Consider the following 111,439-nt stretch of genomic DNA (forward strand, 5'->3'; position numbering starts at 1 on the left):
AGGCGCGCCAGATCGGCAAGGTGCTCGTGACCTATCCTTCCGGCACGCCGGCGCCGACGCGCGGCATCTCGGGCGCGGGTTCGCTCGCGCTCGATCCGCACGGCGCGTACCTGGTGGTCGGCGGCACGGGCGGGCTCGGCTTCGCGAGCGCGCGCTGGATGGTCGAGCGTGGCGCGCGCCGGCTGACGCTGGCGAGCCGCTCCGGCGAACTTGCCGCCGCGGCGCGCGACGAAGTCGCGTGCTGGCGCGACACGCTGGGCGTCACCGTCGACGTCGTGTCGTGCGATGTGACCGATGCCGCGGCGGTCGACGCGATGATTGCCGCGATCGTCCTGCGCGACGTTCCGCTGAAGGGCGTGCTGCATTCCGCGATGTCGATCGACGATGGCCTCGTGCGCAATCTCGACGATGCACGCATGGCCGCGGTGCTCGCACCGAAGGTGGCCGGCGCGTGGAACCTGCATCGCGCGACGCGCGGGCTGCCGCTCGACCTGTTCGTGGTCTATTCGTCGGCGACGACCTATCTCGGCAATCCGGGGCAATCGAACTACGTCGCGGCCAACAGCTTCCTGGAAGCGCTGGTCGAACATCGCCGCGCGGCAGGGCTGCCCGGCACGTTCATGGCCTGGGGGCCGCTCGAGGACGTCGGTTTCCTCGCCCGCAATGCCGATACGCGCGAAGCGTTGCAATCGCGGATCGGCGGTGCGTCGATCACGTCCGACGAGGCGATGATCGCGCTCGAGCGCACGCTGGTCGCGGGGGCGGCCGGCGAAGCCGTGGTCCGGCTCGACTGGCATGCGGTGGCACGCGGGATGCCGGCCGCGAAGGCGCGCCGGTATTCGCTGCTGCAATCGCATGCGAGCGGCGGCGATGCGCGCGACGGCGGCACGCAGCTGCGCGAAGAGGTGCTCGCGTTGCCGCGCGACGAAGCGATCGCGCTGGTTGCGCGGACGCTGCAGGCACAGATCGCGCGGATTCTGCACATGACGCCCGATCGCATCGCGCTCGACAAGTCGGTGCTCGACATGGGCATGGATTCGCTGATGGGGATGGAGCTCGGCCTTGCGGTCGAGGAAGCGTTCGAGGTCAAGCTGTCGGTGATGGCGATTGCAGAGGGCGCGTCGGTGACGACGCTGGCCGGACGCATCGTCGATTCGATCGGCGCGTCGGCCGATGCCGACGCCGGCTCGGCAACCGATGCCGCGCACGAAGCCGTCGCGGCGCTCGCCGCGAAGCATGCGATCGACGGCGAAGCGCGCGCGATGCTCGACACGCGGCCGGCGCCCGTCGCCGGTCATGCATCGCCCACGCTGGAGGTGGCGCGATGAGCGCGCCGGCCGGCTGGGCGACGCACCAGGGCACGCTGGCACAGCCGCTGACGATCGACGGGCACGGGCTGCACACGGGGCGCCGGGTGGGCGTGCGGATTCTGCCAGCACGCCCGGAAGACGGTGTGGCGGGCATTGCGTTCCGTCGCATCGCGCACGGGCGCACGCTCGCGACGCTGCCGGTCGATCCCGCGCTGCGCCGCGCGCAGCCGCTCTGCACGATGCTGCGCAATGCCGATGGCGTCGGCGTGCGCACGATCGAGCATCTGCTCGCGTCGCTGCTCGCGTGCGAGATCGATCACGCGATCGTCGAGCTCGATGCGGAGGAAGTGCCGATTCTCGACGGCAGCGCCACGCCGTGGGTCGATGCGATCCGCGCGTGCGGCCGTGTCGCGCTCGATGCGCCGAAACGCTTCATCCGCGTGCTGCGGCCCGTCGTCGTCACGGACGGCGAGGGCGACCAGCGGCGCGAAATGCGGATCGAGCCGGCGCCGCGTTACGAACTGAGCGTGCGCAACGACCTGCGCGGCTTCGGCGACATGCACTGGGACGGTGCGCTGACACCGGCCGCGTTCGAAACCGAAATCGCGCCGTCGCGCTCGTACGGTCGCGTGAAGTGGGCCGTGCCGGCGATCGTCGCCGGCTATCTGCGCGGCGTGCCGATCCTGCGCGGCGCGCGACCGTCGTGCACCGCGTCCATCGTCGGAAATCGCGTGCTGGGCGGGATGCGGCTGCCGGAAGAGTTCGTCCGGCATCGCGTGCTCGACCTGGTCGGCGATCTCGCGCTGGCCGGTGCGCCGCTGCTGGCGCGCGTGAGCGCGTTGCGGCCGAGCCACGAGATGAATTTCCGGCTGGTCGATGCGCTGCTGGCCGCGCCCGACGCGTGGCAGTGGGCCGACTTTTCCGAGACCTGAAACCACGCTTTTTCAATATACGCGGCGTAACATAGCGCCTTTTCGAGATAAAGCGAAGGAAGCAATGGCACTGGGAGAGCATCTTCGCCAGCAACTGGCGGCGAAAGCGCTGAAACGGCAACTGGAACGCGCGACCGATGCGGCCGCGGCGCCCGGCGTGCCGGGCACGCCGGCTGCACAGACCGCGTCGGCGCGCAGCCGCTTCGAATCGATGCCGCAGTATCAGCAGGTCCGGATCATGCGCGAGATGGGCGAGAAGCTGCGCGTCGACTCGCCGTTTTTCCGTGTGCACGACGGCGTTGCCGGTGCGACGACGCAGATCGGCGGCCGCGAATACCTGAACTTCGCGAACTACAACTATCTCGGCCTGGCTGGCGACCCGGACGTGTCTGCGCGCGCGAAAGCCGCGATCGACCGGTACGGCACGTCGGCATCGGCGAGCCGGATGGTCGCGGGCGAACGCCCGGTGCAGCGCGATCTCGAACGCGCGCTGGCCACGTTCTACGAGACCGACGACTGCGTCGCGTTCGTGAGCGGCCATGCGACGAACGTGACCGTGATCGGCGCGCTGTTTGGCCCGGGCGACCTGGTCGTCCACGATGCGCTCGCGCACAACAGCATCGTGCAGGGCGCGCAACTGAGCGGCGCGAAGCGGCTGAGCTTCGCGCACAACGACTGGCAGGCGCTCGACGAATTGCTGTCGCGCGTGCGCCGCGAATACCGGCACGTGCTGATCGCGATCGAAGGGCTGTACAGCATGGACGGCGATTTCCCCGACCTGCAGCGCTTCGTCGACGTGAAGACGCGCCACGGCGCGTTCCTGCTGGTCGACGAGGCCCATTCGCTCGGCGTGCTGGGCGAGACCGGCAAGGGCATCCGCGAGCATTGCGGCGTCGCGCCCGACCAGGTCGACATGTGGATGGGCACGATGAGCAAGACGCTGGCTGGCTGCGGCGGTTTCATCGCCGGCTGCCAGCCGCTCGTCGACATGCTGCGTCATCTGGCGCCGGGCTTCCTGTACAGCGTCGGGCTCGCACCGACGCTCGCCGAAGCGTCACTGGCTGCGCTCGAGCGCCTGCAGGCCGAGCCGGCGCGCGTCGCGCAACTGCAGGCGCGTGGGCGGCAGTTCCTGACCGAGGCGCGCGCTGCCGGGCTGAATACGGGCACGAGTGCAGGCTACGCGGTCGTGCCGGTGATTACCGGGAGTTCGCTGAAGGCCGCGCAGTGGGCGAATGCGATGTTCGACGAAGGGATCAACGTGCAGCCGATTTTCTATCCCGCCGTCGAGGAAAAGGCGGCGCGGCTGCGCTTTTTCATCTGCTCGACGCATGAGCCCGAGCAGATCAGCCGGACGGTTGCGGTGCTGTCGCGCCTCGCGGGACGTAGCGCATGACGCAGGCCGCCGCGTTTGCGCAGGCGGTCCCGCGCGCCGGCGAGCCCGTGCGGTTTCGCGCGGCCGATGCGGATGATGCGACGTCGTGCGGGCCGCTCGTGTTTGCGTCCGGCGTGGCGGAATTCGGTTTTTTTCTCGGCGAAAGCGATGCGCGCTGCATCGCGTTCCTGCAGCAGGCATTCCGGTCGCGTCATGGGCGCTTCTCGTGGCGCCGGCATCGCGTCGCGGTTGCCGACGACGGCACCGTGCTTGCCGTGTTGGCGATTCACGACGGGCAGCGGACGATGTTCGACGATGTGCATGTCGTATGGGCACTCGCGCGTTTCTTCGGCGTGCGCCGCACGATCGGCCAGTTGCTGCGCGGGCTGGTCCTCGAAACGGAACTCCCGGCACCGAAGCGTTCGCAGATCCTCGTCGCGCATTGCGCGACCGATGAACGGCAGCGCGGCACGGGCATCTTCAGCGCGTTGTTCCAAGATGCGCTGGATTCCGGCGCGTTGCCGGCCGACGGCAGCCGCGAGGTCGTGCTCGACGTGCTGATCCGCAACGTGCGCGCACGCGCGCTGTACGAGCGGCTCGGGTTTGCCGCGTTGCCGCGGCCCCGCGCGCGGTCGCGCCGGCTGCCCGTCGAACTCGATTCGATCCGGATGCGGTTCTCGCGCCGCGCCTGACGGCGGGCACGACGCCTCCTGCTACTTGTGCCGCGGCGCGAACGGCTGCTGCTTCACGTCCGCACCCTGCGCGACGATCGCCATGCTTTCCGGCACTTCCTCCCACGCGCCGCGCAGGTCGACGAGCGGCTCGGACACGACCATGAATGCGTCGTCACCGGCTTCCGCGATGCGCGGGTTATGCGGATACAGCTCGTGCAGGTGCTTGAACGACGTGCTGTGGAACAGCGAACGTGACTGCCGTTCGCTCGAGTAGCGCACCGCGATGATCCGGTCGCCGTCGGTCGCGCAGATCGTCATGTTGAGCGGGTCGGCCACGCGATGCCGCGCGGCGGTTTCCTCGACGACGCCGACCATTCGTTCGAGCGCCGGCAGCGGCATCTGCTCGAGGCCATACGTCAGCGCGAGGCGGAACATCAGCTCGGAGTCGGTCGAGCCTTCGAGCGTGGGGAACAGCGCGGGATCGACCTTCATCGTCAGGTCGCGGCGCAGCTTGTGGAAGTCGCGGATCAGCCCGTTGTGCGCGAACAGCCAGCGGCCGTGGCGGAACGGGTGGCAGTTGGTTTCCTGCACTGGCGTGTCGGTCGCCGCGCGGATATGCGCGATGAACATCCGCGAGCGGATCGCGCGCGCGGCTTCGCGCAGGTTGCGGTCGTTCCATGCGGGATGCACGGAGCGATAACGGAACGGGAGCTCGTCGGGGCGCCCGTACCAGCCGATCCCGAAGCCGTCGCCATTGGTGGTCGTGGCGCCGAGCTCCGAATGCAGGCTCTGGTCGATCAGCGAATGCTTCGCGCGGAACAGTACGGTTTCCAGATGGATCGGATTACCCGTATAGGCGAGCCAGCGGCACATGGAGCGCTCCTTCACGATGGATCGTTCGCGCATGGTAGCCGACTTCGCGGCGTGTCCGGGTCTGCGCGTGGCGCGACGGTTGCCGGCGCGAGCACGCCGGCCAATCGTCATACATCGCGAGGCGGGCGGCCACCCGGCCGAACGGCCGGGCGCCACGCAGCAGGCGGCCCGCGCCGCGGTGAAGGTCAGTCGCCGAGCGCGTCCATCACGCGCGCCGAATAGACGAGCGCCGCGCCTGCATTCAGTGCAATCGCGACGCCGAGCGCTTCCGCCACTTCCTCCTTGGTTGCGCCATGCTTCGCCGCTTCGGCGGTGTGAACGGCGATACAGCCGTCGCAGCGCGTCGTGACGGCCACCGCGAGCGCGATCAGCTCGCGCGTCTTCGCGTCCAGATGCCCGGTTTTGGCGCCGGCGCCGGACAGCGCCTTGTACCCGGCCAGCGTATCGGGCGACAGCTTGGCGATTTCGCCGATGCGCGTCGAGAGTTCCTTCCGGTATTCGTTCCAGTTCAGCATGATGCGTCCTTTTCGAGAAGTGGTGAGGAGGGCGGCGGGCGCCGCGATCTCGGGCGATGCAGGCCTATTCTGATCGTTCGCGCTGAGGGTTTCGATACGCTAGAGTGTCAATTTTTAGCGCGATCGTCTCATGGATGCCTTGAGTCAACTGCTGTCGCTGGGGCGCAGCCATGTCGAGCTCGACGTGCGCTGCCTGCTCGACGGGCCGTTTGCGATGCCGCACGACCCGCTGCCGCCCGGCGAGGCGGCGTTCCACCTGGTGCTGACCGGCACGTGCCGGCTGCGTACAGCCGACGGGCGCACGCTGCAACTTGCCGAAGGCGACTTCGTGCTGCTGCCCGCGGGCGGCGCACACGACCTGCTCGACACCGGGGGCGGCCGGTCACGGTCGGCCCTGCCGCTGCGCGACGAAGGCGTCGGCGGCGGCGCGGTGCTGCCGGTCAAGTCGAATCTCGATCCGGCCGAACCGGGCGGCGCGAGCGTGGACCTGCTGTGCGGACGGTTCGTCTATGCGCGCGGCGCGGGCGAACTGCTGATGCGCACGCTGCCGCAGGTGCTGCACGTCGGATTGCGCGAAGCATCGGGGTTCGAGCCGCTGCAACTGCTGACGAGCGTGCTGCGCACCGAGGCGTCGAATGTGCAGCCGGGCGCGGGCGCGATCGTGAACGCGCTCGGCCAGGCGCTGCTCGCGTATGCGCTGCGTGCCTATGGCCGAGGCGCGCGCGTGCCGTCCGGCTGGCTCGCGCTCGCGGCCGATACGCGGCTCGGCCCGTCGGTCCAGGCCGTGCTGCACGCGCCGGAGCAGCCGTGGACGGTCGAGTCTCTCGGCGACGCGGCGGCGATGTCGCGCGCGACGTATGCGCGGCATTTCCGCGAGAAGGCCGGGATGAGCGTCGGCGCGTTCGTCGCGCAGATCCGGATGATGCATGCGTGCGCGTTGCTGCAGGACACGCAGCGCGGGCAGGCGGAGATCGGGCAGGCGGTCGGTTACCAGTCCGAGGCCGCCTTCGGCAAGGCGTTTCGCGCGGTGCTCGGCACGACGCCGGGGCGCTGGCGGCGCGCGCAGCGCGGCATGTAAGACTGCAAGCGCGGTTGTCGTGGCACGCATCAAAGCTGCTACCATGCGCAAAACGCAGTTCAACGAAAACGATTTCGAACAAGAAGAAAGAGAGGGCAAAGCAATGAACCAGACCACCATCCAGCAGCCGTCGTTCGCGTTCGTGGCCGCGTCGTGGGCCGCGCTGCTCGCCGGCTTCGCGGCCTTCCTGATCGGCCTCTGGAACGCCGGCATGCAGCTCAACGAAAAGGGCTATTACTTCACCGTGCTGGTGTTCGGCCTTTACGCGGCGATCTCGCTGCAGAAGAGCGTGCGCGATCGCGCGGAAGGCATTCCCGTCACGGGCATCTACTACGGCCTCAGCTGGATCGCGCTGCTGCTGTCGATCGCGCTGCTGGTCGTCGGCCTGTTCAACGCAACGCTGCAACTGAGCGAAAAGGGCTTCTACGCGATGTCGTTCGTGCTCGCGCTGTTCGGCGCGGTGGCCGTGCAGAAGAACACGCGCGACCTGCAGAACGCAAAGCCGCGCTTCACCGACGCAGAATCCGCGCCGTCGATCCAGGAGTGACGTCACGCAAGGCGGGTGGCTGACCAGGCTGCCCGCTGCGCGAGGTGGTCCGCAGCGGCCCGCTTTCGCCGGTGCGCCGTAGCCTCCGTCCTGCCGTTTCATCCATGCCGTCGCGCATGACGGTGGAGATATTCCGGATGCCAAACTTCAATGAAACCGCACCGCGTACGCGCGCGGCCGCACGTTCCGTGGCGGCGAAAGCCGCGCTCGTGCTGGAGACGAACAACCTGCGCGGCGGCGCGGGCCTCGCGCAGGCCGTCGACAGCCTGAAGCGCCTCGTGTCGGCGCTGTCGAAGCAGACCGTGCCGCCGGCGGCACTTGCGCAATGGATCATCACGCACGACGGCCTGCCGGCCGATGCGTGCAAGGAAATCACCGCACTGGCCGGTCGTCCGGTCGATTTCGTCGAGATCGGCGCGAGCACCGGCTACTACGACGCGAAGAACGACGGCTTCGATCGCGTCGACGCGGCGCGCTGCGACATCGTCGTGTTCGGCGATGCCGATTGCCGACCGGCCGACGACTGGCTCGAGCACCTGCTCGCGCCGTTCGCGCGGGATGCGGGCGACGCACCCGTCGCGGTGGCGGGGCGGACCAGCTATGCGCCGAATGTGCTCGGCATCGCGCTGACGTCGATCGATTTCATGTATTTCCCGAGTCCGCTGCGCGACGGCGCGACGCGCAACTTCTACGCAAACAACGTCGCGTTCCGGCGTGACGTATTCGCGCAGTTCCGCTACGAGCCGCTCGACGGCGTCTATCGCGCGCATTGCCAGGTGATGGGGTTGCGGATGCAGGCAGCCGGCGTGGCCGTCGAGTTTGCGCCGGCCGCGCACACCGAGCATCGGCTGCCGGACACGCGTCGCGAGTCGCTGAAGCTGCGCTGGATGCGCGGCGAGGACAGCGTCGGGCTGACGCCGTATCTCGTGCATGCGTACCTGCCGCGCCAGTGGCAGTGGCTCGGCCGCAGCGGCCCGCTCGGCCCGTTCTGCGTGATGGCGATGCGGCTCGGCTACAGCCTGCGGGCGCTCAATCATCAGCAGTTGCCGCAACTGGGCGCGGTTCGCTATCTCGCGGCCGTCGGCATCACGATCGTCGCGTCCGCCGTCGATACGCTCGGCGCGCTCACGCGCGGGTTCGGGCTCGCCGGGCGAGCGTCGGCCCGGCGCGATCTCGACGCGCTGTCCTATCACCGTCATTGAAGCGGCGGCGCCACGTTGCTTCGACATCCTGAACCCATCCCGACGACGACCATGACCTCATTCGCCACCCGTGTTGCCTGCCTCGCCCTGTTTGCCGCCAGTGCTGGCGCCCATGCCGCGCCGGTCGATCACACGGGGCGCGGGATCTATCACTTCGCTTCGCAAAGCGGCTGCCCGTTCGCGAGCGCGGCCGCGACGGACTGCAATCGCATCGCGCTCGATACGCCCGACGTTCACGCGAGCGTCGATACCGATGCGCACGCGATCGTCTTCTCGAGCGATGCGAATCGCCCCACGAAGGACGTGCTCGGCGACGTGCTGCTGCAGGGCACGGGCGTCGACGGCGACGGCCGGCGCGTGCCGCTGAGCGTGCACGTTCTGCTGCGCCGCGACGGTGCGAAATGGGATTGCGACGTGTACGTCCATGCGCCCGTGCGCGGCAAGTTCACCGACGTACGGATCGATCCGTACCGTGTGCGCGTGAAGGAGGGCGACGGCGAGCGCGATGTGCTGACGCCGGACGAAACGCTTGCGCTGTTCGCGCATCCGTCGCTGGCGTCCCGGCTTGCGCGGCATCTCGTGAAGGTGAGCGCGACCGATCCGAAGCAGCCGACCGCGGACGACATCACGATCGCGCTCGGCGTCGGTGGCCTGACGAAGTCGGTTGCGCGCGCGAGCTTTACGTCGAACGCGCCGCACGATGCGGACGTTGATCGCGCACTGGCGTCGGGCACGTGGTCGATCCGTTTCGATGCATTGAGCAATCACATTCCGGTGTGGGTCGCGCAGCGCGAGCTGTTCCTGTTCGGTCTCGACGGCAGCGGGTTGTTGAAAGACGTGCGCGAGCGCGGCTTCCGGAAGAACGACCGGATCGAATTCGGCGCGCGCGACGGCAACGGCTATCTGCGCGTGAACGGCCATGAGGAAGCATTTGCGGGCGCCGCCGCGTCCGCACATGCATTCATGCAGGAAAGCTTCGTCGGCCTGATCCTCGGCTGGCGCCGCGATCCGGCCGCCGCGGCGGCTCCCGCGATGAAGTCCGCGTCCGCGCGGGGTGTGCCGGCATGAGCGCGGCAGGCGAACTGCCGGCGTCGCCGCAGGCGGCGGACGGCGCGCGCTTCGACTGTCTCGATGCGCCCGTGCCGCACGGTGCGGCGCGGGTGCGCGCGTATTTCGTCGATCGCATCAAGCGGGCGGCGCTCCGGCGGCTGCATCGCAGCATGCACGGCGAGCGCTGGATGCTGCGCATGTACCTGATCGGCGAAGAAGCGACCGAGTGCGCGTTGCATGAAGACTGGACCGGACAGCCGCCGGACTGGCTTGCGCCGCGGATCGAGCAGCATCTCGCGGACGAGCGTCGCCACGCGGCTGCATTTGTCGATGCACTGCGCCAGCGCGGCGTCGAGGCGTCGGCCGGGCCGCACGAACCCGACTGGTTGAGCCGGCGCAAGATCATGCGATGGCGCCGGCTCGCGCAGCGCCACGCGCCGCATTTCGCGCAAGGCGTGCTCGTGCCGGCCTATGCGACGGGCCTGTGCGCGGAACAGATGGCGATGCGTGTGCTTGCGCGCCACTGCGCGACGATCGGCGACACCCATCCGCTCCATCCGTTGCTCGCGCGCGTGCTCGCGGACGAGACGCGGCACGTGCGGCTCTGTTCGGACACGTTGCGCCGTCTCGTCGAGCCGTCCGAGGCCGCCCGTCTCGCGGCGTTGCTGCGCGAAATCCGCGCGATCGAAGCCGGGTTCGGCGTGACGGGGGCGCTGGCGATGTACGCGGCTGGCTGGGTCCAGTCGCTTCGTCCACGCGCATGATGCAGCGGATCGTCTATCTCGCGACAGCCGACGCGCGCGGCCACCTGATGCGCGCGCAATTGCTCGTGCACGCATTGCGCGCAGCCGGCGCGCAGGTCGACGTGCTGACGACGTCCGATGCGGGGCAGGCGTTCCTGGCCGCATTCGGCATCGATGCGCCGGTGCTGTCCCGTCACTACGCAGTGCAGTTCGACGAGCGGCAGAACATGCTGCGCGACGCGACCGATCGCAACGTCGCGCACTACGTGTTCAGGCCGACGCGGATGCTGCGCGACATCGTGCGGCTGCGTGCGATCGTTCGCGATGCGGATCTCGTGATCAACGATTCGTTTCATCCGGCGCTGCTGTTCATGGGTGCGGTGCCGGGCTGGCGCCGCCGCGTCGTTCACGTGTATGGCGGCAGCCTGCGTCATGCGTTGACCGCGAATTTCGATGCGCGGCTGCCGCGCATGCTGGCGCGGGCGTTCGCGCGGATCGTCGACTGGCAGATCGATTCGGCGCTGGGCTGCATCGAACACGATTTTGCGTACGACGCGGCCGACGATGCGCAGCAATCGCGCGGGCATTGCCGGCTGCCGACGCCGTTACCGGTTGTCGCGGAACTGCCGGCTTGTGAACAGGCTGCCGCGGCTGTTTATCTGAATCCGCACTTCCGCGACGTCGCGCTCGCCGACGCACTGTCGGCCGGCATGCGCGACGCGGGGCTTGCCGCGCATCGCGTGGGCGAGGGTTACGCCGGGCACGACAGCTGGGTCGGCGTCGATGCCGACTGGGTGACGCGCGCCGCGCATGCGCCGCTGATCGTGTCGGCGCCCGGCATGGCCGCGCTGTCGATCGCACGCGTCTATCGCCGCCCGATCCTGCTCGTGCTGACCGATCAGCCCGAGCAGGCGAGCAACGCCGCGCGCGCGGCGCGGCTGCAACTCGTGCACCGCGTCGTCACGTGGTGCGGCGATGCGGCCGCGTTCCGGCGCTCGGTCGGGCTGGCCGCTGCCGACTTGATGCGCGATCCGGGCACGCTGGCGGGAACGCGCGCCGGACGCGAGCATGCGCGGGCGCGTGTCGACGCGTGGACGTCGCGCATCCTCGCACTGCGGTCGCATGCGCGGCCGGCCGATGCGGAAACCCGATGCGAGGCGACGGCACCGCGATGAATACGTTGATGCTGCGTGACGATCGCCGACCGAATGTCCGGCAGATGCTGGCCGCGACGTTCGGCATGGCAGCAGGCCTCGCGATCTTTTTCGTGCTCGAGCGCGGCGTCATGCCGCGCTACGTGCTGGCCACGGCAATCGATGCGCGGATCCCGTTCATCGCATGGTCGTGGTTCGTCTATGTCGCGTTCTTCCCGTTCGTGATTGCGCTGGCCGCGTATGCACGGCCGCTTGCGTTCGGCGCGTTCAAGGAGGCCGTGCTGATCGCGTTCGTGCTCGGCGTCGTCTGCTTCCTGCTGTTTCCGGAAGCCGTGCCGCGGCCCGATGTCGCGGAGATCGGTAACGCGTTCGTGCGCCATCGTCTCGCGCGCATGTGGCAACTCGATCTCGCGGCCAACGGATTTCCGAGCCTGCATGTCGCGGTGACGTGCCTTGCGTGCCGGATGCTGGTAGAGCGGCGCCGGATCGCGGTAGCCGCGATCGGGCTGCTGATCTGCGTGTCGACGCTGACGCTCAAGCAGCATACGGTGGCCGACGTGCTCGGCGGCGTGGTGCTCGCAATGGTCAGTGCGCTGTGGGTCGAGCGGCGTTCGCTGCGCAGGAGGTTTGCGTGACGGCTGCCCATGTTCGTCAAGGTGGGCCGAACGCGGAGCTCGCGCGGTTCGTGCCCGATCCCGAATTGTTTCGCGTGAACGTGTGGCGCGTGGGGGCAGCGCTGGCAGGCGACTGGCTGATGATTGCCGCGGCGTTCGCGGTTGTGATCGTGTGGCCCCATCCGTTCGTGTACGCGTGTGCGGCAGTCGTGATCGCGCGCACCCAGCTTGCGCTCGCGGTCATGATGCACGAAGGCGCGCATGGCTTGCTGGCGCGGAACCGGCGCGTCAACGACGTGCTCGGTCAACTGCTCGCGGCCGGTCCGCTGTGGTTGTCGCTGCGCACGTATCGCGCGGGCCATCTGAAACACCATCGCGCGCCGATGCAACCGGACGATCCCGTCGCGCTGCTGTTCGGCGTGCACGACTATCCGGTGACGCGCGTGCGGTTGGCCGGCCGCTTGCTCGCGTATGCGTGCGGGATCGGCTACGTGACGAGCGTCGTGAAGCTCGCGCGCGGCAAGTTCGCCCATGCATTGCCGAAGGTCGTAAAGTCGCGTGCGTATGCGGCGTGGGAAGTCATGTCGATGCTGGCCTGCAACGGTTTGATGTTCGGCGTGCTCGCGCTTGCCGGACATCCGCTGCTGTATGTCGCGTTGTGGATCGTGCCGTCCGTCACGTTGTTGCCACTTGCCGGGCAGGTGCGCGCGATCTTCGAGCACGCCGGGTTGCCGGCCGGAGAGGACCAGAGTCGCAACGCGCGCACGATCGTCCGGCGTTCATGGCAGACGTTCCTGTTCGGCCCGCACGCGATTCATTTTCATATCGAGCATCACCTGTTCGCGCGGATGCCGTTTCATCGCCTGCCGGTCGTGCACCGGCAACTCGCGCAGCGGCAGTTGCTGCCTGATGGCAATCTGTACGCGGGATATGGTGCGGTGCTGCGGGATGTGAGTGGGCGTTGACCGGCCGGGATCAGCGGCCGTGCGTGACCGACAGCGAGGCGAGCATTCGAGCCCGGACAGCCGCAAGCGACAGACGCAAAAAAGCCTCCACTTGGGAGGCTTTAATTGCACTATCAAAGATAGTTGGTAGGGTGGGAGGGACTCGAACCCTCGACTCTCTGATTAAAAGTCAGATACTCTAACCAACTGAGTTACCACCCCACGTTCTTGAAACCTGTTGGTTCGTTGCTTCAACAACTTGGCAAGCGACCCAAAGAGCAAAAGATTATAGCGACGGATTGATGGACTGTCAACAACCCGCCGCGATAATTATTTGATCGTTTCGAGCTTGCCCTGCGCCGTCTGTGCCGCGTTCGACCCGGCGTACTGCGACACGACCTGCTCGAACGTCTTCTTCGCGGCCGCCTTCTGGCCTTGTTCGAGCTGGTTCGTCCCGATCGCCACCAGGGCATCGGCCGCGCGCGGGTGCTGTGGGAACTTGCTGACGATCCCTTGCCACGTCGCGGTCGAACCGCGGTAGTCGCGCAGCGCGTATTGCGCATTGCCGTACCAGTACTGCGCGGTCGGCTGGTAGGGGCTCTGCGGATACTTCGCGATGAACGCGCGGAACGAAGCCGCGGCCGCCTTGAAGTTGCCGTTGCGGAACTGCTGCTGCGCCGCGCTGAGCGCATCCGTTTCACCCGGCTGCACGGTGCCTTCGACACCATCGATCGTCGTCTGCTGCGGCTCGAACTTCTTGAGCCGCGTGTCGAGATCCTGGTAGTACTCCTTCTGCTGCCGCTCGAGCGTCGTCAGCCGGTTCGTCAGATCCTCGTTCTCGCCGCGCAGCGTCGCGACCTGCTGGTTCAGCTGGTCGAGACGGCCGGATTGATCGAGGATCGTACGCTGGGCGGCCGACAACTGGCTCGCCAGGTTGTCGGTTTTGCTGCGCAGATCGAGCACGGCGCGGCGCGCTTCGTTGTCGTCGAACACGCCGGCGTGCGCCGGCGCGGCCGACCACGCCGCGCCGGCGACGCAGAGAGCTGCGGCTGCACGCAGCCAGGTTACACGGTGCGTCATACGGCGATTCTTCCGTTACTTACTGTTGGTAGACGAGGTCGGCGCGACGGTTCTGCGCCCACGATGCTTCGTCGTGACCCGTTGCCTGCGGCTTTTCCTTGCCCAGGCTCACGGCTTCCATTTGCGAATCGTTCACGCCGAGCAGTGCCATCGCACGGCGGACGGCTTCCGCACGCTTCTGGCCCAGCGCGAGGTTGTACTCGCTCGTGCCGCGTTCGTCGGTGTTGCCCTGGATCAGCACGTGGCGCTGCGGGTGGCTCTTCAGGTACTGGGCGTGCTGCTGCATCAGCGGCTGGTACTCGTCCTTCACCGAATAGCTGTCGAAGTCGAAGTAGATGCTGCGCTTCGCGAGCGGGCTGTTCGGATCGTTCAGCGGATCGACGTTCACTTGCGCGACGTTGTCGGCGCTCGGTTGCGTGCTGACTGCACCCGCGTTGTTCGCCTTGTCGTCGAGCTTCACGCCCGACTTACATGCGGCGAGCGCGCTGATCATCATCACGGCCAGGGCCAGACGAGCTTTGTTCGACATCATGGTTACTCTCCTTGTGGTCATTGCATGAAGGGCCCCCACGACGGCTCGCGAACGGAGCCGCCCTGGACGGACAGGATTTGCGGCGGCGCGCTGCCGTCGGAGGGCACTGCAGCCAGAACATTGCGACCACCCGACTGGGTAGCGTACAGAAGATACTGGCCGTTTGCCGCGAAGCTCGGCGATTCGTCGCGATTGGTATTCGTGATGGCGTTCGCCGCGCCAGACTGCAGATCCTGAACGTACAGCTTGAAGCCCCCACCCGTGCGGGAGATGTAAGCGAGCAGCTTGCCGTCCGGGCTGATACGCGGACTCGTGTTGTAGCTGCCGGTGAAGGTCACGCGCTGCGCGGCACCGGCGCTTTCACCCTGTGCGGGCATCCGGTAAATCTGCGGCGCGCCGCCGCGATCGCTCGTGAAGTAGATCCAGCGGCCGTCCGGCGAGTAGAACGGCTCGGTGTCGATCGAGCTGCTCTGCGTGAGGCGGCGCAGGCCGCCGCCCGTCGAGTTGACCGTGTAGATTTGCGTGTTGCCCGTCAGCGACAGCGCGACGGCCAGCGTGTTGCTGTCCGGCGACCAGGCCGGTGCACTGTTGTTGCCCTTCTGGTCGGAGACGATGTAGCGGCGGCCGGTCGGCAGATCGTGGATGTAGACAATCGGCTTCTTGCGCTCGAACGACACGTACGCGACCTTCGTGCCGCTCGGCGACCACGACGGCGAGATGATCGGCTCGGTGCTCGACAGCGCGATGCGCGCGTTCTGGCCGTCCGAATCGGAAATCTGCAACTGGTAGCGGTTACCGGTCTTGATCACGTACGACAGGCGCGTGGCGAACACGCCGCGCACGCCGAGCAGCTTCTGGTAGATGTAGTCGGCGATCTTGTGGCCGGCCGTGCGCAGCGTCGTGTCGGTGGCCGTCAGCGACAGGCCGCCGAGGCTTTGCTGCTTCACGGTGTCGTACAGGATGAAGTTGACCTTGTACTGGCCGTTCGCCTCGCGGTTCACGCTGCCGGCGACGAACGCATTGGCGCCCTTGGCCTTCCATGCGCCGAGGTCGACCGATGCGGTCTCGGGCACGGGCGTGCTGCCTGCGTCGATGTTGGTGAATTTGCCGCTGCGGGCGAGGTCGGCACGGACGATCGACGTGACCTGCTGCGGCAGGTTCGCCTCGTTCGTGAAATTCGCCGTGGCAATGGGGAACTGGGTCGACCCGACACCGGTAATCAGCACGTTCACCTGGGCGTTAGCGGCGCTGCCCGCCGTAATCAGACACGAGGCCACGAGTGCCCTGAAACCTAGCTTTGTCATCAAACTCATGCTTCTTGCTTCCCGTATGGCTTGAATCGCTGCGCAACCGCAGAGACAGTAAAAATACCCGATTCGTTCCCGTCTGACAGCGACGCCCGGAGTGTAAGCGCATTTCCTTTCACTCCGCGGCCTTGAAGGTAATCGTAATGTCCGACGGGGTACGACCGTTAGAATCGGGCGGCAACGGGACCGATGCGTGGATCGCATTGACCACGGCTTGATCCCACCCCGAATTCCCGCTCGAGCGGGAAACCGATGCGCTCAATACGTCACCGGACGGCGTGCACCGAATCTTGACGACGGTGGTCAGGCCTGCTCGCTCGCCGCCCCAAACGATGTTCGGTTTGACACGGCGGCGCACCTTGTCGGCATAGCCGGGCGTCGCGGCATTACCGCCGGAACCCGTGCCCGTGCCGCTTTTCGCGAGGCCTTCGCCGCCGCCTTCACCGGCGCCGGACAGGCCCTGCATCTGTGCGAGACGCGCGTTGCGCTCGCGGTCGAGCTTCGCGTTCGCCGCCGCACTGGCTTTCGCCCGCGCCGTGGCTTCGGCCTTCGCCTTGGCCTGCGCTTCCGCCTTGGCCTTCGCGGCCGCGTCGGCCTTCGCCTTCGCCGCCTGCTGCGCTTCGAGCTGCGCCTGCTTCTGCTGCTGGAGCTTCTGCTGTTCGAGCTTCTGCTGCTCGGCGAGCTGCTGTTGCTTGAGCTTGTCGGCCTGCTTCTGCTTGTCGCGTTCAGCGGCCTTCTGCGCGGCCAGCGTGGCGGCCTGCTGCGCCGCGAGCTGCGCGCGCCGGGCTTCGTCTTCCTGCTGGGCCTTCAGTTGCTGCGCGCGGCGCTGCTGATCGAGCAGCGCTTCGCGCGCGGCCGCTTCCTGCTGCCGCTTCTTCTGCTGCAGCGCGATGTCGGCCTGCTCGTCGCGCACCGGGGGAGGGGGCGGCGCGACCTTCGAGGGTGGCGTCACGACGGGCCGCGGCGCGGCGACGTCGGGCACCTCGGTCCACAGCTCGGCTTCGGCGCCGGCCGGCGTGCTGTTCTGCCACTGCACGCCGTGATAGAGGAACAGCGCGAGCAGCACGTGCATCAGCGCGGCGAGCGCGAACGCGCGCCAAGTGCCGCGCTCGCGGGGAGGCTGAGGCGGGTAGGCGGAGCTGCGCGTGGATTGCTGCCGGTTCATTGCGATTTGACGAGGAGGCCGACGCGCTTGACGCCGCGCGCCTTCAGATCCGACATCACGGTCATGACGGCATCGTACTGCACGGTCTTGTCGGCTGCGATCACGACCGGCTGGTCAGGGTGATCGGCCTGCCGGGCCGAGATGAAGCTGTCGAGCTCGGCCTTCGTCATCGTGTCTTCCTGGGTCGAGCCCGAGTCGCCCTTGTACTTGACGCTCATCGTGCGGTCGGCCTTGATATTGACGACGACGGGCGGCGTCTGCTCCTGCGGCGCGGCGTTACCGACGGTCGGCAGGTTGATGATCGACGGGGCGACGAGCGGTGCGGTGACCATGAAGATCACGAGCAGCACCAGCATCACGTCGATGTACGGCACGACGTTGATGTCGGCCATTGCACGGCGCGAGCGGCCGCCGCGCATGCTGGATCGGATGGGACTTCCTGCCATGGCGCGCTCCTTACTGGGCCTGACGCTGCAGGATGTTCGAGAACTCTTCGATGAAGGTCTCGAAGCGAATCGCGAGGCGGTCGATGTCGTGCGCGTAGCGGTTGTACGCGACCACGGCTGGAATCGCGGCGAACAGACCGATCGCGGTGGCGACGAGCGCCTCGGCGATGCCCGGTGCGACGTTCGCGAGCGTGGCCTGCTGCACGTTCGCGAGGCCGCGGAACGAGTTCATGATCCCCCAGACCGTGCCGAACAGGCCGATGTACGGGCTGACCGAGCCGACCGACGCGAGGAATGCAAGGTTGGCTTCGAGCACATCCATTTCACGCTGGAACGACGCGCGCATCGCGCGGCGTGCACCGTCGAGCACGAGGCCCGGATCGCTGATGCGTTTTTCCTTCGCCTTCAGGAATTCGCGCATCCCCGATTCGAAGATCCGTTCGAGCGCGCCGATCGTGTGGCGGTTGTTGGCCGCGCTCTGGTACAGCGCCTGCAGGTCGCCGCCCGACCAGAAATCCTTCTCGAAGCGCTCGGTCTGCGCGCGTGCGCGGCGGATCGCGAACCACTTGCGGAAGATGAAGGTCCACGACATCAGCGACAGCAACAGCAGCAGTCCCATCACGGCCTGGGCCAGCACGCTCGCGTTGAGGACGAGGGAAATGATCGACAGGTCTTGAGAAGTGTTCATAGAGGTTTGAGTAACGGCCCTTCGGGGCGCCCGGTATGCATGCGGCGCGGCGCGCCGGCCATGCCTGACGCCGAACCTTGCTTAGTATCGAATCAGAACGGCAAGTTCATAGGCTTTGTCTAAACGGCGCTCATGCGAGCTTCGTTGACAGTGGAGTGTGCCCGGCATCGATGACGGGCCCGCGTTGCAGCGCGTCGAGCACGGCCGGCGGGATGGCCGCGGGCCGGATACCGTTACGGTCGACGCAGCCGAGGCGAATGTTCCCGGCTACGAGCAGCGTGTTGCCACACCAGGCTTCCTGCGTGAATTCCACCGAGGCGCGGCCGATGCGTCCGGGCCGGCTCGTGATCGCCAGCGTATCGTCGAGTCGCGCCGGCGCGCGGTAGTCGAGCGACGTGCTGCGGACGATGAAGATCGCGCCGGTATCGTCGGCGAGCTGGCGCTGATCGATGCCGCACGCACGCAACCACTCAGTGCGGGCGCGCTCGAAGAACTTCAGGTAGTTGGCATAGAAGACGATGCCGCCTGCGTCGGTATCCTCGTAGTACACGCGCACCGGCCAGGTGAAGCCGGAAGGCGCTTCCGGGGAGCGGGTAGGCTGAGTCATGGCGCGCATTCTACCGGAAGGCAGGGAGCCGATTCGTAACCGATTCGTAACGGAATGTAGTATGCCGTAGCACACCGCGGGCCGGCCCGGGGCCGGGCCCGCGGGGCTTCAGCCGCGGTGGACGGTCGGGCCGCCGGGGGCTTGCGCGATCGGCATCAGCTCGATCGTGTTGACGTTGACGTGTGCCGGGCGCGTCGCGATCCAGTAGATCGTATCGGCGATGTCCTCGGGCATCAGCGGCTGGACGTTGTTGTAGACGTTGGCCGCCTTCTCGTCGTCGCCGCGATAGCGGACGTTCGAGAACTCGGTACCGCCACACAGGCCCGGCTCGATGTCGGTCACGCGCAACGGCGTGCCGAGCAGATCGGCGCGCAGGTTCAGGCTGAATTGTCTGACGAAAGCCTTGGTTGCGCCGTAGACGTTGCCGCCTGCATAAGGGTACGAACCCGCGACCGAGCCGAGATTGAAGATATGGCCGCGGCCGCGCGCGATCATGCCGGGCAGCAACGCGTGCGTGACCGTGACGAGGCCCGTGCAATTCGTGTCGATCATCGTGTGCCATTCGTCGAGGCTGGCCTTTTGGGCTGGCTCGACGCCGAGCGCGAGGCCGGCGTTGTTGACGAGCACGTCGAGTGCCGCGAATTCGGCGGGCAGGGCGGCCGGCACGGCCTCGACGGCCGCGCGGTCGCGCACGTCGAGCTCGAACGGCAGAAGGGCGTCGCCGAGTTCGGCGGCGAGTGCATCGAGACGGTCCTTGCGGCGCGCGGTCGCGACGACGCGGTGGCCTCCTTTGACGAAGGCACGGGCGATGGCGGCGCCGAAGCCGGCGGACGCGCCTGTGACGAACACGATCATTGCTGCTCCTGGTCGATGACAAAATAGCGGGTGATATCCCGCAAGCCTACTGAGATTGCCGCACCGCGGCAAGGCGGCAAAGCGTTTCGGCACGGGCGCGTAGAGTCTGGCCCCAATTACTTCCGGCGCACTGCCGTGCGGTTGCCTATTCATGACGCATCCAATACACTAACGCGCTCATCACCCCTGCGTGACTGGCGATAGAACCCGTTCGGGTTCAAGGTGGAGCATCCCACCGTGAAGCGCGGGGCGCCGTTTTTGCCGTTCGCCTGGGCAGCCGTTGTGCGCCGTCGCGTGCATCGCCGGTGGCTGTCCTGCCTCGCGTCATACGGATTCTTCCGCCACGTCGAGCTGGTCCCGCCAGCAGCGCACCGTACTCGGCCGCTCCGGTCAACCTGTACACACTTAACGGAAACCGTATGTTTGACAGAGCCCAAAGCACCATCGCGAACGTCGATCCCGAAATCTTTGCCGCGATCGAGCAGGAAAACCGCCGCCAGGAAGATCACATCGAGCTGATCGCGTCGGAAAACTACACGAGCCCGGCCGTGATGGCCGCACAGGGCTCGCAGCTCACGAACAAGTACGCGGAAGGTTATCCGGGCAAGCGCTACTACGGCGGCTGCGAGTATGTCGACGTCGTCGAGCAACTCGCGATCGACCGCGTGAAGCAGCTGTTCGGCGCGGAAGCGGCGAACGTGCAGCCGAACTCGGGTTCGCAGGCGAACCAGGGCGTGTTCTTCGCGATGCTCAAGCCGGGCGACACGATCATGGGCATGAGCCTCGCGCATGGCGGCCACCTGACGCACGGCTCGCCGGTGAACATGTCGGGCAAGTGGTTCAACGTCGTGAGCTACGGCCTGAACGAAAACGAAGACATCGACTACGAAGCAGCCGAGAAGCTCGCGCAGGAACACAAGCCGAAGCTGATCGTCGCGGGCGCGTCGGCATTCTCGCTGAAGATCGATTTCGAGCGTCTCGCGAAGATCGCGAAGTCGGTGGGCGCGTACCTGATGGTCGACATGGCGCACTACGCGGGCCTGATCGCGGCCGGCGTGTACCCGAACCCGGTGCCGCACGCGGACTTCGTGACGACGACGACGCACAAGAGCCTGCGCGGCCCGCGCGGCGGCGTGATCCTGATGAAGGCCGAGTACGAGAAGCCGATCAACTCGGCGATCTTCCCGGGGATCCAGGGCGGCCCGCTGATGCACGTGATTGCGGGCAAGGCAGTGGCGTTCAAGGAAGCGCTGTCGCCGGAGTTCAAGTCGTACCAGGAGAAGGTGGTCGAGAACGCACGCGTGCTGGCTGAAACGCTGGTGAAGCGCGGGTTGCGGATCGTGTCGGGCCGCACCGAAAGCCACGTGATGCTGGTGGACCTGCGCGCGAAGAACATCACGGGTAAGGCAGCGGAAGCGGCACTCGGCGCGGCGCACATCACGGTGAACAAGAACGCGATCCCGAACGATCCGGAAAAGCCGTTCGTGACGAGCGGCGTGCGCCTGGGTTCGCCGGCGATGACGACGCGCGGGTTCGGTCCGGCAGAAGCGGAACAGGTGGGTAACCTGATCGCGGACGTGCTGGACAACCCGGAAGATGCAGCGACGATCGAGCGCGTGCGCGCGCAGGTCGCCGAGCTGACCAAGCGTTTCCCGGTCTATCGCTGATCGACGATGCGCTGCCCGTTCTGCCGGCATGACGACACGCAGGTCGTAGACTCGCGCGTGTCCGAAGATGGCGCCGCGATTCGCCGGCGCCGTCGCTGCTCGGCTTGCGACAAGCGCTTCACGACGTACGAGCGGGTCGAGCTGTCCCTGCCGTTCGTCGTGAAGAAGGACGGCAGCCGCACGGAATTCGACCGTCGCAAGATCGTCGCCAGCATGCAACTCGCGCTGCGCAAGCGGCCGGTTGCTGCCGACGCGATCGACGCGGCGGTCGCCCGCATCGAGTATCAACTGCTCGCGACAGGCGAGCGCGAAGTGCGTAGCGAGAAGCTCGGCGAACTCGTGATGAACGAGTTGCGCGGCCTCGATACGATCGCTTATGTCCGCTTCGCATCGGTGTATCGCCGGTTCGAGGACGTGTCCGAATTTGCCGACGTGATTGAAGAGTTCCGTCGCGCCTCTCCCGCCAAGACCCCGCGTAAGCGCTGACGCGCTGCGTCCGTTCATCGTCTTCTCCGTTGGTTCAGTTCGCGCCGATTGTGTCGGTCGCGATCGCATCCCGCCAGTCGGCCGTTCGGCAAATGGCGCGAGTCCGTACGCATCGCTACAGTCGTCGCCTCACCCTGGTAGAGGACGACGGCGATGGGACAACACGCTCAACCCTTGAAAAATCCAATGCGACGCTCGGGCGGGTTCACGCTCGTCGAGCTGATGGTCGCGCTTTCGCTGGCGGCCGGGCTCGCGCTTTACGCGGCGCCCGCGTTCGACCAGTGGCGCATGCGTGAGCGCGTGGATGCACGCTCGCGTGCGTTGCTCGGCGCGCTGTCGTTTGCGCGTACCGAGGCGACGCGTCTCGGCACGCGTGTCACGCTGTGCCGCGCCAGGAACGACGGCACCTGCCTGCGTGCCGGCGAGCGGTGCGATGCGGCCGAATGGTCGTGCGACTGGATCGTCAGCGGGCAGGTCGACGGGCAGTCACGCGTACTGCGACGCTATCCGCGCGATGCCGAAGTGGCCGTCGCGGGCGCCGCGCACGATCTGGCTTTTGCACCGCCGGCCGGTCAGGCCATCGGCGGAATCCGGCGTTTCGAATTGCGTCCGCGGCGCGGCGTGTCCGGCGCGGACGACGCACGCGCATCGCGTTGCGTGCGGATTGCGGCAGGCGGCCGGGCGCGGGTCGTCGCCGGCCGCTGCGGCTCGGCGTGATCGCGATGCGCAACGCGATGCGCGGCACGTCGCTGATCGAGGCGACGCTGGCGATTGCGCTGCTCGCGACCGTGATGCTGGCCGTCGCCGGCAGCCAGCTCGCGATGGCGCGCGCTCAGCGGGCGACGATCTGGCGCGAACGAGCGCTGTGGCTGGCCGATGCACGTATCGAGCGCTTGCACGCAGGTGCAGGGGCAGACGATGGCCTCGCGGCGCTGGCGGCCGTGTCGCTGCCCGGCGGCACGATGACGCTCGACGCCGGGCCGGGAGGCGTCCGCTACGCGGTCGTCGGCTGGCGCAGCGGCAAGGCGCCGGCGTCGCTGCGATGCGAAGCCGCAGGCGTGACGGCGCAGCCGCCCACGTGCGTCCGGATTCCGTTTCGGGAGGCTGATGCCGATGCACGCTGATCGCCGTATGCGCGCACACACGCTGCTCGAAGTGCTGATTGCGATGACCGTCGGTCTCCTCGTGCTCGCGGCGGCAGGCGCGCTCTATCACGCGCAGCGCATTGCGCAACGGCGTGCGGAAGACGGATTCAGGATGCGCGATGCGGCAGGCACCGCGCTGATGCTGATCGGCCAGCAGATCCAGATGGCGGGGTTCCGGCCGCTCGATACGGACGGCGCGTCATCGTTGCCGCCCGTGTTCGGCTGTTCGATGGCGCGTGTGCGGGGCGAAGGTGCACGGGTGCGGTGCGAGTCCGTGCGCGCCGCGTCGGACGCGCTGCTGGTCCGGTATGTTGGCGACACCGTGTCGACGTGGTCGACGGTGAGCGGCCAAGTGTCGGACTGTCTCGGGCAAGGTGTCGGCGCGCCCGGCGAACAGCCGCAGGTGGAGAACCGCTTCGACGCGCATGTCAGTCCGTCGACGGGCGAGCCCGAGCTGTATTGCGAAGGGAGCGGCCGTCCGGGTACGCCGCAGCCCGTCGTGTCGGGCGTCGATCAATTGCGCGTGCGCTATTTGCGTCGCGGCGGCGCGCAGTTTGTCGACGCCGATGCGATGCGCGCCGACGACTGGCGCGATGTCGTGGCCGTGCATGTCTGCGTGCGGGCGCGCGGCGAACTGATGCGCGAGCCTGCCAGCCATGTCGACTGCGACGGTCGTGCTGCCGTTGCCCGAGACGGCCGCGCACGTTTGACGCTCGATCGCATCATCGCGTTGAGGAATGCTGCGCCCGGCTTCGACGCGACGTTGCCTGATGCAGCGCGCACGCGTGAGGCGTTGCGATGAGCGGAGCAGTTCGGTACGCGTGGGCAATATCAATATCGCGATGCGTTGCAGCAGGCAACGCGCATGGGCCCGTCGCCGCAAGCGGCGACGAACCGCAGCAGGCTGCGTGCGCGAGCGCCCTGTCGACGAACCCGCACGAATCGCGCATGCGCTTCCGGTCGGCACGCCGCGCCTGGCGTCGCGACGCGGGTCTCGCATTGCCGGCAGTCATCGCGGTCGGTGCGGCCATTGCAGCGCTGACAGGCGCGTGGTTCGAAGCCGCGCTGACGGAATCGCGTCGCACACGCGCGCTGTCCGATCGGCTGATCGCATTCCATGCAGCCGATGCCGCGCTGGCGGCGTGCACCGCGCGATTGCTCCGTGGCTCGGCGCCCTATGTGAGCGAGCGTGCATCGCTCGCGGAGCCCGACACCTGGCGGCGCATGCCGCCGCTCGCGGCAGCGGAAGCATTCGTGCCCTTCGCCGGATGGCCGATGGCCACGCAGCCGCCGCGATGCCTGATCGAGGCGTGGCGCGGGGCAGCGCCGCCCGGTAGCCGCGCTTATCTCGTTACCGCGCGTGGCGTCGGTGCGCACACATCGAGTGCAGTCTGGCTGCAGCACCAGGTTGCGATAAGCGACGAACGTGTCCTCGCGCTGCGCTGGCGTCGCGTCGCGGCAGCGCCTCAATGAACGGCCGTATCTCTGTATTCCGATCGACCGGGTTCACGTTGATCGAGCTGATGATCGTACTCGCGATCGTCGCGGTGCTGGCCGGATGGGGCATCCCGTCGTATCGCGAGCATGTCGCGCGCGTTCATCGCGCGTCGGCGGTTTCCGCGCTGTATCGTGCGGCCCAGTATCTCGAAACGCAGGATGGTTCACCGCCTTCGGCATTGCCGGACATGCTGGCTCAGGCACCGCCGGACGGGCGTGCCGTCTACCGATTGACGTTGCGGCGGCCGGGTGGCGACGATTCGCCGGTGAGCTACGAACTGGATGCAAGCCCGCTCGACACGGGCCCGATGCACGACGATGCATGCGGTACCTTCACGCTGGATTCGGTCGGGACGAAAGGCAACGTGCGGCGCGATGGCGCCGACGAACCGGGCACGGCGTGCTGGGGTGTGCGTTGAGTACGCAGGAAAGGCGCGCAACGGCGCGGGGCCGTGCGCGCGGGAAGTCGACGGTCAGTCGTCGTGCGAGTCGAGCCCACGCTCGTTGCGGGATTGCTTCCAGATCCGGTAGACCTCCCACGCGGCGAAGCCGAGCGTGCCCCACTTGAGTGCGGGGCCCGCGCTCGCGCGCAGCAGCGAGCGAACGGGTTTCGCCAGCACGAGCGACGCGAGCGAACTCAGCATCGGGTACTGGTTGACGAGATTGCCGAGGCTCGCGTTCAGGTTCCTGGCGGACTGGCCGAACTTGTTGGTGGAAAGGCCGGGGATGAAAACCTTGAGCCAGCTGAAGCGCGTGACGGCCTGGCGCATCTCGCCGGCGGCTTCCGCGAGTTCGAGCCGCTCGACTTCGGATCGCAGGATCAGCAATTCCTTGCGGAGCGCGCGATGCTGCGATGCGCTCCAGTTCGATCGCGACGAATGGGAGCGGGGTGAATTGCCCGTAACGTTCTGGCTCATGGCGCGTCGGCGAAGTAGGTGGGAGGCGTGAGCGCGATTGCGCTCACGGCTTGCTGCGGAACAGTTCGCGGTCTTTCTCGAGTTCGGCGAGCGTCGCCTCGAACACGGTCGGCGCATCGCGCAGGCCCGAACGTGCCTTCAACGCGCACACGATGCCGCCCGCGGCATACAGTGCGGTGATGGCCGCGAGCGACTGCCAGCGATAGGTATCCCAGAACGCGATCGCGATGAGCACGGTCAGGCTGATGAGCGCCATCGTCGCGAGCATCATCGCGGCGAGCCCGAGGAACAGCACGCCCATCAGGCGCTCCTTCTCCTCGGCAAGCTCGATGCCCACCAGTTCGAGGCGCGTCTGCAGAAGTCCGATCGCGGAGCCGACGAGGCGGCGCAGCGGTCCTTGGCCGGACGGCTGCGAGGTGGTGTCTGTCGTCATGGATGAGGTGCGTGCGCGTGCAGTGAGCAGCTAGGACAAAGCCGGCCGGCGGAAACCGCCGGCTGGCTTCGACGCCCGCGGGCCGCGCGACGCGGCCCGCGGGACGAAACGGCGCAGAGCGCGTTACTTGCGGTTGATCAGCAGGCCGATCAGCACGCCGACGCCGGCGGCCACGCCGATCGACGTCCACGGGTGCTCGTGCACATAGTCGTCGGTCGCACGTGCGGCCTTCTTGCCTTTCTCGACCACCACGACCTGGACGTCGGCTGCCTTTTCCTTGGCCTGCTTCAGGCGCGACATCGCCTTCTCGCGCAGCTCGGCCGCACGGTCGCCCGTGCTGCTCGCTGCTTGCTTGAGCAGGTCTTCGGCGTCCGAGAGAACGGTTTTGATATCCGACATCAGTTTCTCCTTGTTGATTTCCGACATTGCAACTCCCTTCGTGCTGTCATGCTGCAGGTTCACATCCTAGCGAAACCCCTGCCTGCTGGCGAGCCGGGAACACACGCGGCGGCAGTGCAAGACTGCATGGTAAACGACTTGTAATCATGAACAGAGCGGCAAACGAGGTGAAAAGTTTCCCGCGTGGCCGTCCGTCCCGCCCCGACGCCGGGTAAAAATGACAAAAAAGTATGAATATCAAACGGAATATTCGTTCGCACGACCCATTGCTTCCCGTAAGCTGATGAACTTTCCCGCGCCGTCCAGCGCGCGGTTTCAACCAGCATCGTTCGAGGAGGGAACATCATGAGTCTGCGTCTTGGCGACATCGCACCGGATTTCGAGCAGGAATCGAGCCTGGGCACCATCAAGTTTCACGAGTGGCTCGGCAACGGCTGGGGCGTCCTGTTCTCCCATCCGGCCGACTACACGCCGGTGTGCACGACGGAACTGGGACTCACCTCGAAGCTGAAGGGCGAATTCGAGAAGCGCAACGTGAAGGTGATCGCGCTGTCGGTCGACGGTGTCGAATCGCACAAGGGCTGGATCAACGACATCAACGAAACGCAGTCGACGGTCGTCGGCTTCCCGATCATCGCCGATGCGGACCGCAAGGTTTCGCAGCTGTACGACATGATCCACCCGAACGCGAACGAAACGCTGACGGTGCGCTCGCTGTTCGTGATCGACCCGAACAAGAAAGTGCGGCTCACGATCACTTATCCGGCCAGCACGGGACGCAACTTCGACGAAGTGCTGCGCGTGATCGACTCGCTGCAGCTGACCGACAACTACAAGGTCGCGACGCCCGGCAACTGGAAGGATGGCGACGACGTCGTGATCGTGCCGTCGCTGCAGGATCCGGAAGAGCTGAAGAAGCGTTTCCCGAAGGGCTTCAACGCGGTGCGTCCGTATCTGCGCCTGACGCCGCAGCCGAACAAGTAAGCATCGGCGGCCCGGAACCGCGGTTCCGATGAACAACGGCCCGCCCGGCAGTGATGCCGGGCGGGCCGTTTGCTTGGCGGCGCACACGCGGCATCGCTGCCGCGTGCATCACATCCGGATGATCAGAAAAATGCCTGGATGCCCGTCTGCGCGCGGCCGAGGATCAGCGCGTGGATGTCGTGCGTGCCTTCGTACGTGTTGACCACTTCGAGGTTCACGAGGTGGCGTGCGACGCCGAATTCATCGGAGATGCCGTTGCCGCCGAGCATGTCGCGCGCGAGGCGGGCGATGTCGAGCGCCTTGCCGCACGAATTGCGCTTCATGATCGACGTGATCTCGACGGCCGCCGTGCCTTCGTCCTTCATCCGGCCGAGGCGCAGCACGCCTTGCAGGCCGAGCGTGATTTCGGTCTGCATGTCGGCGAGCTTCTTCTGGATCAGCTGGTTCGCGGCGAGCGGCCGGCCGAACTGCTGGCGGTCGAGCACGTACTGGCGCGCGGTGTGCCAGCAGGACTCGGCGGCGCCGAGCGCGCCCCACGCGATCCCGTAGCGTGCCGAGTTCAGGCACGTGAACGGGCCGCGCAGGCCGCTCACGTTCGGCATCAGGTTCTCTTCCGGCACGAACGCCTCGTCGAGGACGATCTCGCCGGTGATCGACGCGCGCAGCCCGACCTTGCCGTGGATCGCGGGCGCCGACAGGCCCTTCCAGCCCTTCTCGAGAATGAAGCCGCGGATCGCGTCCTTGCCGTTCTCTTCGAGCTTTGCCCACACGACGAACACGTCGGCGATCGGCGAGTTCGTGATCCACATCTTCGCGCCGGACAGCGAATAGCCGCCGGGCACCTTCTTCGCGCGCGTGACCATGCTGCCCGGATCGGAGCCGTGGTTCGGCTCGGTCAGGCCGAAGCAGCCGATCCATTCGCCGGTCGCGAGCTTCGGCAGGTATTTCTGCTTCTGCGCGTCCGAGCCGAATTCGTAGATCGGCACCATCACGAGCGACGACTGCACGGACATCATCGATCGGTAGCCCGAATCGACGCGCTCGACTTCGCGCGCGATCAGTCCGTAGCTGACGTAATTGAGGCCGGGGCCGCCGTATTCCTCGGGAATCGTCGGGCCGAGCAGGCCGATTTCGCCCATCTCGCGAAAGATGGCCGCGTCGGTGCGCTCGTGGCGGAACGCCTCGGTGACGCGCGGCGCGAGCTTGTCCTGTGCGTAAGCCTGCGCCGCATCGCGGATCATCCGCTCTTCTTCGGTCAGTTGCTGGTCGAGCAGCAGCGGATCGTCCCAATGAAAAGTTGCAGCGGTCATCGTTTCATCTCCAGTTGGTCCGGTCTTCCAGCCGGGCCCCATGCCAAAAGTTCGCTTGACTGTAGTTCCGCTGTGCGGAACAATGTTTTGCAAATCGAACCCAGTGTAGCACCAGATGACTCTTTCAACCATCGACGAAACCACGATCGACGAGCGCAAGTTCGTCGTCGCGCTCGCGCGCGGGCTCGACCTGCTGCGCGCATTCCGGCCCGGCGAGACGATGCTCGGCAACCGCGATTTTGCGGAACGCACGGGGTTGCCGAAGGCGACCGTGAATCGGCTCGCCTATACGCTGACCGTGCTGGGCTACCTGCGCTACGACGAGACGCTCGGAAAGTATGCGCTCGACGCCGGCGTGCTGTCGCTCGGCTACGCGCTGCTGTCGGGTTCGGGGACGATCGACCTTGCGCGGCCGCACATGCAGGCGCTCGCGCGCGAGATCGGCGCGGCCGTGTCGCTCGGCTGCCGCGACGGGCTCGACATGATCTATCTGGAGACGATCCGCAGCGAGACGGCGCTGACGCTCGGGCTCGCGCCCGGTTCGCGGCTGTCGATGCTGACGAGCTCGATGGGGCGTGCGTACCTGGCCGTGCAGCCTGAGGACGTGCGCCGCGCGCTCTATGCGGAGCTGCACCGCGCGGCCGGCGGCGCGTCTGACGCCGATGCGCTCGTCGCCGGCGCGCAGCAGGCGGTGGCCGAGTTTTCGGCGGGTGGTTGCTGTTATTCGTTCCGCGCGTGGCACATGGACGTGAACGCGGCGGCCGTGCCGTTTCGTGAGCCGCGCGAGGGACGCTGGCTGATCCTGAGCTGCAGCGGTCCCGCGTCGTCGATGGACGAGGCGGTGTTTCGCACGCAGATCGGGCCGAAGCTGAAGGCGCTCGCGCAACGGCTCGGGCAGACGGCCTGAGCGCGGCGCGCGCGGCAATGGTCGCCGCCGCGCACTGCGTGGCGCAGGTGCCTGCGGGAGCAGCGCCGTTGCCATCCATTGCAACCGGAACGAACGTCGCTCATCATCGTTCACCGGCTTCCTGACGACGAGGTTCGCGATGTCCCACCCGGAAACGATGGAAGGCGGTTGCGCATGCGGCGCGATTCGCTACCGGATTGCCGGCGTTCCGACCGACGCCGGTTTCTGCCATTGCCGGCTCTGCCAGCGCACGACCGGCGCGGCGGTCGTCGCATCGGCATCGGTGCCGATCGATGCATTCGAATACCTGCAAGGCGAGCCGACCGTCTACGCGTCGAGCGCGTGGGGCGAACGGCGTTTCTGCGGACACTGCGGCGCGCAACTCGAATTCCGGCTGACCGACGCCCCGGAAACGGTCGAGATCAACTCGGCGACGCTCGACGAGCCGTCGCGGCTGCGTCCGGCCTGGCACGTCTGGTATGGCGATCGCTTCCCGGGCGTCGAGTTCGATGACGATCTGCCCAGGTACGACGACGGTGGAAGACCGTAGGCGTTCGTCAGCAGGGAAGACGTGGAAGTGCGTGCATGGCGCTCGTCTCCCGGGCGTCGTGGGCGGTGACGAACTGCCCGGGTACGACGATGGTGGAAGAGCCTCGAGCGTCGGCACTCGATAGCGAAGAAAGCGCGTGACGAGGGTTGCCGCACGTTCGGCAGGAACCCTGTGCACGCCGGGCTGCGCTTCGCGAAGCCTGACCCGCCCCCCAATTCCATCAGCGGCTGACACCCGATCCCGCCATCCGGCGTGCCGCTTCGTGCACGCCGTCGATTCGATTCCTTCAGGCCGTCACGACCTTTGCAAACACGGGCCCTTGCATGAACCGCACGTCGTGCTGGCGCAGCAGCTCGCACTGCGTCTCGTCGACGACGCCGTCGAAGATCAACGGAATCCGCACGCGCTGCGCATAGGCGACGAGCGCCTTGACCATCCCGTCGCGCAACGCGATGCCCGCATCCATCTTGATGAAGTCGGGGCGCGCCATGTCCGATTCGACCGCGAGGATGCGGCCCGGATCGGGCAGCTTGTCGGCGACCTTGAAGCCGTGATGCTGATAGCTGCGCGTCAGGTAGCCGAGGAACGTCTTGTGCGCGACCGCGACCGCCGGCAGCTCGATCACGATCCGCTCGGGCGGCAGCCCGAAGCGTTGCAGCACCGACGAGAAATGCTTGCCGTGATCGTACTTCACGCTCTTCAGCAGCCGTTCGTGCACGCGCAGGAACAGCAGCCCATGGCGCTGCGCGCCGAAAAAGTTGATCGCATGCAGCGCGCGTGACAGGCGGTCGATCGCGACCAGCGTTTGGTCGTCGATGGCCGAATCGACCGGATCGTGCGGCGCTCCCGTGACGACGGTGACGGCCTGGAAGCCGAGCTCGTCGCCGTAGCGCTCGATCGCGTCGGCGAACGACGTCGACTGCGGCACGCCGGGCATCGTCACGTCGTAGATCGGTTCGTAGGCGCTGCCGAGCGTGCGCTCGGGCAGACTCGCGCTCGCGGTGCCGCCTTCGGCAAGCGCGAGGTGATCCCGCAGATACGGCAGTTGCCCGGCACGGGCGACCAGCTCGGGAATGGTGGGCGGAATCATCGGCGTAAGAAGGAAAAACGGCGGCCGAACGGGCCGCCTCGTATCTCGATATTAGCAGCGCGCGCCAAGCTCGGCTTGGCGTTTCGCTCATATGGTTATCCCGTCCGGGCACGCTTGCCTAGGGTTTACGTTGATTTCACTATTCGTAATTGGTTTTACTATTCGTAAATCCAAGATTTGTCGCCGATCAAGAAATGCGGCATGCGGGCGCCGCGAGACGGCGCCGTTCACGAATCAACAGGAAGCAAGGAGCGAGACGTGGCGGGTGACAGGACAGGCGGGCAGGCGCGCCGGCAGGAGACGAATGGAACGACGGGCGTGCCGGTGCACGCACGGCAGGGTTGAGGAGCGGATGGCGACCATGAGCATCGATTACCAGACGCTGAAGTTCGAGTACCGCGCTCGCGCGCATGACGCGGCCGTCCACCCGGTGATCGTCGTCGGCGCGGGCCCGGTGGGCCTCGCGGCCGCGATCGACCTCGCGCAGCAGGGCGTGCCCGTCGTGCTGCTCGACGACGACGACACGCTGTCGACCGGTTCGCGCGCGATCTGTTTCGCGAAACGCACGCTCGAGATCTTCGACCGGCTCGGCTGCGGCGAACGCTTCGTCGACAAGGGCGTGAGCTGGCACGTCGGCAAGGTGTTCCTGCAGGGCGAGCAGCTGTATGCGTTCGACCTGCTGCCGGAGGAAGGGCACGCGCGTCCCGCGTTCATCAACCTGCAGCAGTACTACGTCGAAGGCTACCTGGCCGACCGCGCATTCGAACTGCCGAACATCGACATCCGCTGGAAGCACAAGGTGACGGGCATCGAGCAGTCGGCCGAACACGCGGTGCTGACGATCGAGACACCGGACGGCGTCGCGACGCTGCACGCGCGGTACGTGATCGCGGCCGATGGTTCGCGCAGCCCGATGCGCACGATGATGGGCCTCGAAAGCCACGGCCGCACGTTCAAGGACCGCTTCCTGATCGCCGACGTGAAGATGAAGGCGGAGTTTCCGACCGAGCGCTGGTTCTGGTTCGATCCGCCGTTCCACCGCAATCAGTCGGTGCTGCTGCATCGCCAGCCCGATAACGTGTGGCGCATCGACTTCCAGCTCGGCTGGGACGCCGACCCCGTCGCCGAGAAGCAGCCGGAGCGCGTGATCCCGCGCGTACGCGCGCTGCTCGGGCCGGATGTCGAGTTCGAACTCGAATGGGTGAGCGTCTATACGTTCCGCTGCCAGCGAATGGACACGTTCCGCCACGGCCGCGTGCTGTTCGCGGGCGACTCCGCGCACGGCGTGTCGCCGTTCGGCGCGCGCGGCGCGAACAGCGGCGTGCAGGATGCGGACAACCTTGCATGGAAGCTGAAGCTCGTGCTCGACGGCCGCTCGGCCGACAGCCTGCTCGACACGTATGCGAGCGAGCGCGAGTTCGCGGCCGACGAGAACATCCGCAACTCGACGCGCTCGACCGACTTCATCACGCCGAAGAGCGCGGTGTCGCGCGTGTTCCGCGACGCGACGCTGAAGCTCGCGCGCGACTGCGAGTTCGCGCGCAAGCTCGTGAACAGCGGCCGCCTGTCGGTGCCGGCGGTGCTGGCCGATTCGCCGTTGAACACGCCCGATCGCAGCGGCGACGCATTTGCTTGCGCGATGCGGCCGGGCGCGGCGGCGGCCGATGCGCCGGTACGCGTACAGGGTGCGTCGGGCTGGCTGCTGCAGCGTCTGCGCGACGGCTTCACCGGCGTGCTGTTCGGGTTGCCGGGCGATGCGGCCGCGCTTGCCACGGCCGTCAACGGCCTCGCGCTGCCGGTGCGGCCCGTACTCGTCGTGCCGGCCGGGCACGCGCGGCCGGTGGCCGGCGTTGACGTCGTGGAGGACGTCGACGGCCTCGCCGCGCAACGCTACGACGCGCAGCCGGGCACGTTTTACCTGCTGCGTCCCGATCAGCATGTCTGCGCACGCACGCGCACGCTCGACCGTCAGGCGATCGCCGACGCGCTGGCACGCGCGACCTGCGCACGCTGAATACGATAAAGACACCGGAGACCCGTCATGCCCTCACTCGACACCCGCCCGCGCCTGGCTGACCCCGACGCGTTCTACGAAGCGCTGATCGACATGCATCGCGACCTGTCCGACAGCGACAGCCAGCTCGTCAACGCGAAGCTGATCCTGCTGCTCGCGAACCAGATCGGCGACGCCGGCGTGCTGCGTGAAGCAATGGCGCTCGCGCGCCAGGGCGTGACGCCGCCCGTGCATCCGGCCGGCGAGGTGGCGCAATGAGCGCGGCGCCGGCCGACGCGCGCGTGCTCGAAGTCGAGCGCGTGATCGACGAGACCCACCGCCCGGGCTTTCACTGGATGCTGCTCGTGTTGTGCGGGCTGTGCCTCGTGATCGACGGTTTCGATGCACAGGCGATGGGCTACGTGGCGCCCAGCGTGATCGCCGAATGGGGCGTGCCGAAGCAGGCGCTCGGCCCGGTGTTCAGCGCGAGCCTGTTCGGGATGCTGCTCGGCGCGCTCGGGCTGTCGGTGCTGGCCGACCGGATCGGGCGGCGCCCGGTGCTGATCGGCTCGACGCTGTTCTTCGCGGTGACGATGCTCGCGACGCCGTTCGCAGGTTCGATTCCCGTGCTGATGGCGCTGCGCTTCGTCACTGGCCTCGGCCTCGGCTGCATCATGCCGAATGCGATGGCGCTGGTCGGCGAGTTCAGCCCGGCCGCGCATCGTGTGAAGCGGATGATGATGGTGTCGTGCGGCTTCACGCTCGGCGCGGCGATCGGCGGCTTCATCAGCGCCGCGCTGATTCCGGCATTCGGCTGGCGCTCGGTGTTCTTCGTCGGCGGCGTGGTGCCGCTCGTGTTGACGATCGCGATGGTCGCGCGGCTGCCCGAGTCGCTGCAGTTCCTGGTGCTGAAAGGGCGCGTCGCGCAGGCACGCGACTGGCTCGCGCAATTCGCGCCGCAAGCCGGTATCGACGCGAACACGCGCATCGTCGTGCGCGAGCGTGCGGCGAGCGGTGCGCCGGTCGCCGAACTGTTCAGCCACGGCCGCCTGCCGGTCACGCTGCTGTTGTGGGCGATCAGCTTCATGAACCTGATCGATCTGTATTTCCTGTCGAACTGGCTGCCGACCGTGATGCGCGACGCCGGCTATTCGCCAGGCACCGCGGTGATCGTCGGCACGGTGCTGCAGACGGGCGGCGTGGTCGGCACGCTGTCGCTCGGCTGGTTCATCGAACGTTACGGCTTCGTGCGCGTGCTGTTCGTGTGCTTCGCGTGCGCAGCCGTGTCGGTGGGGCTGATCGGCTCGGTCGCGCATGCGCTGCCGTGGCTGCTGGCCGTCGTGTTCGCGGGTGGATTCTGCGTGGTCGGCGGGCAGCCGGCCGTGAACGCGCTCGCGGGCCAGTATTACCCGACGTCGCTGCGCTCGACGGGCATCGGCTGGAGCCTCGGCATCGGCCGGATCGGCTCGGTGCTCGGGCCGCTCGTCGGCGGACAACTGATTGCGCTCAACTGGTCGAATGGCGCGCTGTTCCACGCGGCCGCGGTGCCCGTGCTGTGCTCGGCGCTGTTCGTCCTCGGGCTGGCCGGTGTGACGCGGCGCAACGGCGCGCAGGCGCCTAACGCCGCCCTGAATTGATGGAGAAAGGAAACGATGACGCTTGACCTGTCGAAACCGGCGACCGCCGGCTACCTGAGCGGTTTCGCGAACGAATTCGCGACCGAGGCATTGCCCGGCGCGCTGCCGCACGGCCGCAACTCGCCGCAGCGCGCGCCGTACGGACTGTATGCGGAGCAACTGTCGGGCACCGCGTTTACCGCGCCGCGCGGCCACAACCGCCGCTCGTGGCTGTATCGCATCCGCCCGGCCGCCGTGCACCGGCCGTTCGAGCCGTACGCGGGCCCGCAGCGGCTCGTGTCGGAATTCGGCGATTCGGCCGATGTGCCGCCGACGCCGCCGAACCAGCTGCGTTGGGATCCGCTGCCGATGCCGGTCGAGCCGACCGATTTCGTCGACGGGCTCGTGACGATGGCCGGCAACGGCTCGGCCGCCGCGATGAACGGTTGTGCGATCCACCTGTACGCGGCGAACCGCTCGATGCAGGACCGCTTCTTCTACAGCGCGGACGGCGAACTGCTGATCGTGCCGCAGCAGGGGCGGCTGTTCATCGCGACCGAATTCGGCCGCGTCGACGTCGAGCCGTTCGAGATCGCGGTGATCCCGCGCGGCGTGCGTTTTTCCGTCACGCTGCCGGACGGCGACGCACGCGGCTACATCTGCGAAAACTTCGGCGCGCAACTGCGCTTGCCGGACCTCGGCCCGATCGGCTCGAACGGCCTTGCGAACCCGCGCGATTTCCTGACGCCGCAGGCCGCGTACGAAGACCGCGAAGGCGCGTTCGAGCTGATCGCGAAGCTGAACGGCCGTCTGTGGCGTGCGGACATCGGCCATTCGCCGCTCGACGTCGTTGCTTGGCACGGCAACTATGCGCCGTACAAATACGACCTGCGCCTGTTCAACACGATCGGCTCGATCAGCTTCGACCATCCCGATCCGTCGATCTTCCTCGTGCTGCAGTCGCAGAGCGACACGCCGGGCGTCGACACGATCGACTTCGTGATCTTCCCGCCGCGCTGGCTCGCGGCCGAGGATACGTTCCGCCCGCCGTGGTTCCACCGCAACGTCGCGAGCGAATTCATGGGGCTCGTGCACGGCGCGTACGACGCGAAGGCCGAAGGCTTCGTGCCGGGCGGCGCGAGCCTGCACAACTGCATGTCGGGCCACGGGCCCGACGCGGACACGTTCGAGAAGGCGTCCGCGAGCGATACGAGCAAGCCGCACAAGGTCGACGCGACGATGGCATTCATGTTCGAAACCCGCACGCTGATCCGGCCGACGCGCTATGCGCTCGACACCGCGCAGCTGCAGGCCGACTACTTCGAATGCTGGCAAGGCATCAAGAAACACTTCAATCCGGAGCAACGATGAGCGATACCCAAGACTGGCGCGCGACGCTCGACCCGGCTCGCAAGAGCTGGATCGACACCGCGAACGATCCCGCCTGCGATTTCCCGATCCAGAACCTGCCGTTCGGGATCTTCAGCGATGCGAAGCAGGCGGCGCGCCGTGCCGGCGTCGCGCTCGGCGACCAGATCGTCGATCTCGCGGCGCTCGCGCGTGCGGGCCTCGTGACGCTGCCGGCCGGCGCCGACGTGTTCGCCACGCCGACGCTCAACGCGTTCATCGCGCTTGGCCGCGACGCATGGCGCAGCGTGCGCGTGCAACTGTCCGACCTGTTTTCGCGCGACAACGCGACGCTGCGTGACGATGCGGCGCTGCGCGCACAGGTGCTCGTCGCGCAGCGCGACGCGACGCTGCATCTGCCGGTCGAGATTCCCGGCTACACCGATTTCTACTCGTCGAAGGAACATGCAACCAACGTCGGTTCAATGTTCCGTGATCCGAAGAATGCGCTGTTGCCGAACTGGCTGGAGATGCCGATCGGCTACAACGGCCGTGCGTCGTCGGTGGTCGTGAGCGGCACGCCGGTGCGGCGCCCGAACGGGCAGCTGAAGCTGCCCGACCAGGAGCGCCCGGTGTTCGGTGCCTGCCGCAAGCTCGACATCGAACTGGAGACGGGCTTCATCGTCGGGCAGGGCAACGCGCTCGGCGAGCCGATCGCGTGCGAGGACGCGGAAGCGCATATCTTCGGGATGGTGCTGCTGAACGACTGGAGCGCGCGCGACATCCAGCAGTGGGAATACGTGCCGCTCGGCCCGTTCAACGCGAAGACCTTCGCGACGACGATCTCGCCCTGGATCGTCACGCTCGATGCGCTCGAACCGTTCCGCACCGCGCAGCCGGAGCAATCGCCGCAGCCGCTCGCATATCTGCAGCACGCGGGCAAGCACGCGTTCGACATCGCGCTCGAAGTAACGCTGCGTGCCGAAGGCGCGGCCGAAGCGACGTCGATCTGCCGTACGAACTACAAGCACATGTACTGGACGATGGCGCAGCAGCTCGCGCATCACACTGTCGCGGGCTGCAACACGCGCGTGGGCGACCTGATGGGTTCGGGCACGATCAGCGGGCCGACCAAGGATTCGTTCGGCAGCCTGCTCGAATTGACGTGGAACGGCAAGGAGCCGCTCGCGCTGAAGGGCGGCGGCAGCCGTGCGTTCATCGAGGACGGTGACGAGCTCACGCTCGCCGGGTGGTGCCAGGGCGACGGCTATCGCGTCGGCTTCGGCACATGTGCGGGGACGATCCTGCCGGCGCGGAATGCGTGACGGATCGTAGCGCGACACGTAGCAGGTAGTCCGGAAGGACAGGGCGGCCCGCATTGCGCGGGCCGTTTTCGTTTTTGCTGGCGGGGGCGGGGGCGGGGGCGCGTGTGCGTCGATGTGTGATGCTGCGTACTAGCGTTAATGCTTGCGTCCGCGACAGCGCCGATATCAGACTGCGCGTTGCAACGCGGTGCGGCGTTCCCACAGCGCGGCCGCAACGAACGCGGCGACGCAGACGACCAGCACGCCGACCAGCGCATTGCTGCCCAGTTGCTCCATCAACGCACCGGCCACCAGCGGGCCGCCGAAGCTCGCGGCGCTCCACGATGCCGACACGAGCGAGCTCGCGGTGACGAGCGCCGCGCCGCGGAAGCGTTCGCCGCATGCGACCAGCGACAACGTGTAGATGCTGCCGGCCGCCGCGCCGAGCACGAACAGCAGCGGCCAGCATAGCCACGGATTCGCGATGACGAACGGCAGCAGCGGCAGGCCGGCCAGCACGATCCAGCCGGCGCCGAGGTGCACGCGTTCGCGGCCCAGCTTGTCCGCGAGCCAGCCGATCGGGAACTGCATCGCGGTATCGCCGAACAGCATGATCGACGCGAGCAGCACGGCGGTCGCGCTCGCGACGCCGTGATCCATCGCGTAGAGCGGCAGCAGCGACAGCGCGAGCGTATCGAACAGCGCGAAGAAGCCGGTGCCGATGATCAGCGCGGGCATCCGCGGCAGGATATCGAGCCAGCGGCCGTGCGCTTCGTGATGCGCGTCGTCGCCGGCGAGCGGCGCGCGCCGGATCGTCGCGAGCGTCGGCAGCGCGAGCAGGAACAGCGCGCCGCACAGCGCGAAGCGGATGCTCGTCGCGCCGGCGATCTGGCTCACGAGGACGGGGCCCGCCATCTGGAACAGCGTGAAATTGGTTGCATAGATCGCAACGACGCGGCCGCGCGTCGAATCATCGGCGAGCTGGTTGACCCACGCTTCGCCGATCGTGAACAGCAGCATCAGCGCGGCGCCGCACAGCACGCGCAGCACGCCCCACAGGATCAGGTTCGACGTGAACTGCATCAGCGCGGTGGCGGCGGCGAGCAGCACGACCGACACGACGATCGCGCGGCGTGAGCCGATATGCCGCGCGAGCGCGGTGACGAACGGGACGATCGCGAGGCCGCCGAGGGCCTGCGCTGCCGTCAGCATGCCGACGACGTTGGTGCCGTGACCGGCTTCAGTCAGCGCGAGTGCGGTGAGCGGCAGCGTGGCGCCGGTCCCGAGGCCGACGACCGCGACGCTCAGGATCAGCGCGAGAAAATCGCGATTCAGAATGGCTTTCATCGGCCGGGATGCTACACCGCGGACCTTGAAAGGTCCATGAAGGCCATCAGGATCGAATGGGGTTGTGTACGCAACGAATGCAGCAGGGTCGCGTCAGACGTACTCGGTCGGCACGGCCACCGAGCGCCGTTCGAGCGACGCCGACCACAGCGTGAGCGCGAGCGCCGCGACGGCCATCGCGACGCCGACCCACGGCAGGTTCACGAGCGACACGCCGGAGCCGATCGCCATCCCGCCGAGCCACGCGCCGGTCGCGTTGCCGAGGTTGAACGCACCCTGGTTCAGCGTCGACGCGAGGTTCGGCGCGTCGCTCGCGCGATCGACGATCATGATCTGCAGCGGCGGCACGATCGCGAACGCGAGGATGCCCCACACGAAGATCGTCGCGAGCGCGGCGAACGGCACGTGCATCGTGCCCGCGAACAGCGCGAGGACGACTCCGATCAGCGCGAGCGTCGCGATCAGCGACGGCATCCGGCGCCAGTCGGCGAGCTTGCCGCCGAGGGTGCCGCCCACCGTCAACCCGAGGCCGAACAGCAGCAGCACGTAGGTGACCTGGCGCGGCGAGAAGCCCGTCACGTCCTCGAGGATCGGCGTGATGTACGTGAACACGCTGAACAGGCTCGCGGACGCGAGCACGCTGATGCCGAGCACCATCAGCACCTGCGGGTGCTTCAGCACGCTGAATTCGCGCGTGATGCTGGTGTCGGGCATCGCGAGGTTCTTCGGCAGGCACACCGCGAGCGCGGCAGCGGCGGCGATGCCGATGCCGGTGACGGCCCAGAACGTCGCGCGCCAGCCGAACGCCTGGCCGAGCGCGGTGCCGAGCGGCACGCCGAGCACGTTCGCGAGCGTGAGGCCGGTGAACATCAGCGCGATGGCTTGCGCGCGGCGGTTCGGCGCGACGAGGTTGCTCGCGACGACCGAGCCGATCCCGAAGAACGCGCCGTGGCAGAACGCGGTGACGACGCGCGCGGCCATCAGCACCGCATAGCCCGGTGCGATCGCGCAGAACAGGTTGCCGGCGATGAACAGCCCGATCAGGCCCATCAGTGCGCGCTTGCGCGGCATCTTCGCGGTGACGATCGCGAGGATCGGCGCGCCGATCGTCACGCCGAGCGCGTAGCCCGACACGAGCATCCCGGCGGCCGGAATCGACACGCCGAGATCGCGCGCGACATTGGGCAGCAACCCCATGATCACGAATTCGGTGGTACCGATTCCAAATGCAGCGACGGCGAGGGCGAAAAGAGGTAGGGGCATCGCGGTAGGCTCGGGAAAGATGCCGCTCGAGCCGGGCGCAGGATGCGCGGGACGGGCGGTGGGTCAGTCGAATGACAGCCGCGATTCTACTTCAGTGAAAACCCCTACGCTTGGGGCCAAAACGGTTGTTGCCGGCGTGCGACGGGCCAGCAGTCGGAACGCTCACAGTGTGGGATTTCGAGGCGATTTGCCGCGTCGGGCCGAATCGGGGCCGGAGCGATGGCAACTGCCGGGCCGGCCATCACGCGACGCGTTCGGGCGCTTCACCGGGGAGGGCGTTCGACGCGCTCGTCACGTCGACATCCGATTCCGCACTTGCAGGTGTCGAGGCTGCGCCGGCGGCTTCGATTGCGGCCGGATCGTCCCAGCCGTTCTCGAACAGGCATGCTTCGATCGGCATTCGCGCGGCCCAGCGCTCCTGTTCGAGCATCGGTTTCGCATAGAACGCGTCGACGTGCCCGACGCACAGCACGGCGATCGGCTTCGCGCCGTCGGGCATCCGCAGCAGCGTGCGCAGCGCATCGACGTCGAACAGTGACACCCAGCCCATCCCGAGCCCTTCCGCGCGCGCCGCGAGCCACATGTTCTGGATCGCGCACGCGGCGGATGCCAGATCCATCTCCGGCAGCGTGCGGCGGCCGAACACGTGGCGCTCGCGGCCGTCGGCGAGCGCCACGACCAGCAGCTCGCCGCATTCGCGTATGCCTTCGACCTTCAGCCGCATGAATTCGTCCTGGCGCTCGCCGAGCGCATCGGCGGTCGCGCGGCGCTCGGCCTCGACCAGCGCGTGGATCGCGGTGCGCAGCGCGGGATCGGTAATGCGAATGAAGCGCCACGGCTGCATGAAGCCGACGCTCGGTGCATGGTGCGCCGCGCGCAGCAAGCGCGCGAGCACCGCCGGATCGACGGGCGCCGGTGTGAAGTGGCGCATGTCGCGCCGTTCGAAAATGGCGCGGTAGACCGCGGCGAGGTCGGAGTCGTCGAAACGCATGAGCGGTGGAAGCAGGGGTGACGTCGGCGCAACGATAGCAGACGGTGCGCACGAAACGTTACTTCATCTGAAACAAAGCACGGAATTGTTGATGAAGACGAGTGCAGTGCACAGTAACGAGAACAAGCAAACGATTGCGGATGCGCTGCAGGTCGTGAAACGCGCCGTTTTTCAGCGGTTTGCCGTCACGACGTTCTGCGGCGTGCCCGCATGCCACGCCTCGATGTTCAGCAGTGTGGTGTGCGCGATCTCGGCGAGCGCCTCGCGCGTGAAGAACGCTTGGTGCGACGTGACGATCACGTTCGGGAACGTCAGCAGGCGTGCGAGTACGTCGTCCTGTAGCGGCAGATCGGAGTGATCCTCGAAGAACAGCCCGCTTTCTTCTTCGTACACGTCGAGCCCGAGGTGGCCGAGCTGGCCGCTCTTGAGCGCGTCGACCAGCGCCTGCGCATCGACGAGGCCGCCGCGACCGGTGTTGATCAGCATCGCGCCGTGCTTCATCCGCGCGAGCGTTCGTTCGTTGATCAGATGGTGCGTGGACGGCAGCAGCGGGCAGTGCAGGCTGACGATGTCGGCGTGGTGCAGCAGCTCGTCGAGCTCGACGTAGCGCGCGCCGAACGCGATCAGCTCGTCGTTGTACGGCGGCACGGAGTGCGCGAGCACGTGCATCCCGAAGCCCATCATGATCTTCGCGAACACGCTGCCGATGATGCCGGTGCCGATCACGCCGACGGTCTTGCCGTGCAGGTCGAAGCCGAGCAGCCCGTTCAGCGAGAAATCGCCTTCGCGGGTGCGCGCGACCGCGCGCGGCAGCCGGCGGTTGAGCGCCAGGATCAGCGCGACCGCGTGTTCGGCGACCGCATGCGGCGAATACGCGGGCACGCGCACGACCGTGATGCCGAGTCGCTCGGCGGCCGCGAGGTCGACATGGTTGAAGCCGGCCGAGCGCAGCGCGATCAGCCGCGTGCCGCCGTCGGCCAGCCGTTCGAGCACGGCTGCGTCGACGGTGTCGTTGACGAACGGGCACACGACTTCATAGCCGTGCGCGAGGATCGCGGTTTCCGCGTCGAGGTGCGACGGCTGGAAGTGCAGCCGATAGCCGAACTGCCGGTTGGCGGCGGCAAACGAATCGTCGTCGTACTGCCGGCTGCTGAACAGGATCACGCGCACGCTGCACCTCCGATGGCTGACGCGCGCAGTTTACTGCAGCCCCGTGACGATGTCGGACCGTTCCGGCCCGCGCGGCGGCCGCAGGAAGCCGTAGTCCGTTTGGTCGCGAGGCGTTCGTGCGCTGAAGTGGTCCAGCGCATGTTCGACGAAGCTGCGTGTGCGGGCCGGCACGTACTGGCGGTTCGGGTAGACAAGCGACAGCTGCGTATCGGGATCGTCGATCCGGTAGCCGGCCAGCAGCCGCACGAGCGTGCCGCTGTTGAGCGCGTCGGCGACGCACGGCTCGGGCAGCACCGCGATGCCGGCACCGGCCACGGCGGCTGCGTGGACCAGCGCGAGCTGGTTGACCGTGCACGCCGGGCGCACCGTGACCGAGTGCGCGACGCCGTCGTGGCCGACGAGCTGCCACGACGGCGCATGCTGGTGCGGCGCGAGCGTGACCCAGTCGTGGCCCGGCAGGTCGTCGGGGGCGCGCGGCTCGCCGCGCCGGTCGAGATAGGCCGGCGCCGCGCAGGCGACGAACGGATTCGGCGCGAGCGCATGGCCGATCAGCGACGGGTTGCCGTCGAGCCGGTTGCCCGTGACGATGCCGACGTCGTAACCCGAGTCGAGCACGTCGAGCGGCCCTTCGGCGACGGTCAGCTGCACGCGCAGCTCGGGGTAGCGGTGCCGGAAGCTGCTGACGAGCGGTGTCAGCGCCAGGGGCGAAAGCAGCCCCGATGCGACGACGCGCAGCGTGCCGGCCGGTTCGCGCACGGCATGCGCGACGGACGACTCGAGGTGGTCGAATTCCTCGAGCAGCGCACGGCAACCGTCGAGGTAGCGCACGCCGGCCTCGGTGAGCGACAGGTTGCGCGTGGTGCGGTGGATCAGCCGGGTGTTCAGGTGGCCCTCGAGCATCGCGATCGAACGCGTGACGAGTGCATTGGACACGCCGAGATGGTGCGCCGCGCGCCGGAAGCTTTGCTGCTCGGCGACGCAGACGAATACACGCATGGTCTGAATCTGGTTCATGGCTTGCGTATTTCTGGCCCGGTTGATTGATTATGTTGTGATTTTTCGCCGCGCAACCCCGAAAGCGCATCGCGCGGCACCCAGTTCTCCCTCGTATCGAAAAATCGTTTCTTTCGATTCCGCAGACGATTGTTCAATACAGAACCGATATCCGTCAACCTGAGAAAAGGGGCGGGTTGCGGAAAATCGAAATCGCGGGTAACGGTTAAACGCTGCGATGCAACACGTGCGTGGCGTGCAAAACTGACGCGGTATTGGAATATGCGCTCATGTGATAAATATTTTGCATATTAATCAATGGTTTGTTGGCGGCATGGATGGCTCTGTTTCGTTAATTTCCGGAGTCGTGCCCCAATACATGCAACGATAATGGATGTTTTGCTGGGGTGTGCCGGTATTGCGTATCGCATTCGGCGTGGCGGTTTTTATCGGGCGGCCGGTCTATTGCATTCGACGCGAAAGTTGACGTAAACCGTCGGCATCGGCGAATCGCGGCGTTATTGGCGAAGAAAATCATGCGTGCGGAAGCCGAATGGAACCGTTTCGCAACCGGTCCGCAATCCTTTTTCAATCGGAATGGCCATCGCGCAATACGCACGCGGCCGGCTGGCCCGGTCCGGCGACCGGGCCACCGTCGCGCTGTCCGGCCGAGCGTGCCTCTTGCGCGAGGCCGCGGAACGCGGAATGATCGATCAGTTCGCCATGCAGTGTGGCGAGCGTTCGTGCATTTTCCTTCCTCACCTCTTGCCAGCCATGTCCATCGATTACTCGCCGATTCCCTGTCCCGTCGTCGTGCCGCTCGACGCGATCCTGCCCGAAGAACCGCTGCTGATGATGGGGGCCGGCCCGGTTCCGATCCCGGCCGCCGTCGCGAAGGCGAACACGGTCGTGATCAACCACCTCGGCGCGACGATGGCGAAGATCATCGAGCAGGTGAAGGAGATGGCGCGGTACGTGTTCCAGACCCGCACGAAGTGGGTGCTCGGCGTCGCGGGCCCCGGCTCGGCCGCGATGGAGATGGCGATCTCGAACCTCGCCTGGCGCGGTACGCGCGTGCTGTCGATCCGCAACGGCTTCTTCAGCGCGCGGATGGCCGAGATGGCCACGCGCGTCGGCGCCGACGTCGCGACGCTCGAAGTGGCCGACCGCGCGGTCGCGAGCCTCGACGAGATCGCGGATGCGATCGCGCGCGAGCGGCCGGAGATCGTCACGATCGTGCAGGGCGAGACGTCGAACACGGTGTGGAACCGCGACCTGCGCGACATCGCGGCGCTCGCGAAGGCGGCCGGCGCACTGGTCGTCGTCGACGCGGTGTGCACGCTGTCGACGATGCCGCTCGAGATGGACGCGTGGGGCATCGACGCGGTGATCACCGGCGGCCAGAAGGGGCTGTCGTCGATCCCGGGCGTGTCGCTGATCGCTTTCTCCGATGCCGCATGGGAGCGCATGAAGCATCGCACCGAGCCGAACGCGCACTGGTGCCTCGACATGGCGCTCGCGGAGAACTTCTGGCACAACGCGGGCTATCACTACACGGCGCCCGTGTCCGGTGTGCTCGCGCTGCACGAGGCGCTGCGGCTCGTCTGCGCGGAGACGCTTGAAAGCCGCTTCGCACGCCATCTGCGCTGCTCGCTCGCGCTGCAGGCGGGCGTCGAGTCGATGGGGCTCAAGCTCTATGCGCCGAAGGACTGCCGGCTCAATTCGGTGGTCGGGATCGAGACGCCGGAAGGGCTGACGCCGGGAATGGTCTGCGGCCATATCTCGAAGCAGTACCAGGTCGAGATCTCGGGCTCGTTCGGCTTGCCGATCGTGCGGATCGGGCAGATGGGCGAGCAGTGCCGCGAACACAACCTGTTCCGTACGCTGCATGCGTTCGGTCGCACGATGGTCGACCTGAAGGTGCCGGTCGACCTGCCGGCCGGCGTCGCGGCGCTTGAGCAGGAACTGTCGCAGCGCGGCGCGTAAGCGGAAAAGCGAGGGAAGGGGCTGTGCTCAGCGGCCCTGCATCGCGCGCCGGTACGTATTCGGCGTCGTGCCATGCGCATCGCGAAAGCGGTGACTGAAGTGGCCGGCGTTCGCGTAGCCGCAGTCGGCTGCGACCTGTGCGAGCGGCAGCGCCGTCGTGCGCAGCAATTCACGCGCCCGGGCGAGGCGCTGCTCGGCCACCCAAGCGTGCGGCGCCCGGCCGAACGACAGCCGGAACATCCGCGAGAAATGGTATTCGGACAGCGCGGCGACCTCGGCCAGTTCGCCGAGCGTCAACGGCTGCGTGAGATACGTGTCGATATAGTCGCGCACGCGGCGGCGCACGGCCGGCGCGAGCCCGCCGCGGAACGTCGTGTCGGTGCGCGTCGTGCTCTGCCCGCGCAGCAGCAGGCTCAGCACCTCGTGTGCGGTCTCGTTCACGCGCAGCCGCTCGTCGGCATCGTCCCAACCGTCGAGCGCGAGCGAGCGCAGCAGCGTCGCGACGCGCGCATCCTCGAAATAGGTGCGATCGGCGAGCTTCAGTTCGCGCGGCTCGCGGTCGAGCTCGCGGATCGCGCGCTGCGTGAAGTGTTCGGGCAGGAAATACAGGTGGATGAAGTGCATCTCGCCGCGCACCCACCAGCGCGATTCATGGTCGCCCGGCAGCGCGCACAGCAGGCTCGGCGCGCCGTAGCGCGGCACGCGTTGGCGCTCGGTCCGATAGCCGCCGTCGAGGTAACACGACAGCGTGTGGTGGCCGGGCTGCTCGTAGACCGTCTCGCTTTCGTCGGTGATCCGCGTCCATTCGGCGATCGCCAGATGGTCGCCGAGCCACGCAAAGCGCTCGAGCGTCGCGTTCGCGTCGGCGAGCGTGCGGCAGACCGACTGCAGGCCGAACGGCAGATCGCCGCCGGCCAGGGCGGCGGCGTGGTCGACGGGGGGAGCGGAGAGGGAGAGGCTCATGATGCGCCGAGTATAAGCGGGCGCGCGGGGGCGCGTGCGGCGTGCCGAAAAAGACCGCAATTCCGGACAATCGGCCCACGCCGCGCGGCGGCATAGTCGGGATCCCGATTCACCCGATTCTCCGGATTGCCGCCATGAACCTGTCGCTTTATTTCGTCACCGTGCTGATCTGGGGCACCACCTGGATCGCGATCAAGTGGCAGCTCGGCTCGGTGCCGCCGCCCGTGTCGATCGCATGGCGCTTCTGGCTCGCGGCCGTCGTGCTGTTCGCGCTGCTGCGCGTGATGCGCCGGCCGGTGCGCCCGCCGCGCGAAGCGTGGCGCTTTCTCGTCGCGCAAGGCTTCGCACTGTTCTGCCTGAACTTCCTGTGCTTCTACTATGCGGAGCAGGTCGTGCCGAGCGGCCTCGTCGCGGTGATCTTCTCGACCGCGCCGCTCCTGAACTCGATCAACGGCCGGCTGTTCATGGGCCGTCCGCTGCGGCCGTCGGCGATCGCCGGCGCCTTGCTCGGGCTGACCGGCATCGCGTGCCTGTTCTGGCAGCAGATGGCCGGCCATCTCGACGATCACGCGACCTGGACGGGGCTCGCGATCGCGTTCGCGGGCACGATGTGCTTCTCGATCGGCAACCTGCTGTCGAGCCGGATGCAGTCGATAGGGCTGCACCCGCTCGTGACCAACGGCTGGGCGATGCTGATCGGCGCGGCGATCCTGACCGTCGGCAGCGTGGTGGCCGGGATGCCGTTCACGCTCGACACGAGCCCGCGCTATCTCGGCGCGCTCGTGTACCTGGCCGTGCCGGGCTCGGTGATCGGCTTCACCGCGTACCTGACACTCGTCGGCCGGATCGGGCCGGAGCGTGCCGCGTACTGCACGGTGCTGTTCCCGATCGTCGCGCTGGCCGTGTCGACGGTGTTCGAGGGCTATCAGTGGTCGCCGCTCGCGGTGGTTGGGCTGCTGCTCGTGGTAGCCGGCAATCTCGTCGCGTTCGACCTGACACGCCGGCTGTTTCTGCGGACGGCGTGACGGATGATGGGAGGGGGCGGCGTCGCCGGCCCGGCCACCCGATTTGGTTGTCATGGTTGACTTGGTTTCGATTCGAGCCTACGCTTGAGCCTCCGGTCGTGCAAGGAGGCGGTGATGGTCAGGCAGGCTCATGCGCTTGAAGGCGCGGCTGTGGTTCTCGATGTCGAGACCGAGGAGGCGCTACGCAGCGCCGTCGGCGCCGCGACCATGCTCGGGCCCGACCGCGCTCGGGCGCTGCTCAGGCTGTCGGACGAACAGCTCGGGCACTTGTTCAAGGTCGGCATCGCCCAGGTCATCGATCTGGCCGGCACGATCACGTTCGGCATTGCAGCCGCCGCGACCCGCGACAGGCAGCCGTCCGTTCGCACGAAACCGCATGCGAAGCCGGCGGCGCGCGCGGATGCCGCAGCCGCCGATTTCGAGCAGCGCGCGCTGGCAGAACGGCGGGCGCTCGTCGCGAAGGGTGCGCTGCTGCCGGCCGCGGAGATCTGGGCGGGGCTCGGCATGACTCGGCAGGCGCTCAGCAAGGCAGTCGTGTCGGGGCGCATCTTCACGGTCGACGTGGGGGCGGCGCAGTACTACCCGACCTTTTATCTGACGGGCGATGTCGATCGCAAGACGCTGGGAAAGGTGACGCAATGCCTGGGTGATTTGCCAGGGTGGAGCAAATGGCAGTTCTTCACGACGCCCAAGGCGTCTCTTGGCAACGTCACGCCGCTGAAAGCGCTGTCGCAGGGGAGGCTCGCCGAGGTCGAGCGTGCCGCGGCGGCGTTCGTGGAACGCTAGGAGCTGCGGTTGACGTTGAAGCCGCCGAGCGAACACTTCGCGAATGCGACGCTGGTTACGCGGACGATTCCGCCGGCGGCGCTGGTGCGCGTTTCCCGATATGAGACGGGCGAGCCGTACTTCGGCAAGTCGGGCGGCAACCGTTTCGACGACCCGCGCAAGCGGCGCCGGTATGGCACCAGCTATTTCGGTTTCGACCTGCAGTGTGCGTTTGCCGAGACGGTGCTGCACGACGAAGTCGCGGATCTCGCCGTCGGCGGCTTTCCGCTCGTGACGACCGAGCTTGAGCGCTTCGTGCTGTCGTTCACCGGCTCGCCTCTGACGGTGGCCGTCTTGCACGGCTTGCCGCTGAAAAACCTTGGCGGCGACGGCGCGCTGTCGACCGTCGTACCGTACGACATACCGCAGCAATGGTCGCTCGCCGTGCACGGGCATGGCCGCCGGGTCGACGGCTTTCTGTATATGTCACGCCATCTCAACACGTCGGAAGCGCTCGTGCTTTTCGATCGTGCCGCACCGAAACTCAGGCTCGAGCGCGCCGTTCCGTTTCGGCACCACGCCGAGGCTGCCCGCGTGCTGCGGGACTTCAACATATTGCCGCGTTAAGTCACGTCAAGCTGTGTATCGCCGGCTGCCCGGCTATGGGCCCCGGGCGGCGGCCCGTCGGTAGGAAGGCTCGCGCGATTTCTCGCGGTCGTACGCTTAGGCCGCAGCGCCGCTCCCCGCCACGCGCGCCTGCCGCTGGTACAGCACCATCGACAGTGCGACGCCTGCAGCGGCCGCCACCGCCGCGAACAGGAACACCTGCGGATAGCCGAACGCGCCCGCGACATAGCCGGCGAGCGGGCCCGTGATGCCGAGCGACAGGTCGAGGAACACCGAATACGCGGACAGCGCCGCGCCGCGGCTCGCGGGCGGCACGAGCGCGACGGCCTCGACGCCGAGCGCCGGGAAGATCAGCGCGAAGCCGAAACCCGTCAGCGCGGCACCGACGAGCGCGATGTGCGGCACCGGCGCGAGCCACAGCAGCAACAGGCCCGAACATTCGAATGCGAACGACACGATCGCGACGCGGAAGCCGCCGTAGGTCTTGATCGTGTTCGCGAACAGCAGGCGCGCGCCGATGAACAGCGTGCCGAACACGGTCAGCGACAGTGCGGCGTTCGGCCAGTGGCGCGCCGCGTAGTACAGCGTGACGAAGGTGGCGATCGAGCCGAAGCCGGCCGAGCCGAGCGCCAGGCCGAGGCCGTGCGGCAGCACGCGCGTGAACACGCTCGCATACGACATCCGTTCGCCGTGCACGAGCGGCACCGAAGCGATCAGGCGCGCGAGGTAGAAGCCGATCGCGGCCAGCGCGATCACGATCACGCCGATCAGCGCCGGATTCAGCGTATTCGCGATCGCGACGCCGACCGGTGCGCCGAGCGCGAGCGCGCCGTAGGTCGCGATGCCGTTCCACGAGATCACCTTCGCGTTGTGCGTGACGCCGACGCGGCCGATGCCCCACAGGATCGCGCCGGTGCCGCACAGGCTTTCGCCGACGCCGAGCACGAGCCGGCTCGCGACCAGCAGCACGAGGCTCGCGACCGGCCAGTGCGCGAGCAGCAGCGCGACGAGCAGCAGCACACCCGACGCGCCGCAGCCGATCAGCCCGCGCAGCACCGTCTGCTTCGGGCCGAGCGTATCGGCGAGGCGCCCGGCGAGCGGCCGCGATGCGAGCGTCGCGAAGTACTGGACGCTGATCGCGCCGCCCGCGACGATCGCGGAAAAACCGAGGTCGTCATGGACGAAGCCCGGCAGCACCGCGAGCGGCAGGCCGATGGTCAGGTAGCAGATGAACGTGAAGCAGACGACGGACACGATTTGCAGCGTGACCGCGAACCCGCTGCGCGGCGGTGTGGCGGAATCGGTTGACATGGGGTCGGAACGAATGAACGAAACGGGCGGAAGACGGCGAAAAAGGGAATCGGGATTTTCCCATGGAACCGGTTTTCACGCAGGTACCATTTAGTTAATCGCGACCTTTTTTCGACGTTGGAGGACGGTGGCGGGGGCGTCGGGAACGGGCGCAGAGCACCGTGCGCAAAGGGCTGCGGGCGGCCCCGGCGCTCATATCGCGGCAGTTATATGGGCCCCATGCGTGATGGGCTATGGGTTGCGGAATTTGATGGTGATAGCGTGCAAACTGTCAGAAAAACGTCGGTCAGGCGCTCCGCGCAGGCCGCCTTGCCCCCATTTGAAGAATCATAGAGACATGAGTGAGCCGATTCGCTTCTACCATCGTCACGCGATCCGCGAAGTCAGCGGCGCGGACGTTACCCGCACCGTGCTGCAATACCTGCGCGAGGACGCGCATTGCACCGGCACCAAGGAAGGCTGCGCGGAAGGCGACTGCGGCGCGTGCACGGTCGTCGTCGGCGAGCTGACCGACGCCGGCGCGGTCGAGTTCAAGGCCGTCAACGCGTGCATCCAGTTCCTGCCGACGCTCGACGGCAAGGCGCTGCTGACGGTCGAGGACCTGCGCCAGCCGGACGGTGCGCTGCACCCGGTGCAGCAGGCGATGGTCGATTGCCACGGTTCACAATGCGGGTTCTGCACGCCCGGCTTCGTGATGTCGATGTGGGCGCTGTACGAGAAGCACGGCCACGAAAGCTGCGCCGCCACGTGCACGAAGGCGAAGGACGTGCCGACGCGCACCGAGATCGCCGATGCGCTGACCGGCAACCTGTGCCGCTGCACCGGCTATCGTCCGATCGTCGATGCGGCCGTGCAGATGTTCGATGCGCCGGCGCCGTCGGCACCGGTCGACACGGCCGCGCTGGCCCGCACGCTCGCGTCGCTCAAGCGCGACGACACGTTCGACTACACGACGATCAACGGCGCGCGCTTCGCGGCGCCGCGCACGCTCGACGCACTGGCCGCGCTGAAGGTCGAGCGCCCCGACGCGCGCCTGCTCGCGGGCAGCACCGACATCGGCTTGTGGGTCACGAAGCAGATGCGCCGGCTCGACGACCTGATCTACGTCGGCCAGATCGCCGAACTGCAGCGCCTCGTGGAACGCGACGACTGGATCGAGATCGGCGCGGGCGTGACGGTCGAGAAGGCCTATGCGGCGCTGGCCGGCACGTACCCGGAACTGACCGAGATGTGGAAGCGCTTCGCGTCGCTGCCGATTCGCAACGCGGGCACGATCGGCGGCAACGTCGCGAACGGCTCGCCGATCGGCGATTCGATGCCGGGCCTGATCGCGCTCGGCGCACGCGTGGTGCTGCGCGGCGGCGACACGGTGCGCGAGCTGCCGCTCGAGGCGCTGTACACGGGCTACCAGCAGAAGGACATGGCGCCGCACGAATTCGTCGTCGGCCTGAAGGTGCCGACCCGCACCGGCGCGCGCGAGAAGCTGCAGTTCCGCACCTACAAGCTGTCGAAGCGGTTCGACTCGGACATCTCGGCCGTGTGCGCGGCGTTCGCGTTCATCGCGGACGGCGACACGATCCGCGAGCCGCGCATCGCGTTCGGCGGGATGGCCGCGACGCCGAAGCGTGGAGCCAACACGGAAGCCGTGCTCGACGGCGCGCAGTGGCACGAAGCCACCGCGCAGGCCGCGATGCAGGCGCTCGAGCGCGACTACCAGCCGCTGTCCGACATGCGCGCGACGAGCACGTACCGCCTCGATACCGCGAAGAACCTGATGTACCGATTCTGGCTGGAGACGCGCCCGCATGACCCGCTGCCGCCGCAAGCCCTGAATGTGCGTGAAGTGGCCGCCGAAGCCGGCGCCGGCGCGGCGCGCGTCTGAAGACGGAGAACACCGAAAATGAACCAGCAAGCAGAACCGTTCCTGAGCACCCTCGACCCGCAAGCCGATGCGGCGCAGGTCCACGTGTCGCGCGCGCACGAATCCGCGCACCTGCACGTCAGCGGGCGTGCCACCTACACCGATGACATTCCGGTCGTCGCGGGCACGCTGCACGCGGCGCTCGGCCTGTCGGCGAAGCCACACGCGAAGATCGTGTCGATGAACTTCGACGCGGTGCGCGCGACGCCGGGCGTGGTCGCCGTGTTCACGGCCGACGACATCCCGGGTGTCAACGATTGCGGCCCGATCATCCACGACGACCCGGTGCTCGCGAAGGGCATCGTGCAGTTCGTCGGCCAGCCGATGTTCATCGTCGTCGCGACGTCGCATGAAACCGCGCGGCTCGCCGCGCGCCGCGCGCAGGTCGACTACGAGGAACTGCCGGCGATCCTGACCGCGCAGGAAGCGCGCGCAGCCGAAACCTACGTGATCCCGCCGCTGAAGCTCGCACGCGGCGACGCGGCCGCACGGCTCGCCGTCGCGCCGCACCGAGAGTCGGGCGAGATGCTGCTCGGTGGCCAGGAGCAGTTCTACCTGGAAGGCCAGATCGCGTACGCGGTGCCGAAGGACGACGACGGGATGCACGTGTACTGCTCGACGCAGCACCCGAGCGAAATGCAGCACCTCGTCGCGCACGTGCTCGGCGTCGCGTCGCACAACGTGCTCGTCGAATGCCGCCGGATGGGCGGCGGGTTCGGCGGCAAGGAATCGCAGTCGGGCCTGTTCGCATGCTGCGCGGCGCTCGCCGCGTGGAAGCTGCTGTGCCCGGTGAAGCTGCGTCCGGACCGCGACGACGACATGATGATCACCGGCAAGCGGCACGATTTCCATTACCGCTTCGACGTCGGCTACGACGACGACGGCCGCATCGACGGCGTGGCGCTCGACATGACGTCGCGCTGCGGCTTCTCGGCCGACCTGTCGGGCCCGGTGATGACGCGCGCGGTGTGCCACTTCGACAATGCGTACTGGCTCGGCGACGTCGACATCGCCGGCTACTGCGGCAAGACCAACACGCAGTCGAACACCGCGTTCCGCGGCTTCGGCGGCCCGCAGGGCGCGTTCGCGATCGAGTACATCCTCGACGACGTCGCGCGATCGCTCGACCGCGATCCGCTCGACGTCCGCTATGCGAACCTCTACGGCAAGACCGAACGCAACGTGACGCCGTACGGGCAGACCGTCGAGGACAACGTGCTGCAGGAACTGCTCGGCGAACTCGAGGCGACGAGCGACTACCGCGCCCGGCGCGCGGGCGTGCGCGAATTCAACGCGCGCAACACGGTGCTGAAGAAGGGCATCGCGATCACGCCGGTGAAGTTCGGCATTGCATTCAACGTCACGCACTTCAACCAGGCCGGCGCGCTGGTGCATATCTACACCGACGGCTCGGTGCTCGTGAACCACGGCGGCACCGAGATGGGGCAGGGGCTCAACACGAAGGTCGCGCAGGTCGTCGCGCATGAGCTCGGCATCCGCTTCGGCCGGATTCGCGTGACGGCGACCGACACGAGCAAGGTCGCGAACACGTCCGCGACGGCGGCGTCGACGGGTTCGGACCTGAACGGCAAGGCCGCGCAGGACGCGGCGCGCCAGCTGCGCGAGCGGCTCGCGGTGTTCGCGGCGAAGCAGTTCGGCGACGGCAAGGTCGATGCGGCCGACGTGAAGTTCGGCAACGACTTCGTGTCGATCGGCGGCCACAACGTGCCGTTCGGCGAAGTGATCGCGAAGGCGTACCTTGCGCGCGTGCAGCTGTGGTCCGACGGTTTCTACGCGACGCCGAAGCTGTACTGGGATCAGTCGAAGCTGCAGGGCCGGCCGTTCTACTACTACTCGTACGGCGCGGCCGTGTCGGAAGTCGTGATCGACACGCTGACGGGCGAGATGCGCACGCTGCGCGTCGATGCGCTGCACGACGTGGGCGCGTCGCTGAACCCGGCGCTCGACGTCGGCCAGGTCGAGGGCGCGTTCATCCAGGGGATGGGCTGGCTGACGACCGAGGAGCTGTGGTGGAACAAGGGCGGCAAGCTGATGACGCACGCGCCGTCGACGTACAAGATCCCGACGGTGAACGACACGCCGCCCGAGTTCAACGTGCTGCTGTTCAAGAACCGCAACGTCGAGGACAGCATCCACCGTTCGAAGGCCGTCGGCGAGCCGCCGCTGCTGCTGCCGTTCTCGGTGTTCTTCGCGGTGCGCGACGCGGTGGCCGCGGTCGGCGACTACCAGGTGAACCCGCCGCTCGACGCGCCGGCCACCGGCGAGTCGATCCTGCGTGCAATCAGTGCGGTGCGTGCTGCGCGCGCAACGGCAGGCTGAGATGAAACGACCCTCCCATCTCCCGATGGCTTGTTCCGGTGCGTGTGGGGCGGCCCGGCGGAGACTGACATGAACGGCCCCGCACGCTCGCTTCGCACCGTGCCGATCCCCGCGCTCGCGCAGGGCACCGGCCAGCGCAACCGCGCGACCGGTACGCCCGCGCCGATGCACATCGTGCTGTTCGGCGCCGGGCACGTCGGTCACGCGCTCGTCACGCTGCTCGGCGCGTTGCCGTGTGTCGTGCAGTGGGTCGATACGCGTGATGAGCTGTTCCCGGACGAATGTCCGCCGAACGTGCAGCCGGAGCCGACCGACACGCCGGAGGCCGTCGTCGACGCGGCGCCGCCCGGTGCGTACTTCCTCGTGATGACGCACAACCACGCGCTCGACTTCTCGCTCGCCGCGCAGATCATGCGGCGTCGCGACTACGCGTACTTCGGGATGATCGGCTCGCGCACCAAGCGCGTGAAGTTTGAGCGCCGGCTCGCGGCGCGCGGCGTCGATCCGGCGCGGCTCGTGGAGATGGTGTGCCCGATCGGTGTCGCGGGCATCGTCGACAAGGCGCCGGGCGCGATCGCGGTGGCCGTGTGCGCGGAGCTGCTGCAGGCGCGCTCGGGCATGCCGGTGGCCGATGCGAAGGCGGTCGCGGCCGGGCGCGCACGCGACGAGGTGTCCTGCTCGCGGTAACACCGCGCGGCCGGCGCACGGCCGCGCGATTTTGCATACACTGCACGGCAACGCGCGGCATCGGGCTGCGCCTTTCCGTGCACGCACCATGTCCGATCACCCGATCTATCTCGACACGCTCGATGCGAGCCTCGTCGCCATCGAACGCTGGCTGTCCGGCGTCGATACCGCGCCCGCGGCACTCGACGCGCTGCTCACCGCGTTTTCCCCCGACTTCACGATGATCCTGACCGATGGCCGCGTCGTCGACCATGACGGCACGCGCGCGCTGTTCGCGAAGCTCGCCGGCGCGAAGCCGGGGCTGCGCATCACGCTGTCGGAGACCCGCGTGCTCGCGGCCGAAGCATCGCATGCGGTAATCACCTATCTCGAAGCGCAGCACGCGGCATCGGGCGAGCTGCCCGCGCGCCGCGCGACGGCCGTGTTCGAACGCGACGCGGCGGGCGTCGTGCGCTGGACCCATCTGCAGGAAACCTTCTGCACGGCCTGAGTGGCCGCGTTGCGTGTCAGCGCTTGCGGCTGCGGGCGACCGTCAGCTCGTCGGACACGCTCTGCATCAGCGAGCACAGCCACGCGATGTCGGTCGGCCGGTCGGGCTGTGGATGCGTGAGCAGGTAGCTCTTGATGCGCGGAAACGGCACGGGCGGCGTGACGACCACGAGCGGCAACAACTGCGCATAGTGCGTCGCGAAGCGGCGCGTCGTCGTGAAGATCAGGTCCGACTGCAGCAGCACCTGCGGCACGATCCCGAAGTACGGCAGCGTCGTCACGATGCGCCGCGTGAGGCGCGCGCGCGCCAGGCCGATCTCGATCGCGTTGCGCTTGTCGCCGGTGTAGGGCGTCGGTGCGACGTGCGCGGCCGACGCGTACGCTTCGCGCGTGAGCGGCACGCGCGCGAGCGGATGCGCGTCGCGCATCAGGCACACGATCGTGTCGGAGAACAAATCCTGGCGCGCGAACTGCGGGTCGGGCTTCGGCCAGTTGCCGATCACGAGATCGAGCGCGCCCGATTCGAGCGCGCCCGCGTGGTCGAGCGCGGGATTCAGCGAATCGATTTCCAGGTGTGCATGCGGCGCCGCGTCGCGAAAGCGCTCGATCAGCGTCGGCATGAAGAAATCGTTCAGGTAGTCGGGCGCCGCGACGCGGAACGTGCGCCGCGCGGACGACGGATCGAAGTCGCCGTGCGGCGTCGCGATGAAGTCGACCTCGCGCAGCGCGCGCTGCGCGGCCTCGAGCAGCGACGCGCCGTATTCGGTCGGCACCATGCCGGATTTGCCGCGCACGAGGATCGGGTCGTTCAGCGTCTCGCGCAGCTTGCGCAGCGCGGTGCTGATCGCGGGCTGGGTCTGGTTCAGCCGCAGCGCGGCCTGCGTGACGCTGCGCTCGAGCAGCAGCGTGCGCAACACGCGCACGAGCCAGATATCGAGCGAGGCGGTACGGTCGTCGTCTTCCATCGGTTGGGGGGTGTTCGGGTGACGCGTAACCTTACCGCAGCCGCGCGTTGCCGTGCGTGATACCGGCCATCACGCCCGACCCTTCGGCAGCGCGCTGATCCGCTTGACCTCGCGCGATTCGAGCCAGTTCGGCGTGCGCGCGCAGTACAGCACCATCGGCAGCGCGTCCTCGCCCCAGAACAGCTGCTGGTTCATCCAGAACGTCGGGACGCCGAACACGCCGAGCGCGATCGCGTCGGCGTTGTTGCGGGCCAGTTGCGCGGTGGTTTCCTCGAATTCGATCAGCTCGTCGCCGTGGCCGACGCCGACGCGCTCGCACAGCGCGGCGAAGCCTTCCGGCGTCGACGGATCGTTGCCGTCGCGCCAGATGAAGCGGAACATCTCCAGCACCGTCGCGATATCGGCGCGCAGCGCGATCGCCAGGCGCAGCACTTTGTCGGATTCGAATGGATGCGCCGGCGGCATCTTGAAGCGGATGCCGAGCTGTTCCGCGCGAAACAGCGCATGACGGTACGTGAACACGCGCTTGGCCGGCACGTCGGCGCTCGGGCGCTGCCCCCAGTGGCGCTGCAGGTCGAGCAGCGAGACGGCGACGGGTTCAAACGGCACGTCCGGCCATTTGTCGTGCTGTTCGAGCAGCAGATACGAGAACGGCGACACGAAGTCGAAGAACCAGGCAGGCTGGGCGGTATCGAGGCCGGTTGTCATGTCGTTCTCCAGAGGGTGGGGCGTGCGGCGCCTGGCGGCGGCCTCCATGTTACGCGGCGGCACGCGCGTGCAGCAATGATCGCGGATCGTCCGCTTACGCGGAACCGGGAGTCGCCCGAGGGGGCGTGTCGGCCGGCGGCGCGGCCTCGGCGCGCGCATTCGGCGGGCCGCCGGCGCCGGGTGAGCCCGCCGGCGTGTCCTGGTCGTGCGCGGTGAGCCGTTCGCGCACGAAGCCGATGTGCTCGCGCAGCACGTAGAACTGTCCGGCGTAGGCCAGCGGCATCTTCATCCGGTTCACGGCTTCCTCGATGTCGTCCAGCTCGTCGAGCAACTGCACGCGCTCCTCGGCCGTGTGTTCGCCGAGCGCGCTGCGCTCGAGTGCGATCAACGCGCCGTACCAGCGGTAGATGCGCGAGCGCACGCGCCAGCCGTATAGCGACGGCACGAGCCGCAGCCCGGGGATCAGCACGACGATCAGCGGCACGATCACGACCAGCAGCCGGTCGACCAGGCTCGCAACCCAGAACGGCAGCCGCCGGTACAGGAAGGTCTTGCCCGACTTGTAGTAGCGCGCGGCGTCGTCGGACAGCTGGAACCCGCGCGTGACGGGCGACGGGAATTCGCCGGCGTGTTGCAGGATCGTCGCGTGGCCGTGCACCTCGCGCGCGGCCTCGATCAGCAGGTCGGACAGCGCGGGGTGCAGCGAGTCGCGTGCGACGAGTTCGATGGTCGGCGCGACCGTGTGGATGTCGGCGGGCGGCAGATTGTGACCGAGATCGTAGACGCCCATCGGCAGCGTGATCGCGGTCAGGTACGGAAAGCGCCGCGCGTACGCCTCGGCCTGCGTGAACGAATACACGTGCACGCCTGGCGCGCGGAACAGTTTCGCCATCACCGGGATCTGCGTCGAGTCGCCGGACAGGAATGCCGCGTCGATCTTGCCGTCGAGCAGCGCGGTGGCCGCGTCCTCGCCGGCGGTCGGCAGCAGCTCGGTCGAGCCGCCCGGCACGATGCCGTTCATTTTCAGCAGCGCCAGGCTCAGCTCGCGCGCGCCGCTGCCTTCCGCGCCGAGCGCGAGCCGCTTGCCGTTGAAGTCGGACAGGCGCGCGACGACCGGGCCGCGGTACATGATCGCGAGCGGCACGTAACCGATGCTGCCGAGCGACACGAGGTGCTCGTCGCGCTCCTTCGGGCCGATGCCGCTCTGCACGAAACCGACGTCGACCGGCGCATTCGGGTTCGACAGCCGCGCGAGGTTCTGCGCGGACCCTTCAGACGATTGGACGTCGAGCGTGACGCCGTTCTTTGCGAGGATCGTCTTGTACTTCTGCGCGGCATTCCAGTACGTGCTGCCGGGCGGGCCGGACGAGATCACGAGCGTGGACGGCGGCGCCGGCTGGATCAGCTTGACCGCGAGCCAGATGGCCGCGGCGGCGAGCAGCACGGTCGGGCCGATCGACAGCGCGAGGTCGCGCCACGACACCGCGACGAAGCGGGCGAGGATGCGGCGAGGCGGGCGAGTGCGGGCAGGCTTCATGGGATCGGCGGATGACGCTGGCGTGACGCATCGATGACGGTCGGACGGTTGTCACGAGCGATGCGGATTCTCGCGGCGATGGTACCCGGTTTCACCGGGCGTGCGCGAGTCAGGCGGCCCGGCGCGGCGTGGCGGCGACAGCGGCGGGCCGCCCCGCGTCAAAAGCTTTGCGCTTCGGCGGGCGCTGGATTACATTGTGCGACGCAGCCGCGCCCGAATCGCGCGCGACCCGGCACGCAATGAGACCGGGCGCGTCCGGCCGGCGGCTGTCCGGCCCGGCCGGCCCGCTATCAGCGTGCGCCGGCCGCCGGCCCGTGTCGCCTCTCTCGTATCGCCGTGGAAAACACCGGCTGTCCCGCCCGTTCGCGCGTGGGCCGGCTGTTTTTGGGGGTATCCGGCCGTACTGTGCACGGCCGTTCCGGAGTGATAAGGAGATAGCATGAAGTCGATCGTGTTGAGAGCGTTGGGCGTCGCCGCCGTGGCGGCCTGTCTGTCGGGCAGCGTGTATGCGCAGTCGAGCGACGCAGCGGCAACGGAAGCGCCCGCGGCCGCGACCAGCGCGCCGAAGGCCGCCGCGAAAACCGCGAAGAAGGCGAACCGCAAGCTCGGCTACGCGGTGCGCAAGGCGATTTCGAAGGAATCGGGCGAGAACGTGTCGAACCTCGTCGTGCGCTCGAAGGGCGGCGCGATCACGCTGGAAGGCACGATGCCGGCCCAGGACCAGATCGACAAGGCTGAAGCCGCGGCGAAGGGCGTGAAGGGCGTGACATCGGTCACGAACAGGCTGACGGTTCAGCAGCAGTGATGCCGGGCGGCGGCGCGCGAGCGCCGCGTGCGCCCGTTTCCAGGCGGGCCCCGGCATGCCGGGGCCCGTTTGCGCTTCAGAGGCCGCAAGCCGCGCGCGACGCGGCGGCGGACCGATAACGAAATCGAGAGGGCGGCGATGACGAGGCTCGGATGGGGCAGGCGGATGGTTTTCGGCGCGGCGCTGGCCGCGGTCGCGATGCTCGGCGCCTGCAACGGCGACGATTCGGCCGAGCGCAACCGGTTGCCCGGCTTCGTGTCCGGCAGCGTGCGCACGACGGCCTATGACGGCGCGAGCGACGACCTGCTGACGGCCGGCCTCGGCAAGACGGGTCTCGGCACGGCGACCGCCCCCGGTTTCGCGAATGCCGCCCGGCCGACGAGCGCCGAATTGCGCCGCCTCGCGATCTGGTCGAATTACCGCGCGCTCGTCGACATGAGCGCGAACGGCGGCTACGGCCGCTTCTGGGGGCCGAACGTCGACCTCGACGGCAACGATACGCTCGGCGAAGGCAAGATCCCCGGCACCGAATATCTCGCGTACTCCGACGACGGCAGCGGCACCAAGAACGTGACGCTGCTCGTGCAGGTGCCCGCCAGCTTCAATCCCGCGCAGCCGTGCATCGTCACCGCGACGTCGTCGGGCTCGCGCGGCGTGTACGGCGCGATTTCCGCGGCCGGCGAATGGGCGCTCAAGCGCGGCTGCGCGGTGGCCTACAACGACAAGGGCGGCGGCAACGGTGCGCACGAACTCATGTCGGATACCGTCACGCTGATCGACGGCACGCTCGCCAATGCAGTGCTGGCCGGCACCGCTAGCCTGTTCACCGCGAACGTGACGAGCGGCGATCTCGCCGCGTTCAACAACCGCTTTCCGAATCGCTACGCATTCAAGCATGCGCACTCGCAACAGAATCCCGAGCAGGACTGGGGGCGAGTGACGCTGCAGTCGGTCGAGTTCGCGTACTGGGCGCTCAACGAGCAGTTCGGACCGCTGGTCGACGGCTCGCATCACGGCGTGCGCTATCGTCCCGGCGACATCACGACGATTGCCGCGTCGGTCAGCAACGGCGGCGGCGCGTCGCTCGCGGCGGCCGAGCAGGACAGCCGCGGCTGGATCACCGCGGTCGTGGTCGGCGAGCCGCAGATCAACGTGCGGATGTCGCCGAATGCGGTCGTGCGCACGGACGGCCAGCCGGTGCCGTCGTTCGGCCGGCCGCTGGCCGACTACGCGACGCTCGCGAACCTGCTGCAGCCGTGCGCGGCCGCGTCGGCGTCGCTCGCCGCCGCGCCGTACCTGAGCGCGCTGCCGGCCGCGACCACGCAGTCGATCCGCACGCAGCGCTGCGCGACGCTCTCGGCGGCCGGGATTGTGGCCGGTGCCGACACGCAGAGCCAGGCCGCCGACGCGCTCGCGCAGCTCCATGCGGCCGGCTATCTGGTCGATTCCGACCTGCTGCAGGCGCCGATGTGGGATTCGCAGGCGATTCCGGCGATCGCGGTCACCTATGCGAACGCGTACACGCGCTCGCGCGTCACCGACAACCTGTGCAACTTCAGCTTTGCGACGACCAATCCGGCGACTGGCGCGGTCGCGGCGCCGGCCACTTCGCCGATGCCGGCCGTGTTCGGCGTCGGCAACGGCGTGCCGCCGACGGCCGGTATCGACCTCGTGTTCAACAACGGCGCAGGCGTCGACCACCGGCTCGCGACGCCCGATGCGAGCTTCGCGGGCGCGCTGTGCCTGCGCCAGCTATGGACGAACGGGATGCTCGGGATGCCCGCGAACGTCGACGCGGTACGCGTGAACGCGAACCTGCAGGGCAAGCCGGCGATCATCGTGCAGGGTCGCAGCGACGCGCTGGTGCCGGTGAACCACGCGTCGCGCGCGTATGTCGCGCAGAACGGCATCAGCGAAGCCGGGCGCAGCCAGCTCGTGTTCTACGAGGTGACGAACGGCCAGCACTTCGACGCATTCCTGCCGGTTGCGGGCTTCGACACGCGCTTCGTGCCGGTCCACTACTACAACCTGCAGGCGCTGAACCTGATGTGGAAGCACCTGAAGAACGGCGCGCCGCTGCCGCCTTCGCAGGTGATCCGCACGGTGCCGCGCGGCGGCACGCCGGGCGCCGCGCCGGCGCTGACGAGCGCGAACCTGCCGCCGATCTCGGCCGCACCGGGCGCGAACGCGATCACGACGGGCGCCGGCGCGATCGACGTGCCGCTCTGACGGCGACCGCTGCGTCGTTCCAGTGAAGCCGGACAGTCGTCCGGCTTTTTTCTTTTTGCGCCATGGAATCGGTCCCGTACGGCCTTTTATCCGAATGGCGAGCGCCGTAACAAATTATTACTTTACGGCGGTAAATCCGGAACTTAATATGCGCCGATATTTTCACTTAATTTAATAAATTCCGGATACGAGATATTCCTTTCCGTTTAGTTAATCGATCCTTTCGATTTTATTAAATCGGCTCGAGCTGCGATTGGTCGCTGTTTCGCGATTAATCGGCATCTCGCCGAGGGGGATTGTTCGTCTGTTCGAAGCGGAGTCGCCTTGTCGGGCGGGCTTTGCGGGGCGTGTTTTTGCCGTCGATTTTGTGCGCATGAAAATGCGCGAAATGAATTCGTATTGCTGCGAATTATTGAATTGTCGTTTGCAATGGAATTGATCCCATTGTGCGGTTGCAAAAAAATATGGGTGGGGTAAATCATGCCGGTCGGTATTCATCGAACCGGTAAAAAACTCGGAGTGCGTCGCATAACGAATGCATTCCCGGTGCGGAGCGTCGGCGCAAATGATCCTTTGCGGCCGGCGGTATTTATCGTTCTGTTCGAGAGGCAATAATGACGACACGGAAGTCCTTGAAAGACGGTTTCGCGCTATTCGGAACGACTTTGAGCATGCCGCTCGCCGCTGCTGCGGCCGCGGCGCTGCTCGTCACGGGGTGCGGCGGCGACGACGGGTCGAGCCCGGCTGCTTCGGCCGCCGCCGCGGCCGCGACATCCAGCGGCAGTACGCAGGCCAACACCAACGCAACGGCCGCCGCCGCGGCCGACCAGCCGTACGTCGACACCGACGTGTACGGCACGGGGCCGAACGACGCGGTCACGGATTCGACCGAAGGCGTAGCGGTCGTACACCGCCAGGTCACGATCGGCGGCAAGACGATCAAGTACACGGCGACCACGGGCCACCTGACGACGATCGATCCGGTCACGTCGGCGCCGAACGCGAAGATGTTCTACGTCGCGTACACGCAGGACAATCCGGACCCGTCGAAGCCGCGCCCGGTCACGTTCTTCTACAACGGCGGCCCCGGCTCGTCGTCGGTCTACCTGCTGCTCGGCTCGTACGGGCCGAAGCGCCTGCAGTCGTCGTTCCCGAATTTCACGCCGCCCGCGCCGTACAAGCTGCTCGACAACCCGGACAGCCTGCTCGACCGCACCGATATCGTGTTCATCAACCCGGTCGGTACCGGTTACTCGACGGCGATCGCCCCGGCGAAGAACAAGGACTTCTGGGGCACCGACCAGGACGCGCACTCGATCGATCGCTTCATCCAGCGCTACCTGACCAAGTACTCGCGCTGGAATTCGCCGAAGTTCCTGTACGGCGAGTCGTACGGCACCGCGCGCAGCGCGGTCGTGTCGTGGGTGCTGCATGAGGACGGCATCGACCTGAACGGGATCACGCTGCAGTCGTCGATCCTCGACTACGCGAACGCGCTGTCCGCGCCGGGCACGTTCCCGACGCTCGCGGCCGACGCGTTCTACTGGAAGAAGACGACGCTCAACCCGACGCCGACCGATCTCGACGCGTACATGGTCCAGGCCCGCAACTATGCGGACAACACGCTCGCACCGCTCGCGCAGAAGCCGAACCCGCAGGACGGCGGCTTCGTGAACGTGCGGTTGAACCTGAACCTGCAGACCGCGCAGCAGATGGGCTCGTACATCGGCACGGATCCGACGTCGCTGATCCAGACGTTCGGCAACCCGGCCGCGCTCGGCAATGTGCCTTCGTCGGACGACAACCCGCCGTACACGTTCTTCCTGACGCTCGTGCCGGGCACGCAGATCGGCCAGTACGACGGTCGCGCGAACTTCACGGGCAAGGGTATCGCGCCGTACATCCTGCCGAATTCGGGCAGCAACGATCCGTCGATCACGAACGTCGGCGGCGCGTACACGGTGCTGTGGAACAGCTACATCAACACCGACCTCAAGTACACGTCGACGTCGTCGTTCGTGGACCTGAACGACCAGGTCTTCAACAACTGGGACTTCAGCCACACGGACCCGACCGGCGCGAACAAGGGCGGCGGCAATACGTTGTACACGGCCGGCGACCTGGCATCGACGATGAGCGTGAACCCGGACCTGAAGGTGTTGTCGGCGAACGGCTATTTCGACGCCGTCACGCCGTTCCACCAGACGGAGCTGACGCTCGCGCAGATGCCGCTCGATCCGACGATCAAGGCGCAGAACCTGACGATCAAGAACTACCCGTCGGGCCACATGATCTACCTGAACGACGCGTCGCGGACCGCGCTGAAGGGCGATCTCGCCAACTTCTACGACGGCATCCTCGCCAACCGTACCGCACTGCAGCGCGTGTTGAAGCTGCAGGCGCGCACGCAGCAGCTCAAGCAGCAGAAGCTGCAGCAGCAGGGGCAGTAAGCGGCGCGGGCGGCTCGCGCCGCCCCGGATGGACGACAGCCCGATCGGCGCAGGCCGGTCGGGCTGTTTTTCGTTGGCAGCGGATGATGGTGCGGCGCGTCGGAGGCGCTGGCCGGGAAAAAGGCGTAACTGCGGGGGAAGGGCGGGACCGGCGCCCGCTTACGCGAGCACGAGCCTTACGCCGACCGCGACGAGCGTCGCGGCGAGCAGGTTGCGCAGCAGCCGCTCGGGTGCGCGCGCCGACAGCAGGCTGCCGAGCACGATGCCCGGCAGCGAGCCGAGCAGCAGCGACAGCAGCATCGACCAGTCGACCGAGCCGAGCAGCCAGTGGCCCATGCCGGCGACCAGCGTGAGCGGTACCGCGTGCGCGATGTCGGAACCGACGATGCGGGTCGTCGCGAGCATCGGATACAGCAGCAGGAGCACGGTGACGCCGATCGCGCCGGCGCCGACCGACGTCATCGACACGAGCACGCCAAGCACGGCGCCCGTCAGCACGGTCGACCACAGCGTGCGCGCGGGGCTTGGCGCGAGCGGGTTGCGCGCGGCGAATGCGGTGAGCTGCGGCCGGAAGATCAGCGCGAGCGACGTGAGCAGCAGCGCGACGCCGAGCACGAGCTGGATCATCCGCGCAGTGCCCGGCGTATTCATCCCGTGCGTGTGCAGCCACCACAGCGTGATGGCCGCGGCCGGGACGCTGCCCACCGCGAGCCGGCCCGTGATGCGCCAGTCGATCGACCCCTTCAGGCCGTGGACGAGCGTGCCGGTGGCCTTGGTCGCGGCCGCGTACAACAGGTCGGTGCCGACCGCCGTCGCAGGGTGGACGCCGAACAGCAGCACGAGGATCGGCGTCATCAACGAACCGCCGCCAACGCCCGTCAGGCCGACGAGAATGCCGACGAACAGGCCGGACAGGGAGTACAGCAGATCGATATGGGGAAGCGACATCGGAACCAGGCGGTTATGCGGCGTTCTGCGGCGGCGCGTGGTTGCGGCGCGCGCGTCAAAGTCCGCCATTGTCGCAAAAGTGGCCGGTCAATGTACGGCTGCGTTAAAAATAGGCCGGGAAGGCCCGTGTGGCGGGCGTCAGGGCGAGGGTGAAACGGGCGTTTGAATGAAATGGTGCGGCCGATGGATGGCCATCGGGCCAAGGCGCGCGACGCATCCGCCGCGCGCCGCGCCCGGCATGCGTAAAAAGGGGCGCGACAGTGCGCGCCCCGGTTCGATGGCCGCCACCGCCGCTCAGTGCATCGCGGGGCCGACGCCTTCGACGGTTTCCTGCCGCCGGATGCGCAGCGCGAGGCCGATCAGCGCGGCTACGGCGGCGAACACCGCGCCGAACGCGAAAGCCGCGTGGTAGCCGCCGTTCAGCGCGACCAGCGGCGCGGCCTGCGCGGCCGCGAGCGCATCGGTGCGGGCGGCCGCGAGGCTCGCGAGCACCGCGAGGCCGAGCGCGCCACCCATCATGAACGCGGTGTTGACGATCCCCGACGCCAGCCCCGATTCGGCCGGGTCGACGTCGTTCATCGCGGCGAGCAACAGCGGGTTGAACGCGACGCCCGCGCCGATGCCGAGCAGTGTCATGCCGGGTAGCACGTGCCACACGAAGCCGCCGTCGACCGGCGCGCGCGAGAACAGCGCGAGACCGCAGGCCGCAGTCAGCAGGCCGGCCGCGATCGGGCCGCGGATCCCGAAGCGCATCACGATCCGCGCCGACAGCCCGAGCGAGAACGCGGCCATGATCAGGTTGGCCGGCAGGAACGCGAGCCCGACCTGCAGCGGCCCGTATTGCAGCACGCGCTGCATGTACAGCGCCGACAGGAAGAACCACGCGAACATCGCAGCCGCCCACAGCACGGCGATCACGTTCGCGAGCGCGACGTTGCGCGCGGCGAACAGCGAGAGCGGCATCAGCGGATGCGCGGTGCGCGCCTCGATCGCGATGAACAGCGCGAGCAGCACGGCAGCCGTGCCGATCAGCGCGACGGTTCGCGTCGACAGCCAGCCGGCCTCGTTGCCGCCGACGATCCCGTAGACGGCCAGCATCAGCGCAGCGGTCACGGTGATCGCGCCCGCGACGTCGAGCCGCGCGGTGCCGGCCGGCGCGCGCATGCGCGGCAGCAGCGCGGCGCTCATCGCATAGACCGCGATGCCGATCGGCAGGTTGACGAGGAAGATCCAGTGCCACGACAGCGAACTCGTCAGCAGCCCGCCGAGCAGCACGCCGATGCTGCCGCCGCCCGCGCACACGAAGCCGTACACGCCCATCGCGCGTGCGCGTTCGCCGGGTTCCGTGAAGAGATTCATGATCAGCGACAGCGACACGGCCGACACCACCGCGCCGCCGAGCCCCTGCACCGCGCGCGCGGCGATCAGCATCGTCTGCGATTGCGCGAGGCCGCATGCGAGCGACGCGAGCGTGAACACGACGAGGCCGGCGAGAAACATGCGTCGCTGGCCGTACAGGTCGCCGAGCCGGCCGCCGAGCAGCAGGCAGCCGCCGAACGTCAGCAGGTATGCGTTGACGACCCACACGAGGGCCGTTTCGGTGAAATGGAGGTCGGTGCTGATCGACGGCAGCGCAACGTTCACGATCGTGCTGTCGAGCACGATCATCAGCACGCCGAGACAGAGAACGATCAGCGCGTACCAGCGCTTCTCTCCGTGGATCCCGTGGGTCATGGGCCTGCAGCCTTCTGATAGTTATTTGAAAGGATGCATTCTAGACCTCATCGGCGCGGGCTTCCTGCCGGTTTGTGGCAGGAGTGTCGCGTAGTCGCGCGCACCCGCGGACGGGCGCGCCGGAAGCATGGAAGGGCGTTACGAGCGCGCCGGCAGCTCGCAGCCGTCGGGGCCGCAGGCGGCCGCGTCGGCGCCGTCGAGCTCGACGATGCCGTCGCGCCACGCCTGGTCGAGCGCCTGCGCAAATGCGTCGGCCGGCTGCGCGCCCGACACCGCGTAGCGGCCGCCGAACACGAACAGCGGCACGCCGCGCCCGCCGATCTGCGCGGCGCGCGCGATGTCGGCCTCGACTTCGTCGCGGTACAGGTCGCTGCGCAGCACGTCGTCGACGGCCGAGCGCTCGAGCCCCGCCTCGACCGCGAATTCAGCCAGTTCCGCGTGATCGAACAGCGAGCCGTGTTCGCAGAAATACGCGCGGTACAGCCGCTCGGTCAGCGCATGCGCGCGGCCCGTCGCTTCCGCGAGCTTCACGAGCCGGTGGCCGTCAAGCGTGTCGCCGACGAGCGTGCCGGGCAGGTCGTAGCGCAGCCCGACGCTCGCGGCCGCATCGGTCACCTGATGCAGCATCTGGTCGACCTGCGCGGGCGACATCCGGTATTTGCTGGCGAGCATCACCTCGACCGGCTCGACAGGCTGGCCGGGCATCAGCCGGTACGCGCGCAGCGCGACGTCGACGCGGTCGGCGTGCGCGAATGCGGCCAGCGCCTCGTCGAAGCGGCGCTTGCCGATCCAGCACCACGGGCAGATCAGGTCGGACCAGATTTCGACGGTCAGGGTCGGGCGGGCAATCGGGGCGGGAGCGGTCGTCATGGGCGGTCCAGGGAGCAAAAAAGTGTAACCGGGACTATAGCATTTCATGCATCGACGCTTCGTTGTGGCCGTGCCCGTGCAGCGGGGCCCGGCCCGACGTATCACGAAGCATAGACACGGAAACCGCATCGCGGTAGCGATGACCGGCGCCGTGCGTTGCCGCGGCCGGCCGCCTACGCGTCGCCCTGCGTTTCCTTCAGGTGCTTGAGGTGCTTGTAGACCGTCGCGCGCCCCATGCCGAGCACGTTCGCGACGTAGTTCGCCGCGCTCTTGCCGCGGAACGCGCCTTCCGCGTACAGCGCCTCGACGAGCTCGCGCCGGTGTTCGCGCGTGAGCCCGTTCAGCCCGACCTGCCGCTCGCGCAGCCAGCCGTGCAGGAACGTGTTGATGCGCTCCTGCCAGTCGTCGCGGAACAGCTCGTCGGGCTGGGCGACGACACCCGCGCCCTTGATGAACAGGTCGAGCGTCGTACGCACCTCGTCGAACACCGCGATGTTGAAGTTGATGCACATCATCCCGGCCGGGTGGCCTTCGTCGTCGAACAGCACGTTGCTGACGCAGCGCATCCGCCGTCCGTCCCAGTTCAGCTTCTCGTACGGGCCGATCACGCGCTCGCGCGCGGAATGATCGATTTCCTCGAGCGCGGAATCGTCGCCGACCTCGCGCTTCGACAGGTTGTTCGCGAGATACAGCACGGTCTGGTCGAGCAGGTCGTGGATCACGACTTCCGCGTACGGGAAGAACAGCGCCGCGATACCGTCGGCGATCGGCGCATAGCGGGTGAGCAGCAGGTCTTTGACGGGGGATTTCTTCTTGCGCATCGGTGTCGCCATCTCGGGTGGGCGGGGGCCGGGCAGCGTGTCGGGCCGGCGCGCCGACGCACCGGTGGCCGGCATGCCCGTGCGCCCGCGCGCGGCCGCCGCGGCGGTTGCGCCATTGTATCGGCCCCGCGTGCGCGTGCCGCTCATGCGCGCGTCAGGTGCGTGTACAGCGCGTGCGCAATCGCGATGTCCTCCAGCCCGAGGCCGATCGAGCGGAAAAATGCATGACGCGTGCGCGACGGCGCCGCGCAGGTGCCGGCGACGAGCGCGGGCAGGTCGCCGACGATCCGCCCGGCATCCCAGCCGTGCTCGGCCGCCGCGATCTGCATTTCGCCGGCGCTTGCGGGGGTCGTCTGCCGGTAGTCGCAGTACACGTCCATGTCGGGCAGCCAGGCGGGCGGGATTTCGTGCGCGCGTGCGACGTTCGTGCTGATCGACGTGACGAGCGCCGGGCGCGTGAGCATCCCGTCGCCGAGCACGGGTGTGCCCGACGACGTGCACAGCATCACGACGTCCGCGTCGCGCACGCAGGCTTCGACGCTCGTTGCCGCGCGGGCGCGCGGGTCGAGTTCGGCGAGCTTCGCCTGCTGTGCCGCATCGTCGGCGAGCGCGGGCGAGTACACGCGAATCGTCTCCCAGTCGCGCAGCGCCGCCGTGTGCCGCAGGTGCGCGAGACCGACCGCGCCCGCGCCGACGATCGCCAGATGGCGCGCGTCGCGCCGCGCGAGGCAGTCGACCGCGAGCGCCGTCGTGCCGGCCGTGCGCTCGACCGTCAGCAGCCCCGCGTCGCACCACATCAGCGGCTGGCCGGTCTGCATCGACATCAGCGCGGTCCACGCAGTGACAATCGGCTTGCCGCCCGTCACGACGTACGGCGACAGCTTCGCGCCGAACACCTGCGCATCGGCGAGCGCGCCGAGATACGTGATGAAGTCGCCGGCCTGGTCGGGAAACAGCGTGAGCGTCTGCGGCGGCTGCACCGCGCGCGCCGCGGCGAGCGACGCGAACATGCGGCGCAGCGTGCCGAGCACGTCGAGCGACGGCAGGGCCGCGCGCACCGCGGCTTCGTCGACGGTCAGCGGCAGGGTCGGGGCGGTTTGCGTCATGGAGACATCTCCGGTCGGGGCCGGACAGAACTGTCTCGAAAGACGGCGTCCGGCGATGTTCGTGATGGACGAAAAGTCTAATATAGACAATCCAAGTCTGGGAAATTTTTCTTTTCGAGACTGGCTGTCGTCGTGTTATCAAGAAAAAACACCGGTAAATCAACGGTGTTTCTCGTGATCGGCAAAATTGCGATGCCGTTCGACGAGGCACGATCCACGTATCCCCTATAGTCTATAGTAGACTTTGAGTCTATATTTCGCCTGCGGGACACGGCACGTCGCGCGGCGCCGGCCGCCTGCATCGAATCCCGATCCGGCGCCTGTCCGACGGCGTCGTGCGACCGATCTTCCTCGCCTCAATCCGGAACAGAAGGACCGTCATGAACTGGAAGCTTTCCCTTTGCGCCGCTGCGGCGCTCGCGTGCGCGGCCGTTACGGCCCATGCGGAACAGACCACGCTGCGCTTCGGCATCGAAGCCGCCTATCCGCCGTTCGAGAGCAAGACGCCGGCCGGCCAGCTGCAGGGTTTCGACGTCGACGTCGGCAACGCGGTGTGCGCGAAGCTGAACATGAAATGCGTGTGGGTCGAGAATGCGTTCGACGGGCTGATCCCGGCACTGCAGGCGCGCAAGTTCGACGCGATCAATTCGGCGATGAACATCACCGCGAAGCGCAAGCAGAGCATCGACTTCACGCCGGCGATCTACGTGGTGCCGATCGTGATGGTCGCGAAGCACGGCTCGCCGCTGCGGCCCGACGTCGCGAGCCTGCGCGGCAAGCATGTCGGCGTGCTGCAGGGTTCGTCGCAGGAGGATTTCCTGAAGGCGCACTGGGCCAATGCGGGCGTGGCCGTCGTGTCGTACCAGGATCAGGACCAGATCTATGCCGACCTCGTCGCGGGGCGGCTCGACGCGGCCGTGCAGGAAGCGCAGACCGCGCAGGAGGGGTTCCTCGACAAGCCGGCCGGCCGCGACTACCAGATCGTCGGCGATGCACTGAAGGATCCGGCGACGCTCGGCGAAGGCACGGGCTTCGGGATGCGCAAGAACGACAAGGCGCTGCAGGCGAAGATCGTCGGCGCGCTCGACGCGCTGAAGAAGGACGGCACGCTGAGCGCGCTGTCGCAGAAGTACTTCAAGCGCGACATCATCGCGAAGTAAGCACCGCCGCGCGCGGGCCGTGATGCCGGCGCGCGGCGCATCGAATCTCGACGCAGGACGGGGAACCATGGATTTCGACGTCATCGTTCTGGGGGCCGGCATCGTCGGCGTGTCGTCGGCGCTGCACCTGCAGGATCGCGGGCTGCGCGTCGCGCTCGTCGACCGGCGCGCGCCCGGCGAGGAAACGAGCCACGGCAATGCCGGGCTGATCGAGCGCTCGTCGGTCGTGCCGTACGCGTTTCCGCGCCGGCTCGGCACGCTGCTGCGCTATGCGCGCAACCGCTCGGTCGATCTGTACTGGGACTACCGCGCGCTGCCCGCGTATGCGGGCTGGCTCGCGCGGTTCTGGCGCGAATCGTCGCCGCAGCGGCTCGCGGCCGCCGCACGCGACCTGCTGCCGCTCGTCGCGGCGAGCGTCGTCGAGCACGACGCGCTGCTCGCGCGTACCGACGCGCAGCCGCTGGTGCACGACGGCGGGTGGATCGAGGCGTTTCGTTCGCCCGCGCTGTTCGACGCGGAAGCGCGCACGCAGCAGCGTGTGGCGGACGCGCACGGGCTGCGAATGGCCGTGCTCGACGCGCGCGCGCTGCGCGATCGCGAGCCCGGCATCAGCGACGCATTCTGCGGCGCCTTCCACTGGCAGGACCCGAAGACCGTGTCGAGCCCCGGCGGGCTGACCAAGGCCTACGCGCGGCTGTTCGAGCGCGACGGCGGCACGTTCGCGCTCGGCGATGCAAAGACGCTCGTGCAGGTGGATGGCGGCTGGCAGGTCGGGTCCGAACACGGGCCGATTTCGGCACGTTCGGCCGTGGTCGCGCTCGGGCCGTGGTCCGATCACGTGTTCGCGCCGCTCGGCTACCGCATTCCGCTGCGCGCGAAGCGCGGTTATCACATGCATTACCGGCCGACGCGCACGCCGCTGACCGTGCCCGTGTGCGATACCGAGGAGGGCTTCGTCGTCGCGCCGATGGAGGGCGGGCGCCTGCGGCTCACGACGGGCGTCGAGATCGCGCTGCGCGGTGCGCCGCCGACCGGCGTTCAGCTTGCGCGCGCCGAACCGCTGGCGCGCGACGCGTTCGGCATCGGTGAGCGGCTCGATCCAGAGCCGTGGCTCGGGATGCGGCCGTGCACGCCGGACATGCGTCCGGTGATCGGGCCCGCGCCGCGCCATCGCCATCTGTGGTTCGCGTTCGGTCATTGCCACCATGGGCTCACGCTCGGCCCCGCGACCGGGCGCCTGCTCGCCGAAATGATGACGGGCGCGCCGACCTATATCGATCCCCATCCGTATCGGCCCGCGCGCTTCGGCTGACCGGCGGCGCGGCGGCGACTGCCGTCGTCGCGCGTCGCGTCATGCGCGCCGATCGCGAGGCGGCATTCACAGTATTTCATTCTGCTATCCGGGTAATCGAAAATCACGCGACGCGGAAATGATCTGCGTAATCGACAAGAAAGATAATCGCGGAATAAATAAAATCAGAAAATCCGCGATTTATCAATGCATTTTCATATTGATGAAATGCGTAATGGGAAGCCGGCCGTGACGGTATAGGGCACCATCGCGACCGGGTGTTCCGGCGTTACGCGGAATGTACCGGAACACGTTACTACGGGGCTCGCAAACGTTACGTTACATCCGCGCTTCGTCGGCCTTTTTTCATCTGACAATTGATGCCGGTCAACCCTTCGTGACCCGCGAATTTCGTCTGAAATCGATTAAAAAAGCGTTATTGACCGCCAATGCGCAGACGAATCAATCCGTTTTTTTGAATTGGCACGCTTCGTGCAAACCGTCCCCATGCTTTGTCAACGTAGTGCCAACCGAGATGGGGAAAATAACGATGGGACACAATCTTAAATTGACGGGTGTGGCGCTGTCGGTCGCGACGGTGTTCGGGGTACTGGCTTCGGGTTCCGCGGTCGCGGGCGTCCTCGATTCGCTGCCGATCCCGCAAGTGATCGTCAACCCGCCGACGAACAGCGTGTCGGTCGGGCTGGTCGCCACGGGCACGTCGCCGCTGGGTTCGGTCACCGTGGCGGCGGGCGGGTCGGGTGCGATCCAGACCTCGCTCGGCGATCCGGGACAAGTGCTGTCGGGTGCCGTGGGGGCGGTAACGGGCGCACTTGGTGGTGGCGGCGGCACGGTGCAGCCGCTCGCGCCGGTCCAGGGTGCATTGAACCAGGTGACGGGTGCGCTGAGTGGCGGCAACCCGGCAGGCGCGCTGACCGGTGCGCTGAATACGGCGACGGGGACGCTGAGCAATGCGGTTGGCACCGTAACGGGCGCATTGGGTAATGTCGGCGGTGGGTCGAACCCGCTGGCGCCGGTGCAGGGCGTGGTGAATCAGGTGACGGGGGCGCTTAGCGGCGGCAATCCGGCTGGTGCGCTGACCGGCGCGCTCGGCACGGTGACGGGTGCATTGGGCGGCATCGGCGGTGGGTCGAACCCGCTGGCGCCGGTGCAGGGCGTGGTGAATCAGGTGACGGGGGCGCTTGGCGGCGGCAATCCGGCTGGTGCGCTGACGGGCGCGCTGAACACTGCGACCGGTGCGCTGAGTAACGCGCTCGGCACTGCAACGGGCGCACTGGGCGGTATCGGTGGCGGCTCGAACCCGCTGGCTCCGGTGCAGGGCGTCGTGAACGGGCTCACGGGCTCGATCGGCGGCGGCGATCCGGCGGGCGCACTGACGGGTGTCGTCAACACGGTGACGGGTGCTCTGGGCAATCTCGGCAGCGGCTCGAACCCGTTGGCACCGGTACAAGGTGTCGTGAACGGTGTCGCGGGCGCCCTCGGTAGCGGCAATCCGGCTGGTGCTTTGACCGGCGCACTCGGCACGGTCACGGGTGCCCTGGGTGGCATCGGTGGCGGCTCGAATCCGCTGGCTCCGGTGCAAGGCGTCGTGAATCAAGTAACGGGCGCGCTGGGCGGCGGCAACCCGGCAGGTGCATTGACTGGCGCACTCGGCACGGTGACGGGTGCCCTGGGCGGCATCGGTGGCGGCTCGAATCCGCTGGCTCCGGTGCAAGGTGTAGTGAATCAAGTGACGGGCGCGCTCGGCGGCGGCAACCCGGCCGGCGCACTGACCGGCGCACTCGGCACGGTCACGGGTGCACTGGGCGGTATCGGTGGCGGCTCGAATCCGCTGGCTCCGGTGCAAGGTGTAGTGAATCAAGTGACGGGCGCGCTCGGCGGCGGCAACCCGGCCGGCGCACTGACCGGCGCACTCGGCACGGTCACGGGCGCCCTCGGCGGTATCGGCGGCGGTTCGAACCCGATCACCCCGATCCAGAACATCGTCAACCAGGTGACGGGTACGCTCGGCAGCGGTAACCCGGCCGGCGCGCTGAGCAACACGGTCAACACGATCACCGGCTCGCTCGGCAACCTCGGCGGCGCAGGGAGCCCGCTGGCGCCGGTGCAAGGCGTCGTTACGCAACTCGCAGGCACGCTCGGCAACGACAATCCGGCCGGCGCGCTGACGAACGCGCTGAACTCGGTGACGGGTGCGCTCAGCGGCGCAAATCCCCTGGCGCCGGTCCAAGGCGTCGTGAACCAGGTCGTCGGCACGCTGTCGGGTGCAGGCGGCGGCAGCCCGATCGCGCCGATCACGAACCTCGTCAACGGCCTGCAGAACGCGCTGCCGGGCGGCAATCCGGCCGGTGCGCTGACCGGCGCACTCGGTTCGGTAACGGGCGCTCTCGGCAATCTCGGCGGCTCGAACCCGCTGGCGCCGGTGCAAGGTGTCGTCAACCAGGTCGTCGGCACGCTCGGCGGCAGCAACCCGGCCGGTGCGCTGAGCAACGCGGTCAGCTCGGTGACGGGTGCCCTCGGCAACCTCGGCGGCACGAACCCGCTGGCGCCGGTGCAGGGTGTCGTCAACCAGGTCGTCGGCACGCTCGGCAGCGGCAATCCGGCCGGTGCACTGACGGGCGCGCTGAACTCGGTGACGGGCGCCCTCGGCAACCTCGGCGGCTCGAACCCGCTGGCGCCGGTGCAAGGCGTCGTGAACCAGGTCGTCGGCGCGCTGTCGGGTGCTGCGGGCAACAGCCCGATCGCGCCGATCACGAACCTCGTGAACGGCCTGACGGGCGGCGGCAACCCGGCCGGCGCACTGACCGGTGCACTCGGTTCGGTGACGGGCGCACTCGCGAACGGTCCGGCAGCCCTCGGCCAGGCGGCCGGTGCGCTGTCGGGCGCGGCCGGTTCGACGGCAGCGGCAGGCGGCAGCCTGCTCGGCTCGGGCGCGAACGCGGCCGGCGGCACGGCCGGTGCAGTCGGCTCGTTGCTGACGACGGGTGCCAACTCGACGACGACGGTCGTCAATGCGGTCGGCACGTCGGTGGGTACGGCGCTTGGCTCCGCGCCGGGCCTGTCGGTGACGCCGCATTCCGGCAACAGCTCGCCGAACAACCCGCTCGCACCGGTGACGTCGCTGCTCCAGTCGCTGACCGGCGCACTGCCGAAGTAACGGGCCGGACCCGCACGGCGGCGCCGCTCCGGCCGCCGTGCGCAACGGTCGCGCAATACGGGTCGCACCACGCGGCATGACAGCGATGTCATGCCGCGTTGTCTTTTCGGGTATCCCGCTGTCTTTCGTCGCATGAACGATCGCCGCCGGTCGTTGCGGCGCAGCATGGAATAACCGGTTCCAGCCGTCCGTTTACATACCGAGTTCCGGCACGGCCGGCCGGCGGGATAATGGTCGCAACGAAACCGATCGTCCCGTCCGGCGGCGCCGTGCCGCAAGGCCCTGCCAAGGAGAACGGGAATGAAACGGATGCTCTTTGCTGCCGCGCTGACCGCGGCGATCGTGCGGCCGGCGGCCGCGGAACCGCCTCAGGTCGGCGATGGGAAACTGGTCGACGAGGCGCACATGACGCTGTACGTGTTCGATCGCGATGCGCCCGGCAAGAGCGCGTGCGACAGTGCGTGCGCGGCCAACTGGCCGCCCGCGATCGCGGATGCGTACGACAAGGCATCGGGTGCACTGAGCCTCGTCGCGCGCGACGACGGCAAGAAGCAATGGGCATACCGCGGCCGCCCGCTGTACCGCTGGAAGATGGACCGCAAGGCCGGCGACGCGGGCGGCGACGGGATCGGCGGCATGTGGCACGTCGCGCGCCCGTGACCGTGCGGCGACGCTGACGCGCAAGGCTTCCTGATGAGCTACGAATCGGATCTGCTGGTGTGGCTGCCGCATCTCGCGCGCTATGCGCGTGCGCTGACGGGCGACCGCGCGTGGGCGGACGATCTCGTACAGGACACGCTCGAGCGTGCGCTGAACCGGCCGCCGCGCGATGGCGGCAACCTGCGCGCGTGGCTGCTGACGCTGTTGCGGCACCGTTTCATCGACCAGTTGCGCGCGCGGCATGAAATCGCGGTCGACGACGCGACCGCACCGTGGCAGACGATGGCCGCGCCGGCCGGCGAGATCGGCGGGCTGGTGCTGCGCGACGTGCAGCGCGCGCTGTACCGGCTGCCGGTCGAACAGCGCGAGGTGCTGCTGCTGGTCGCGCTTGAAGAGTTGAGCTATCGCGATGCCGCGCAGGTGCTCGGCGTACCGGTGGGTACTGTGATGTCGCGACTCGCGCGGGCGCGCGCGCAGATGCGCGCACTGCTGTCGGACGAGCCGTCGCCGCACGGCACGGCCACGTTACGGGTGATCGGGAAACCATGATGGACGATCCGCACAAGCTTTCGAACGAGCGGGACGACGATGCGTCGGCGCAACTGCTGTCCGCGTTGCTGGACGGCGAGCTGTCCGGGCATGAGCAGCGCGAGATGCTCGAGCGTCTGCAGTCCGATCCGGAGGAAGCCGAACGATTCGCGCATTACCGCGCGCAGCGCGACGCACTGAAAGCGTTGTTCCCGCTGCCGGGCGCGGCGCCCGCGCTGTTCGTGCAGCGTCGCGCGCCACGCCGTCGAGCATTCTCGTACGCATTCGCGGGGCTGGCGGCCGGGCTGCTGATCGGCGTGGCGCTGCATGCGGGCTGGCTGGCATTCGGCCGCGACCCGGCGTTCGCCGCGCGTGCCGATGTCGCGTATGCCGTGTACGCAGCCGATCGCGACCATCCGGTCGAGGTCGGCGCGGGCGATCCCGTGCATCTCGCCGCGTGGTTGTCGGCGCGCATCGGGCGCCCCGTGCGCGCCCCGTCGCTCGACGAATACGGTTACGTGCTGCTGGGTGGCCGGTTGCTCCCCGGCGACGGCGGGCCGGCCGCGCAGTTCATGTACCAGCGCGCGGACGGCGCCCGTGTGACGCTGTACATGACCGCCTACGATGCGCGGCATCTCGCCCCGCAGTCGATGTCGGCCGACGGCCGCTACACGTATTTCTGGTCGGATCGCGGCATGGGCTATGCGTTGTCCGGCCGCGGCGACGAACGGCGCCTGCGCGAGCTCGCGATCGAGGCGTGCGGCGCGCTCGGCGGCTCGACCGACGCGTGGAAGGGCTGACGCGCGACGCCGGCAGGGAGCAGGCGATGAAGACGATGACGACGAAGGTGCTCGTGCTGGCGGTGCTTGCTGCAGGCGCGACTCTCGCGCGGGCGGACGGCGAGGCGCCGGTGCGCGTGCCGGTCGACGCCGACGGCGTGCAGCGGGTCACCATCGTCGGCGGCAGTTATTTCTTCCGACCGAACCATGTGATCGTCCGTGCGCACGTACCGGTTGAGCTGACCGTGTCGGCCGAGCCCGGCGTCGTGCCGCACAGCTTCGAGATCGATGCGCCGCCGCAGGCCGGCATCGCGGTGCATACCGAGCTCGGCACGACGCCGAAGACGTTCCGTTTCACGCCGGCGCAGCCGGGCCGGTTCGCCTACTATTGCACGCATCGGCTGCTGTTTTTCAGGAGCCATCGCGAGCGCGGGATGGAAGGCGTGCTCGATGTCGAGGCGGCGCCGTGATCGCCGCGTTGCTGGCCGCGAGCCTGATAGGAGCGAGCATGACAGCCGACCCCGTGACCGTCGCCCAGGCGCATTTCGATCACGTCCACTCGTACCGCGCAACGATCCGCTCGTCGGCGCGCAGCGGCGAACACACCGAATTCCGCTACGCCTACCTGAAACCGGGCTTCGTCCGGATGGATTTCGTGTCGCCGCATCACGGCGCGGTGCTCGCGTACGACCCCGGCGACGGCAAGGTGCGGCTGCGCCCGTTCGGCGCGCATGCACCGCCCGCGCTGACGCTGTCGCCGTCCAATCCGCTCGTGCGCGACCGCAGCGGCCACCGGGTCGACCGGTCGGACGTCGGCGAACTGCTGCGCAATGTTCATGCGCTGCAGCAGGGCGGCGCGACGGTGACCGAGGGCGAGGAGGCCGTCGGCGGCCGGACCGCGCTGCGCGTATCGGTCACCGGCGCGCCGGCGCACATGGTCGACGGCGTGCATCGTTACCGGCTGTGGCTGGACGCCGAGGACGGCTTTCCGTTGAAGGTCGTCAGCTTCGCCGACGATGACGACGTGCCGCTCGAAACCGTGACGCTCGACGACGTGGAAATCGACGTCGCGTTTCCCGAGCGTTTCTTCACACCCTGACCGATGCACCGATCAGTTTTCCCGACGGACATGCCGGAGGCTGCATGGCGGAATACCGGTTCTCGACGACCTGGCGCGTGGACGCCCCGCTCGCGGCGGTCTGGGAGGCGATCTACCAGGTCGACCGCTGGCCCGACTGGTGGAAGGGCTCGGAGCGTACCGTCGAGATCGAGCATGGCGACGCGCGTGGCGTCGGTGCGCTGCACCGGTATACGTGGAAGGGTGCATTGCCGTACCGGCTGACCTTCGACATGCGCGTGCGGCGCGTCGAGTGGCCGCATGCGCTCGAAGGCCGCGCAAGCGGCGCGATCGAAGGTGACGGACGCTGGTCGTTCGCCGGCGACGGCGCGCGTACCGTCGTGCGCTACGACTGGCACATCCGCACGCAGGTGCGCTGGATGAACTGGCTCGAGCCGCTCGCGCGCCCGTTGTTCCGCTGGAATCACGACGTCGTGATGCGCGAAGGCGCGAAGGGGCTCGCGCGGTTGCTGGATGCGACCGTCGAGACGGATGGCCGGACCTTCCGGCCGCTGTCGGACGCGGACTGCGCCGATGCGTAGCGACGCGTGGAGACGCGCCGCTCAGCGCGCGTACGCCATCACCGCACCGTCCACCACCAGCGCGACGCGTTCGCCGAGAGCCGGGCACCGGTGTCCCGGCACGCGGATACGCACGAGCACGTCGCGATCGGCGTCGAGGCGCGCGAGCACGTCGGCATCCTGGCCCGCGAATTGCGCGGCTTCGACGCGCGCCGTATGACCGCGCGCCGCATCGACCTGCGTGACCGGCACGATGCCGATCTGCTCGGGACGCAGCATCGCGTCGGCCGGCCCGTCAGGCAGCGGCGCGACGAGCGGCAGCTCGCCGAGCGCACAGGCGATGCGCGCATCGCGCACGTGACCCGCAAGCAGTACGGCCTGCCCGACGAACGACGCGACGTCGCGCGTGACGGGCTGCCGGTACAGCGTCTGCGGCGCGGCCGTCTGCACGAGCCTGCCTTGCCACATCACCGCCACTTCGTCGCCGAGCGTCATCGCCTCGGGCTGGTCGTGCGTGACGAGCACCGATGTCGCGCCGGCCGCGGCGAGCGCGTCGGCGACCGCGCTGCGCGTTTCGTGGCGCAGCGACGTGTCGAGCGCGGAGAACGGTTCGTCGAGGATCACGAGCGACGGTTCGGGCGCGAGCGCACGCGCGAGTGCCACGCGCTGCTGCTGGCCGCCGGACAACTGCTGCGGCGCACGGCTCGCGTACGACGCGGGCAGCCCGACCATCTCGAGCAGTTCGTCGACACGGTGATGGCGCCGCCGCGCTGCTCGCGGCAGCCCGAACGCGATGTTGTCGGCCACCGACAGGTGCGGAAACAGCGCGCCTTCCTGCGGCACGTAGCCGATCCGGCGCCGTTCGGGCGGCAGATGCACGTCGGGTGCGGCCACGCGGCGCCCGTCGATCTCGACGGTGCCGCGCTCGGCGCGCTCGAAGCCGCACAGCACGCGCAGCAGCGTCGTCTTGCCGCTGCCGGACGGGCCGAGCAGCGCGAGGCGCGAGCCGCGCCGCACCGTGAGGTCGATGTCGTGCAGGACGGTATGCGATCCGAACGATTTGGACAGGCCGTGGATGCGTAGTTCGCTCATGGGCGGTTCCGGGAAAAAGGGCGGCGCTCAGTCGCGCACCGACGCGCGGCCGAGCAGCAGGAACAGCAGTCCCGAGGCACCGAGCGACAGCGCGACGAGCAGCGCCGCATACGGTGCCGCGGCCGCGAACGCGAGCGTTGCCGTATCGCTCCACACCTGCGTCGCGAGCGTGCGCGTGCCGATCGGCGACAGCAGTAGCGTCGTGTTGAGTTCCGTCACGACCGAGATGAACACCATCGTCGCGGCCGCGCCGAGGCCGGGCGCCGCAAGCGGCAGCACCACACGCGTGAGTGTCGCGCGCCAGCCGAGGCCGAGCGAGCGTGCGGTTTCCTCGAGCCGGACCTGCACGTGCGACAGCGCCGCGCGTACGCTGACGACCGCGAGCGGCAGGAACAGGATCGCGTACGCGGCGACGAGCGCCGGCGCGCTCTGGTAGAGCGGCTGCAGCAGCCGTACCGTGATCGATACGATCGCGAGCGCGACGACGATGCCCGGCACGCCCTGCACGGTCATCGCGGTGCGTTCGAGGAGTGTCGCGACGCGGCCCGGATGACGGACCAGCAGGAATGCGAGCGGCAGCGCGAGCAGTGTCGTGACGGCCGCCGCCGCGAGACCGTAGCCGCTTGAAGCGAGTGCGGTCTGCCACAGCAGTTCGGGCGACACGTCGGCCGGCGTGACGGCGGCGGCACCTTGCTGTGTGAGCCAATAGCCGATCATCGCGAGCGGCACGCCAAGCGTTGCGGCCGCGAGCGCGGTGAACGCGACGGCGACTGGGCCGCGCAGGGAGCCGAGCGGATAACGCATGGCGACGCGGCGTGCGGCGCGGTGCGTATGGCCGTAGCGCGCATGGCCGCGCGCGCGCGCTTCGATCGCGAGGCACAGCAGGCACAGCGCGATCAGCACGCAGCCAAGCAGCGACGCGCCGCCGCCGTCGAACGCGGTGCGGTATTCCGCATAGATCTCGGTCGTGAACGTGCGAAAGCGCAGTAACTGGAACGCGCCGAATTCGGACAGCACGCCGAGCGCGACGAGCAGCATCCCGCCGCACAGCGCAGGGCGCAACTGCGGCAGCACGACACGAAAGAACGTATGCCACGGCGAGCAGCCGAGCGTGCGCGCGCTTTCTTCGAGTGCGGGGTCGAGCTCGCGCAACGCGGCGGCCACCGGCAGGTAGACGAGCGGGAAGTACGCGGACGTCAGCACGATCAGCGCGCCGAGGAAATCCTGCAGATCGAGGCTCAGCGACACCCACGCATAGCTCGTGATGAACGGCGGCACCGCGAGCGGGGCGGCGGCGAGCGCGGTCCACAGCGGCCGCGCGGGCAGGTCGGTGCGCTCGATGAACCACGCGACCGCGGTGCCGAGCAGTGTGCACGCGAGCGTCGCGGCGAGCGTGATCGACAGCGTGTTGACGAGCAGTTCGCCGACGAGCGGACGCCACAGCAGCTCGATCGCATCGTCGACGCCGAAGGTGGCCGCGCGGTACAGCGTGAAGGCGAGCGGCAGCAGGATCGCGAGCGGCCCGCACGCGGCCGCCGCGACGAGCGCGCGCGACGGGCGCCGCCGCGTCGCGGTGCGCTCGCCGTCGCGCGCGGTGCGCGCCGTGCGGGACACGGCGTCGCTCACGGTCAGAGCAGGCCGGCCTGGCGCAGCAGCTTGCCGGCCTGGCTGTCGTCGCCGAGCTGTTCGAACGTCAGCGCAGGCGGGCTCAGTTCGCTGAACGGCTTCAGGATCGGATCGGGCGCGACGCCCGGGTGCAGCGGATACTCGAAGCTGATGTGGCCGTTCGCCATCAGCTTCTGCGCGCGCTCGCTGACGAGATACGCGACGAACTTCTGCGCGTCGGCCTGGTGCTTCGACGCCTTCATCACCGCGGCGCCCGACACGTTCACGGCTGCGCCGACGTCATGGTTGCCGAAGTGGTGGATCGCGCTCTTCGTCGACTTGTCGCCGAGCTCCGCGTGCAGGCGGTCCCAGTAGTAGTTGTTGATGATGCCGGTCAGCACGCCGCCGCGGTTGACGGCCGCGGTCACGCCTTCGTCGTCGTCGAAGATCTGCGCGTTGGCCTTCAGGCCCTTCAGCCATTGCAGCGTCGCGGCCTCGCCGTGCAGCGCGAGCACCGCGCTCACGAGCGGCAGGAAGTCCGCATCGCTCGGCGCGACGCCGACCTTGCCTTTCCATTCCGGCTTTGCGAGATCGAGCAGCGACGCGGGCAGTTGCTGCGGCTGGAGCTTCGCGGTGTTGTAGACGAGCACGTTCTCGCGCGCGAGCACGCCGACCCAGTTGCCGTCGGCCGGGTTGAAGCGCGCGGGCACCGCCTGCAGCGCGGCGCCGTCGGTCTTCGCGAGCAGGCCCTTGCGGTCGAGCAGCACGAGCTCCGGCGAGTTCTCGGTGAAGTACACGTCGGCCGGCGTGCGGTCGCCTTCCGCGACGATCTGCGCGGCGAGCGCGGGGCCTTCGCCCGAGCGCACCTTCACGGTGATGCCGCTCTGTGCTTCGAAGTCCTTGACGAGCTGGTTGACGACCTGCTCGTGCTGCGCGTTGTACAGCGTGAGCGTCGCGGCATGCGCGTGCGAGACGTGCAGCGCGCCGGTCAGCATGAGCGCGGCGGCAGCCGCGGAGATCAGGTGCCGCAGCGGGCGGCTAACGGGTGAAGTGTTCATGTCGTCGTCGTGAGTTTCATCCGGACGGGCCGGGAAAAAGGGGGGGGCGTTGCGTGTCGTTGCGTTGTCGTGCCGTTACGCTTCGAACAGCGCGGCGCCGATGTACGAACCGGGTTGCGCGCCCGGCGGACACGCGAAGATCGCGCTGCCGACGTGCGTGGTGAACTGGTTCATGATGTCCAGCTTCGCGAGCTTCTCGTTGATAGGAATGAAGCCACGGCGCGGGTCGCGCTGGTGCGCGACGAACATCAGCCCCGCGTCGTACTCGGTCTGCTGGCGCCACGGCGGCCAGCGCTCGATGTAGAAGTTCGCGCTGTCGTTGTACGAGTACGCGCGTCGCAGGATCTGCGCGCCGTTGTTCACCTGCGGCGAGGCGAGACGCGCATGCGCGTTGTCAGGGATCACCGAATTGCCGTCCTTGTCGACCGCGTCGAGGTCGAGCGCCTCGAACTCCTGCTTGCCGCCGATCGGCGCGCCGCTGTACTTCTTGCGGCCGAACACCTGCTCCTGGAAACCGAGCTCGGTGTTGTCCCAGTGTTCGAGCGTGATGCGGATGCGGCGCACGACCGTGTAGGTGCCGCCGTTCATCCATGCCGGGCCTTCGTTGCCGGCCCACACGAATTCGTTCATCGCGGCCGGATCGTCGCGCGACGGGTTCATCGTGCCGTCCTTGAAGCCCATCAGGTTGCGCGGCGTCTCGCCCGGCTTGCCGGACGTGAAGCCGGCCTGGCCCCAGCGCATCTGCACGGCGTTGCCGCCGAGGCGCACGAGCTGACGCACCGCGTGGAACGCGACCTGCGCGTCGTTCGCGCACGCCTGGATGAACAGGTCGCCGCCGGTCTTCTCCGGAATCAGCTGGTCGCCGTTGAAGCGCGGCAGGTCGACGAGTGCGGCGGGGCGCTGCTTCGCGAGGCCGTAGCGGTCTTTGCCCGCAACCGCGAACAGGCCGGGCCCGAAGCCGAACGTGATCGTCAGCCGCGACGCGCCGATGCCGAGCGCGTCGCCCGAATCGGCCGGCGCGGTGTCGTCACCACCGGTCGTCGGCAATGGCTGCGCGGTGTCGCCGCGCGTGAGGCGCGCGGCCGCGTCGGTCCAGGTCTTCAGCAGCGCGATCACGTCCGCGCGTTTGGTCGTGGCGAGGTCGAGCGCCGCGAAATACGCGTTGCGCTGCTGCGGCGTCGTGATGCCGCCCTGGTGCTTGCCGTAGAACGGCTCGATGTCGTCGTCGTGTGCGTGCGCGCCCGGTGCGGCCGCGGGCGCCACATCGGCCGCGCGGGCGGCCGGCATCGTGCCCGTCGCGAGGCCCGCGGCCACCGCGGCGCCGCCGGCCTTCAGAAAGCCGCGGCGCGCGGGGCGCGACGGCGGGTTCAGATCGTCTGCCATGGTCGGCTCCGTTACTTCGCGAGCATCAGCGTGTTGACGTCGTCCTGGACGTAATAGAAGCCGTCGCCGGCCGGCGTCATCGCGATCCCGAACAGGTCGCCGTTGCCGGGCGGCGATTGCGCCTTGTCGGTGTCGATCCAGCGCGCATAGAGCTGCTTGCCGGCGACCGGATCGATCTCGACGACCTGGCCGTTCAGCGCGTTGGTCGCGAGCAGATGGCCGTTCGGCGCGGTCGCGAGCGCGAGCGGGCGGCGCAGGAAGCCGTCGGCCGTGACCTGGCGGCCGACGCCCGCGCTCGTGTCGCGCGTGAGCGGATCGTCGATCTCGACGACGCGGTTGCCGATCGCATCCGATACGTACAGCTTCTTCTGGTCGCCCGACAGCGCGAGGCCGGTCGGGCCGACCAGGAACACGCCCTTGTCGGCCTGCGCGCCGAGGCCGCTCGCGACGACCGTTTCCTGCTTGATGACGGGCGGCTTGCCGGCCGGCACGTCGAGGTCGAGACGCAGCACGGTCGCCTGCTTGTAGACGGGCGGATTGCCGTCCGCGCCGCCGACACCGAAGCCGGCCATGCTGACGAACAGCGTCGCGCTGTCGCCGCGGTCGACCACGGCCATGTTGCCCCACGGGTCGTTGATGTTCGCGCTCGACCACGTCGATGCGATCTTGCCTTGCGGATCGAGCACGATCAGGCAGCCGGCGCCCTTGGTCGACGTCGTGCCGTCGTTGCTCGGCGTGCTGCCGACGATCACCCAGCCCGACTTCAGCATCGTCATCGCGGTCGACAGGCCGACACCGCCCGGGCACGCCTTCAGGTCGCGCGGGATCGTCGCGAACAGGCTCATCTGCTTGGTCGACGGCCGGTAGTTGACGATCGTGCTGCCGGTGCCCTGCAGGTTCGCCGCGTTGTTGAAATTGTCGACGAGCACGTCGCCTGCCTGGATCGCGCCGGCCGACACCGGCGCGACCGCGATCGCGTACGGGTTCTGGTCGCCGTTGTCGGGCACCGTGTTGACGAGCAGCGTATGGCGATGCAGCGTCTCGAGGAAGCCTTGCGGCTCGGCGAACGCGCCGGCGGCGGCCGTCAGCGCGGCGGCGGCCAGCGCGCCCGTCGCGAGGCGGCGAAGCGGGGCGGATTGAATCATCGGGATCTCCTGGGGAGCGCGCCGCGCCGGCGGCGCGCGAAAACGGGTGGCGTGGGCGGGTAGCGCGTGCGCGGTGCTCAGAACGTGATCGTCGTGCGCGCGCCGAGCACGAACGTGTTGCGCAGCGGCTGGGTTGCATCGCTCGGGTTCTGGCCTGCGCCGGCGTTGAACGTGTACTGCGCATCGGCCGCGATGACCCACCACGGGTTGATCTGGTACTGGTAGGTCGCCTCGACGGTCGTCTCGCGGGTGCGTACGCCGTACGGGCCGGCCGCGAACGTCCGCGCGGCCTGGTCGAGGTCGGTCACGTGGCTGCCGACCTGGATGTACGTGACGGCGAGGCCGACGCTGTCGTTGTCGCGGCCTTCGAACGGCGCCTTCAGCACGATGCCCGCGTTGGCCGCGAAGCTCACGAGGTTGCGGTCGCCCGGCGCGCCCATCACGCGTGCGAACACGCCGAGGCTCCTCGGGCCGGTCGGGTCGGGGCGCCAGATCATCTGGTCGGCCACCGCGTAGAAGCTGTAGTCGCCGTGATGCTGCTGCGCGTTGCCATTCGACGCCGGATCGGCGAGCGACAGCCCGTCGGTGCCGGTGCTCTGGTCCGCGAAGCGGCCGTTGTGATACCAGACGCCGATCTTGTAGGTGCCCGGCAGCCCGTTCGAGTGCCCGGTATCCATTTCGCCGTCGGACGGCTGGTTCAGCGCGTATTGCAGCTCGCCGATATAGAGCGTGCCGTTGTGCAGGTTGAAGTTCGTGCCGCTCAGGTTGCTCGGGTTGTTGCCGAGCGGATCGCCGTCGAGCACGCCCGCGAGCGCGGTGAGCTTCGGCGTGATCTGCGCCCGTACGCGCACGCCGAGGCCGGCGAGCGGATAGGCGGGGCCGCCGTTCGGCAGATCGTACGACGGCAGCGCGGGCCAGCCGAACATCGTGTTGACGAACGTGTTCGCATACGTGCTGACCATGAATTCCTGGTCCAGGCTCTGCTGGCCGATCTTCACGTCGACGCGCTTGTCGAGGAACGACTGCTGGTACCAGAGCTCCCACAGACGCGTCGTGTCCTGCGCCTCGATGCCGCTCGCGGTGTTGAGCGTGCCGAGGTTGCGCGCGCTCAGGTTGGTGCCGTGGATCTGCAGCGCGCTGACGTTGAACGTGCCGCCGGCCAAGCCGATCGCCTTCTGCGTGTCGACCGTCAACGTGGCCGTCGTCAGTCCGTCGTAGGCGCCGCCGCGGTTCAGGCCGCCGCGCAGGTTCGCGAGGTATTCGCTGGTTTCGGTGATCTGCAGCGTCGCGCCGTACTTGCCGAGCCACGGGCGGATGCCGCCCATGTCGCCGAGCAGGCTCTGGCGCGTCCAGATGCCGGTCCACATGTCGGTCGGCTTCGCCTGGATCGTGAGGTCGGCCTCGGGCGCTTCGGGCTGCGCGTCGACCGGCGTGGCGGCGAACGCAGCGCCGCTCGCGAACGACGCGCATGCGAGGACGGCCGCACAGGCGGCGGGGCGCATCCGGGCGCGGACGCGGTCTCCATGGAACGACGCAACCTTCATATCAAATCCCTGGTTCTAATTGGTTTGGAGTCCTGCTTGTCGGTCGCTGTCCCGACGCTCGGCACCGATCGGCCAGGGCATGAAGAAGAGCGCAACGCGGCGCATCGTAGGAGTCTCGAATGGGAATGTCAATGTAAACGAGAATGATTCGCATCTAAATTACTGAATGTAATGGGAGGGCTTACGGACGGGGCCCGGCGGGTGTTTTCATGGAATAAAAACGTAAATATCTGTGTAATGAAAATGAATGATTCGACGCGGAGCGATGGGTCGCCGGGCAGGGTGAGCGGCCGCGCTGCGGCGGACGGAATCGGCGCCTGCGCGGGCTTTTCGACGCGATGTCGCCGGTTGCAGGAACTCCGTGCTTACCCGGTGTCCAAACGGGGCTGGATGCGATTCGCAGGTCGCGCGGGCCTGCCTGTCAGGCCGGGCGGCGTGGGTCAGGGTTTTGTTTTGAAAGGGTTTTTTGTGATTTTCGGGTGTTTTTCCTGCTGCCGGGCCACGTTGAAAATTCGTCCGGCTCCCCTTCTTGAATTTGTCAAAACCCGTCCATATAATTAGCACTCGCTGCACGAGAGTGCTAACAATTCTCTGCCGGGCGATCCGCCGGGCAGATTCCCTAAGCGTTCTTCAATCTCAGTCAAGAGAGGAGTGAATATGAACCTTCGTCCTTTGCACGATCGCGTGATCGTCAAGCGCCTGGATCAGGAAACCAAGACCGCCTCGGGCATCGTGATCCCCGAAGCCGCTGCTGAAAAGCCGGATCAAGGCGAGATCCTCGCGGTCGGCCCGGGCAAGCGTGACGACAAGGGTGCACCGATCGCGCTCGACGTGAAGGTCGGCGATCGCGTCCTGTTCGGCAAGTACGCAGGCCAGACCGTCAAGGTCGACGGCCAGGAACTGCTGGTCATGCGCGAAGAAGACATCATGGCCGTGGTCAACGCTAACTAAGCGTCCACCGACGGTACATATTCCCAAGAATTCAAGGAGTTAGAAGATGGCAGCTAAAGACGTCGTATTCGGCGATTCCGCCCGTTCGAAGATGGTCGAAGGCGTGAACATTCTCGCCAACGCAGTCAAGGTCACGCTGGGTCCGAAGGGCCGCAACGTGGTGCTCGAGCGCAGCTTCGGCGGCCCGACGGTCACCAAGGACGGTGTGTCGGTCGCGAAGGAAATCGAGCTGAAGGACAAGCTCCAGAACATGGGCGCGCAAATGGTCAAGGAAGTTGCTTCCAAGACCAGCGACAACGCAGGCGACGGCACGACGACGGCAACCGTCCTCGCGCAATCGATCGTTCGCGAAGGCATGAAGTACGTCGCATCGGGCATGAACCCGATGGACCTGAAGCGCGGCATCGACAAGGCAGTCGCAGCGGCTGTCGAAGAGCTGAAGAAGATCAGCAAGCCGTGCACGACGAACAAGGAAATCGCACAGGTCGGCTCGATCTCGGCGAACAGCGACACGTCGATCGGCGATCGCATCGCTGAAGCGATGGACAAGGTCGGCAAGGAAGGCGTCATCACCGTCGAAGACGGCAAGTCGCTGGCCGACGAACTCGACGTCGTCGAAGGCATGCAATTCGACCGCGGCTACCTGTCGCCGTACTTCATCAACAACCCGGAAAAGCAAGTCGCCGTCCTCGACAACCCGTTCGTGCTGCTGCACGACAAGAAGGTGTCGAACATCCGTGATCTGCTGCCGGTACTCGAGCAAGTCGCGAAGGCTGGCCGTCCGCTGCTGATCATCGCTGAAGACATCGAAGGCGAAGCGCTCGCAACGCTGGTCGTGAACAACATCCGCGGCATCCTGAAGACCGTTGCGGTCAAGGCGCCTGGCTTCGGCGATCGTCGCAAGGCGATGCTGGAAGACATCGCGATCCTGACGGGCGGCCAAGTGATCGCCGAAGAAACCGGCCTGACGCTCGAGAAGGCAACGCTGGCAGAACTGGGCCAGGCGAAGCGCATCGAAGTGGGCAAGGAAAACACGACGATCATCGACGGCGCAGGCGAAGCCGTGAACATCGAAGCACGCGTGAAGCAAGTGCGCGCGCAAATCGAAGAAGCGACGTCGGACTACGACCGTGAAAAGCTGCAAGAGCGCGTGGCCAAGCTGGCCGGCGGTGTTGCAGTGATCAAGGTCGGCGCAGCGACCGAAGTCGAAATGAAGGAAAAGAAGGCACGTGTCGAAGACGCACTGCACGCAACGCGCGCAGCTGTTGAAGAAGGCATCGTGGCAGGTGGCGGCGTTGCGCTGATCCGCGCTCGCACCGCGATCGCAGGCCTGACCGGCGCGAACGCCGACCAGAACGCCGGCATCAAGATCGTGCTGCGCGCAATGGAAGAGCCGCTGCGCCAGATCGTCACGAACGGCGGCGAAGAAGCCAGCGTCGTGGTGGCAGCAGTTGCTGCAGGTACGGGCAACTACGGCTACAACGCAGCAACGGGCGAGTACGTCGACATGGTTGAGGCCGGCGTCGTCGACCCGACCAAGGTCACGCGTACCGCACTGCAGAACGCAGCTTCGGTTGCAGGCCTGCTGCTGACGACGGACGCAGCTGTCGCAGAACTGCCGAAGGAAGACGCACCGATGCCGGGCGGCATGCCGGGCGGCATGGGCGGCATGGGCATGGACATGTAATCGACTTCGGTCGATGGTGTCCGGAGCGCGCAGCGATGCGCGTTCCAGCCAAAAGAAAAGACCCGCAGCGATGCGGGTCTTTTTTTATGCGTGCGCGATCGGAATCAGAAGCCCGGCAGGTAGCACGAAGCGTCGTCGTCTTCATCGTGAAGACCGTAACTGCACGCGAATGGATCGTGCCAGCCGTTGTGGCGGCCGTTGTAGAGATAGGCCGTAGCGCCGTTCGATGCCCACGTCAGTGACGCGGTGCCGCTGGAATAAACGCGCCACCTCGCCGAACTGCCGTCCGGGAACGATACGGTGCCGCTCGAATTGCAGGGCGAGTAGTAATCTTCGGCAACAAACTTGCCGTCAATCGGCGCCGCTCTGGAAAAGAATCGCTTCAACTGGTCGACGGTTGGCGTGAAGTGCCTGCATGCGTCCCTGGTCAGTGGATCGTCCGGGGCTGACGTCTGGCCGGATTGCTCGACTATCACGGTGCTTACCCCTCGGGCCTGGCTGATCGCGATCGGGGCGCACAACGCAACGGCGAAGACACATCTCGCTAGACCCATGGCGTCACTCCCACCGTGCGGTACTTGCTTCGGTCGCGTTCTTGCGCCCGACTTCCGGGTGCCGATAGACCTCTCTCATCTCGACTTTCAGCGTCTCGGACAATTCACGAACCAGCCATTTGAGCGATGCATTTTGTTCGGTCGTGACGCTTTCGTAGACAGGTTCTGCGGTTTTTTCGTCTGGATAGTGCATGCCGACAAGCTCGATTCCGATTGCGTCCGAGTTGGATGGATAGCGGTCCGGAAACGCTTTACGGGATTCGTGGCGATGGGATGCGGCGGGGCCGGTCTGATACGCGCGCCTTGCCGCCCTGAGGTCCGCAGCAGAGCACTTGAGGGTGGTGATGCAACGTGACTGCAATTTGCCGACGTGATTGGTGATCCTGTTCAGGGAGGCGGTTTGATAGATCGTTCCATCCTTGTCGATCAGGAAATGGGCGCCGTTTGGTACATGTGCGGTGTTGCAGTAGCTATTGAAGGTACTCGACGCGGTGGCACCTCCAGTTTGATGGACGACGATTCCATTCACGTGTTCCATCGGCCCTCGTTCGATGGATGAATATATTTTGAGAATCACGCGTTCGGCATCGACATGGCCTTGCTTCGAAATGAAAAGCATGACTACCTCCGATACTCAGGCTGCGGTGCCGGTTTTGATGTCGTATCCTGCAGCGACCGTTCCACCACTGCCGCCTTGGGCGCTCTGAACGACATACTCCTGCCGGATGCGGGCAAATGAGAATTGGACCTCTTCTCGTGGCCGTGCCATGTTCAAATTGGCAGCCGAATTGATGCGCGTGATCAATACGTCGTCCAGCGTGATCTTCAGGTATTCGAGAGGCATGCCGCCGGCCTTGCGCGCGACCAGCACGGCTTTCTCGATGTGATTCCCTTTCAGGCAATGGAGCATGAGGATCGGTGATGCGCGATCGACATGATGCTCGATGGTCAGATCGTTGGCCGTGCACTTGCCTCCAGTGCTGCCTCTACCCGAGCGTGCGGTAAGTGGCTGGTCGGCGGACCAATCCCACGCCAATACTTCGATCTCGTCTGGATGAGAGGCGTCTCGAGATTCGCCTCTGATGCCGGTCAGTTTCAGGAAAATGTCCTGCGCCATCACCTACTCCTTTGCATCGGTCACATTGGTGAAATGAACCCTAGCATTGCGCGTGGCGGTCAATCTATTGGACCAGTTCGATTTTCGGCGCGCCTGGACGTTGAAATGTACGACGTCAATTCATCGGTCAGCCGAGAATCGATACGAGTCGGGCAGGCACGAACGCGGATTCGGCAGCGGCGACTGAAAGGGCGGGATTGCGCGGACCGATGGATCGGCTCTCGGGCTGCGCGGGGCGGGAATCCGAAGGTTGAGACGGGCGCGCCGAGCTGGTGGTCGTTGTCGATGTAGTGCGAGCATCAGCGTCGATTTGCCGATGCGGGATGTGTACTGCCGAGACAACAAGAAGGGCGGCCGGCGTTCGAGTACTCAAACGCCGGCGTGCCCGAGGGGACTCAATGGCGGTGCGACGTCCTCGTTACCGGGTCGGCCTTCACGGCCGGCGGCGTGTCCGAGTCTTCATTGCTGCGCGCCCAGAAGAACCGGTCGGGCAGGTACGCGCCCATGCCGGGCCGGAACGCGTCGCGCACGGCCTGGTACAAGTATTCCTGCGCCTCGCGAACCGCTTCGGGCGGTTCCTGGCCGTTAGCAAGCAGCGCCGCGATCGCCGCGCCGAGCGTGTCGGTGATACCCATCAGCCGGTGCGGCGAGCGATCCCACATATCCTCGCGGAGCTGGCCTTCCTCGCCGTACAGTGTGTTGACGAGCCGGTGCGAGCCCGGCTCCGACGACAGGATGTACTCGCAGCCCTGCGACAGCAGGTGCGACACGGCCGCGTCGAGATTCGGCGCCTCGGCGTCGCCGTCCGGCTGCGCGAGCGCGATCAGCGTCGCGTAGTCGGCGACCAGCAGCGTGGTTTGCGGTGCCAGCAGGTCGGCGATCGATTCGCGCAGGTCGTCGGCTGCGAGCACGTGCTCGTCGTCGAGCGTGAAGTCCGGCGCGAGCACGAGCGGCACGCCGTCGTAGTCGGCGACGACCTCGGCGATCGCGCTCACGACTTCCGCGCGCGTCGCCGCGCCGATCTTGAACGCGGCAACCGGCATGTCTTCGAGCAGCATGCGCGCCTGCGCGGCGACGACCTCGGGGTCGAGGCCGGTCACTTCGTCGCAGGCGGCCGAGTCGCGCACGGTGTAGCCCGTCAGGACGGATACGCCGTGACAGCCCATGCTCGCCAGGGTCATCAGATCGGCTTGGAGGCCGGAGCCGCCGGTGGGATCGGACAGGCCGAAGGTGAGGACGATCGGAGGGGCGTTGCTGGACATGTAAAAATGGGGCAAGAGAAAAACGGGGAAGCGACGGAGATGCGGACGGCGAGGCGAGTGGCCATTTTTGGCCCTGTGTTGCCCGGCAGGCCGCACTTTTCAACCATTATGCGGTGGAATCCGGCCCGCACGACGGATTTTTTAGCGCAGCGCAACGTAGTCGCTGTCCTCCAGCGCGATTGCTAGGCAGTCCGGCCCCGACACGGTACCATCATGGCTCCCGAATTTACCGACTTTTCCCGACGCGGCTAAGATGGAATACAAGAGCTGGATGTGCCTGATTTGTGGCTGGATTTACGACGAAGAAGCCGGGCTGCCGGAAGAGGGCATTGCCCCGGGCACGCGCTGGGAAGACGTCCCGATCAACTGGACGTGCCCCGAATGCGGCGCCCGCAAGGAAGACTTCGAGATGGTCCAGATCTGACCGGACCGCTGGCCCACGGACACCCCGCTCAGGCCTCGCATCGGCCCGGCGCTCGCGCGCCGCGGGTGGTGCGAGCGACTTGATGATGACAGGCGCGCGTGTCCATGACGTCCGATCCGGCGAACGTTCCCCACCCTGACGCACTGCCCAACCCACGTGGCGGGGCCGTGCGCGCGGCCGACGCGTGGCTTGCGGCGGCCGCCGACGCCTTCGGGCGGCATGACGATGCGGCTGCGCCGCTGTCCGCCGCCGCGGCCGTGCTGGCGGAAGCCGGCTGGCTGCCGGCCGCTCGGTTCGCCGGGCAACTGGCGGCCGCTGTGCCGCTGGTCGCCGCCGAGCCGACTTCGGCCGGCTGGCGCGCCGCGCTGCGCGACTTCCGTGCGGCCGTCGGGCGTCACAACCTGCGCGAGCTCGCCTGCTCGCCCGTTCTCCTCGACCATTTCCGTGCATTGCGTGCGCAAAGCGCCGCCGACCTGCGCGCGAGCGCGCCGCTCGACGCGCTCTCGCTCGTCGGCCGCGCGGTGCCGCCGGCCACGCTGCGCGCGCTGCCCGACGCATTCGCGGCCCGGATCCGCGCTCGCTACGAGCAGGCGCTGCTCGGCGCGCTGCGCGCGCAGCACGGCGCGCCCGACGCGGCGCTTGACGAACTCGACGCAATGCAGGTCGCGCTGACCGACGACGGGCCGTACGATTTCTGGCGGCTCGCGAACGCGTGCCTGCGCGCGCTGCGCGCCAGCGGCGCGCCCGAGCTCAAGCGCTTTCTCGCGCGGACCAACCTGCTGCTCGGCGAGCATGCGCAGGGCCGGCGCAGCGCACCGCCCGAGTTCGTGCGCGAGACGGTGGCGCTGTTGTGGCGCGATTTCGCGCTGTTCGGCGCTGCGGCAGAAGACGTTGCGCTCGTCGAAGTGCTGCACGACTACGGACTGACGGTTGACTGGCACGTCGCCGGCACGCCGGCGTCCGAGGCGCTGTGGGAGGCCGATGCCGCGCGGGCAGAGCACGACGCGGTCGCCGTTGCGCCGACCCGTTCGCTCGGCGTCGTGACCGTCAACGCGCATGCCTATGAGGATTTCCTGCAGACGGCCGATGCGTCGATGGTCGACCTCGCGGCCGACCCGGCCCGGGCCGACGCTGGCGCTGCGTGGCACGCGTCCGGCGCCGCGTACCGGGTCGGCACGGCCGCGTGCGCGCTCGGCCTCGGCCACGCGGCACTGCTGGCCGACACACTCGGCCTCGCGTGGCGCCGTGCCGCCCACGGCGTGCCGCTCGCCGACGGCGGCCTCGACGCGCACGGCCACGCGTCCGACATGCTGCGCGCGGCGCTGCTGAAGATCGCGGCCGGCGTTGCGCCGCCGGACCTCACCGCGGCGTCCGAAGCGCTCGGCACGGCGCTTGGCCGGACCTGACGAACAAGGGGACGGACACCTGGCGGCGCCCCTTGTCGCGCGGGCCTGCAACACGCCCCCGACAGCGCCCGCGCGCGTGTTAGAGTGCCGTGTGATCCGCGCGCGCCGTTGCCAGCGTGGCGCGGCGTTGCTTGTTGATCGCGGCCCGGTCAGGTCGCGGCGTCTTTGCTAAAATTCAAACCATGTCAAAGCCTTCCGATCGCATCAATCTCACCAACCAGTTCCTGATCGCCATGCCTAACATGGCCGATCCGACGTTCTCGGGAACGGTGGTCTATCTTTGCGATCACAGCGAGCGCGGCGCGCTCGGCCTCGTCATCAATCGTCCGACCGACATCGATCTCGAATCGCTGTTCAACCGCATCGACCTGAAGCTCGACATCGAGCCGCTGCTGCACATTCCCGTGTACTTCGGCGGCCCGGTCCAGACCGAGCGCGGCTTCGTGCTGCACGAGCCGGTGGAGGGCGCGAGCTACAACTCGTCGATGTCCGTCGACGGCGGGCTGGAGATGACGACGTCGAAGGACGTGCTCGAGGCGGTCGCGACGGGCACCGGCCCGAAGCGCTTCCTGTTGACGCTCGGCCATGCCGGCTGGGGCGCAGGGCAGCTCGAGGAAGAAATTTCCCGCAACGGCTGGCTGACCGTGGCCGCCGATCCGCGCATCGTGTTCGACACCCCGGCCGAAGAGCGCTTCGAGGCCGCCCTCGGCCTGCTCGGCGTCAGCTCGGCGATGCTGTCCGGCGAAGCAGGGCACGCATGAGTGGCGCGAGCGCGCGCGATGCGACGCTCCTGGCGTTCGACTACGGCGAAAAACGTATCGGCGTCGCGGTCGGCAACGCGCTGACGCGCTCGGCCCGTGCGCTCGTCGTGATCCAGAACCTGAACCGCGAACACCGCTTCAAGGCGGTCGGCGACCTGCTGGCCGAATGGCGGCCGGACGCGCTCGTCGTCGGCCTGCCGATGCATCCGGACGGCACGCCCCACGACATGACGCAGCAGGCGAAGCGCTTCGGCAACCAGCTGAACGGCCGCTTCGGGCTGCCCGTCACGTGGGTCGACGAGCGCTATTCGTCGGTCGAGGCCGAGGCCGGGTTGCGCGAGCGCAACGTGCGCGGCCGTGCCCGCGCGGAGATGCTCGATGCCGAAGCCGCACGCGTCATCCTTCAACAGTATCTCGATCAATTGTCCGACCATGAGCACCATTGATGCCGAGGCGCTTTACCGCGTCCTGCTCGACCAGATCCGTACCGCGTACGGCACGGCGTTCGCCGAACCGGGCGGCCCGCGGCTCGCCGGCATTCACAGCGGCGGCGCATGGCTGGCCGAGCGCCTCGCACGCGATCTCGGCGCACCGGCGTTCGGCGTCGTGAACGTCGCGCTGCATCGCGACGATTACGCGAAGAAGGGGCTGCACAGCCAGGCCAGCCCGACGTCGCTGCCGTTCGAGATCGACGGCGCGCGCATCGTGCTCGTCGACGACGTGCTGTACACCGGGCGCACCGTGCGCGCGGCGCTCAACGAACTGTTCGACTACGGCCGTCCGGCCGCGGTCGAGCTCGCGGTGCTGGCCGATCGCGGCGGCCGCGAGCTGCCGGTCGCCGCACGCTTCGCGGGCGGCACACTCGACGTGCCGGCCGGCGCGACGCTCGTGCTCGCACGCGACGATGCGCAGTTCACGCTGCGCGTCGAATCGCACGGCGCCTGAACGACACGCGAACCGTATCCCGGGCCGCTGGTTTGCACCGCGGCCCGTTTGCATAGTTGGAATCACGCACACCATGACCACCGACACCACTGGCCGCACCGGCAATCCCGCTGCGACCGCGAGCCCCGACCGGTTCCGCTACGGTTTCCTGAAGGGCAATCCGCAGCTCACGAAAAACGGCGAGCTGAAGCACCTGCTGTCGATCGAGGGCCTGCCGCGCTCGATCGTGAACCACATCCTCGATACGGCCGAGCAGTTCGTCAGCGTGACGGACCGTGAAGTGAAGAAGGTGCCGCTGCTGCGCGGCAAGTCCGTCTTCAACCTGTTCTTCGAGAACTCGACGCGTACGCGCACGACCTTCGAGATCGCCGCGACGCGCCTGTCGGCCGACGTGCTGAACCTGAACATCAATGCGTCGTCGACGAGCAAGGGCGAATCGCTGCTCGACACGATCAACAACCTGTCGGCGATGCATGCCGACCTGTTCGTCGTGCGCCACGCGTCGAGCGGCGCGCCGTACCTGATCGCCGAGCACTGCGCGCCGCACGTTCACGTGATCAACGCCGGCGACGGCCGCCATGCGCACCCGACGCAGGGCCTGCTCGACATGTACACGATCCGTCACTACAAGCGCGACTTCACGAAGCTGCGCGTGGCGATCGTCGGCGACATCCTGCATTCGCGCGTCGCGCGCTCCGACATCCACGCGCTCACCACGCTCGGCGTGCCGGAAGTGCGCGCGATCGGCCCGCGTACGCTGCTGCCGGGCGGTCTCGAGCAAATGGGTGTGAAGGTGTTCCACGACCTCGACGAAGGGCTGAAGGGCGTCGACGTGATCATCATGCTGCGCCTGCAGAACGAGCGGATGAGCGGCGCGCTGCTGCCGTCCGCGCAGGAGTACTTCAAGACGTGGGGCCTGACGCCCGAGCGCCTCGCGCTCGCCGCGCCCGACGCGATCGTGATGCACCCGGGCCCGATGAACCGTGGCGTCGAGATCGATTCGCAGGTCGCCGACGGCCCGCAGTCGGTGATTCTCAACCAGGTCACGTTCGGCATCGCCGTGCGGATGGCGGTGATGGGCATCGTCGCCGGCAACAGCGATTGAGCCTGCTTTCGCGCATCCTTATTCACGCAATCAACGTATTCACAGACAGCGCATGAAGATTCATATCAAAGGCGGCACGCTGATCGATCCGGTCGCCGGTACCGAGCGGCAGGCCGACGTATTCGTTGCGGCCGGCAAGATCGCCGCGATCGCTGAGGACGGCAAGGCGCCGGCCGATTTCAACGCCGCGAAGACCATCGACGCGTCGGGACTGATCGTCGCGCCCGGCCTCGTCGACCTGTGCGCGCGGCTGCGCGAGCCCGGCTACGAACACAAGGCGACGCTCGCGTCCGAGATGGCCGCGGCCGTCGCGGGCGGCGTCACGACGCTCGTGTGCCCGCCGGATACCGACCCCGTGCTCGACGAGCCGGGCCTCGTCGAGATGCTCAAGTTCCGCGCACGCAACCTGCACCAGGCAAACGTGCACCCGCTGGGCGCGCTGACGGTTGGCCTCAAGGGTGAAGTGATCACCGAGATGGTCGCGCTGACCGAGTCCGGCTGCGTCGGCTTCACGCAAGCGAACGTGCCGGTACGCGACACACAGGTGCTGCTGCGCGCGCTGCAGTACGCGAGCACCTACGGCTACACGACGTGGCTGCGTCCGCTCGACGCGTTCATCGGCCGCGGCGGCGTGGCCGCGAGCGGCGCACTCGCGTCGCGGCTCGGGCTGTCCGGCGTGCCGGTCGCGGCCGAGACGATCGCGCTGCACACGATCTTCGAACTGATGCGCGTGACGGGCGCGCGCGTGCACCTTGCACGGTTGTCGTCCGCGGCCGGCCTGGCGCTCGTGCGCGAGGCGAAGGCCGAAGGCCTGCCCGTGACCTGCGACGTCGGCGTGAACCATCTGCATCTGATCGACGTCGACATCGGCTACTTCGATTCGCAGTTCCGGCTCGATCCGCCGCTGCGCAGCGAGCGCGACCGCGAAGCGATCCGCGTGGCGCTCGCCGACGGCACGATCGACGCGATCTGCTCCGACCACACGCCGGTCGACGACGACGAGAAGCTGCTGCCGTTCGGCGAAGCGACGCCCGGCGCGACGGGGCTCGAGTTGCTGCTGTCGCTGACGCTGAAGTGGGCGGACGAGACGCGTACGCCGCTCGCGCAGGCGCTGCGCCGCATCACGTCCGCGCCGGCCGACGTGCTGAAGCTGCCGGCAGGCCGCCTGTCCGAAGGCGGCGCGGCCGACCTGTGCGTGTTCGACCCGCGTGCGCACTGGCGCGTCGAGCCGCGCGCGCTGAAGAGCCAGGGCCACAACTCGCCGTTCCTCGGCTACGAACTGCCGGCCACCGTGCGCGCGACGCTCGTGGCCGGGCAGGTCGCGTTCGAGCGCCACTGAACCACGCCGGACCCTCGCCATGACCGCCCTTCGCAAGCTGCGTCTCGTCTTTCACCTGTTGCGCGGCATGGCGATCGTCGCGCTGCGTTTTTCGCACGTCACGCCCGCGCGCCGCGCCGAGATGACGCGCCGCTGGACGCTCAAGATGCTGCGGATCTGCGGGATGCGCCTCGTCGTCCACAACGACGGCGCGCGCCTCGACGCGAGCGCGCTCGTGGTCGGCAACCACGTGTCGTGGCTCGACATCTACGCGGTCAACGCGTGGCGGCCGACGCCGTTCGTGTCGAAGGCCGAGGTGCGGCAGTGGCCGGTCGTCGGCTGGCTCGCCGAGAAGCTCGACACCGTGTTCCTGCAGCGCGAGAAGCGCACCGAGGCGATGCGGATCATGCACGAGATGGCCGAGCGCCTGCGCAACGGCGGGCTCATGTGCGTGTTTCCGGAAGGGACGACGTCCGACGGTCAGGAACTGCTGCCGTTCCACGCGAACCTGTTTCAGTCCGCGGTATCGGCCGGCTGCGCGGTGCAGCCGATCTGCCTGATGTACGAGGACGCGCAGCGGCGGCAGTCGGTCGCGCCGGCGTACACGGGCGAGCTGTCGCTCGGCAAGTCGCTCGACATGGTGCTGCGGGGCGGCCCGCTCGTCGTGCATCTGTACGTGTGCGATCCGATTGCGCCGGGCGGCGACCGGCGGGCGACGTCCGCCGCGGCGCGCGATGCGATCGCGGCTGCGCTGGCGACGTTGCAGGAGAAGGTCGGCAAGCCGTCGGCCGAATCGCTCGCGGAGTTGCAGAAGCACGCGTATCCGGCGACCGAACTTGGTGGCGGTGCGGCGGGTGATGCGGCGGCCGATGAACCGGTGCCGGGGCGCGAGGGGTGATGTTTCATTCCGCCCGCGCGCCGCGCGAGCGGGTTATTCGCCGCCCGGCGCGCGGCACGCTTCGCACTGCACCTGCGTGACCGTGCGTTGGGCCGGGTCGGCCGTCAGCCGCACGGCCGACAACTGGTTTCCCCAAACACACCCCGAATCGAGTGCGACGACGTTCTCGCGCACCATCAGGCCAAGCGCGGCCCAGTGCCCGAACACGACCGTCACGTTCTCCGTACGGCGCCCCGGTACGTCGAACCACGGCAGGTAGCCGGGTGGCGCGCTGTCCGGGCCGCCGTTCGCCTTGAATTCCATTGCGCCGTCGGGCGTGCAGAAGCGCACGCGCGTGAACGCGTTGAACGCGACGCGCATCCGGTCGCGTTTCTTCAGGTTGGGACTCCATTGATTCGGCTCGTTGCCGTACAGCTGCTGCAGCGTGTCGCGCCAGTCAGGGGCACGGAGCGCGCGCTGCAGTTCGTCTGCGAGTTCGAGCGCGAGCGTGGTGTCCCATTGCGGCAGCACACCCGCATGCACGAGCAGCATCCCGCTCTCCGCGTGCACGAACGGGCGGTGGCGGACCCAGTCGAGCAGGGCATCGGCGTCCGGCGCGTCGAGGATCTCGCCGATCGTGTCGCCCGGGCGTTCGGTGCGCAGCCCGGCGGAGACCGCGAGCAGGTGAAGATCGTGATTGCCGAGCACGACGGTCGCGCGCGGGCCGAGGTCGACGAGCGCACGCAGCGAGGCGAGGGAGTCCGGGCCGCGGTTGACGACGTCGCCGGCGATCCACAGCGGCGTGTCGGCGGGGGCTGAAAGCTTGTCGAGCAAAGACTGGAAAGCGGCGTGACAGCCCTGGATGTCGCCGATGGCGATGGGGGGTGGAAGCATGAGGGTCGGATCGTGGCGAGTCTGGGTGAGCTGAGAAAGCATCATTCAAATACGGGCGTGACGCAAAGGACGTTCCACATCGGGCCGTTTGCGTGGCACAGGATTTTTGTGGCGCAAAGGGCCGGGGCGCTGTATCAAGTTGTTAGTAGCATGGAGTTGGCGCCGGCTGGATTCCTATAATTGACATTTTCGCTCCGAAATTAACATCTCGTGACTTGGCCGGTCATGGCGACCGGTTAAAATGCCGGGCCTGATCGGCCGAGACTTGGCCACTGTGACATGACAAGAAGTGCGAAGTGCGCCTGTCAGGCGCGCCGCACACGATTATTACTAGAGGACGTTTCATGATCCTGGTTACCGGCGGCGCGGGTTTTATCGGTGCCAATTTCGTACTCGACTGGATCGCAGCTTCCGGCGAGGCCGTGCTCAATGTCGACAAGCTGACCTATGCGGGTAACCTGCGTACGCTGGCACCGCTGAATGAGAGTCCGAATCATGTGTTTGCCCGTGTCGACATCTGCGATCGCGCGGCACTCGATGCGCTGTTTGCCGAGCACAAGCCGCGTGCCGTGATCCACTTTGCCGCCGAAAGCCACGTCGACCGCTCGATCCACGGGCCGGCCGATTTCGTGCAGACCAACGTCGTCGGCACGTTCACGCTGCTCGAAGCGGCACGCATGCACTGGAACGGCCTGGACGATACCGACAAGGCTGCCTTCCGCTTCCTGCACGTGTCGACCGACGAGGTGTTCGGGTCGCTGTCCGCGACTGATCCGCAGTTCTCGGAAACGACGCCTTATGCGCCGAACAGCCCCTATTCGGCGACGAAGGCCGGCTCCGACCACCTTGTGCGTGCGTATCACCACACGTACGGCTTGCCGACGCTCACGACGAACTGCTCGAACAACTACGGTCCGTACCAGTTCCCGGAGAAGCTGATTCCGCTGATGATCGCGAACGCGCTCGCGGGCAAGCCGTTGCCGGTCTACGGCGATGGCCAGAACGTGCGCGACTGGCTGTACGTCGGCGACCACTGCAACGCGATCCGCGAAGTGCTCGCGCGCGGCCTGCCGGGCGAGACGTACAACATCGGCGGCTGGAACGAGAAGAAGAACCTCGACGTCGTGCACACGCTCTGCGACCTGCTCGACGCCGCGCGGCCGAAGGCGGCCGGTTCGTACCGCGACCAGATCACCTATGTGAAGGACCGTCCGGGCCACGACCGCCGCTATGCGATCGATGCGCGCAAGCTCGAGCGCGAACTCGGCTGGAAGCCTGCCGAGACGTTCGAGACGGGGCTCGCGAAGACCGTCCGCTGGTATCTCGACAACCAGGCGTGGGTGGACGAGGTCGCGTCCGGCGATTACCGCAAGTGGGTGGAAACCAATTACGCGCAACGTACGTGAGGGTCTGATCGATGGCACGTAAGGGCATCATTCTCGCCGGCGGCTCCGGCACGCGGCTGTATCCGATTACGCACGTCGTATCGAAGCAACTGCTGCCGGTGTACGACAAGCCGATGATTTACTACCCGCTGTCGACGCTGATGATCGCGGGCATTCGCGACGTGCTGATCATCTCGACGCCGCAGGACACCCCGCGCTTCGAGGCGATGCTCGGCGACGGCAGCCAGTGGGGGATCAACATCCAGTATGCGGTGCAGCCGTCGCCCGACGGGCTCGCCCAGGCGTTCATCATCGGTAGGGATTTCGTCGGCAACGATCCGTCCGCGCTGATTCTCGGTGACAACATCTTCTATGGGCACGACCTCGCGAAGCAGCTCGAGCGGGCCAGTTCGAAGGCGGCCGGTGCGACCGTGTTTGCCTATCACGTGCAGGATCCGGAGCGTTACGGCGTGGTCGAATTCGACCGCGCGTTCCGTGCGGTATCGATCGAAGAGAAGCCGGCCGTGCCGCGCTCGAGCTATGCGGTGACGGGGCTCTATTTCTACGACCGGCAGGTGTGCGATATTGCCGCCGACATCAAGCCGTCGGCGCGCGGCGAACTCGAGATCACGGACGTCAATTCGCGTTATCTGGCGGCCGGTGAGCTCGACGTCGAGATCATGGGGCGCGGCTACGCGTGGCTCGATACGGGCACGCACGATTCGCTGATCGAGGCGGCGACCTTCATCGCGACGCTGCAAAAGCGGCAAGGGCTCGTCGTGGCATGCCCTGAGGAAATCGCCTATCGCATGCGCTGGATCGACGCGGAGCAAGTGCTGGCGCTGGCACGACCGCTGGCGAAGAACGCTTACGGTAAATACCTGCAACACATTCTCGACGACCAATTGGCATGGCCATCCAAGTAACCGACACGGCATTGCCGGAAGTCAAGATCATCGAGCCGAAGGTGTTCGGCGATGCGCGCGGGTTCTTTTACGAGAGCTTCAATGCGCGCGAGTTTGCCGAACAGATCGCGCCGGACGTGACGTTCGTGCAGGACAATCATTCGCGATCGGCGAAGGGGGTTCTGCGCGGGCTGCATTATCAGATCCAGCATGCGCAGGGGAAGCTCGTACGGGTCGTGGAGGGCGAAGTGCTCGACATCGCGGTCGATATCCGGCGCAGCTCGCCGAATTTCGGCAAGTGGGTCGGCGTGCTGCTGTCGGAAGCCAATCATCGGCAGCTGTGGGTGCCGCCCGGCTTTGCGCACGGTTTCGTGGTGTTGTCCGACTCCGCGCAGTTCCTGTACAAGACGACCGACTACTGGTATCCCGAACACGAGCGCAGCCTGCTGTGGAACGATCCCGCGCTGGGTATCGACTGGCAGCTCGATGGCGAACCGGTGCTTGCGGCGAAGGATGCCGCCGGCAAGCCGCTCGCGGAGGCCGACGTATATGAGTGACGCACGACGGATTCTCGTGACGGGGGTGGGCGGGCAGGTCGGGTTCGCGCTCGCCCGTTCGCTGCAGGGGCTCGGCCGTGTCGTCGCGGTAGACCGTGCCGCACTCGACCTGGCCGATCCGGACCGGATTCGGGCGGTGGTGCGCGACGTGCGGCCCACGCTGATCGTCAATCCCGCGGCCTATACGGCGGTCGACCAGGCGGAGCGCGACGAGGACGCGGCAATGCGCATCAACGCGATCGCGCCGGGTGTGCTGGCCGAGGAGGCGAGGGCGCTGGGCGCTGCGTTGATCCACTACTCGACCGACTATGTGTTCGACGGTGCGAAGGCCTCGCCGTATGTCGAGACCGATACGCCCGCGCCGCAGAATGTGTACGGAAGCTCGAAGCTTGCCGGCGAGCGTGCGATCGAGGCCGTCGGCGCGGCCGCGATCGTCTTTCGCACCAGCTGGGTGTATGGCGCACGTGGACGCAACTTCCTGCTGACGATGCTGCGGCTGGCGGCCGAACGCCGGGAGTTGAAGATCGTTTCCGATCAGATCGGTGCGCCGACCTGGGCGAACACGATCGCCACGATGACCGCGCACGTCGTCGCGCAGGCGCTTGCCGCCGACGATGCGCCCGCGTGGTGGGCGTCCCGTTCGGGCGTCTATCATCTGACGGCCGGTGGCGAAACCTCGTGGCATGGTTTTGCGAGCGCGATCGTCGAGCTCGCCGAGCTTGAGTCGCGTCCGTTGGTCGTGCCGATTCCGTCGTCGGAATATCCGACACCCGCCGTGCGGCCGCCAAACTCGCGCTTGTCGAACGAAAAGCTGTTGCGGACGTTCGGGCTTGCCGCACCGGACTGGCGCGATGCACTGGCGCTTTGCCTCGCCGAAATCCGGCGGGACTGAGCGCTTGCCGGACCGCCCCGTGCCGGACCGCGCATCGTCGCGGGTCCGCTCACGGGCATGCCGGGTCTGTCAGGTCGTGCCGTCGGCCTGGAGAGGGTGATCCTCGTGCTTCCCGACGATGGGGAAAATCTGCTCCGGCATGTGCGGGAGCAGCCCTTCGCTCGCATTGCTCTGTCCCAGGGAGCCCATCTCCTTCACGCGGATGATGTGGACGGTATCCGGCACGATCCGGTGTGCGACGTCGGACCACAGCGTTTCGATGTTCCAGGTCCAGTCCTCGATCCCGAGCCCCATCGACTTCACGACAGGCTTGTACGGGAACCGCTGGTAAATGCTGCGGTGCGCGAAAATGTTGGCAGACCAGATGTTGTTCAGGAACAGCGAATTGCGATCGAAGCCTTCCTCGTCGCTTGCCCGGTGGACGAAGTGGAACGATTGCGCCAACGGGTGCGGCAGATGGTTCATCGAGTGCCGGTCGTAGTCGCTCTCATGGAAATAGAACAGGCTTTCGGGGTGCCAGATGGAGCGGTTGTCGGCCGGCTCGTCGCGCGAGCACGCAAATGCGCGCGTCAGCCATTGGCTGCCCCACAGGTCGTCACCATCGAGAAAGGCGAGATACTCGCCGCTTGCCACGTCGACGCCCGTGTTTCTCGTCAGGCCGAGGTCGCCGCACGAGACGACGTCGAGTGCGTCCAGCCACGCGCCGCGCTGTTTCACGATGTCGAGCGTCTGCGGGTCGGGGTTGTCGAGCAGCGCTCGTGCTTCGATACGCAAGCCCGATTCGCGCGCGACGCTCACCAGTCGGTGCATGCTCGCCAGAGCCGGAATCGCAAATGCCGCCTCTTTGTGGAAAACGATGAAGACGGAAATGTCAGTCACTTTCTAGTCCGAAGATGGTCTTGACGTTGTGCGAGTAGGCGGCAGGGGAGTGGCGGGCGACCACCTGCTGGTACGCGGTACCGATCATGCGCTCGATGTCCGCGCCGGTCGATCCGCACACCGCGTCCATCGCCGTGCTGAATGCGGCGGCGGTTTCGGCGGCGTGGTGCTGGTGGCCGACGAACTTGACGGCCGAGTCGTCGAACGTACCGCGCAGTCCGCCAACGTCCGCGAGGATCAACGGCAGCGCATGCTGGCTCATTTCCAGCACGACGTTGGGCATGCCTTCGAACAGGCTGGTGAAGATGAAACCGTCGTAGTCGACGAAATCCGCGGCCGGCACGTTTTCGAGCACGCCCTTGTGATGAATGTTCGGCGCGGAGAGGCCCAGTTGCGCAAAGCTGCCGTGAACGGGGCCGTAGACGTCGAATTCGTCCGAGCGGCGCAGTTGCGCGAGCGCGGCCAGGATCTCGGTGCCCTTGAACGGTTCGACGCGGGAAACCCACAGCCAGCGCCGATGCCGGTCGGGGTTGGCCCAGCGCGGCGCGCGGCGCGCCAGCCGCGCGGCGAATGTCGTCTCGTCGACCAGCATGGCCTTGGCCGGCAACTCCACGACGCCGGGGCCGCGAATGCCGCCCCACATGCGCTCGAGCGTATCGGCCATGCGTGCGTTGTCGGTCAGTGCCGCGGCATAGGACAGCGTGCGGCGCGGGAAGCGTGCGCCGTAAGGGGCACCGATGCCGTTGACGCCGAGGCTGAAGAACGTGCAGAAGATCTTCGCGTACTGGGACAGGCCGCGGCCGAACTGGGCAACCGCGTCAAGACCGACCCGGCTATTGTTGATAATGATCGTATTGGGCCGAAGGGCGTTGAGAAAACGAGCGAATACGGCCGCACTGGCATGGCCCGGGCCGCATGCGTCACGCCAGAACAGCACCTCGTGCCGCTTGAGGGGCGCGAGGATGTTCAGCGCTTCCCAGCCTGCGGATTCCTTTTCGGTTGCCTCGGTCACCACCACGAGGATCGGTTCGGCGACCGAATCGCCGAGCGTGTGCACGAGGTCGGCCACGTATTTTTCGGCACCGCCGGTACACAGGAACGGCGTCGCGACGACCGTACGCGGCACCACCGACAGCGATTCGAAGATTCTCGACACGTGAACGCCGTCGCGAGCCAGCAGGTCGGTTGCGTCGAATTCGCGAAGATTGCCGATCGCTTTCGCGCCGGCCGCCACGATCCCGAGATCGAATTCGGCCTGTTCGGCGATCTGATCGAGGATGCGCCCGATGGGACGACGCACCCGGACCGCGACGGGGCGCCCCTTCCAGCGGAAGTACTGCCACGACGCGCCTTCGATATGATCCATGTCGCCGATCACGACGTCCGTGCGCGGTGCGATCGAGCGACCTTCATCGATGCCCCACGCCAGCCAGTGTTCGACGGGGTCGACGCCGGCGGCCTTCACGTCAGGATTGTTGAACAGATAGGCGTCGCGATCGAGCTTGTCTTCGATGAACGCTCGAAATCGTGCGTCGCTTCCCGGGTCGCGGTCGACTTGCGACGGAGCCGTGCCGTTGGGGCTGGCGGCCGTGTTGCCACGGAGTGCGGGCACACGGGCCGCCGTCATGCGATGTCGTAGCCGCGACAGAACACGCTTGGAGAGGCGGGCAGTACCTTGAATCGTCAGTTTCATGTGATGAATGCGCAGCCTCGAACGAGAACACGTTAACACACCGGATACACGGAATGTCGGCCTCGATCGGCAGAGGCGGCAAGTGACAACGGCCGAGATTGTACATGACCGCTGATGGGCCTTTTCCGCAAATGCACCCGTCCGGTGCGTGCGGTCAGGGCGCGGCTGGCCTGGGCGGGGCGCGGCAGCCACGGACGTCGCGGGAACGCCGCCAGGACGCAACTCGACAGGCCGTGAAACACCTTTTAACATTGTCCGCTGAGTCATTCATGCGACAATGCCGCCTTTGTCGGGCCTACCGTCAGGTGGTCGAACCGGTTTAGATAGTCCAAATGGTTCAACGGGCCGGGTGTCGGCGGTAACGGCCTGATCGCAATGCGTTTGCGTCTCTCCTCGACTCGAGAGTCGTCCATTCGCATGGGTGTCTCATGGTGTATGAGAGGCATCCGTGGCGGGAGCGGGAGCACCCTGTCGTCCGGGGGGCTGCCCATGTCGTTTCCAGTGCCGGCTCCAGCGCCGGCCAGGCAGCTGCAACGCGAGCGGCTGTCCCGGGACGCCGCCGCTTTGTATCCCGTCCCTCGTTCAGGCGAGCAGACATGACAGAACCCCTCTTTCCCCCCGGTCACCCTTTGGAATCAATGTCCAGTCTGAGCACAACCGAGCTACCTTGTATCGATATTTCCATCGTTACATACAATTCCGAGCGCTGGCTTGCAGGTTTCTGGGAGAGTCTCGTCGCGCAGCAGTATCCGCTCGACAAGATCACGGTGTTGATCCGTGACAATGGTTCGAAGGATCGCACCGTCGAGGCGCTGCGCGACCTGATCGCGCGATTCGGCGAGCGGTTCCGGTCGGTGTCGCTGGACACGGGGGCAAACGTCGGCTTCGGCGCCGGGCACAACGCCAACCTTGCGGCGGGCCAGTCGGAATTCTTTCTGGTCACCAACGTCGACCTGACGTACGAGGCGAATGCCATCGAGCGCGCCGTGCGCCGCGCCGTCGCCGACGATGCGCGGGTCGCGGGCTGGGAGTTCAGGCAAAAGCCGTACGAGCATCCGAAGTACTACGACCCTGTCACGCTCGAGGTGAGCTGGGCGTCAAGCGCGTGCATGCTGTTCCGGCGCAGCGCACTGGAACAGGTCGGTGGTTACGAGTCGCGATTGTTCATGTACGGCGAAGACGTCGAGCTTTCGTATCGCCTTCGCGATCGAGGCCATGTCATCAAGTACTGCGTCGACGCCGTGTGCTGGCACTACACCTATGAAACCGCGAACGAGCTGAAGCCGGTGCAGTTTTTCGGCAGCACGCGGGCGAACGTCCTGTTGCGCATGCGGTACGGCACGCTGCGCCAGATCGTCGGCGGACTCGCGATGTATCTCGGGTTGTTCATGGTCCCGCTGCCGATCCAGGGGCGCGTCAAGGGCCTGTTTGCGAACCTGATGACGATCCTGCGCGACAGTTTCTATTTCCTGCGAACGCGCAAGCAGTCGGACATCGCATTCCCGTTCCGCGGGTGGGATTACGAGCAATCTCGCGAAGGGGCGTTTCAAACGTTCGAGCAACTGCCGGCGGACCCTCCGCTCGTGAGCATCGTGGTGCGCACGTGTGCGGGGCGTCTGGGCAAGCTGAAAGAGGCCGTGCAATCGGTCGTGCATCAGACCTACCCGAACGTCGAACTCGTGGTGGTGGAGGACGGCTCGGAGACGGCGCAGTCGTTCGTCGAGTCCGTTCGGGCATCGGGCGCGCTTGCGCGTGTGCAGTATCACCCGATTCCGAAAGCAGGGCGCTGCGTCGCCGGCAATGTCGGGCTCGAGGCGGCGACCGGCAAGTACGCGTGTTTTCTCGATGACGACGACCTGCTGTTTGCCGACCACGTCGAAGTGCTCGCGCGCAAGCTCGACAGCCGTCCGGATCTGGCCGGCGCGTATGCGCTTGCGTTCCAGGTGGACACGGAAATCGTCAGCCATGATCCGTGGGTGTACCGGGTCGCCAGCCGCTACGTGGCGTACCGCGAGGGTTTCTCGAGGGCGGCGATCTGGCATCACAACTTCATTCCGATTCAGGCAATCCTGTTCCGGCGCGCGCTGTTCGAGCAGTACGGGGGGTTCAACGTCCAACTTGATCGCCTCGAGGATTGGGACTTGTGGGTGCGTTATTGCCAGCGCAATGATTTCGAACTCGTCGAGAAGGTGACATCCGAATATCGGGTGCCCGCTCAAGACTCGGTTGCATCGGTCCGTCAGCAGGAGCTGGACGACTACTATCAGAAAGCGGTGCAGGCCCGGGACGGCATGGTGCTGCAGATGACGCCGAACGAGGTGATGAAGTACGCCGAAGAGCTGGCGAAGATCATGTATCCGATCGCGGTGTCGAGGAGCCGGCTTCGCGCGATCGCGCTGCGGATTCCCGGAATCTGGGTATTGCGCCGCTTCTATCTGATTTCTCGTGGCGTAATGGGGCGGATCAAGCGGAAGTTCGCGTCGGCGGTGAAGCGGCAAGGGTAATCCTGCGTCGGATCGGTCGCTGGTCGTGCGACCGGTGCGCTATAATTTGCGCCCCCTCCGATCCGGGCCGGAGTCCGGCGCGAAACGTGGAGAGCCGTTCGCCGTATCGGATCCGCGGCCGCCGAGCGGTCGCCGGGGCTGGTTTGCATGCCGATTTTGCCAAATTGCCGGTTTCAACTGAACTCGATAATGTTTACCAAAGAGCTGTTTGCCTATCGGCACGTGCTGTACCAACTGGTGACGCAGCAACTGCTGGCCCGTTACCGCCGGACCATCTTCGGCTATTTGTGGACGATTCTCAATCCGCTGATGATGATGACGGTGTCGGCCGTCGTGTTCTCGCATATCTTCCGCCTCGGCCTGCGTGACTACGCAATTTTCCTGTTCGCAGCCACGGTGCCGTGGAACTTCTTCAGCGGATGCGTGGTGCAGGCGGGCAGCTCGATCGTCTCAAACGAAGGGCTGATCAAGAAAGTCTATGTCCCGAAGCTGATCTTCCCGATCTCGACCGCGATCGGGTGCCTGCTGGATTCGCTGTTCGGCCTGGTTGCGCTGTTCGTCATCGCGTTTGTCGTGGGCGCGCGCATCAGTCCGGCCTTGTTCTTTCTCCCGATTTCTTTCGCGATCCTGTATTTCTTCGCGCTCGGTCTCGCGCTGATGCTGTCGGTTGCGATGGTGTATTTCCGGGATCTGCAGCATCTGATCGGCGTGCTGATGCAGGCGTTGTACTTCCTGACGCCGATCATGTACCAGCCGAGCGCCATTTCGCCGTCGCTGCAAAACATCCTTCGCTTCAATCCGCTGCTCTATTTCGTGGACCTGTTCCGCGCACCGATTTATCGCTCGGAATTGCCGTCGTTGACGGTGATCGGCATCGCGTTGGTCGCTGCGATCGCAAGCTTCTCGATCGGACTCAAGCTTTTTCGGTCCTACGAGAACAAACTTATCTTTAGGCTTTGATTATGTCTTCGATTGAAGTGGTAAATGTGTCGCTCAAATTTCGACTTTACCATGACAAGACGCCGAGTCTGAAAGACTACCTTGCGCAGTTTTTCCGTTCGAAATCCCATTCGAAATTCACGGATTTCTGGGCGTTGAAGAATGTCAGTCTGACGATTCGGCGCGGCGATCGCGTGGGTATCGTCGGGCACAACGGCGCGGGTAAGAGCACTCTGCTGAAGACCATTTGCCGCATTTATTCCGCGCAGTCCGGCGACGTCAAGATCACCGGGCGCGTCGCGCCGCTCATCGAGATCGGCGCCGGCTTCAATCCCGAATTCAGCGGGCGCGACAATATTTATTTCAGCGGCAGCATTCTCGGCTATTCGAAAGACGAGTTGCGCCGCCTGGAAGGCGAAATCATTGAATTCACGGAGCTGGAAGAATTCATCGATACGCCGGTGAAATACTATTCGACCGGCATGTACATGAAGCTGGCGTTTGCAATTGCCACGGCCGTTCATCCGGAAATCCTGATTCTCGACGAAGTGTTTGCCGGCGGCGACGCGTCTTTCATCGCCAAGGCCAAGCAGCGGATGACGGAGTTCATCGACAAGGCCAGCATCATGGTCTGCGTGTCGCACGACATGGACCTGTTGAGGACGCTGTGCAATCGCGTCGTGTGGCTCGATCACGGGCAGGTAAAGGCAGACGGAAATCCCGATGAAATCATCACGCAGTACCTGGCGGCGCGTTGACGAACGCGTAGCGGTCGGCCTGTCCGGCATGACCCCGGTGCGCGTTCGACGTGGCATCGTAGCGGCAGGGTGCGCCTGCATGCGGGGTGCAGACCAGCGCGGGCGGCCGGCGTGACGGGCGGTTCAGATAGCCGGTTGTCGGTATCAGTCGTCGTCTATCGGCCCGACGCGACGGTGCTTGCGCGCACGCTCGAGCGCTTGTGTGTCGCCGTCGACGCGACGCGCAAGTTCCGCCCCGGATTTGCCGTCGATCTGTACATGATCGACAACGGCGGCCTTGCCGACGCCGGATGGAACCCGGCCGTGCTCGATGCCGCCGGGATCCGCCATGTGACCGTGAGCGGCCAGGGTAACATCGGATACGGGCGAGGGCACAATCTCGCGATCGAGCGCGCGGACGGCGGCTACCATCTGGTGCTGAATCCGGACATCGACGTCGAGCCCGATGCGCTCACGCACGCGCTGAAGTTTTTCGATGCCCATCCGGAGGTCGGCCTGCTGACGCCGAGGATCGATGACGGCGACGGCCATCTTCAGTATCTGTGCCGCCGCTATCCGACGGTGCTGGACCTGGCTGTGCGGGGCTTCCTGCCGGCGCGGTTCAGGCGGTTTTTCTCGTCGCGGCTGTCCCGATATGAAATGCGGGACGTGATCAACGATCGCGACATCGTGTGGGATCCGCCGATCGTCAGCGGCTGCTTCATGCTGTTCCGGACCGACCTTCTCAAGAAGCTCGGCGGCTTCGATCCGCGCTATTTCCTGTATTTCGAAGACTACGACCTGAGCTTGCGCACGCTCGATGTTGCGCGGGTGGCGTACGTGCCGACCGTGCGGGTGTCGCACTATGGCGGCGGCGCTTCGCGCAAGGGCTTCGCGCACATCCGGATGTTCTCGGCGTCGGCATTCAAGTTCTTCAACCGCTTCGGCTGGAAATGTCTATGAGCGATGTGCTCGTGACCGGGGCGAACGGGTTCGTCGGCCGTGCGCTTTGCCTGGCGCTGCAGCGTCGCGGGCATACCGCGAGCGGGCTCGTGCGCCGCTCGGGCGCGTGTGTTGCCGGTGTTCGCGAGTGGGTTCATCCCGCCGACGACTTCGCGGGCCTCGCCGATGCGTGGCCGGCTGCGTTCGAGCCGGATTGCGTGGTGCACCTCGCGGCGCGCGTCCACGTGATGCGTGACGAC

109 protein-coding genes, 1 tRNA gene and 1 riboswitch (2 of these 111 running past the window's edge) are annotated in these 111,439 nt (G+C 67.2%); of the genes, 66 read left to right on the plus strand and 44 right to left on the minus strand.

The window, feature by feature from the left end:
• The 4 genes from KEC55_RS03635 to KEC55_RS03650 form a co-directional block, all read left to right on the plus strand.
• Window positions 1-1,328 carry the 3' end of a type I polyketide synthase gene (locus KEC55_RS03635; protein WP_282506780.1) on the plus strand. Its footprint begins 6,301 nt before the window's first position, so 1,328 of the gene's 7,629 nt are visible here — the last part of the coding sequence; its start codon lies off the left edge, out of view; its stop codon occupies window positions 1,326-1,328.
• Entirely contained in the window at window positions 1,325-2,242 is a 918-nt protein-coding gene (locus tag KEC55_RS03640) for a UDP-3-O-acyl N-acetylglycosamine deacetylase (RefSeq protein WP_282506781.1), read from the plus strand. The genes KEC55_RS03635 and KEC55_RS03640 overlap by 4 nt, the downstream gene beginning before the upstream one ends.
• A gap of 64 nt (window positions 2,243-2,306) precedes the next feature.
• Window positions 2,307-3,635, plus strand: coding sequence for an aminotransferase class I/II-fold pyridoxal phosphate-dependent enzyme (locus tag KEC55_RS03645; protein ID WP_282506782.1), 1,329 nt, complete (start codon window positions 2,307-2,309; stop codon window positions 3,633-3,635).
• Complete coding sequence (locus KEC55_RS03650; protein ID WP_282506783.1) at window positions 3,632-4,306, plus strand: GNAT family N-acetyltransferase; 675 nt, start codon at window positions 3,632-3,634, stop codon at window positions 4,304-4,306. Before KEC55_RS03645 ends, KEC55_RS03650 begins: the two co-directional genes overlap by 4 nt.
• Window positions 4,307-4,327: 21 nt before the next feature.
• On the opposite strand, the gene KEC55_RS03655 is transcribed toward KEC55_RS03650, so the two are convergent.
• Together KEC55_RS03655 and KEC55_RS03660 are read right to left on the minus strand one after the other, a co-directional pair.
• Window positions 4,328-5,161, minus strand: coding sequence for a class II glutamine amidotransferase (locus tag KEC55_RS03655; RefSeq protein WP_282507481.1), 834 nt, complete (start codon window positions 5,159-5,161; stop codon window positions 4,328-4,330).
• A gap of 185 nt (window positions 5,162-5,346) precedes the next feature.
• Window positions 5,347-5,676, minus strand: a complete 330-nt coding sequence (locus KEC55_RS03660; protein ID WP_043189451.1) for a carboxymuconolactone decarboxylase family protein — start codon at window positions 5,674-5,676, stop codon at window positions 5,347-5,349.
• 130 nt (window positions 5,677-5,806) lie between these two features.
• Here KEC55_RS03660 and KEC55_RS03665 point away from each other — a divergent pair, with 130 nt between their 5' ends.
• The 8 genes from KEC55_RS03665 (at window position 5,807) to KEC55_RS03700 (ending at window position 13,029) form a co-directional block, all read left to right on the plus strand.
• On the plus strand, window positions 5,807-6,754 hold the full coding sequence (locus KEC55_RS03665) for a cupin domain-containing protein (RefSeq protein ID WP_282506784.1): 948 nt from the start codon (window positions 5,807-5,809) through the stop codon (window positions 6,752-6,754).
• Between the two features lie 103 nt (window positions 6,755-6,857).
• Window positions 6,858-7,301, plus strand: coding sequence for an inner membrane protein YiaA (gene yiaA, locus KEC55_RS03670; protein ID WP_282506785.1), 444 nt, complete (start codon window positions 6,858-6,860; stop codon window positions 7,299-7,301).
• 137 nt (window positions 7,302-7,438) lie between these two features.
• Window positions 7,439-8,503 (plus strand): glycosyltransferase, encoded by a 1,065-nt coding sequence (locus tag KEC55_RS03675; RefSeq protein ID WP_282506786.1) that lies wholly within the window; start codon window positions 7,439-7,441, stop codon window positions 8,501-8,503.
• 51 nt (window positions 8,504-8,554) lie between these two features.
• A complete protein-coding gene (locus KEC55_RS03680; RefSeq protein ID WP_282506787.1) occupies window positions 8,555-9,571 on the plus strand; it encodes a hypothetical protein in 1,017 nt (338 codons plus the stop codon).
• Entirely contained in the window at window positions 9,568-10,317 is a 750-nt protein-coding gene (locus KEC55_RS03685; protein WP_282506788.1) for a hypothetical protein, read from the plus strand. The genes KEC55_RS03680 and KEC55_RS03685 overlap by 4 nt, the downstream gene beginning before the upstream one ends.
• Window positions 10,314-11,471, plus strand: coding sequence for a hypothetical protein (locus tag KEC55_RS03690; protein WP_282506789.1), 1,158 nt, complete (start codon window positions 10,314-10,316; stop codon window positions 11,469-11,471). The genes KEC55_RS03685 and KEC55_RS03690 overlap by 4 nt, the downstream gene beginning before the upstream one ends.
• The gene (locus tag KEC55_RS03695; protein ID WP_282506790.1) at window positions 11,468-12,085 is read left to right on the plus strand and encodes a phosphatase PAP2 family protein; all 618 of its coding nucleotides are present in this window, start codon (window positions 11,468-11,470) and stop codon (window positions 12,083-12,085) included. The genes KEC55_RS03690 and KEC55_RS03695 overlap by 4 nt, the downstream gene beginning before the upstream one ends.
• Window positions 12,082-13,029, plus strand: a complete 948-nt coding sequence (locus KEC55_RS03700; protein WP_282506791.1) for a fatty acid desaturase family protein — start codon at window positions 12,082-12,084, stop codon at window positions 13,027-13,029. The genes KEC55_RS03695 and KEC55_RS03700 overlap by 4 nt, the downstream gene beginning before the upstream one ends.
• A 124-nt stretch (window positions 13,030-13,153) precedes the next feature.
• Here the strand turns inward: KEC55_RS03700 and KEC55_RS03705 are convergent.
• The 9 genes from KEC55_RS03705 to KEC55_RS03745 form a co-directional block, all read right to left on the minus strand.
• Window positions 13,154-13,230: transfer RNA gene (locus tag KEC55_RS03705), tRNA-Lys, on the minus strand.
• A 108-nt stretch (window positions 13,231-13,338) separates the two neighbouring features.
• Window positions 13,339-14,088, minus strand: coding sequence for a tol-pal system protein YbgF (gene ybgF, locus KEC55_RS03710; protein ID WP_124449297.1), 750 nt, complete (start codon window positions 14,086-14,088; stop codon window positions 13,339-13,341).
• A 19-nt stretch (window positions 14,089-14,107) separates the two neighbouring features.
• Window positions 14,108-14,620, minus strand: a complete 513-nt coding sequence (gene pal / locus KEC55_RS03715; protein WP_006484980.1) for a peptidoglycan-associated lipoprotein Pal — start codon at window positions 14,618-14,620, stop codon at window positions 14,108-14,110.
• A 17-nt stretch (window positions 14,621-14,637) separates the two neighbouring features.
• Window positions 14,638-15,933 carry a Tol-Pal system beta propeller repeat protein TolB gene (gene tolB / locus KEC55_RS03720; protein WP_282506792.1) on the minus strand — a complete coding sequence of 432 codons (1,296 nt, stop codon included), beginning with the start codon at window positions 15,931-15,933 and terminating at the stop codon, window positions 14,638-14,640.
• Window positions 15,934-16,042: 109 nt separating this feature from the next.
• Entirely contained in the window at window positions 16,043-17,092 is a 1,050-nt protein-coding gene (gene tolA, locus KEC55_RS03725; protein ID WP_282506794.1) for a cell envelope integrity protein TolA, read from the minus strand.
• On the minus strand, window positions 17,089-17,538 hold the full coding sequence (gene tolR / locus KEC55_RS03730; protein ID WP_124449291.1) for a protein TolR: 450 nt from the start codon (window positions 17,536-17,538) through the stop codon (window positions 17,089-17,091). Before tolR ends, tolA begins: the two co-directional genes overlap by 4 nt.
• 10 nt (window positions 17,539-17,548) lie before the next feature.
• Complete coding sequence (gene tolQ / locus KEC55_RS03735; RefSeq protein WP_021157170.1) at window positions 17,549-18,226, minus strand: protein TolQ; 678 nt, start codon at window positions 18,224-18,226, stop codon at window positions 17,549-17,551.
• Between the two features lie 130 nt (window positions 18,227-18,356).
• Complete coding sequence (ybgC, locus tag KEC55_RS03740; protein ID WP_282506795.1) at window positions 18,357-18,842, minus strand: tol-pal system-associated acyl-CoA thioesterase; 486 nt, start codon at window positions 18,840-18,842, stop codon at window positions 18,357-18,359.
• 99 nt (window positions 18,843-18,941) lie between these two features.
• On the minus strand, window positions 18,942-19,688 hold the full coding sequence (locus KEC55_RS03745) for an SDR family NAD(P)-dependent oxidoreductase (protein ID WP_176050595.1): 747 nt from the start codon (window positions 19,686-19,688) through the stop codon (window positions 18,942-18,944).
• A gap of 180 nt (window positions 19,689-19,868) precedes the next feature.
• Window positions 19,869-19,970, plus strand: a riboswitch (ZMP/ZTP riboswitch).
• Window positions 19,971-20,107: 137 nt separating this feature from the next.
• Here KEC55_RS03745 and glyA point away from each other — a divergent pair.
• The 7 genes from glyA (at window position 20,108) to KEC55_RS03780 (ending at window position 24,902) form a co-directional block, all read left to right on the plus strand.
• Window positions 20,108-21,355, plus strand: a complete 1,248-nt coding sequence (gene glyA, locus KEC55_RS03750) for a serine hydroxymethyltransferase (RefSeq protein WP_166956970.1) — start codon at window positions 20,108-20,110, stop codon at window positions 21,353-21,355.
• 6 nt (window positions 21,356-21,361) lie between these two features.
• Window positions 21,362-21,841, plus strand: coding sequence for a transcriptional regulator NrdR (nrdR, locus tag KEC55_RS03755; RefSeq protein WP_006476792.1), 480 nt, complete (start codon window positions 21,362-21,364; stop codon window positions 21,839-21,841).
• A gap of 186 nt (window positions 21,842-22,027) precedes the next feature.
• A complete protein-coding gene (locus KEC55_RS03760; protein WP_282506796.1) occupies window positions 22,028-22,558 on the plus strand; it encodes a GspH/FimT family pseudopilin in 531 nt (176 codons plus the stop codon).
• 5 nt (window positions 22,559-22,563) lie between these two features.
• Entirely contained in the window at window positions 22,564-22,965 is a 402-nt protein-coding gene (locus tag KEC55_RS03765; RefSeq protein ID WP_282506797.1) for a type IV pilus modification PilV family protein, read from the plus strand.
• Window positions 22,949-23,788 (plus strand): PilW family protein, encoded by an 840-nt coding sequence (locus KEC55_RS03770; RefSeq protein WP_282506798.1) that lies wholly within the window; start codon window positions 22,949-22,951, stop codon window positions 23,786-23,788. Before KEC55_RS03765 ends, KEC55_RS03770 begins: the two co-directional genes overlap by 17 nt.
• Before the next feature lie 146 nt (window positions 23,789-23,934).
• Complete coding sequence (locus KEC55_RS03775; protein ID WP_282506799.1) at window positions 23,935-24,459, plus strand: hypothetical protein; 525 nt, start codon at window positions 23,935-23,937, stop codon at window positions 24,457-24,459.
• The gene (locus tag KEC55_RS03780) at window positions 24,456-24,902 is read left to right on the plus strand and encodes a type IV pilin protein (RefSeq protein ID WP_282506800.1); all 447 of its coding nucleotides are present in this window, start codon (window positions 24,456-24,458) and stop codon (window positions 24,900-24,902) included. The genes KEC55_RS03775 and KEC55_RS03780 overlap by 4 nt, the downstream gene beginning before the upstream one ends.
• Window positions 24,903-24,956: 54 nt before the next feature.
• Here the strand turns inward: KEC55_RS03780 and KEC55_RS03785 are convergent, their stop codons facing one another.
• From KEC55_RS03785 to KEC55_RS03795, 3 genes are all read right to left on the minus strand, one after another.
• Window positions 24,957-25,400: a DUF3318 domain-containing protein gene (locus KEC55_RS03785; RefSeq protein ID WP_176049469.1), complete on the minus strand. Its 444-nt coding sequence runs from the start codon at window positions 25,398-25,400 to the stop codon at window positions 24,957-24,959.
• A 43-nt stretch (window positions 25,401-25,443) separates the two neighbouring features.
• Window positions 25,444-25,833, minus strand: coding sequence for a phage holin family protein (locus KEC55_RS03790; protein WP_282506801.1), 390 nt, complete (start codon window positions 25,831-25,833; stop codon window positions 25,444-25,446).
• A 123-nt stretch (window positions 25,834-25,956) separates the two neighbouring features.
• Window positions 25,957-26,259: a DUF883 family protein gene (locus KEC55_RS03795; RefSeq protein ID WP_006494044.1), complete on the minus strand. Its 303-nt coding sequence runs from the start codon at window positions 26,257-26,259 to the stop codon at window positions 25,957-25,959.
• 318 nt (window positions 26,260-26,577) lie between these two features.
• Between KEC55_RS03795 and KEC55_RS03800 the strand changes: the two genes are divergently transcribed.
• Complete coding sequence (locus KEC55_RS03800) at window positions 26,578-27,216, plus strand: peroxiredoxin (protein ID WP_282506802.1); 639 nt, start codon at window positions 26,578-26,580, stop codon at window positions 27,214-27,216.
• A gap of 122 nt (window positions 27,217-27,338) precedes the next feature.
• On the opposite strand, the gene KEC55_RS03805 is transcribed toward KEC55_RS03800, so the two are convergent.
• Window positions 27,339-28,526: an acyl-CoA dehydrogenase gene (locus tag KEC55_RS03805; RefSeq protein ID WP_282506803.1), complete on the minus strand. Its 1,188-nt coding sequence runs from the start codon at window positions 28,524-28,526 to the stop codon at window positions 27,339-27,341.
• A gap of 115 nt (window positions 28,527-28,641) precedes the next feature.
• Here KEC55_RS03805 and KEC55_RS03810 point away from each other — a divergent pair, with 115 nt between their 5' ends.
• Entirely contained in the window at window positions 28,642-29,433 is a 792-nt protein-coding gene (locus KEC55_RS03810) for an IclR family transcriptional regulator (protein ID WP_282506804.1), read from the plus strand.
• Window positions 29,434-29,572: 139 nt separating this feature from the next.
• A complete protein-coding gene (locus KEC55_RS03815; protein ID WP_282506805.1) occupies window positions 29,573-29,983 on the plus strand; it encodes a GFA family protein in 411 nt (136 codons plus the stop codon).
• Window positions 29,984-30,269: 286 nt separating this feature from the next.
• On the opposite strand, the gene KEC55_RS03820 is transcribed toward KEC55_RS03815, so the two are convergent.
• Window positions 30,270-31,073: an EAL domain-containing protein gene (locus KEC55_RS03820; RefSeq protein ID WP_282506806.1), complete on the minus strand. Its 804-nt coding sequence runs from the start codon at window positions 31,071-31,073 to the stop codon at window positions 30,270-30,272.
• 352 nt (window positions 31,074-31,425) lie between these two features.
• Here KEC55_RS03820 and KEC55_RS03825 point away from each other — a divergent pair, with 352 nt between their 5' ends.
• From KEC55_RS03825 to fahA, 5 genes are read left to right on the plus strand one after another with little or no spacing between them, the layout of a single operon-like run.
• Entirely contained in the window at window positions 31,426-33,087 is a 1,662-nt protein-coding gene (locus tag KEC55_RS03825) for an FAD-dependent oxidoreductase (RefSeq protein WP_282506807.1), read from the plus strand.
• 27 nt (window positions 33,088-33,114) lie between these two features.
• Window positions 33,115-33,345: a DUF2783 domain-containing protein gene (locus KEC55_RS03830; protein WP_282506808.1), complete on the plus strand. Its 231-nt coding sequence runs from the start codon at window positions 33,115-33,117 to the stop codon at window positions 33,343-33,345.
• Window positions 33,342-34,703, plus strand: a complete 1,362-nt coding sequence (locus tag KEC55_RS03835) for an MFS transporter (RefSeq protein WP_282506809.1) — start codon at window positions 33,342-33,344, stop codon at window positions 34,701-34,703. The genes KEC55_RS03830 and KEC55_RS03835 overlap by 4 nt, the downstream gene beginning before the upstream one ends.
• Before the next feature lie 15 nt (window positions 34,704-34,718).
• Complete coding sequence (hmgA, locus tag KEC55_RS03840; protein WP_282506810.1) at window positions 34,719-36,053, plus strand: homogentisate 1,2-dioxygenase; 1,335 nt, start codon at window positions 34,719-34,721, stop codon at window positions 36,051-36,053.
• Window positions 36,050-37,354, plus strand: coding sequence for a fumarylacetoacetase (gene fahA, locus KEC55_RS03845; RefSeq protein WP_282506811.1), 1,305 nt, complete (start codon window positions 36,050-36,052; stop codon window positions 37,352-37,354). Before hmgA ends, fahA begins: the two co-directional genes overlap by 4 nt.
• A gap of 165 nt (window positions 37,355-37,519) precedes the next feature.
• Here fahA and KEC55_RS03850 read toward each other — a convergent pair whose 3' ends face one another.
• From KEC55_RS03850 to KEC55_RS03870, 5 genes are all read right to left on the minus strand, one after another.
• The gene (locus KEC55_RS03850) at window positions 37,520-38,680 is read right to left on the minus strand and encodes an MFS transporter (RefSeq protein WP_282506812.1); all 1,161 of its coding nucleotides are present in this window, start codon (window positions 38,678-38,680) and stop codon (window positions 37,520-37,522) included.
• A gap of 93 nt (window positions 38,681-38,773) precedes the next feature.
• Window positions 38,774-39,943, minus strand: a complete 1,170-nt coding sequence (locus KEC55_RS03855; protein WP_282506813.1) for an MFS transporter — start codon at window positions 39,941-39,943, stop codon at window positions 38,774-38,776.
• A 241-nt stretch (window positions 39,944-40,184) separates the two neighbouring features.
• Window positions 40,185-40,934 (minus strand): 5,6-dimethylbenzimidazole synthase, encoded by a 750-nt coding sequence (gene bluB / locus KEC55_RS03860; protein ID WP_282506814.1) that lies wholly within the window; start codon window positions 40,932-40,934, stop codon window positions 40,185-40,187.
• Between the two features lie 171 nt (window positions 40,935-41,105).
• Window positions 41,106-42,104, minus strand: a complete 999-nt coding sequence (locus KEC55_RS03865) for a 2-hydroxyacid dehydrogenase (RefSeq protein WP_027788249.1) — start codon at window positions 42,102-42,104, stop codon at window positions 41,106-41,108.
• Between the two features lie 30 nt (window positions 42,105-42,134).
• Window positions 42,135-43,118 (minus strand): LysR family transcriptional regulator, encoded by a 984-nt coding sequence (locus KEC55_RS03870; protein ID WP_282506815.1) that lies wholly within the window; start codon window positions 43,116-43,118, stop codon window positions 42,135-42,137.
• A 753-nt stretch (window positions 43,119-43,871) separates the two neighbouring features.
• Here KEC55_RS03870 and KEC55_RS03875 point away from each other — a divergent pair.
• Window positions 43,872-45,083 (plus strand): pyridoxal-phosphate-dependent aminotransferase family protein, encoded by a 1,212-nt coding sequence (locus KEC55_RS03875; RefSeq protein ID WP_176049456.1) that lies wholly within the window; start codon window positions 43,872-43,874, stop codon window positions 45,081-45,083.
• A gap of 27 nt (window positions 45,084-45,110) precedes the next feature.
• On the opposite strand, the gene KEC55_RS03880 is transcribed toward KEC55_RS03875, so the two are convergent.
• On the minus strand, window positions 45,111-46,046 hold the full coding sequence (locus KEC55_RS03880; protein ID WP_282506816.1) for an AraC family transcriptional regulator: 936 nt from the start codon (window positions 46,044-46,046) through the stop codon (window positions 45,111-45,113).
• Window positions 46,047-46,180: 134 nt separating this feature from the next.
• Here KEC55_RS03880 and KEC55_RS03885 point away from each other — a divergent pair, with 134 nt between their 5' ends.
• The 3 genes from KEC55_RS03885 (at window position 46,181) to KEC55_RS03895 (ending at window position 48,463) form a co-directional block, all read left to right on the plus strand.
• Entirely contained in the window at window positions 46,181-47,071 is an 891-nt protein-coding gene (locus KEC55_RS03885; protein WP_282506817.1) for a DMT family transporter, read from the plus strand.
• Window positions 47,072-47,185: 114 nt separating this feature from the next.
• Window positions 47,186-47,857: a hypothetical protein gene (locus tag KEC55_RS03890; RefSeq protein ID WP_282506818.1), complete on the plus strand. Its 672-nt coding sequence runs from the start codon at window positions 47,186-47,188 to the stop codon at window positions 47,855-47,857.
• A 9-nt stretch (window positions 47,858-47,866) separates the two neighbouring features.
• Window positions 47,867-48,463: an RES family NAD+ phosphorylase gene (locus KEC55_RS03895; RefSeq protein WP_282506819.1), complete on the plus strand. Its 597-nt coding sequence runs from the start codon at window positions 47,867-47,869 to the stop codon at window positions 48,461-48,463.
• A gap of 96 nt (window positions 48,464-48,559) precedes the next feature.
• Here KEC55_RS03895 and KEC55_RS03900 read toward each other — a convergent pair whose 3' ends face one another.
• The gene (locus KEC55_RS03900; protein ID WP_176049453.1) at window positions 48,560-49,774 is read right to left on the minus strand and encodes an MFS transporter; all 1,215 of its coding nucleotides are present in this window, start codon (window positions 49,772-49,774) and stop codon (window positions 48,560-48,562) included.
• Between the two features lie 337 nt (window positions 49,775-50,111).
• On the opposite strand from KEC55_RS03900, the gene xdhA reads away from it, so the two are divergent.
• The 4 genes from xdhA (at window position 50,112) to KEC55_RS03920 (ending at window position 55,212) form a co-directional block, all read left to right on the plus strand.
• Window positions 50,112-51,656 carry a xanthine dehydrogenase small subunit gene (gene xdhA / locus KEC55_RS03905; RefSeq protein ID WP_282506820.1) on the plus strand — a complete coding sequence of 515 codons (1,545 nt, stop codon included), beginning with the start codon at window positions 50,112-50,114 and terminating at the stop codon, window positions 51,654-51,656.
• Window positions 51,657-51,674: 18 nt separating this feature from the next.
• Window positions 51,675-54,035, plus strand: a complete 2,361-nt coding sequence (xdhB, locus tag KEC55_RS03910; protein WP_282506821.1) for a xanthine dehydrogenase molybdopterin binding subunit — start codon at window positions 51,675-51,677, stop codon at window positions 54,033-54,035.
• 69 nt (window positions 54,036-54,104) lie between these two features.
• Complete coding sequence (xdhC, locus tag KEC55_RS03915) at window positions 54,105-54,722, plus strand: xanthine dehydrogenase accessory protein XdhC (RefSeq protein ID WP_282506822.1); 618 nt, start codon at window positions 54,105-54,107, stop codon at window positions 54,720-54,722.
• Window positions 54,723-54,810: 88 nt separating this feature from the next.
• Complete coding sequence (locus tag KEC55_RS03920) at window positions 54,811-55,212, plus strand: nuclear transport factor 2 family protein (protein ID WP_282506824.1); 402 nt, start codon at window positions 54,811-54,813, stop codon at window positions 55,210-55,212.
• A 16-nt stretch (window positions 55,213-55,228) separates the two neighbouring features.
• On the opposite strand, the gene KEC55_RS03925 is transcribed toward KEC55_RS03920, so the two are convergent.
• The 3 genes from KEC55_RS03925 to KEC55_RS03935 all read right to left on the minus strand — a co-directional run bounded on the left by KEC55_RS03925 (window position 55,229) and on the right by KEC55_RS03935 (window position 58,421).
• Complete coding sequence (locus KEC55_RS03925; RefSeq protein WP_176049448.1) at window positions 55,229-56,176, minus strand: LysR family transcriptional regulator; 948 nt, start codon at window positions 56,174-56,176, stop codon at window positions 55,229-55,231.
• A gap of 69 nt (window positions 56,177-56,245) precedes the next feature.
• Window positions 56,246-56,884 (minus strand): DsbA family protein, encoded by a 639-nt coding sequence (locus tag KEC55_RS03930; protein ID WP_166957029.1) that lies wholly within the window; start codon window positions 56,882-56,884, stop codon window positions 56,246-56,248.
• A gap of 94 nt (window positions 56,885-56,978) precedes the next feature.
• Entirely contained in the window at window positions 56,979-58,421 is a 1,443-nt protein-coding gene (locus tag KEC55_RS03935) for a TAXI family TRAP transporter solute-binding subunit (protein WP_282506825.1), read from the minus strand.
• A gap of 439 nt (window positions 58,422-58,860) precedes the next feature.
• Between KEC55_RS03935 and KEC55_RS03940 the strand changes: the two genes are divergently transcribed.
• The 3 genes from KEC55_RS03940 (at window position 58,861) to KEC55_RS03950 (ending at window position 63,905) form a co-directional block, all read left to right on the plus strand.
• Complete coding sequence (locus KEC55_RS03940; protein ID WP_174968428.1) at window positions 58,861-59,226, plus strand: BON domain-containing protein; 366 nt, start codon at window positions 58,861-58,863, stop codon at window positions 59,224-59,226.
• Window positions 59,227-59,364: 138 nt separating this feature from the next.
• Complete coding sequence (locus KEC55_RS03945; RefSeq protein WP_282506826.1) at window positions 59,365-61,455, plus strand: D-(-)-3-hydroxybutyrate oligomer hydrolase; 2,091 nt, start codon at window positions 59,365-59,367, stop codon at window positions 61,453-61,455.
• Window positions 61,456-62,069: 614 nt separating this feature from the next.
• A complete protein-coding gene (locus KEC55_RS03950) occupies window positions 62,070-63,905 on the plus strand; it encodes a S10 family peptidase (protein WP_282506827.1) in 1,836 nt (611 codons plus the stop codon).
• A gap of 159 nt (window positions 63,906-64,064) precedes the next feature.
• Here the strand turns inward: KEC55_RS03950 and KEC55_RS03955 are convergent, their stop codons facing one another.
• From KEC55_RS03955 to KEC55_RS03975, 5 genes are all read right to left on the minus strand, one after another.
• Complete coding sequence (locus KEC55_RS03955) at window positions 64,065-64,853, minus strand: sulfite exporter TauE/SafE family protein (RefSeq protein ID WP_282506828.1); 789 nt, start codon at window positions 64,851-64,853, stop codon at window positions 64,065-64,067.
• Window positions 64,854-65,147: 294 nt separating this feature from the next.
• Window positions 65,148-66,587 carry a DHA2 family efflux MFS transporter permease subunit gene (locus tag KEC55_RS03960; RefSeq protein WP_282506829.1) on the minus strand — a complete coding sequence of 480 codons (1,440 nt, stop codon included), beginning with the start codon at window positions 66,585-66,587 and terminating at the stop codon, window positions 65,148-65,150.
• A 138-nt stretch (window positions 66,588-66,725) separates the two neighbouring features.
• On the minus strand, window positions 66,726-67,457 hold the full coding sequence (locus KEC55_RS03965; protein ID WP_282506830.1) for a DsbA family oxidoreductase: 732 nt from the start codon (window positions 67,455-67,457) through the stop codon (window positions 66,726-66,728).
• Between the two features lie 173 nt (window positions 67,458-67,630).
• Window positions 67,631-68,425, minus strand: coding sequence for a helix-turn-helix transcriptional regulator (locus KEC55_RS03970; RefSeq protein ID WP_282506831.1), 795 nt, complete (start codon window positions 68,423-68,425; stop codon window positions 67,631-67,633).
• Window positions 68,422-69,384, minus strand: coding sequence for an ornithine cyclodeaminase family protein (locus KEC55_RS03975; RefSeq protein WP_282506832.1), 963 nt, complete (start codon window positions 69,382-69,384; stop codon window positions 68,422-68,424). The genes KEC55_RS03970 and KEC55_RS03975 overlap by 4 nt, the downstream gene beginning before the upstream one ends.
• Before the next feature lie 380 nt (window positions 69,385-69,764).
• On the opposite strand from KEC55_RS03975, the gene KEC55_RS03980 reads away from it, so the two are divergent.
• From KEC55_RS03980 to KEC55_RS04020, 9 genes are all read left to right on the plus strand, one after another.
• Window positions 69,765-70,544 carry an ABC transporter substrate-binding protein gene (locus KEC55_RS03980; protein ID WP_282506833.1) on the plus strand — a complete coding sequence of 260 codons (780 nt, stop codon included), beginning with the start codon at window positions 69,765-69,767 and terminating at the stop codon, window positions 70,542-70,544.
• Between the two features lie 67 nt (window positions 70,545-70,611).
• Window positions 70,612-71,856: an NAD(P)/FAD-dependent oxidoreductase gene (locus tag KEC55_RS03985; RefSeq protein WP_282506834.1), complete on the plus strand. Its 1,245-nt coding sequence runs from the start codon at window positions 70,612-70,614 to the stop codon at window positions 71,854-71,856.
• Window positions 71,857-72,385: 529 nt separating this feature from the next.
• On the plus strand, window positions 72,386-75,013 hold the full coding sequence (locus KEC55_RS03990; protein WP_282506835.1) for a beta strand repeat-containing protein: 2,628 nt from the start codon (window positions 72,386-72,388) through the stop codon (window positions 75,011-75,013).
• Window positions 75,014-75,313: 300 nt separating this feature from the next.
• Window positions 75,314-75,673: a COG4315 family predicted lipoprotein gene (locus KEC55_RS03995; protein ID WP_176049435.1), complete on the plus strand. Its 360-nt coding sequence runs from the start codon at window positions 75,314-75,316 to the stop codon at window positions 75,671-75,673.
• Window positions 75,674-75,706: 33 nt separating this feature from the next.
• Complete coding sequence (locus KEC55_RS04000; RefSeq protein ID WP_282506837.1) at window positions 75,707-76,222, plus strand: sigma-70 family RNA polymerase sigma factor; 516 nt, start codon at window positions 75,707-75,709, stop codon at window positions 76,220-76,222.
• Window positions 76,219-77,001, plus strand: a complete 783-nt coding sequence (locus KEC55_RS04005; protein ID WP_282506838.1) for an anti-sigma factor family protein — start codon at window positions 76,219-76,221, stop codon at window positions 76,999-77,001. The genes KEC55_RS04000 and KEC55_RS04005 overlap by 4 nt, the downstream gene beginning before the upstream one ends.
• Before the next feature lie 26 nt (window positions 77,002-77,027).
• Complete coding sequence (locus KEC55_RS04010) at window positions 77,028-77,450, plus strand: quinol oxidase (protein WP_282506839.1); 423 nt, start codon at window positions 77,028-77,030, stop codon at window positions 77,448-77,450.
• Window positions 77,447-78,079, plus strand: a complete 633-nt coding sequence (locus tag KEC55_RS04015; protein WP_282506840.1) for a LolA family protein — start codon at window positions 77,447-77,449, stop codon at window positions 78,077-78,079. The genes KEC55_RS04010 and KEC55_RS04015 overlap by 4 nt, the downstream gene beginning before the upstream one ends.
• 44 nt (window positions 78,080-78,123) lie before the next feature.
• Window positions 78,124-78,639, plus strand: coding sequence for an SRPBCC family protein (locus tag KEC55_RS04020; RefSeq protein ID WP_282506841.1), 516 nt, complete (start codon window positions 78,124-78,126; stop codon window positions 78,637-78,639).
• 21 nt (window positions 78,640-78,660) lie between these two features.
• Here KEC55_RS04020 and KEC55_RS04025 read toward each other — a convergent pair whose 3' ends face one another.
• The 6 genes from KEC55_RS04025 to KEC55_RS04050 all read right to left on the minus strand — a co-directional run bounded on the left by KEC55_RS04025 (window position 78,661) and on the right by KEC55_RS04050 (window position 86,445).
• Complete coding sequence (locus KEC55_RS04025) at window positions 78,661-79,710, minus strand: ABC transporter ATP-binding protein (RefSeq protein ID WP_282506842.1); 1,050 nt, start codon at window positions 79,708-79,710, stop codon at window positions 78,661-78,663.
• 27 nt (window positions 79,711-79,737) lie between these two features.
• The gene (locus KEC55_RS04030; protein WP_432626121.1) at window positions 79,738-81,336 is read right to left on the minus strand and encodes an ABC transporter permease; all 1,599 of its coding nucleotides are present in this window, start codon (window positions 81,334-81,336) and stop codon (window positions 79,738-79,740) included.
• A gap of 2 nt (window positions 81,337-81,338) precedes the next feature.
• Window positions 81,339-82,373, minus strand: coding sequence for an iron ABC transporter substrate-binding protein (locus KEC55_RS04035; protein WP_282506844.1), 1,035 nt, complete (start codon window positions 82,371-82,373; stop codon window positions 81,339-81,341).
• 75 nt (window positions 82,374-82,448) lie between these two features.
• Entirely contained in the window at window positions 82,449-83,756 is a 1,308-nt protein-coding gene (gene efeB, locus KEC55_RS04040) for an iron uptake transporter deferrochelatase/peroxidase subunit (protein ID WP_282506845.1), read from the minus strand.
• Window positions 83,757-83,767: 11 nt separating this feature from the next.
• Window positions 83,768-84,901 (minus strand): hypothetical protein, encoded by a 1,134-nt coding sequence (locus KEC55_RS04045; protein WP_176049425.1) that lies wholly within the window; start codon window positions 84,899-84,901, stop codon window positions 83,768-83,770.
• Window positions 84,902-84,978: 77 nt separating this feature from the next.
• A complete protein-coding gene (locus KEC55_RS04050) occupies window positions 84,979-86,445 on the minus strand; it encodes a carbohydrate porin (RefSeq protein WP_282506846.1) in 1,467 nt (488 codons plus the stop codon).
• Between the two features lie 657 nt (window positions 86,446-87,102).
• On the opposite strand from KEC55_RS04050, the gene KEC55_RS04055 reads away from it, so the two are divergent.
• Window positions 87,103-87,396 carry a co-chaperone GroES gene (locus KEC55_RS04055; RefSeq protein WP_026044985.1) on the plus strand — a complete coding sequence of 98 codons (294 nt, stop codon included), beginning with the start codon at window positions 87,103-87,105 and terminating at the stop codon, window positions 87,394-87,396.
• A gap of 46 nt (window positions 87,397-87,442) precedes the next feature.
• Window positions 87,443-89,083, plus strand: a complete 1,641-nt coding sequence (groL, locus tag KEC55_RS04060; RefSeq protein ID WP_043181578.1) for a chaperonin GroEL — start codon at window positions 87,443-87,445, stop codon at window positions 89,081-89,083.
• A 104-nt stretch (window positions 89,084-89,187) separates the two neighbouring features.
• Here groL and KEC55_RS04065 read toward each other — a convergent pair whose 3' ends face one another.
• From KEC55_RS04065 to KEC55_RS04080, 4 genes are all read right to left on the minus strand, one after another.
• On the minus strand, window positions 89,188-89,637 hold the full coding sequence (locus KEC55_RS04065) for a hypothetical protein (protein WP_282506847.1): 450 nt from the start codon (window positions 89,635-89,637) through the stop codon (window positions 89,188-89,190).
• A 4-nt stretch (window positions 89,638-89,641) separates the two neighbouring features.
• Window positions 89,642-90,256, minus strand: a complete 615-nt coding sequence (locus KEC55_RS04070) for a peptidoglycan recognition protein family protein (RefSeq protein WP_282506848.1) — start codon at window positions 90,254-90,256, stop codon at window positions 89,642-89,644.
• A gap of 15 nt (window positions 90,257-90,271) precedes the next feature.
• Window positions 90,272-90,754 (minus strand): Hcp family type VI secretion system effector, encoded by a 483-nt coding sequence (locus KEC55_RS04075; RefSeq protein WP_282506849.1) that lies wholly within the window; start codon window positions 90,752-90,754, stop codon window positions 90,272-90,274.
• A 395-nt stretch (window positions 90,755-91,149) separates the two neighbouring features.
• Window positions 91,150-92,016, minus strand: a complete 867-nt coding sequence (locus KEC55_RS04080) for a hydroxymethylpyrimidine/phosphomethylpyrimidine kinase (protein ID WP_176049423.1) — start codon at window positions 92,014-92,016, stop codon at window positions 91,150-91,152.
• Between the two features lie 253 nt (window positions 92,017-92,269).
• Here KEC55_RS04080 and KEC55_RS04085 point away from each other — a divergent pair, with 253 nt between their 5' ends.
• The 8 genes from KEC55_RS04085 to KEC55_RS04120 all read left to right on the plus strand — a co-directional run bounded on the left by KEC55_RS04085 (window position 92,270) and on the right by KEC55_RS04120 (window position 98,873).
• Window positions 92,270-92,440 (plus strand): rubredoxin, encoded by a 171-nt coding sequence (locus tag KEC55_RS04085; RefSeq protein ID WP_004186709.1) that lies wholly within the window; start codon window positions 92,270-92,272, stop codon window positions 92,438-92,440.
• Between the two features lie 104 nt (window positions 92,441-92,544).
• Complete coding sequence (locus KEC55_RS04090; RefSeq protein ID WP_282506850.1) at window positions 92,545-93,846, plus strand: hypothetical protein; 1,302 nt, start codon at window positions 92,545-92,547, stop codon at window positions 93,844-93,846.
• 182 nt (window positions 93,847-94,028) lie between these two features.
• A complete protein-coding gene (locus KEC55_RS04095) occupies window positions 94,029-94,607 on the plus strand; it encodes a YqgE/AlgH family protein (RefSeq protein ID WP_175919008.1) in 579 nt (192 codons plus the stop codon).
• Window positions 94,604-95,053, plus strand: coding sequence for a Holliday junction resolvase RuvX (gene ruvX, locus KEC55_RS04100; protein ID WP_011351144.1), 450 nt, complete (start codon window positions 94,604-94,606; stop codon window positions 95,051-95,053). Before KEC55_RS04095 ends, ruvX begins: the two co-directional genes overlap by 4 nt.
• Window positions 95,040-95,552 carry a bifunctional pyr operon transcriptional regulator/uracil phosphoribosyltransferase PyrR gene (gene pyrR, locus KEC55_RS04105; protein WP_282506851.1) on the plus strand — a complete coding sequence of 171 codons (513 nt, stop codon included), beginning with the start codon at window positions 95,040-95,042 and terminating at the stop codon, window positions 95,550-95,552. The genes ruvX and pyrR overlap by 14 nt, the downstream gene beginning before the upstream one ends.
• Window positions 95,553-95,625: 73 nt before the next feature.
• Window positions 95,626-96,657 carry an aspartate carbamoyltransferase catalytic subunit gene (locus KEC55_RS04110; protein ID WP_282506852.1) on the plus strand — a complete coding sequence of 344 codons (1,032 nt, stop codon included), beginning with the start codon at window positions 95,626-95,628 and terminating at the stop codon, window positions 96,655-96,657.
• 52 nt (window positions 96,658-96,709) lie between these two features.
• A complete protein-coding gene (locus tag KEC55_RS04115; RefSeq protein ID WP_282506853.1) occupies window positions 96,710-97,996 on the plus strand; it encodes a dihydroorotase in 1,287 nt (428 codons plus the stop codon).
• 19 nt (window positions 97,997-98,015) lie between these two features.
• Complete coding sequence (locus KEC55_RS04120; protein WP_282506854.1) at window positions 98,016-98,873, plus strand: lysophospholipid acyltransferase family protein; 858 nt, start codon at window positions 98,016-98,018, stop codon at window positions 98,871-98,873.
• 33 nt (window positions 98,874-98,906) lie between these two features.
• On the opposite strand, the gene KEC55_RS04125 is transcribed toward KEC55_RS04120, so the two are convergent.
• Window positions 98,907-99,746, minus strand: a complete 840-nt coding sequence (locus tag KEC55_RS04125) for a symmetrical bis(5'-nucleosyl)-tetraphosphatase (protein WP_282506855.1) — start codon at window positions 99,744-99,746, stop codon at window positions 98,907-98,909.
• A gap of 344 nt (window positions 99,747-100,090) precedes the next feature.
• Between KEC55_RS04125 and rfbB the strand changes: the two genes are divergently transcribed.
• Genes rfbB through rfbD form a run of 4 tightly spaced genes read left to right on the plus strand, consistent with a single transcriptional unit; the run spans window position 100,091 to window position 103,485 of the window.
• Window positions 100,091-101,152: a dTDP-glucose 4,6-dehydratase gene (gene rfbB / locus KEC55_RS04130; protein ID WP_282506856.1), complete on the plus strand. Its 1,062-nt coding sequence runs from the start codon at window positions 100,091-100,093 to the stop codon at window positions 101,150-101,152.
• Between the two features lie 11 nt (window positions 101,153-101,163).
• The gene (rfbA, locus tag KEC55_RS04135; protein WP_282506857.1) at window positions 101,164-102,057 is read left to right on the plus strand and encodes a glucose-1-phosphate thymidylyltransferase RfbA; all 894 of its coding nucleotides are present in this window, start codon (window positions 101,164-101,166) and stop codon (window positions 102,055-102,057) included.
• Window positions 102,042-102,593 (plus strand): dTDP-4-dehydrorhamnose 3,5-epimerase, encoded by a 552-nt coding sequence (gene rfbC / locus KEC55_RS04140; protein ID WP_282506858.1) that lies wholly within the window; start codon window positions 102,042-102,044, stop codon window positions 102,591-102,593. Before rfbA ends, rfbC begins: the two co-directional genes overlap by 16 nt.
• Window positions 102,586-103,485 carry a dTDP-4-dehydrorhamnose reductase gene (rfbD, locus tag KEC55_RS04145; RefSeq protein WP_282506859.1) on the plus strand — a complete coding sequence of 300 codons (900 nt, stop codon included), beginning with the start codon at window positions 102,586-102,588 and terminating at the stop codon, window positions 103,483-103,485. Before rfbC ends, rfbD begins: the two co-directional genes overlap by 8 nt.
• Before the next feature lie 69 nt (window positions 103,486-103,554).
• Here the strand turns inward: rfbD and KEC55_RS04150 are convergent, their stop codons facing one another.
• Both KEC55_RS04150 and KEC55_RS04155 read right to left on the minus strand, forming a co-directional pair.
• Window positions 103,555-104,295 carry a glycosyltransferase family A protein gene (locus tag KEC55_RS04150; RefSeq protein ID WP_282506860.1) on the minus strand — a complete coding sequence of 247 codons (741 nt, stop codon included), beginning with the start codon at window positions 104,293-104,295 and terminating at the stop codon, window positions 103,555-103,557.
• Window positions 104,296-104,356: 61 nt separating this feature from the next.
• Window positions 104,357-106,249, minus strand: coding sequence for a glycosyltransferase (locus KEC55_RS04155; RefSeq protein WP_282506861.1), 1,893 nt, complete (start codon window positions 106,247-106,249; stop codon window positions 104,357-104,359).
• Window positions 106,250-106,653: 404 nt separating this feature from the next.
• Here KEC55_RS04155 and KEC55_RS04160 point away from each other — a divergent pair, with 404 nt between their 5' ends.
• The 5 genes from KEC55_RS04160 to KEC55_RS04180 form a co-directional block, all read left to right on the plus strand.
• Entirely contained in the window at window positions 106,654-108,561 is a 1,908-nt protein-coding gene (locus KEC55_RS04160; protein WP_282506862.1) for a glycosyltransferase family 2 protein, read from the plus strand.
• Window positions 108,562-108,750: 189 nt separating this feature from the next.
• A complete protein-coding gene (locus KEC55_RS04165; protein WP_205169100.1) occupies window positions 108,751-109,521 on the plus strand; it encodes an ABC transporter permease in 771 nt (256 codons plus the stop codon).
• Between the two features lie 2 nt (window positions 109,522-109,523).
• Window positions 109,524-110,258, plus strand: a complete 735-nt coding sequence (locus KEC55_RS04170; protein ID WP_122944645.1) for an ABC transporter ATP-binding protein — start codon at window positions 109,524-109,526, stop codon at window positions 110,256-110,258.
• 135 nt (window positions 110,259-110,393) lie between these two features.
• Entirely contained in the window at window positions 110,394-111,200 is an 807-nt protein-coding gene (locus KEC55_RS04175; RefSeq protein WP_348995278.1) for a glycosyltransferase, read from the plus strand.
• On the plus strand, window positions 111,197-111,439 hold the 5' portion of the coding sequence (locus tag KEC55_RS04180) for a UDP-glucose 4-epimerase family protein (protein ID WP_282506865.1). It continues 723 nt past the right edge of the window; 243 of the gene's 966 nt are visible here — the first part of the coding sequence; the start codon lies at window positions 111,197-111,199; its stop codon lies off the right edge, out of view. The genes KEC55_RS04175 and KEC55_RS04180 overlap by 4 nt, the downstream gene beginning before the upstream one ends.

The organism is Burkholderia cepacia, assembly GCF_029962485.1.
Taxonomy (GTDB): domain Bacteria; phylum Pseudomonadota; class Gammaproteobacteria; order Burkholderiales; family Burkholderiaceae; genus Burkholderia.

Bases quoted from the DNA above. Each gene is read 5' to 3' on its own strand.
- KEC55_RS03940 (WP_174968428.1), top strand. From the start codon at position 58,861: ATGAAGTCGATCGTGTTGAGAGCGTTGGGCGTCGCCGCCGTGGCGGCC.
- KEC55_RS03815 (WP_282506805.1), top strand. From the start codon at position 29,573: ATGTCCCACCCGGAAACGATGGAAGGCGGTTGCGCATGCGGCGCGATT.
- KEC55_RS03855 (WP_282506813.1), bottom strand. From the start codon at position 39,943: ATGCCCCTACCTCTTTTCGCCCTCGCCGTCGCTGCATTTGGAATCGGT.
- KEC55_RS04095 (WP_175919008.1), top strand. From the start codon at position 94,029: ATGTCAAAGCCTTCCGATCGCATCAATCTCACCAACCAGTTCCTGATC.
- KEC55_RS03770 (WP_282506798.1), top strand. From the start codon at position 22,949: ATGCCGATGCACGCTGATCGCCGTATGCGCGCACACACGCTGCTCGAA.
- KEC55_RS04160 (WP_282506862.1), top strand. From the start codon at position 106,654: ATGACAGAACCCCTCTTTCCCCCCGGTCACCCTTTGGAATCAATGTCC.
- KEC55_RS03980 (WP_282506833.1), top strand. From the start codon at position 69,765: ATGAACTGGAAGCTTTCCCTTTGCGCCGCTGCGGCGCTCGCGTGCGCG.
- pal (WP_006484980.1), bottom strand. From the start codon at position 14,620: ATGATGTCGAACAAAGCTCGTCTGGCCCTGGCCGTGATGATGATCAGC.
- KEC55_RS03870 (WP_282506815.1), bottom strand. From the start codon at position 43,118: ATGAACCAGATTCAGACCATGCGTGTATTCGTCTGCGTCGCCGAGCAG.
- KEC55_RS04110 (WP_282506852.1), top strand. From the start codon at position 95,626: ATGACCACCGACACCACTGGCCGCACCGGCAATCCCGCTGCGACCGCG.
- KEC55_RS04115 (WP_282506853.1), top strand. From the start codon at position 96,710: ATGAAGATTCATATCAAAGGCGGCACGCTGATCGATCCGGTCGCCGGT.
- KEC55_RS03810 (WP_282506804.1), top strand. From the start codon at position 28,642: ATGACTCTTTCAACCATCGACGAAACCACGATCGACGAGCGCAAGTTC.
- groL (WP_043181578.1), top strand. From the start codon at position 87,443: ATGGCAGCTAAAGACGTCGTATTCGGCGATTCCGCCCGTTCGAAGATG.
- KEC55_RS04010 (WP_282506839.1), top strand. From the start codon at position 77,028: ATGAAGACGATGACGACGAAGGTGCTCGTGCTGGCGGTGCTTGCTGCA.
- KEC55_RS04170 (WP_122944645.1), top strand. From the start codon at position 109,524: ATGTCTTCGATTGAAGTGGTAAATGTGTCGCTCAAATTTCGACTTTAC.
- KEC55_RS04090 (WP_282506850.1), top strand. From the start codon at position 92,545: ATGACGTCCGATCCGGCGAACGTTCCCCACCCTGACGCACTGCCCAAC.
- KEC55_RS04125 (WP_282506855.1), bottom strand. From the start codon at position 99,746: ATGCTTCCACCCCCCATCGCCATCGGCGACATCCAGGGCTGTCACGCC.
- KEC55_RS03990 (WP_282506835.1), top strand. From the start codon at position 72,386: ATGGGACACAATCTTAAATTGACGGGTGTGGCGCTGTCGGTCGCGACG.
- KEC55_RS03660 (WP_043189451.1), bottom strand. From the start codon at position 5,676: ATGCTGAACTGGAACGAATACCGGAAGGAACTCTCGACGCGCATCGGC.
- KEC55_RS04000 (WP_282506837.1), top strand. From the start codon at position 75,707: ATGAGCTACGAATCGGATCTGCTGGTGTGGCTGCCGCATCTCGCGCGC.
- KEC55_RS04050 (WP_282506846.1), bottom strand. From the start codon at position 86,445: ATGAAGGTTGCGTCGTTCCATGGAGACCGCGTCCGCGCCCGGATGCGC.
- tolR (WP_124449291.1), bottom strand. From the start codon at position 17,538: ATGGCAGGAAGTCCCATCCGATCCAGCATGCGCGGCGGCCGCTCGCGC.
- KEC55_RS03995 (WP_176049435.1), top strand. From the start codon at position 75,314: ATGAAACGGATGCTCTTTGCTGCCGCGCTGACCGCGGCGATCGTGCGG.
- KEC55_RS03900 (WP_176049453.1), bottom strand. From the start codon at position 49,774: ATGTCAACCGATTCCGCCACACCGCCGCGCAGCGGGTTCGCGGTCACG.
- KEC55_RS03835 (WP_282506809.1), top strand. From the start codon at position 33,342: ATGAGCGCGGCGCCGGCCGACGCGCGCGTGCTCGAAGTCGAGCGCGTG.
- KEC55_RS03795 (WP_006494044.1), bottom strand. From the start codon at position 26,259: ATGTCGGAAATCAACAAGGAGAAACTGATGTCGGATATCAAAACCGTT.
- tolB (WP_282506792.1), bottom strand. From the start codon at position 15,933: ATGAGTTTGATGACAAAGCTAGGTTTCAGGGCACTCGTGGCCTCGTGT.
- KEC55_RS03880 (WP_282506816.1), bottom strand. From the start codon at position 46,046: ATGAGCCTCTCCCTCTCCGCTCCCCCCGTCGACCACGCCGCCGCCCTG.
- KEC55_RS03805 (WP_282506803.1), bottom strand. From the start codon at position 28,526: ATGACCGCTGCAACTTTTCATTGGGACGATCCGCTGCTGCTCGACCAG.
- KEC55_RS04035 (WP_282506844.1), bottom strand. From the start codon at position 82,373: ATGAACACTTCACCCGTTAGCCGCCCGCTGCGGCACCTGATCTCCGCG.
- KEC55_RS03970 (WP_282506831.1), bottom strand. From the start codon at position 68,425: ATGAGCGGCACGCGCACGCGGGGCCGATACAATGGCGCAACCGCCGCG.
- KEC55_RS03985 (WP_282506834.1), top strand. From the start codon at position 70,612: ATGGATTTCGACGTCATCGTTCTGGGGGCCGGCATCGTCGGCGTGTCG.
- xdhA (WP_282506820.1), top strand. From the start codon at position 50,112: ATGAGTGAGCCGATTCGCTTCTACCATCGTCACGCGATCCGCGAAGTC.
- KEC55_RS04065 (WP_282506847.1), bottom strand. From the start codon at position 89,637: ATGGGTCTAGCGAGATGTGTCTTCGCCGTTGCGTTGTGCGCCCCGATC.
- bluB (WP_282506814.1), bottom strand. From the start codon at position 40,934: ATGCGTTTCGACGACTCCGACCTCGCCGCGGTCTACCGCGCCATTTTC.
- KEC55_RS04150 (WP_282506860.1), bottom strand. From the start codon at position 104,295: ATGCACCGACTGGTGAGCGTCGCGCGCGAATCGGGCTTGCGTATCGAA.
- KEC55_RS03775 (WP_282506799.1), top strand. From the start codon at position 23,935: ATGCGCTTCCGGTCGGCACGCCGCGCCTGGCGTCGCGACGCGGGTCTC.
- KEC55_RS04055 (WP_026044985.1), top strand. From the start codon at position 87,103: ATGAACCTTCGTCCTTTGCACGATCGCGTGATCGTCAAGCGCCTGGAT.
- ruvX (WP_011351144.1), top strand. From the start codon at position 94,604: ATGAGTGGCGCGAGCGCGCGCGATGCGACGCTCCTGGCGTTCGACTAC.
- KEC55_RS03765 (WP_282506797.1), top strand. From the start codon at position 22,564: ATGCGCAACGCGATGCGCGGCACGTCGCTGATCGAGGCGACGCTGGCG.
- KEC55_RS03655 (WP_282507481.1), bottom strand. From the start codon at position 5,161: ATGTGCCGCTGGCTCGCCTATACGGGTAATCCGATCCATCTGGAAACC.
- KEC55_RS03745 (WP_176050595.1), bottom strand. From the start codon at position 19,688: ATGATCGTGTTCGTCACAGGCGCGTCCGCCGGCTTCGGCGCCGCCATC.
- KEC55_RS03785 (WP_176049469.1), bottom strand. From the start codon at position 25,400: ATGAGCCAGAACGTTACGGGCAATTCACCCCGCTCCCATTCGTCGCGA.
- KEC55_RS03680 (WP_282506787.1), top strand. From the start codon at position 8,555: ATGACCTCATTCGCCACCCGTGTTGCCTGCCTCGCCCTGTTTGCCGCC.
- ybgC (WP_282506795.1), bottom strand. From the start codon at position 18,842: ATGCGCGCCATGACTCAGCCTACCCGCTCCCCGGAAGCGCCTTCCGGC.
- fahA (WP_282506811.1), top strand. From the start codon at position 36,050: ATGAGCGATACCCAAGACTGGCGCGCGACGCTCGACCCGGCTCGCAAG.
- KEC55_RS03950 (WP_282506827.1), top strand. From the start codon at position 62,070: ATGACGACACGGAAGTCCTTGAAAGACGGTTTCGCGCTATTCGGAACG.
- KEC55_RS03850 (WP_282506812.1), bottom strand. From the start codon at position 38,680: ATGAAAGCCATTCTGAATCGCGATTTTCTCGCGCTGATCCTGAGCGTC.
- xdhC (WP_282506822.1), top strand. From the start codon at position 54,105: ATGAACGGCCCCGCACGCTCGCTTCGCACCGTGCCGATCCCCGCGCTC.
- KEC55_RS04085 (WP_004186709.1), top strand. From the start codon at position 92,270: ATGGAATACAAGAGCTGGATGTGCCTGATTTGTGGCTGGATTTACGAC.
- KEC55_RS03885 (WP_282506817.1), top strand. From the start codon at position 46,181: ATGAACCTGTCGCTTTATTTCGTCACCGTGCTGATCTGGGGCACCACC.
- KEC55_RS03935 (WP_282506825.1), bottom strand. From the start codon at position 58,421: ATGAAGCCTGCCCGCACTCGCCCGCCTCGCCGCATCCTCGCCCGCTTC.
- KEC55_RS04120 (WP_282506854.1), top strand. From the start codon at position 98,016: ATGACCGCCCTTCGCAAGCTGCGTCTCGTCTTTCACCTGTTGCGCGGC.
- KEC55_RS04025 (WP_282506842.1), bottom strand. From the start codon at position 79,710: ATGAGCGAACTACGCATCCACGGCCTGTCCAAATCGTTCGGATCGCAT.
- KEC55_RS03645 (WP_282506782.1), top strand. From the start codon at position 2,307: ATGGCACTGGGAGAGCATCTTCGCCAGCAACTGGCGGCGAAAGCGCTG.
- KEC55_RS03825 (WP_282506807.1), top strand. From the start codon at position 31,426: ATGGCGACCATGAGCATCGATTACCAGACGCTGAAGTTCGAGTACCGC.
- rfbD (WP_282506859.1), top strand. From the start codon at position 102,586: ATGAGTGACGCACGACGGATTCTCGTGACGGGGGTGGGCGGGCAGGTC.
- KEC55_RS03960 (WP_282506829.1), bottom strand. From the start codon at position 66,587: ATGACCCACGGGATCCACGGAGAGAAGCGCTGGTACGCGCTGATCGTT.
- KEC55_RS03955 (WP_282506828.1), bottom strand. From the start codon at position 64,853: ATGTCGCTTCCCCATATCGATCTGCTGTACTCCCTGTCCGGCCTGTTC.
- KEC55_RS03665 (WP_282506784.1), top strand. From the start codon at position 5,807: ATGGATGCCTTGAGTCAACTGCTGTCGCTGGGGCGCAGCCATGTCGAG.
- KEC55_RS03790 (WP_282506801.1), bottom strand. From the start codon at position 25,833: ATGACGACAGACACCACCTCGCAGCCGTCCGGCCAAGGACCGCTGCGC.
- glyA (WP_166956970.1), top strand. From the start codon at position 20,108: ATGTTTGACAGAGCCCAAAGCACCATCGCGAACGTCGATCCCGAAATC.
- rfbB (WP_282506856.1), top strand. From the start codon at position 100,091: ATGATCCTGGTTACCGGCGGCGCGGGTTTTATCGGTGCCAATTTCGTA.
- KEC55_RS03780 (WP_282506800.1), top strand. From the start codon at position 24,456: ATGAACGGCCGTATCTCTGTATTCCGATCGACCGGGTTCACGTTGATC.
- ybgF (WP_124449297.1), bottom strand. From the start codon at position 14,088: ATGACGCACCGTGTAACCTGGCTGCGTGCAGCCGCAGCTCTCTGCGTC.
- KEC55_RS03820 (WP_282506806.1), bottom strand. From the start codon at position 31,073: ATGATTCCGCCCACCATTCCCGAGCTGGTCGCCCGTGCCGGGCAACTG.
- KEC55_RS03875 (WP_176049456.1), top strand. From the start codon at position 43,872: ATGTCCATCGATTACTCGCCGATTCCCTGTCCCGTCGTCGTGCCGCTC.
- pyrR (WP_282506851.1), top strand. From the start codon at position 95,040: ATGAGCACCATTGATGCCGAGGCGCTTTACCGCGTCCTGCTCGACCAG.
- KEC55_RS03685 (WP_282506788.1), top strand. From the start codon at position 9,568: ATGAGCGCGGCAGGCGAACTGCCGGCGTCGCCGCAGGCGGCGGACGGC.
- tolQ (WP_021157170.1), bottom strand. From the start codon at position 18,226: ATGAACACTTCTCAAGACCTGTCGATCATTTCCCTCGTCCTCAACGCG.
- KEC55_RS03930 (WP_166957029.1), bottom strand. From the start codon at position 56,884: ATGACAACCGGCCTCGATACCGCCCAGCCTGCCTGGTTCTTCGACTTC.
- efeB (WP_282506845.1), bottom strand. From the start codon at position 83,756: ATGGCAGACGATCTGAACCCGCCGTCGCGCCCCGCGCGCCGCGGCTTT.
- KEC55_RS03695 (WP_282506790.1), top strand. From the start codon at position 11,468: ATGAATACGTTGATGCTGCGTGACGATCGCCGACCGAATGTCCGGCAG.
- KEC55_RS03760 (WP_282506796.1), top strand. From the start codon at position 22,028: ATGCGACGCTCGGGCGGGTTCACGCTCGTCGAGCTGATGGTCGCGCTT.
- KEC55_RS03675 (WP_282506786.1), top strand. From the start codon at position 7,439: ATGCCAAACTTCAATGAAACCGCACCGCGTACGCGCGCGGCCGCACGT.
- KEC55_RS03650 (WP_282506783.1), top strand. From the start codon at position 3,632: ATGACGCAGGCCGCCGCGTTTGCGCAGGCGGTCCCGCGCGCCGGCGAG.
- KEC55_RS04045 (WP_176049425.1), bottom strand. From the start codon at position 84,901: ATGATTCAATCCGCCCCGCTTCGCCGCCTCGCGACGGGCGCGCTGGCC.
- KEC55_RS03890 (WP_282506818.1), top strand. From the start codon at position 47,186: ATGGTCAGGCAGGCTCATGCGCTTGAAGGCGCGGCTGTGGTTCTCGAT.
- KEC55_RS03830 (WP_282506808.1), top strand. From the start codon at position 33,115: ATGCCCTCACTCGACACCCGCCCGCGCCTGGCTGACCCCGACGCGTTC.
- KEC55_RS04165 (WP_205169100.1), top strand. From the start codon at position 108,751: ATGTTTACCAAAGAGCTGTTTGCCTATCGGCACGTGCTGTACCAACTG.
- hmgA (WP_282506810.1), top strand. From the start codon at position 34,719: ATGACGCTTGACCTGTCGAAACCGGCGACCGCCGGCTACCTGAGCGGT.
- KEC55_RS04020 (WP_282506841.1), top strand. From the start codon at position 78,124: ATGGCGGAATACCGGTTCTCGACGACCTGGCGCGTGGACGCCCCGCTC.
- KEC55_RS03690 (WP_282506789.1), top strand. From the start codon at position 10,314: ATGATGCAGCGGATCGTCTATCTCGCGACAGCCGACGCGCGCGGCCAC.
- KEC55_RS03975 (WP_282506832.1), bottom strand. From the start codon at position 69,384: ATGACGCAAACCGCCCCGACCCTGCCGCTGACCGTCGACGAAGCCGCG.
- KEC55_RS03640 (WP_282506781.1), top strand. From the start codon at position 1,325: ATGAGCGCGCCGGCCGGCTGGGCGACGCACCAGGGCACGCTGGCACAG.
- nrdR (WP_006476792.1), top strand. From the start codon at position 21,362: ATGCGCTGCCCGTTCTGCCGGCATGACGACACGCAGGTCGTAGACTCG.
- KEC55_RS03945 (WP_282506826.1), top strand. From the start codon at position 59,365: ATGACGAGGCTCGGATGGGGCAGGCGGATGGTTTTCGGCGCGGCGCTG.
- KEC55_RS04080 (WP_176049423.1), bottom strand. From the start codon at position 92,016: ATGTCCAGCAACGCCCCTCCGATCGTCCTCACCTTCGGCCTGTCCGAT.
- xdhB (WP_282506821.1), top strand. From the start codon at position 51,675: ATGAACCAGCAAGCAGAACCGTTCCTGAGCACCCTCGACCCGCAAGCC.
- KEC55_RS03965 (WP_282506830.1), bottom strand. From the start codon at position 67,457: ATGACGACCGCTCCCGCCCCGATTGCCCGCCCGACCCTGACCGTCGAA.
- rfbC (WP_282506858.1), top strand. From the start codon at position 102,042: ATGGCCATCCAAGTAACCGACACGGCATTGCCGGAAGTCAAGATCATC.
- KEC55_RS03925 (WP_176049448.1), bottom strand. From the start codon at position 56,176: ATGGAAGACGACGACCGTACCGCCTCGCTCGATATCTGGCTCGTGCGC.
- KEC55_RS04070 (WP_282506848.1), bottom strand. From the start codon at position 90,256: ATGCTTTTCATTTCGAAGCAAGGCCATGTCGATGCCGAACGCGTGATT.
- KEC55_RS04005 (WP_282506838.1), top strand. From the start codon at position 76,219: ATGATGGACGATCCGCACAAGCTTTCGAACGAGCGGGACGACGATGCG.
- KEC55_RS03920 (WP_282506824.1), top strand. From the start codon at position 54,811: ATGTCCGATCACCCGATCTATCTCGACACGCTCGATGCGAGCCTCGTC.
- tolA (WP_282506794.1), bottom strand. From the start codon at position 17,092: ATGAACCGGCAGCAATCCACGCGCAGCTCCGCCTACCCGCCTCAGCCT.
- yiaA (WP_282506785.1), top strand. From the start codon at position 6,858: ATGAACCAGACCACCATCCAGCAGCCGTCGTTCGCGTTCGTGGCCGCG.
- KEC55_RS04075 (WP_282506849.1), bottom strand. From the start codon at position 90,754: ATGGCGCAGGACATTTTCCTGAAACTGACCGGCATCAGAGGCGAATCT.
- rfbA (WP_282506857.1), top strand. From the start codon at position 101,164: ATGGCACGTAAGGGCATCATTCTCGCCGGCGGCTCCGGCACGCGGCTG.
- KEC55_RS03800 (WP_282506802.1), top strand. From the start codon at position 26,578: ATGAGTCTGCGTCTTGGCGACATCGCACCGGATTTCGAGCAGGAATCG.